Raw genomic sequence first — 115,343 nt, 5'->3', positions numbered from 1 at the left:
CGCCGCGCCTTTATTTTCAAACACCTGCACCCAGGGATAGTGCTGGCCCAGTTCGGCGGTCTGCTGTTGCCAGGTGGCGATCACCTCTTCCAGCGCCGGCAGGCTCAGCTCCGGCAGCGTTTTGCTGTGGTCGGGCGAAAAGCAAATCACCCGGCTGGTGCCGCGCGCGCTTTCACAGCGCATCAGCATGTCATCGCTCTGCACCGCTTCGGGCGTATCAACCATCAGCGCGGCGAAATCATTGGTAAACACGTAGGTGCCCGCATAGTCGGGATTTTTATCGCCGGTCACGCGGGTATTGCCCGGACAAAGGAAGCAGTCGGGATCGTGTTTTGGCAGTTGCTGCACGGCCGGTGCCTCTTGCGCACCCTGCCATGGGCGTTTCGCACGATGTGGAGAAACCAGCACCCACTGATCGGACAGCGGGTTATAACGGCGATGAGGGTGATCGACCGGATTAAATTTTTCCATGTTATGTCCTGATAGCTGACTAAAGCGGAGATCGCAGAATAAAAAATAGCACAGTGTAAAAGGCGAAAGCGTGATCCAGTCTGGATAAATGGAATCGTTTACACAAGCTGAAAATTCTTATTATCCAGTGTTAATAGCGTCTGGCCATCAGGATATTAATTTAATAGCGCGAAATAATGGTAGCGGTTACATAAAAAATAGTTTATCGCTCAGGGGAATAAACGGTGAGAGAGGAGGGATTGGCGACGTTACGATCGGCCTGCATTCACGGCGTTAATTTCAGGCCCGGCTTGCCCGGGCCGTAACATCAGTTCAGCGCTGCAATATCATAGCGGTAACGATTGTCGTGTGGGACAAAGCTCAAACGGTGAGTAATGCATTGCGGCGCATCCTCGGCATGATGCGAAACAAACAGCAGCTGCGTCTCGCCTTCGGCAATCAGCACATCAACGAAGCGCCGCACCAGCTGGCGGTTGATCGGGTCCAGCCCCTGCAGCGGCTCATCCAGAATCAACAGCGTTGGATGTTTTACCAGCGCCCGCGCAATCAGCACCAGTCGCTGTTGCCCCCACGACAGGCTGTGGAAGGGCATATCGCCCTGCGTCGCCATACCCAGCAGCGCCAGCCAGCCGTCGGCCAGCTTGCGTTGCCGATCGGAAACCGCCTGATACAAACCGATAGAATCAAAATAACCGGAAAGAATCACGTTGCGCACGCTAATGGCAACGCGATAGTCCAGGTGCAGGCTGCTGCTGACATAGCCAATATGCTGCTTAATATCCCAGATGGTTTCGCCGCTGCCGCGCCGACGGCCAAACAGGGTTAAATCGTTGCTGTAACCCTGCGGATGATCGCCGGTTACCAGGCTCAGCAAGGTCGATTTACCCGCGCCGTTCGGCCCGACGATTTGCCAGTGCTCGCCCGGTTTAACCTCCCAGTTCAGCCCGTGTAAAACCGGCCGATCGTTATAGCTGACCACGCCGTTTTTCAGCACGATGCGCGGCTCATCAGGCGCAGTCTTTGGCAGCTGGGCGGGATTATCCGCCTCTGGCACCGCCATTCCCGCCAGCTGTTCGCTGTGCGCCAGCTGCGCCACCAGCGCTTCTGCCAATACCGCTTCGCGCGCGCCGACGTGGGTCAGATTACACTCCGCCAGTACGCCGGTGCGTTCAATAAAAGCGGGAATATCGTCAAAGCGGTTTAATACCAGTGCCAGGGTATAACCCTGCTGATGCAGCTCCTCAAGCAGCGCCGCAAGGCTGGCGCGCGAGGCCACATCCAGCCCATCGAAAGGTTCGTCCAGCACCAGCAGATCCGGCTGCGCCATCAGCGCCTGACAGAGTAACGTTTTGCGCGTTTCGCCGGTGGAAAGATATTTAAAGCGGCGTTCAAGCAGGTATTCAATGCCGAACAGCTGCGCCAGCTGGCGGCAACGGGCCTCATCTTTTACCTCTTCCTGAATCATCTGCGCCGCCGTGCGGCCCGTATCATCTTCGCCTTCGCTCAGCAGATCGGTATTGTTACGCTGCCACTCTTCCTCCACCAGCTTTTGCAGCTTCTCCAGTGACAGACGCGTCGGGCGGACAAAGTCGCTGGAAAATCGCCCCTGCAGCGGCGGCAGTTCACCCGTCAACGCGCGCGCCAGCGAAGATTTACCGCTGCCGTTAGCGCCGACAAAGGCCCAGCTTTCTCCGCTGTGCAGCGTTAAATCATTAAGGGACAGTATTCGGGTATCGCTAAGACGAAACGTGCCTTGCGAAATTTGCAACGTAGCCATTTTTCATTCCGTTTTTTGCAGCGTGAAAAGGATTTTTAATGGCTGGCTGAAAGCTTGTCAAATAACAGGGACGGATTCAGAGCAGCGTCGCGATAATCACCGATCGGCATTGAAATGTGCTAGCACCGCCGCGCCTGGCTGTAGATCTTGCTGCGCGACCTGCTGATTGCTGAGCGTGGCGCACAGCGTTTCGCCGCTCGCCAGACGCATCAGCACTTCGCTCTGTTGCTCGCCGCGTTCAACGGCGCTGATGGTGCAGGGCAGCTGATTATCCGCATCGGAGGGCGCACGGCTCACTTCAACCCACGGCGCCTTGATTAACAGCAGCACTTCCTTACCGGCGCTAAGCTGCAGGCGATCCGCGCTCTGACGGGTCAGGGCGGCTTTCAGACGCGTCTGGCGATCGGCCAATAGTACCTCAACGTGCTGCTGAACCGGCTCCGCATCGCGATTGACTAATGTGCCAAACAGCTGATTACGCGCGCTGGTTTGCAGCGAAAAGCGGGCGATCGCCGCCAGCAGACTATCCAGCGGCAGCTGGTCATCCTGCAGAACGTCAAAGGCCTTTTGCTGGATCTGCTCCAGCAGGCGGAACAGCTCAATTAAACGCTCGCCGTAGCGCGTAAGCTGCGCGCCGCCGCCGCCTTTGCCGCCCGTGGCGCGCTCCACCAGCGTGCGCTCCGCCAGCTGATTCATCTCATTAATTGCATCCCATGCGCTCTTGTAGCTGATGCCGGCCAGTTTGGCGCCCTGGCTAATAGAGCCGGTGTGTTTAATCTGCTGCAATAGCGCAATCCGGCGCGGATCGGCGAACAGCTTCTGCTGTAATCGAATAATCAGAGAAATATCAGCCTGCATGTTAAACCCCAGAGAGTGGCAATTAACCGATTGTAAAAGAGGCGGCAGAAGGTGTCACGGCGTTAAGCGTGTAGCTTAAGGAAAGGTAAAGCGCACAAAATAGCAGTGCGTTTTCCGTCACGCTGATTAAAATGGTTTTTTTACCGTAATAAACGAGGCAACTATGCTGGAGTTATTAAAAAGCCTTGCTGTCGCCGTGATCATGGTGCCGATCGTAATGGCGATTATTCTTGGCCTGATCTATGGCCTGGGCGAAGTTTTCAACGTCATTTCAAAATTCGGTCATCGTAATGACCAGCCGGCAAAACATCGCCAGTAGGCTCACCGCGCTATTCTCTTCTTTCAACAGGGCCGATAACATGTCGGCCCTGCTGTTTATTGGCCCGCCGCTCCTCCTTTGATCAAACGTATGACACGCCTTCCCGTCTCGTTATAGTATGTGCTACATAACGTAACCTGGAGAAATGCTATGTCTGCTGTTAAATGGAGTCACTGGCTGGGCGCTGCCGCTATCAGCCTGAGCGTATCGGGGCACGCCGTTGCCGCGGAAAATATCACGGTGTTTGCTGCCGCGTCGCTGACCAATGCGCTGCAGGATATTGTCAGCCAGTATGAAAAAAATAAACATGAGATTAAAGTCGTCGCCTCCTACGCCTCTTCTTCAACGCTGGCGCGTCAGATAGAGCAGGGCGCACCGGCCGATCTGTTTATTTCCGCCGATCAGCAATGGATGGATTACGCCGCGCAGAAAAACAGCATCGAAGGCGACTCGCGCTATACGCTGCTGGGCAACGACCTGGTGCTGATCGCCCCCGCCGACGCGCAGGCGAAAGCGGTCACGATTGATAAAAATACCGACTGGAAAAGCCTGTTGAAAGGTCAGCGTATTGCTACCGGCGATCCGGATCATGTTCCGGCCGGTATTTATGCTAAAGAGGCCTTACAAAATTTGGGTGCCTGGGATACGCTGTCGCCGGTTATGGCCCGCGCGAACAATGTACGCGCCGCGCTGGCGCTGGTGGAGCGTAACGAAACGCCTTACGGGATTGTTTACGGCTCCGATGCGGTTGCCAGCCATAAGGTCACCGTCGTGGGGCATTTCCCGGAAAACAGCCATAAGCCGGTGGAATATCCGATGGCCATCGTTAAAGATCATCGTCATCCTGCCGTCAGCGCGTTTTATGACTACCTCAAAGGGCCTGAGGCGGCAGCAATATTTAAAAAATATGGATTTACCCCACGCTAATGATATTGAGTGATGTTGAATGGCAGGCTGTTGAGCTCAGTCTGAAAGTTTCGGCCATTGCTGTGTTGTTCAGCCTGCCTTTTGGCATCTTTCTCGCCTGGCTACTGGCGCGCTGTCAGTTTCGCGGCAAGGCGCTGCTGGACAGCCTGATCCATCTGCCGCTGGTGCTGCCGCCGGTGGTGGTGGGTTATCTGCTGTTGCTGTCGTTCGGACGGCGCGGCTGGCTGGGCGCATGGCTGTATGACTGGTTCGGCATCAGCTTTGCTTTTAGCTGGCGCGGCGCGGCGTTAGCCGCCGCCGTGGTGGCGCTGCCGCTGATGGTGCGCGCCATTCGCCTGGCGCTGGAGGCGGTTGATCCGAAGCTGGAGCAGGCGGCGCGTACGCTGGGAGCAGGGCGCTGGCGCGTCTTTTTTACCATTACGCTACCGCTTACGCTGCCTGGCCTGATCGCCGGCACCGTGCTGGCCTTTGCCCGCTCGCTCGGCGAGTTTGGCGCCACTATCACCTTTGTATCCAATATTCCCGGCGAAACCCGCACCATTCCGTTGGCGATGTTTACCCTGCTGGAAACGCCGGGCGCCGAAGTGAATGCCGCCAGGCTCTGCCTGATCGCTATCATACTGGCATTGCTTTCATTACTGCTATCGGAATGGCTGGCTCGCTGGGGCCGTAAGCGTCTGGGGGGCTGATGCTGGAACTTAACTTTACGCTGCAGCAGGGCGACAGCTCGCTGCAGATTGATACGCAGCTGCCCGCCAACGGCATTACCGCTATTTTCGGCGTATCCGGCGCGGGGAAAACGTCGTTAATCAACGCGATTGCCGGGCTGGCTGCGCCGCAGCAGGGTTATATCCGCCTGAACGGACGGACGCTGAGCGATGCGGAACAGGCGACCTGGCTGCCGCCGGAAAAACGACGCGTCGGCTACGTTTTTCAGGAGGCGCGTCTCTTTCCGCATTATCGGGTGCGCGGCAACCTGCGCTACGGTATGGCGAAAAGCCGCCAGGCGCAGTTTGATGCGCTGGTCAACTTGTTGGGTATTGGCGAGCTGCTGGATCGTTTTCCCTGGTCGCTTTCCGGCGGTGAAAAGCAGCGGGTAGCGATTGGCCGCGCGTTGCTGACCGCGCCCGACATCCTGCTGATGGATGAGCCGCTGGCGGCACTGGATCTGCTACGCAAGCGCGAGCTGTTGCCCTACCTGCAGAAGCTGGCAAAGCAGGTGGATATTCCGCTGCTTTACGTATCGCACAGCCTCGACGAAATCTTACAGCTGGCCGATCGGGTGCTGATATTAGATAACGGTCAGGTTAAGGCGACCGGGACGCTGGAAGAGGTCTGGAACGGCAGCGCGCTGCGCCCGTGGCTGCCGCGTAGCGAACAGAGCAGCGTGCTGCGCGTACAGGTGCTGGAGCAGCATCCTGATTATGCGATGACCGCGCTATCGCTTGGCGATCAGCATATCTGGGTTAGCCGGGTGGAGGCGCCGATTAAAACGGTGCTGCGTATTCGCATTCAGTCGTCGGATGTGTCGTTAATACTGCAGCCGCCGCTTAACAGCACCATCCGTAACGTGCTGCCCGCGCAGGTCAGCGAGCTGATTGAGGTGGATAATCAGCAGACAGAAGTTAAGCTGCGCATCGGTTCCAGCGAACTGTGGGCGCGCATAACGCCGTGGGCGCGCGATGAGCTGGCGATCAAGCCGGGCATGTGGCTGTACGCCCAGATTAAAAGCGTTTCCATTACGCCCTGAAAGAGACGGAACCGGGAAGCAAACACGGCTCCGCTAAAAACCTGGCGCGGCAGGGTCGTCGGAGGCTACAGCACTTCGCGACGGATAGTTTCCGCAATTCCCGGTTCCAGGTTAGTGCCGATAACCCGTCCGGCCCGCGCTTTGATCGCCTCATCGGCGTTGCCCATCGCTACGCCCAGCCCAACCGTTTCCAGCATGCTGAGATCGTTATAGTTATCACCAAACGCCAGTACCTCTTTCATCTCCAGCCCCTGTGCAGCAACCCACTGCGCCAGACGCTTGCCTTTACTGTTGCCCGCCTGGGCAATATCCACCTGATCGTGCCACGACCATTCGCACGCCAGCCCCAGCTCCTGCTCAACGCTTTCGGCAAACTGCTGCAGCGCGCGCGTATCAGGATGGGAGAGGGCGAACTTCCAGATTGCCTGGGCATCCTGCGCGGCGGCGGCCAAATCCGGCACCTGCAAAAAGAGCGGACGCTGCTGCGGCGGCAGCGATTCCGCCCACAGCAGGGTGCGCTCGACATGGCCGGTAAGCGTCTGATACAGCATGGCGTCATCAACGTACAGCAGGCCGTGAATCGCCTGCTGATCGAGCATTTCAATTATTTTCAGCGCCTGCGGCTTAGCCAGCGGATCGGCCGCTAATACCTTTTGCGCTTGATAATCATATAAATAGGCGCCGTTACAGCAGATCGCCGGTGTATCTAACGCCAACGCCTGATAAAAAGGATGAATAGCGCAGTGATGGCGTCCGGTGACAATCAGGACTTTCACGCCGGCCCGTTGGGCTTCGGCAAGGGCGGCCAGCGATTCAGGAAGAATAGTTTTACGCGGCGTCAGCAGCGTACCATCAAGGTCGAGGGCAATCACGCGATAGCTCATGGTTAATTCCGTCAGTTATTATTAATAAAGCAGCGATGTTACACCCTGCGGAGCCCGCCACCAAACTGCTGCGGCATAAACAATCCGCCGGGCTTGATCACAGCTTCCTGGCAGAAACAGCGGCTTCGGTTCGGCCTCGCGGAGAATATTGATGATCTGTTCGGCGGAAAAACGCTTCTTCAGGGAAAGCCCACACGTTGCTGATGAAGAGATGACTAACATCGCGCGGTATTAATCACCGGGGAGCAGGGCAATCGGCGCGCGATAAGAAGCTATTTTTTAGTCAAAAACACTAAAGGCAAAACTATTCCAACCTTTTGAAAAATAGCGTAATTCATAAAATAACATCGATTTTTTTGATCTTATGTGCACCCAGGTGCAGAAACTATTTGCAAACGCAGCGCTGAATTAACATAATCCCAACAATGCGTTAAAACTTTTTCTTAAAAGAGCTGGTTAATTCATAAAAAAGATGGGTTAGTTGCGGGATCGTACTTTAAGCGTTTCTTTTCGTACCAGTTTGACGTCCAATATGGGCATGAGATGTAAATACCCTTAAGTGAATGTATGACAACTGAAAAGAAACCTCAAAAGCAACCCAAAGCTAATGCAACTGCAGTTGCAAAACTGGCGGGTGTATCGAAATGGACGGTCTCGAGAGCATTTACGCCTGGAGCCTATGTCGCTCCGGATACTAAAGAGAGAATCATGGCCATAGCCGCCGAGTTAGGCTATCGCCCCAATTTGCTGGCACGTAGTTTGACTAAACGAAATACGCATATCATTGCTATCGCCATTGATGAGTTGAAAAATCCTCATGCGATGAGAATTCTGGATGCCGTCACTAAACAGCTTCAATCCAAAGGCTATCTGGCATTGATACTGAATATCACCACGGGTGACAACTATCAGTCGGTGATGGAAATGGCCGATCAATTGCAAGTTGATGGCATCTTGTTCTTTGCCAATACCCTCAGCAACGAGCTGTTTGAAATCGCGCACAGCGTTCACTCCGTTCCGCTGATTCAAATATGCCGAAACAGTGAAGGAAAGCGGAATATTGAGAATATCAATATTGATGGCTTCCAGGCTGGGCGTGAAATTGGCCAGTTGTTAATCGCGCAGGGTTATCGTCGTTTTGGCTATATGAAGGGCCCCGATACCGATTCAAGCCATTTATTACGTATGGATGGTTATCAGCATGAACTTTCATTAGAAAATCTTAAAATCGATCTCATGTTGATGACGGGCAAATATGAACGTAAAGCCGCCTATCTGATGATGAAGAGGTATCTGAATGAAACGCCTCCGGAACAGCGCATTGACGCAATGTTTTGCGAAAACGATGTTCTGGCTATTGGCGTGCTGGAAGCGCTCTACGAATCAGGCGACATAAAAAGCATTGCTATCGTTGGATTTGATGGCATAGATGAAGCCGATTCTCCGGTCTGGGATTTGACGACTTACGATCAGCAGACCGAAAAACTGGTTAGCGAGGCTATTAATCGTCTTACTGGTGGGGATAGCGTAGATGAAGCAGAATGGCGAAGCGGTAAATTAGTATTACGCGGCAGCCATATTAAGCGTTAATACTATCCAGTCTGCGGTAAATAGGCAGACTGGATAGTAATTTAATCGCGTTACTATTACGAAGTAGTTAATTACTGGAAGCATTGTTAATAATAATAAATATCTTACCTTTTGGATTTAACAACACGTTAGGGATTGCCATGTCAAATATCATGCCGACAAGCTAATTCATTTTTTACCCTTAAGCGACATAACGTTTCGTAACTTTTATATATTTAAGAGTCGATGACTTTCGTCGCTAATAACATCAATGCCTCTTTAAGGCAACAATTTACCTTGTTTTAAACAGGGTTGGATTTCTATTGCCTGTTTTCCGAGAGCCGGAATCGGTGGCAATAAATATCGTGCTATTAAAGGAAAGAGATATGAACCGAAGAGAAGCGATCTTTTCTATTAGTTCACTGGTTGCAACGTTAACGGTGGCACCGAAGCTGAACGCTAAAGAGCTGCATAACGTTCCGATTGATACCCGGTTAACACCCGATGCGCTGCCCGTTCCGGCATTGCAAGGGGGATATCGTGTATTGACTGATGAAACCGATCGTAAAAATTTGACGGCTATTTTTGATCGTCTAATTCCAGCAGACGGTCACGGCCCTTCTGCCAGTGAAGAAGGCGCAATTGAATTCATAGATGACCAGTTAGCCGGGGATTATGGATCGGGCGCAGCACTGTATCTTGATGGGCCATTACATCCTGAAAATGAAGAAAAGTTGATGGGCAGCCCGCAGTTTTTAACCTCACCGCGTGAGCGTTACATCACCGGTTTAAAAGCGTTAGAAGCCTGGTCACAAAAAAATCACCACGCTTCGTTTTTCACCCTCAGCGATGCAGGAATTGACGCTTTTTTAACCGCGATGGAAGCCGGAAAGATCAATCTTGGCGCAGAGGTTAACAGCAAGGCCTTTTTTGAACTGATGCTGCAGAACGTGCGCGAAAGCTATCTTGCTGACCCACTTTATGGCGGCAATAAAACGATGGCTGGCTGGAAAATGATTGGTTTTCCAGGCGCTCGCTATGACTACCGTCAGTACGTTGATCGTCGCGGTGAAAATTTACAATTAATTCCTGTCAGCCTTATTCCAAAAGATTGATTGTCGGAGCTGAGTTAATGTCACAAATAAGAAATAAAACCGATGTCGTCATTGTCGGATTAGGCTGGGCCGGATCGGTCATGGCAGAAGAGTTAACGCGCGCCGGACTTAATGTGGTCGCGATTGAGCGTGGTGCATGGCGCGATACGTCCACTGACTTCCCGGTGGCGGTTGATCCGGATGAGCTGCGCTGGCATACACGCCGCCAACTGTTGCAGCCGATGAGCGTTGAAACCACGACTTTTCGCAACAATACCAGCCAGGATGCCGCGCCGGTTCGTAACTGGTCTGCCTATCAGTTTGGCTGGAACGTCGGCGGCGCGGGTACGCACTGGGCGGGCATGTCATGGCGATTTTCTCCGTGGGATTTCGAAGTGGCAACTCAAACCCGGGAACGTTACGGTGCAGCTAAGATGAAGGACCTGCAACTGCAGGACTGGGGGGTGACTTATGCCGAAATGGAACCCTATTACGATCGCTTTGAACGTATTGCCGGAACTTCCGGTATTGCGGGCAATCTCAATGGCAAATTGCAACCCAACGGTAATGTGTTTGAAGGGCCGCGTACCCGCGATTATCCAACGCCGCCACTGAAAGACACCCACTGGTTACGCAAATATCGCACTACCACGCAAAGCATGGGCTACCATCCTTTCACCATTCCTGCGGGTAATCTGTCCCAATCTTATGTCAACCCGTTGGGCGTGACGATGGGACCCTGTACTTATTGCGGATTTTGTGACTTTCACGGCTGTGGCAACTTCAGTAAGTCCTCACCTCAGGCCTGTATTCTGCCGGTATTAATGCGCCGCCCTAATTTCACCCTGTTGACCGAAACCGAAGTTTTACAGGTGATGAAGCATGATGACGGTAAAACCGCTAAAGGCGTGCGCTTTATTACTAAAGAGGGCGTAGAAGGTTTCCAGCCGGCGGATGTGGTGTGTATCACCGCCTACCAGATGGACAATGTGCGCATGATGCTGCTGTCCAAAATTGGCGAACCTTACAGTCCTGAGACTGGCCGCGGCACTATTGGCCGTAACTATAACTATCAAAGTTGCTCCTCTGTTACAGGCTTCTTCGATGGTGAGTTTATGAATCCGTTTATTGGCGGCGGGGCGCTGGCGGTACAGATTGATGATTTTAACGGCGACAATTTCGATCACAGCCAGCTCGACTTTATCGGTGGCGCTGGGATCATGGCATACAACACGGATGGCCGCCCGATCCAGCATATGAACGCTCTGCGAGAAGGAACCAAACGCTGGGGCAGCGAATGGAAATCGGGCTATGCACGTGATTATCAAACTGCTGCAACTATTTTCTGTCAGGGAACATCGATGCCGGTACGGGGTGCCTATCTCGATCTCGATCCTGTCTACAAAGATCGTCATGGACAACCGTTATTGCGCGTGACCTTCGACTGGAACAAAAACGACATCAGGATGGTGAATTACGTGACGGATAAAGCCAAAGCCATCATGAAGGAAGCCGGTCCTGCTGCAACCATTTTTGAACGCCAGACGGACGCGAGTTGGAACCCATACCTGCAGGAAAGCTCGCACACCATTGGTGGCGCAGTGATGGGGGCGGATCCCACTACCTCTGCGGTGAATACTTATTTGCAAAGCTGGGATGTGCACAACGTCTTTGTAGTGGGGGCGTCGGCATTTCCGAACAACGGGGGTTATAACCCGACAATAACCGTTGGGGCACTCGCTGTTCGGGCCGCTCAGGCAATTCATCAGACCTATATCAAAAATCCTGCTCCGCTGGTAAAGGCCTAACCATGATGACAAAAAAGAAAATCAGCTACAGCCTGGCGGCGCTAGCCGTGCTGGCGGGGATCGGTGTCTCCGGTAAATTATGGATGGTGATGGACAGCTCACGCTCAAACGTTGCCGATAATAAAATCAAACTGGCGGATTTCCATAGCACCGATGATGCGGCAATCAAGCGAGGCGAATATGTCATGCGGTTGAGCGATTGTGCGGCCTGTCACGAGCAAAGTTTTGCCGGCGGTTACAAAATCTCTACACCCTTTGGCGAGTTGAAAACCTCTAATATTACGCCGGATCGTGAAACCGGCATCGGTAATATGACTGAGCACGACTTCTTCAATGCGGTGCGTATGGGGCGTGGTGAGAAAGGTTTCCTCTACCCGGCGATGCCTTATACCGCTTACGCCAAACTCAGCGATCGGGATATGCATGATCTATGGGCGTATATGTCAACGATGAAGCCGGTAAGGAATGACATCGACGAAAACGGTGGCATGCATTTCCCCTATAACATTCGTCTGGCAATGGCCGGTTGGAATCTGCTGTTTTTCGATAATAGCGCCTTCCAGCCGGAAAGCCTGAAAACGACAAATATCAGCAGCGTTCAGCTTGATCGGATTAACCGCGGTAAGTATTTAGTCGATGGCCCGGCGCACTGTAGCGTTTGTCATACCGCGCGTAACGCGCTGGGCGGTGAAATTAACAGTCAGTATTTACAGGGCGGTCAGTTGGGCGCCTGGTATGCGCCAGATATTACGCCAAACCCGCATGCAGGCATTGGCGACTGGAGCAACGCGCAAATTATGCAATATCTGAAAACGGGATCTGATGGTAAAAGCGTCGCAGCGGGTCCGATGTCAGAAGCGGTTGAACACTCGATGCAGTATTTCAACGATAACGATCTGCAGGCTGTCGCAGCGTATCTTAAGCATCTTCCGGCTTCCGACACACCTGCACCGCAAAAATTTGCCATGGATGAAACGCGCAGGAAAAATGCAGCGCTGAGTTTTGAAGTGAACTGTACTGCCTGTCATGGTGTGCAGGGTGAAGGCATTAACGGCATGGTACCCGCGTTTGCTGGTAACCGATCAATGCTTAATGATCCTACCAATATGATCTCAGCGATGCTTAATGGCACGCGTGCCGCACATACGGCCGATCGTCCTACCGCTGCCGGGATGCCCGCATTTGACTGGAAAATGGATGACCGACAGATAGCAGATATGCTTAATTTTGTGCGTAATTCCTGGGGCAATCAGGCCAGTGAAGTGACGCCGCAACAGGTTGCGACAATGCGTCAGCAAACCGGTGCAAAACAGAAAATTGAAGTGCATTCAGGCAGGTAAACTTATCCAACATCCCTTGTCTTACTATACGGCAGGTTCTTAACAAAATCTGAGGTAGATCCTCGCCCGGTACGGGCGAGGGTTTAAACCGAACAAGGTAACCAGCCCAATATCCTGTTGTAAGCGATCCCTTCCCTTTATTCAGTACAGCCATATTATTTGTCAGGCTACAATCCCTTAGAAGATGCTATAGAGCCTTTTACAGCGGTTAAAATGGTTCTACAGTGCCGCCTTCTTTGATATAGTTCAGAAAAATGCCGGTAATTTCAAATAAATCAATCAGTTGGATGCAAAGTGATTATTTGTAATCACGCTTCATTTATTCAAACCGGCGCCGTTACAGCAGATTACAGGTGTATCTAACGCCAGCGCCTGATAAAAAGGATAAATAGCGCAGTGGTGGCGTCCGGTAACAATCAGGACTTTCACGCCGGCCGCCAAACTGCTGCGGCATAAACAATCCGCCGGGCTTGGGTAAAACGCGCTACCCTTTGCCACAGGTCAACAATTACAGGTAATCAGACAAGGAGAATTCATGAAGCAAGTTGTTTATACCGCCAGCCCGGAAAGCCAACAGATTCACGTCTGGCGTATGAATGAGGATGGCGCGCTTACGCTGTTGCAAGTGGTTGACGTCGTCGGTCAGGTGCAGCCGATGGTGGTTAACCCCACTCAGCCTTTTTTATACGTTGGCGTGCGTCCGCAGTTCCGCACCATCGCTTATCGTATTGCTGATGACGGTACGCTGAGCGAAGCGGGGCAGGCCTCGCTGCCAGGCAGCCCGACGCATATCTCGACCGACCGTCAGGGCAGATTTCTGTTCTGCGGCTCGTATAACGACGCCTGCGTCAGCATTAGCCCGATTGGCGCTGACGGCGTGCCGCTGGAGCCGAGCCAGGTAATTAACGGGCTGGAAGGCTGCCATTCGGCGAATATCGGCAGCGACAACCAGACGCTGTTCGTGCCGGCGCTGAAGCAGGATCGCATCTGCCTGTTTGATGTGCATGCCAGCGGTAAACTGACGCCGCATCAGCAGCCGCAGGTAACTACCGTTGAGGGCGCAGGCCCGCGTCATATGGTGTTTCATCCCAATCAGCAGTATGCCTACTGCGTGAATGAGCTTAACAGCACCGTTGACGTCTGGCAGCTGCGCAACGCCCACGGCGAAGTGGAATGCGTACAGAGCCTGGATATGCAGCCCGCCGACTTTACCGGCACCCGCTGGGCGGCGGATATTCATCTGACGCCGGATGGCCGTCATCTTTACGCCTGCGATCGCACTTCCAGCACGCTGACCATTTTCAGCGTCAGCGAAGATGGCGGCCTGTTAACGCTGGAAGGGCATCAGCCGACTGAAACCCAACCGCGCGGCTTTAATATCGATCACAGCGGACAGTATCTGGTGGCGGCGGGGCAGAAATCGCATCATATCGAAGTTTATCGCATCGGCGGCGAGCAGGGTCTGCTGACGCCGCTGGCGCGCTATGCGGTCGGACAAGGGCCGATGTGGGTAGTGATCCACGCGCTGTAAATCTTGAGCCGCATCGCAGTTTCGGCTGCGCTGCGGCAATTTAAACCCCTTTAGATCAATCTATTGCGCTTTCAATGTTGTTTTTATTTTCCCGGCGCGTTGTGTTAGCGACGGAGATTAATCAACAAGGAAGCTATAATGATCACTTTACGCAAAGCCGGTTCACCGCTACTGCTTATCAGCCTGCTATTTTCTACCGGCGCCAACGCAGAAAATGTTCCACACTATTTAACCGCCCAGGAAGCCCCGGACAGCCTGGCTATTCTGCCGCTGCCGCCAGCCTATGACAGCGTTGATTTCCTGCGAGATAAAGCGATGTATGACTGGGGCGTGGCGCAGCGGAGAACGCCGCGCGGCAGGCTGGCCTGGCAGGACGCCAATGTTAAAGCGGAAAATATTCCGCTGCTGTTTGCGCAGGCCTTTGGTTATCCGCTGAGTAAAGAACAGGCGCCTGAAATCTATCGTCTGATCGTTACCATGAAAGAGGATGCGGGAACCTGGGCCACCGCCAGTGCGAAAAAACATTATCAGCGTATCCGGCCTTTCTCTTTCTACGGCGTGCCCACCTGTCGGCAGGAGGATGAAAAAACGCTGGCGGGCGAGGGGTCTTATCCTTCAGGCCATACCACAATTGGCTGGGCCTTAGCGCTGGTGCTGGCGGAGATCAATCCGGCGCGTCAGCAGGAAATTCTGCGGCGCGGGCTGGAGATTGGCGAAAGTCGGGTAATTTGCGGTTATCACTGGCAAAGCGATATTGATGCGGCGCGCATTATGGCCGCCGCGGTGGTGGCAAGGCTGCATGCCAAAGCGGAATTTAATCAGCAGATGGAGAAAGCGAAGGCGGAATTCACCCGCCTGGCAGCAGGCGGGGCGCAGTAGCACGCCCCGCCGGGCACACGACATCATCCCAAAGACCCGTATTGGATACAACAAGGGATCGATTATGCAAACCAACACGGTTATTAAATGGGCGCATCGTATTTTTACTTTATTTCTGTTGCTGGTGGTAATTATTGGCGGGCTATTATGGCGCTCAGATGTCGGACCCTATGATGACAGCCTGTACAGCAAGAAAGAATTATCCGATGGGGTCTGGCTTTATATCACCCAATATAATAATGCGGGCGCGACGGATAATGATGTATACAGATATTACCTGAACAGGGAATTAGAGGACCCGTTACCTGTTCTGCAGAAATCGGCACCATTCCTGACGACTAACACAAATAATGCAACGGTCACAGCTATCGGCCAGCATATTATGGTCAGGTTAACAGGAAAAATTTATTCCTTTTCAAACTCAGCGTTCTTTTATAACGGCTCAGTTGCGGTCATGCCGCGTATCGATTTGAATGCACAGGCGATGCGTGATTAAAAAAGCCCGCAGCAATACGGGCGATACGCGACGGGGCGCAGTAGCGCCCCGCTGAGGATTAGCTGTACAGCACGGTGATCGAGGCGCTGGCGAGACGATGGAAATGGACGTTAAAGCCCACCATCGCGCCGCTGGCGTTTTCGTCAACGTCGATTTTATCCACGTCCAGCGCATGTACGGTAAAGATATAGCGGTGACTCTCGCCCTGCGGCGGGGCCGCACCGCCGTAGCCCGCTTTACCAAAATCGGTACGTGTCTGAATCGCCTCTTCAGGCAGAGAAGCCTGGCCGGAGCCCGCGCCCTGCGGCAGCACCGTCACGTTCGTGGGAATATTCGCTACCACCCAGTGCCACCAGCCGGAACCGGTTGGCGCATCGGGATCGTAGCAGGTCACCACAAAGCTTTTAGCGCCTGCCGGCACCTCATCCCAGGCAAGATGCGGTGAAATATTATCGCCCTGATAACCCATGCCGTTAAACACATGGCGCTCCGGCATCTTCTCGCCGTCGTTAAAGTTATGACTGTAAACCCTCATTGCCTCTCCTTTTTATTGATGCAACAGTTTCAGTAAATCTTCTGCGGTGGCGGTCGAAGAGGCGGGGTTCTGGCCGGTGATCAGATGACCATCGGTTACCGTCCAGACGCCCCAGTCCTGGGTGCGTTCAAACAGGCCACCCTGTTTCTTCAGTTCATCCTCCACCAGGAAAGGCACAATATTCGTCAGCCCGACCGCCTGTTCTTCGCTGTTGGTAAAGCCGGTGACGCGCTTACCAGCCACCAGCGGCGTACCGTCTGGTTTCTTCACATGGCGTAATACGCCGGGCGCGTGGCAAACGGCAGCAACCGGCTTACCGTTGGCAAACAAATTTTCAATCAGCGCGATACTGTGCTTATCCTCGGCCAAATCCCATAGCGGGCCGTGGCCGCCGGGATAAAATACCGCGTCGAACTTGCTGCCATCAATGGTTTCAAGACGTTGCGTATTCGCCAGCGCCTGCTGAGCGGCAATATCATGGCGAAAGCGTTCGGTATCGTGCGTTTGGGCATCGGGCTCATCGCTTTTCGGATCGAGCGGCGGCTGCCCGCCCTGCGGTGAGGCGAGCACCACGCTGATGCCGGCATCCTTGAAAATGTAATAAGGCGCGGCAAATTCTTCCAGCCAGAAGCCGGTTTTTTTGCCGGTTTCACCCAGCCGATCGTGGGATGTTAATACCATTAAAATTTTCATTACTGCTCTCCCGGTTGATCTGCTGCGACCCGGATAACCAGCTTGCCGAAGTTTTTTCCCTCCAGCATACCGATAAAGGCTTCCGGCGCGTTTTCCAGTTCATCAACGATATGTTCTCGGAATACCAGACGATCCTCCGCCACCCACTGGCTCATCTGTTGGAAAAACTCCGCAAAGCGATCGCCGTAATCCTGATTGATAATAAAGCCCTGCACGCGCAGGCGTTTACGCAGAATCGCGCTCTGGAACAGCGGTAAGTGATCCTGCCCCTGCGGCAGGTCGGCGCTGTTATAGTCGGCAATCAGGCCGCACAGCGGGATGCGTCCTTTGCTGTTCATCAGCGGCAGCACCGCGTTGAATACTTTACCGCCGACGCTTTCAAAATAGATGTCGATACCGTCAGGGCAGTGCTGCTTCAGCTGCTGCGCCAGATCGTCGCGGCGGTGATCGACGCAGTGGTCGAAGCCCAGTTTTTCAATAGCGTAGCGGCATTTTTCTTCGCCACCGGCGATGCCGATCGCGCGGCATCCTTTTAGCTTCGCGATTTGACCCACCACCGAGCCAACGGCGCCGGTTGCGGCGGCCACCACCAGGGTTTCTCCCGGCTGCGGATTACCAATATCCAGCAGCCCCATATAGGCGGTAAAGCCGGTCATTCCCAGCAGGCTTAATGCCCACGAAGGATGCTTTAACGCCGTTCCCTGCAGTTTAAACAGCCCACTACCGTCCGACAGCGCGTAATCCTGCCAGCCGCTCTGGCTGACGACCCAGTCGCCCTGCTGATAGTCGGGATGGCGTGACTGTTCAACAATCGCCACCGTGCCGCCGCCCAGTACATCCTCTACGGCAAAAGGCTCAACGTAGGAAGGTGCATCGCTCATGCGACCGCGCATATAAGGGTCAAGTGAGAGATAAACCGTCCGCAGAAGCATTTCCCCTTCGCCGGGCGAGGGAACCGGCTGCGTATCGAGACGAAAGTTTGCGGTAGTCGGTGCGCCGTGTGGGCGCGAGGCCAGGATTACGCGACGATTACGCTCTTTTTGCTGTGACATTAATCGTTCCTTAGCTGATGAGGATGTTCAAAGCGTAGTTTATCACGCGCTCCCGCGCCCGACGGCAAGGCGGCATTAGCCCGGCAGAAACAGATCGGCCTGATCCAACGCCGCCTTAATCGCTTCGGTTAGCTGGCTCAGCTGCGCCGGCGTAATCACATAGGGCGGCATCAGATAAATCAGCTTGCCAAAGGGGCGGATCCAAACGCCGCGCTCAATGAAGAAGCGCTGAATAGCCGCCATATTGACCGGCTGGCGGCTTTCGATCACGCCGATAGCGCCCAGTACGCGCACATCCGCCACCTGCGGATGGGCCGCCAGCGGCAGCAGCGCCGTACGCAGCTGCTGTTCTATAGCCGTAACCTGCGCCTGCCAGTTTCCTTCCTGCAGCAGCGCCAGACTGGCATCGGCAACGGCGCAGGCCAGCGGATTACCCATAAAGGTGGGCCCATGCATAAAGCAGCCCGCCGCGCCGTTGCTGATGGTATTCGCCACCGCGCGCGTAGTCAGGGTGGCGGAAAGCGTCATGGTGCCGCCGGTAAGCGCTTTCCCCAGGCAGAGAATATCGGGGGCGATACCGGCATGGTCACAGGCGAACAGCTTGCCGGTGCGGCCAAAACCGGTAGCGATCTCATCGGCAATCAGCAGTACCTGATGACGATCGCACAGTTCACGCACCTGCTGCAGATAACGCGGATGATAAAAACGCATCCCGCCTGCGCCCTGCACGACAGGTTCGAGGATCACGGCGGCGATGCTGTCGGCATGTGCGGCTATCCGGGCGGTAAATTCGGCAATATCCTGCTCGTCCCACTCATCATCAAAGCGGCACTGCGGCGCTGGCGCGAACAGATGCGTCGGCAGATAACCCTGCCACAGGCTATGCATCGAATTGTCAGGATCGCAGACCGACATCGCGGAGAACGTATCGCCATGATAGCCGCGGCGCAGGGTCAGAAAGCGCTGCCGCTTCTCACCGCGAGCCTGCCAGTACTGCAGCGCCATTTTCATCGCCACTTCTACTGCCACCGAGCCGGAGTCCGCCAGAAATACGCATTCCAGCGGCGCGGGCGTCATCGCCACCAGACGACGACAGAGCGCCACGGCGGAGGGATGCGTAATACCGCCGAACATGACGTGTGACATTTGCGCGAGCTGATTTTGCAGCGCCTGATTCAGGCGAGGATGGTTATAACCATGGATCGCCGCCCACCACGAGGACATGCCGTCCACCAACTGACGGCCATCGGCCAGCTGCAAATGTACCCCCTGCGCGCCCACTACCGGATAGCAGGGCAGCGGTTCGCTCATGGAAGTGTAAGGGTGCCAGATATGGTCGCGGTCGAAGGCGAGATCGTCAGAAGTCATGATCACTTGTAAACCAAAATAAAAAGATTTAGTTTACAAGTCTACATCAGATGACATGATAAAAACGACCCTTTCTGGAGTAAGCAATGTCAATGCGTTGGACGCTGGCACAGGCTCAGGCCCTGTTTAATAAGCCTTTCCTCGAATTAATGTTTGAAGCGCAGCAGGTACATCGGCAGCATTTCGATCCGCGTCAGGTACAGGTAAGTACGCTTTTATCGATCAAAACCGGCGCCTGCCCGGAAGACTGTAAATACTGCCCGCAAAGCGCCCGTTATAAAACCGGGCTGGAAGCGGAGCGCCTGATGGAAGTGGAAGAGGTGCTGGCCTCGGCGCGTAAGGCGAAGGCGGCGGGCTCCTCCCGTTTCTGCATGGGCGCGGCATGGAAAAACCCCAACGATCGCGATATGCCTTACCTTGAAAAAATGGTGCAGGGCGTGAAGGCGATGGGCCTTGAAACCTGCATGACGCTGGGCACGCTTAACGATGAGCAGGCACAGCGGCTGGGCACGGCCGGGCTCGATTTTTACAACCATAACCTTGATACCTCGCCGGAGTTCTACGGCAATATCATCACCACCCGCACCTATCAGGAGCGGCTGGATACGCTGGAAAAAGTGCGCGAGGCGGGGATTAAAGTCTGCTCCGGCGGCATCGTCGGGCTGGGCGAAGAGGTGAAGGATCGCGCCGCGCTGCTGGTACAGCTGGCTAACCTGCCGACGCCGCCGGAAAGCGTGCCGATCAATATGCTGGTTAAGGTCAAAGGAACGCCGCTGGCGGATAACGAGGATGTCGATCCGTTTGATTTTATCCGCACCATCGCCGTTGCGCGCATTATGATGCCGCGCTCGCACGTGCGTCTCTCCGCCGGGCGCGAGCAGATGAGCGAGCAGACCCAGGCGATGTGCTTTATGGCGGGAGCCAACTCTATTTTCTACGGCTGCAAACTGCTCACCACGCCGAACCCGGAAGAGGATAAAGATCTGCTGCTGTTCCGTAAGCTGGGCCTCAATCCTGAACATACGCACACCCGTGCCGGGGATAACGAACAGCAGCAGGCGCTGGCGCAGCAGCTGGTTAACGCCGATACCCCGCACTATTACAACGCGGCACAATAATGAGCTGGCAACATCGGATCGCGACGGCGCTGGCCGAGCGTCAGCAGCAGCAGCGTTTACGTCAGCGCAGCCTGCTTACGCTGTGCCGCGCGGGCTGGCTGTTGCATAACGGAAAACGCTACCGCAACTTCGCCAGCAATGATTATCTCGGACTGAGCGACGATGCGCGCCTGGTGCAGGCCTGGCAGCAGGGCGCTGAGCGCTACGGCGTAGGCGCCGGGGCGTCCGGCCATGTTACCGGCTATGCGTTGCCGCACGCCGAGCTGGAAGCGGAGCTGGCCGACTGGCTGGGCTATCCCTGCGCGCTGCTGTTTAATTCCGGCTATGCCGCCAATCAGGCGGCGATCGGCGCGCTGGCAAGCCTGGGCGACCGCATCCTGGCGGATAAACTGTCGCACGCCTCGCTGCTGGAGGCGGCCAGCCTCAGCCCGGCCACGCTGCGCCGATTTGCGCATAATCAGCCAGAAAGCCTGCAGCGCCTGCTGGCCGCGCCGCATGCGGGCGAAACCCTGGTGGTAACCGAAGGCGTATTCAGTATGGATGGCGACAGCGCGCCGCTGGCTGCGCTGCATCAGCTGACGCAGCAGGCGGGTGGCTGGCTGCTGGTGGATGATGCGCACGGCATCGGGGTGCAGGGCGAGCAGGGACGCGGCAGCTGCTGGCAGCAGGGCGTCCGGCCGGAACTGCTGATTATCACCTTTGGCAAAGCGTTTGGCATCAGCGGCGCGGCGCTGCTGTGCGATGGCGACACCGCTGCTTATCTGCTGCAGTTTGCCCGTCATCTGATCTACAGCACGGCGATGCCGCCGGCACAGGCCGAAGCGCTGCGCGCAGCATTGCGCGCGGTACGGCAGGGCGACGATCTGCGTCAGCGGCTGGCCGCTAATATTGCCCGTTTCCGCAGCGGGGCTGCCCAGCGCGCCTTAACGCTGCTGCCTTCTGCTACCGCCATTCAGCCGCTGCTGGTGGGCGACGACGCTCAGGCGCTGACGCTCGCCAGCCGTTTGCGCCAGCGCGGCTGTTGGGTTACGGCGATTCGCCCGCCAACCGTGCCGCCGGGCACCGCACGGCTGCGTATTACTTTAACCGCACGCCACACGGCGGACGATATTGATCGGCTACTGGAGGCGCTGTATGACGCACAAAGTGAATAAGCAGGCGGTGGCGCAGGCGTTTGGCCGCGCGGCAGGCGGTTATGACCGCTTTGCCGGGCTGCAGCGCTATAGCGGAGAGCGGTTAATGGCGCTGCTGCCCGCATTATCCGCCGGAACCGTGCTGGATGCCGGCTGCGGCACCGGCTGGTTCAGCCGCCGCTGGCGGGAGCAGGGGCATCAGGTGATTGCCCTCGATCTCTCGCCGGGCATGCTGGCGCAGGCGCGGCGCGATGAAACGGCGCACCACTATCTGCTGGGCGATATTGAGGCGCTGCCGCTGCGCGCCCACAGCGTGGATATGAGCTGGAGTAATCTGGCGATGCAGTGGTGCGACGATCTGGCGCAGGGGCTGCGTGAGCTGTGTCGGGTAACGCGGCCGGGCGGCCGGGTGCTGTTTTCTACCCTGGCCGAGGCTTCGCTCCATGAGGTGCGCAGCGCCTGGCAGGCGCTGGATGACTATCAGCATGTTAATACCTTTCTTTCCGAGGCGGCTATCCGGCAGGCTGGCGACGGCCTGGCGCTGCGGCTAAGCAGCGAAACGGTAGAGCAGCGCTTTCCCGACGTACGCAGCGCGCTGCAGTCGCTAAAAGGCATTGGCGCCACGCATATTCATCAGGGACGCGCCAGCGGGCTGTTGACGCGCCAGCGCCTGCAGCAGCTGGCGCAGCACTGGCCGCAGGATGAGCGCGGCTATCGACTCTCTTATCAACTGGTTACCGGAGTAATTGATTGTGTGTAATTGCTGGTTCCTGACCGGGACCGATACTGAAGTGGGTAAAACCGTCGCCAGCAGCGCGCTGTTGCAGGCCGCTAACCGCGCGGGCTTGCGTACCGCTGGCTATAAGCCGGTGGCCTCCGGCAGTGAAATGACGCCAGACGGCATTCGCAACGGCGATGCGCTGGCACTGCAGCGTAACAGCAGCCTGTCGCTGAGCTATGACGAGGTGAATCCGTTGGTGTTTATGGAGCCGACTTCGCCGCACATCGTTAGCGCCGATACCGGTCAGCCGATTGAATTCGCGCGGCTTTCCGCCGGCCTGCAGGCGCTGCGGGAAAAAGCAGACTGGGTGCTGGTAGAGGGCGCAGGCGGCTGGTATACGCCCCTGTCGGAGCAGCAAACCTATGCTGACTGGGTACGCCAGGAGCAGCTGCCGGTCATTCTGGTGGTGGGCATTAAACTGGGCTGTATCAACCATGCGTTGCTCAGCGCCGAGGCGATCCTCAACGCGGGTCTGCCGCTGGCGGGCTGGATCGCTAACGATATTCAGCCGCCGGGCCGACGGCATCAGGAATATATGGCCACCCTGCAACAGCGCCTGCCTGCGCCGCTGCTGGGCGAAATTCCCTTTCTGGAGCAGATCGATCGCGCCGCGCTGGGCGAATACCTGCGTTTGCCCGCGTAGCGCGCGGTTTCAGCTTACCGCCAGCCATTTATCCACCACTTTTTCATCCAGCTCCGCAACGTGGCCCTGCGCCACGTTGCGGCCACGATGCAGCAGTAAAAAATAGTCCGCCACGCGTCGAATAACGGAAACGCGCGGTTCCAGCAACAGGATCGTCAGGCCGAACTCATGATTCAGCCGATGCAGCAAATTACCGGTTTCTTCCTCCAGCCACGGCGACATCCCTTCGGTCGGCTCATCTAAAATCAGCAGCCTGGGCTGCAGCGCCAGCGCCCGGGCCAGCGCCAGGTTCTGCTGCTGTTCCAGCGGCAGATCGCCGCTGCGCCGATGACGTAGCGGCCACAGCGTGGGAAACAGTTCATAAACCAGCGGCGGAATGGCGCAGTGGCGATCCTGCTGGCTGGCCAGCAGGGCGATCAGCAGGTTCTCTTCTACGCTGAGCTGGGAAAAAATCTGCCGTCCCTGCGGCACGTAGCCGATACCCAACCGGGCGCGCGTCGCCGTCGGCTGCATCAGCAAATTTTCCGGCGGCGACCCAGCCTGCTGCCATATCATGCTGCCGCTGTTAACCGGCAGGAGGCCCATAATACAGTTCACCAGCGTGGTTTTTCCCATGCCGGACTGGCCGATAATGCCGGTGCAGGTGCCGGGCGGCAGATCAAGATCCACATCCCACAGAATATGATTTTTACCATAGAACTGATTAACCGAACGTAAACTCAGCATCTGATATTCTCCTTCCGTACCGTTCAAATCATTCTGTCCGCCCGCCTAAAGCCGGGCAGGTCACAGACGTCGGCGAGGTGATATCACCGCCTTTTCCCCAGGCGGCTGAGCGGCCAGCCGTTATGGGAGGTCCATTCTTTCTTGCAATCCACAGGCCAAATCGCCGATAACGGGCAAAAGGCGTGCTGGCATATAGCCGTATCCCAGAGTAACGGTCAGAAATGCTTAATAGTTTAGTCAGGTAATAAATGGTCTGCACGTTGACGGTGCTGATGACGCCATGCTTATGGTGCAGAGGAACCACCATAAGGCAGAAAAATTTATTAATAACGGCCTGGCGTTTACGGCGAGAAAACGCCGGTGACGCCGAACAGCAGGCGTTAAACCAGAAAAATCAGGGACAGGTCAGGTCGAAAAAGGCGAAAAAAAAATATTTCATCCGTGTTACGGCCCAGGGAGGAATTTTATCCACCCCCGATGTTGCGGGGCCTGTAAACAGTTATCCACTATTCCTGTGGATAACCATGTGCATTACCCAGTGAAAACAACGTGCAAGCCAGAGCGGGCGCGGCTTTTTCCTGAACTGGCGCGAAACTGGGCTTTATTTATATTGCATTTAATTTCAGAAAGTTAGTTAAAATCAAGCCTGCGATTGCGCGCGCTTTTTTCCACTGTTGCTTTTGCGCTGCGCCTATTGACAAATGTTAAATGCTATCAGCTGCTGGGGATAACCTTGCGTCCCTTAATATTATCCCCATGTAATGATAAGGCTTAAAATTGTCGCTTTGCCTTTTCCTCAGGCATGGGACAAAATAACTGATTATTTATCCAGTATCACACGTTGGAAAAATCATCGAAGCGGAGTAAAATTAACCTCCTGTCCGTGTAATTCTTCAGCAGAGATCATTTCTGATGAGTAAAACCTTTAAACTTAACTCCGCCTTTCAGCCCTCCGGCGATCAGCCAGAGGCGATACTTCGTCTGAAAGAGGGGCTTGAGGACGGTCTGGCGCACCAGACGCTGCTGGGGGTGACCGGCTCCGGGAAAACCTTCACCGTTGCCAACGTGATTGCCGATCTTAACCGGCCTACGATGGTGCTGGCGCCCAACAAAACGTTGGCGGCGCAGCTGTATGGCGAGATGAAAGAGTTCTTTCCTGATAATGCCGTCGAGTATTTTGTTTCCTACTACGACTACTATCAGCCTGAAGCCTACGTGCCCAGCTCCGACACCTTTATTGAAAAAGACGCCTCGGTGAACGAACACATTGAGCAGATGCGTCTCTCCGCCACCAAAGCGCTGCTGGAACGGCGCGATGTGATTGTGGTGGCGTCGGTTTCGGCAATTTACGGCCTGGGCGATCCCGATCTGTACCTGAAAATGATGCTGCATCTGTCGCGCGGTATGATCATCGACCAGCGCAGTATCTTACGCCGCCTGGCTGAGCTGCAGTACAGCCGTAACGATCAGGCGTTTCAGCGCGGCACCTTCCGGGTGCGCGGTGAAGTGATCGATATTTTCCCGGCGGAATCGGACGACCTGGCGCTGCGCGTCGAACTGTTCGATGAGGAAGTTGAGCGGCTGTCGCTGTTCGATCCGCTTACCGGGCAGGTAGACTCCGTGGTGCCGCGCTTTACCATCTATCCCAAAACGCACTACGTCACGCCGCGCGAGCGCATTTTGCAGGCGATGGAAGAGGTTAAAACTGAGCTGGCCGACCGCCGTAAAACCCTGCTGGCGAACAACAAGCTGCTGGAAGAACAGCGCCTGACGCAGCGTACCCAGTTCGACCTGGAGATGATGAACGAGCTGGGCTACTGTTCCGGCATCGAAAACTATTCACGCTATCTCTCTGGGCGCGGACCGGGCGAGCCGCCGCCGACCCTGTTTGACTATTTACCGGCGGACGGCCTGCTGGTGGTGGATGAGTCCCACGTGACGATCCCGCAAATCGGCGGCATGTACCGCGGCGACCGGGCGCGTAAAGAAACGCTGGTGGAGTATGGCTTCCGCCTGCCGTCGGCGCTGGATAACCGCCCGATGAAGTTTGAAGAATTTGAGGCGCTGGCGCCGCAGACGATTTATGTTTCGGCGACGCCGGGCAACTACGAGCTGGAAAAATCCGCCGGAGAGGTTATCGATCAGGTGGTGCGTCCTACCGGGCTGCTCGATCCGATTATTGAAGTGCGTCCGGTCACCACCCAGGTGGACGATCTGCTGTCGGAAATTCGCAAGCGCGTTGAGATCAACGAACGCGTACTGGTGACCACGCTGACCAAGCGCATGGCTGAGGATCTGACCGAATATCTGGAAGAGCACGGCGAAAAGGTGCGCTATCTGCACTCGGATATTGATACCGTCGAGCGTATGGAGATTATTCGCGATCTGCGTCTGGGCGAGTTTAACGTGCTGGTGGGCATCAACCTGCTGCGTGAAGGGCTGGATATGCCGGAAGTATCGCTGGTGGCGATTCTGGATGCCGATAAAGAGGGCTTCCTGCGCTCTGAACGCTCGCTGATTCAGACCATCGGACGCGCGGCGCGTAACGTGAACGGCAAGGCTATTCTCTACGGCGATCGCATTACCGCGTCAATGGCGAAAGCGATTAGCGAAACCGAGCGCCGCCGCGAGAAACAGATAGAGTACAACACCGAACACGGTATCGTGCCGCAGGGCCTGAACAAGAAAATCAACGATATTCTTGAGCTGGGCAAAAGCGCGACCAGGGGGAAAACCCGCGGCAGGAGCAGCAGCCGTGGCGTTGCCGAGGCCGAGGCCGATTATCTGGCGCTCACGCCGCAGGCGCTGCAGAAGAAGATCCATCAGCTGGAAACCCAGATGCAGCAGCATGCGCAAAACCTGGAGTTCGAAGAAGCCGCCAACGTGCGCGATCGGCTACATCAGCTGCGTGAGCTATTTATCGCCGCTTCATAAATACCGCATAGCGAAAAAAAGCCGTAGCCTGAAGAGGTGCGGCTTTTTTATTCGGTGCTTCAGAGACTGCTGCCCGGACGGGTGTGCGGTTTTTTAGCGCTGGCGGCGCGCCTCAGCCGAGCGCCTGGATCGCCTGCTCCAGCGCCAGACGCAGCAGCTGGCGATCGTGGCGGTATGGAATATCCGCCGCTTCCAGCGGCTGCTGCACGATCAGCCGATCCTGTACGCCCTGCACCTCTACGCGCGGCCCGACCACCACCGCATCAATGACCTTTTTGCCAATGTATTTTTCCATTATCGCCAGCTTATCTTCCAGCCTGAGGCTGGCAGCGGCGGGGCTTAGCTCACGGCCCAGATTGCCAATAAAAATCAGCGGGGCCGGCGTGCGCCGCAGCGCCTGCGCCATCTCCTCCATCAGCAGCAGCGGCATCAGGCTGGTAAAAAAGCTGCCGGGGCCGATCAGGATCAGATCGGCTTCGGCAATCGCCTCTATGGCCTCACGCGTTGGCGCCACGTTGGGATGCAGCATCAAATCCTGCGGCACTCGCGCCAGCGTATCAATCGCCGTTTCGCCGTAAACCATATGGCCTTCGCTGTCGGTAGCCATTAAATCGACCGGCTGCTCCGACATGGGAATCAGCAGGGCATCCACCTTTAGCATATTGCGTATCAGGTTAATCGCCTCCAGCGGGCGTACGCTAAGATGATCGAGCGCTTTCAGCATCAGGTTGCCAAGGTTATGCCCGGCCAGCTCGCCGTTACCGGCAAAGCGATACTCAAACATCGCCGATGCCACGCCCGGCTCGGTAATCAGCTGGTTCAGGCAGTTACGCGTATCGCCCCAGGCTATTCCGCCCTCCGACTGTCGGATACGACCGGTAGAGCCGCCGTTATCGGTGGTAGTCACGATGCCGGTCAGGCGCGAACCCAGCGAAGCAAGGGCCGACATAACGCGCCCCAGTCCGTGTCCGCCGCCCAGGGCGACCACCCGATCCAGATCCGCAAGGGTACGATTACGCATAATTCTCCTGACAATAGGTGACGGTAACCTTAACCGTCGGGTCGGCACAGGATAATGGTTTCTTCGGGCGTTTAATACACTTCGGCCGCCGCGGGACAGGCACGATTTAGCGAACAGAGCACAGAAATGACTTATCACAATCATCGTCCGGAATTCGCTTGCTGATAATTAAAACCATCATGCGGTAAATGGTGGCTATCGTGCGGCTAAATGTCGTGAACTTTCGCTATATATTGATATACATAACGAAATGGAAAGTGGCACGCCCTGATAAATGGCGTTACTATTTGCAGATTCCTGTTTAACAGGCAAACCCACACTCAAGCCTTTGCGCCTACGTCGATAGATAGGGGGCACTGGCCGCAGCCACGAGCTGCCAGGGTGCAGAAAGAAATGACTGCATCTCCCATTTGGAAAGGTGTTCTGGTGACCCAGTTTATTGATTCCTATGCCCGCAAGTTCTATTACTTGCGTTTGTCGATTACTGACGTATGCAACTTTCGCTGCACTTACTGCCTGCCCGATGGCTATAAGCCGCAGGGTGCGACAAACAAAAGTTTCCTTTCGCTTGATGAGATCCGGCGCGTCACGCGCGCCTTTGCCGATGCCGGTACGGAAAAAATCCGTCTGACCGGCGGCGAGCCCAGCCTGCGTCGCGACTTTATCGATATTATCGCCGCCGTGCGTGAAAATCCGGGTATCCGTCAGCTGGCGGTCACGACCAACGGCTACCGTATGGAGCGCGATGTCGCACGCTGGCGCGCCGCAGGCCTGACCTCAATTAACGTTAGCGTTGACAGCCTTGATGCGCGTCAATTTCATGCCATTACCGGGCAGGATAAATTTCACCAGGTAATGCGCGGCATTGACGCCGCCTTTGACGCCGGCTTCAGTAAGGTTAAGGTCAACAGCGTGCTGATGCGCGACGTTAACCATAACAGCCTGCAAACCTTCCTCGACTGGATTCGCCACCGCCCGATTCAGCTACGCTTTATCGAACTGATGGAAACCGGTGAGGGCAGCGACCTGTTTCGACGTCATCATATTTCCGGCGAAGTGATCCGCGATCGGCTTATCGAGCAGGGCTGGCAGCGTCAGGTTCGGGAGCGCAGCGACGGCCCGGCGCAGGTGTTTAGTCATCCTGACTATCAGGGCGAAATTGGCCTGATCATGCCTTACGAGCGCGATTTTTGCGCCAGCTGTAATCGCCTGCGCGTATCGGCTATCGGCAATCTGCATCTCTGCCTGTTTGGCGACGGTGGCGTGCCGCTGCGCGATCTGCTGGCTTCCGATGAGCAGCAGACTGAGCTGCAGGCGCGGATCGCCGCCAGCCTGGGGCGTAAAAAACAGACGCACTTCCTGCATCAGGGCAACACCGGCATTACGCAAAATCTCTCATTTATCGGCGGCTAAACGCGGAGCAAAGCATGGGCAAAGCTACAATGGAATTTCAGGCGCTACGGATTGCGGTCCTGACCGTTTCCGATCGTCGTGACGCCACGGACGATACCTCAGGCGACTATTTACGCGAGGCGGTGACCGAAGCGGGTCATCAGGTTCTCGATCACGCGATTGTCGCCGACAATCTGTACCGCATTCGCGCGGTGGTCTCCAGCTGGATCGCCAGCGATGATATTCAGGTTATCCTGATCAACGGCGGCACCGGCTTTAACAGCAAAAACAGTACGCCGGAAGCGCTGCTGCCGCTGTTTGACCGGGAAATCGACGGGTTCGGCGAGGTGTTCCGCATGCTGTCGTGGGAGGAGATTGGTTCTTCAACGCTGCAGTCGCGCGCGGTGGCTGGCCTGGCTAATCAGACGCTGATTTTTGCCATGCCAGGATCGACCTCCGCCTGCCGTACCGCCTGGGAACGCATTATCTGTGAGCAGCTGGACGCTCGTACGCGCCCCTGCCAGTTTGTATCACATCTGAAAAAATCATAACTATGTCGCAATTAACCCATATTAATGCCGCCGGCGAAGCGCATATGGTTGACGTATCCGCCAAGGCTGAAACGCTGCGTGAAGCGCGCGCGGAAGCCTGTGTCGTGATGTCGCCGGCCACGCTGCAAATGATTATCGAAGGACGTCATCATAAGGGCGACGTCTTTGCCACCGCCCGTATCGCCGGTATTCAGGCGGCGAAACGCACCTGGGAGCTGATTCCGCTCTGCCATCCGTTAATGCTGAGCAAGGTCGAAGTTGAGCTGACCGCCGAGCCGGAAAAACAGCGGGTGCGCATCGAGTCGGTTTGTCGGCTGACCGGCAAAACCGGCGTAGAGATGGAGGCGTTAACCGCCGCCTCCGTGGCTGCGCTGACCATTTACGATATGTGTAAAGCGGTGCAGAAAGATATGGTGATTGAATCGGTGCGCCTGCTGCATAAAAGCGGCGGCAAATCGGGTGATTTTCAGGCGGTGGATAATGATTAACGTACTGTTTTTCGCGCAGGTGCGCGAGCTGGTGGCAACCTCCTCTTTATCGCTTCCGGCGGAATATGCCACGGTGGAAGAACTGCGTGCTGCGCTGGCCGCACGCGGCGACCGCTGGGATCTGGCGCTGAGCGCTGGCAAACTGCTGGCCTCGGTAAATCAAACGCTGGTATCGCTACAGCATCCGCTGCAGGACGGCGATGAGGTCGCCTTCTTCCCGCCGGTCACCGGAGGTTAATATGACAACCCGTATTCGCGTGGGGCAGCCGCCGTTCAGTATGGCCGAAGAGTATCAGTGGCTCTCCGCCTGTAACGATGATGGCGCGGTAGTGACCTTTACCGGCAAAGTACGCAACCACAACCTGGGCGAGCACGTTTCCGCCCTGACGCTGGAACATTACCCCGGCATGACGGAAAAGGCGCTGGCTGAGATTGTGGCCGAAGCGCGTACGCGCTGGCCGCTGCAGCGGGTGAGCGTGATCCACCGCGTCGGCGAACTTTTTCCCGGCGATGAGATTGTTTTTGTCGGCGTTAGCGCGGCGCATCGCGGTGCGGCCTTCGCCTCCGCCGAGTTCATCATGGACTATTTGAAAACCCGCGCGCCGTTCTGGAAGCGGGAAGCGACGCCCGAAGGCGATCGCTGGGTTGAGGCGCGCGACAGCGACCAGCAGGCGGTCGGTCGCTGGGATTAGTTATTAAACTTGTGGCGCTTCGTCTGTTCTGACGTGCCAAACTCCGTACTGCCGTGGGCGTGCTCACCGCCGCCCTCGACGCGCTGGAGCTGGATCACCTCGCCATCCTGCCAGGCGTCGGCGCCTTTCACCACCGGATGCGCGACAATATCAGCACGCTGCTGGCGTATTTTACGCGTATCAATCCCCATGCGCGCATCGCGATCTTTCAGCAGCCGCTGATCGAGCTGACCGTCGGCGGTGAAGCCCATCATCAGCGCTGGAATACCGAACGGCAGCGTTTTATCGCGGTCGGTGTGCCAGGTATGCCAGGTTTTACCGTAGGTGTTCACCAGTTTGCTCATCAGCGCTTTATCCGCCGTATCCGGCAGTCCGGGCGCTACCAGCGTGCCCGATTTCACCTCATAGTTATGGCTGTGCCACAGCTTCTTCTCTTCCGGCGGCAGCGTTTTGTACAGCCGCTCGCTGATAATATATTCCACGCCCATCAGGCGCGCATCGCGCGTGTTGCCGTCATAAATCAGCGCCTGCATCACGTCATCATTCAGAATGGTGACGTAGTGGTGCGCTTCCATTTGGCCGTTTTTATCGCCGTTGTAAAAGTGAAAGCCGTCGAGATAGGCGTTAATCGCGTCAATCGGCGGGCGTGACTGCATCGCGGCGGCGCCGGTATCCAGCAGCTTCATTTTCATTGATGTCGGCGCGCCGGGGGTGTTTATCTGCGCCGGGGTGTTATTGCCGCCGCAGCCGGCCAGCATCAACGCTGCGACTACCGGTAACCATAAGGTTTTCATCGATAATTCCTGTAATAATGATTAACAAAAGTTAACGTTAGCGCAAAATTGAGAAATGGAAAGGCGCGGGCATAAACTGGGTATTTACAGCGTAAACCAGCCTCTGCTTGTGAAATTAATCGCTGATTAGGGTAATGCTATCGCTAAAATATGGGCGTTTTTGTCGTATATGAGCCGCCGATTGATTTTAATAAAGTAATTACATTATCCATCGTCTGTTTACGGTTGCTTTCAACCTCCGGCGTATAAAGCCGCTTCAGCGGGTTTTAAAAAATGAGGCCAGGGAATAAAAGCGGGCTGGGCTGGCATTTCGCCACGGCAGTGGTTAAGGTGCGCTTAACTTCAAAGTGGATAAGGACAGGTATGTCATCTCAGTTATTTCGCCTTATGCCGCTGGTCGCGCTGCTGGCGTTGGCGGGCTGTACCAGTAAACAGCAAAAGACGACTCAGCAAACGCCGCAGCAGATGCAGGCACGCATCGTCGCGCTGATGCCGGGCGACGTGCGGCAGAAATCGGACTGGGCCAGCGATATTGCCACCGCGTTTCGTACGCAGCAGATCGAGGCCAGCGACAGCAATATTTGCGCTACGATCGCCGTGGCCGATCAGGAAACCAACTTCAACGCCGATTCGCCGGTGCCCGGCCTGCCGAAAATTGCCTGGGGCGAGATCGATAAACGGGCGGCGCGGCTGCATATTCCCGCCTTTCTGGTACGTACCGCGCTGATGATTAAGTCGCCTAACGGGCGCAGCTATGCCGATCGGCTGGACAGCGTGCGCACCGAAAAAGAGCTGAGCGCCATTTTTGATGACTTTATTAATATGGTGCCGATGGGCCAGACGCTGTTTGGCAATCTGAACCCAATTCATACCGGCGGCCCGATGCAGGTGAGCATCGCCTTTGCCGAAGCGAATGAACGAGGCTATCCGTGGCCGGTAGAAACCTCCATCCGGCAGGAAGTTTTTACCCGTCACGGCGGCATCTGGTTTGGCGTAAAGCACCTGTTGGGCTACCCGGTCAACTATAGCGCGCCGCTCTACCGTTTTGCCGACTTTAACGCCGGCTGGTACGCCAGTCGCAACGCGGCGTTTCAGGCGGCGGTGGCGCGCACTACCGGCATGAAACTGGCGCTGGATGGCGACCTGATTATGTATGGCTCCGATAAGGCGGGCGCGACGGAGCTGGCGGTACGCACGCTGGCTGCGCAAATCAAGATGAGCCCGCGGGCGATGCGCCGCGATCTGGAAAAGGGTGATCAGCCTGAGTTTGAAAACAGCGAGCTGTGGCAGCAGGTTTTTGCGCTGGCGGATAAACAGGCCGGACGCCGGTTGCCGCGCGAAATGCTGCCCGGCATTCGGCTCGAAAGCCCGAAAATCACCCGTAATCTGACCACCGCCTGGTTTGCCCAGCGGGTAAACGGCCGCTATCAGCAATGTATGGCGCGGCGCTAAAAAAACGCCCGTGACGGATTAACATCACGGGCGGGCCGCTTTGCGTCAGGCCGGAAAAGCGCCGGTTTAGCCGTGCTGTCCCAGCTGGAAGGTCGAAACCGTATCGGCCAGCTGGCGCGCCTGCTGCTCCAGCGAGGCGGCCGCCGCCGACATTTGCTGTACCAGCGCGGCGTTTTGCTGCGTTACGCCATCCATCTGATTGACCGCCACGCTCACCTGGCTGATGCCCAGCGATTGCTCATCGGAAGCGTTAACGATTTCGCCGATAATCGACTGCACCGCCGCCACCGACTCGGTCATGGTTGTCATGGTTTTGCCGGTCTCATTCACCAGCGAGACGCCGGTGCTGACGCGTGAAGCCGACTCTTCGATCAGCGCGGAAATCTCTTTTACCGCGTTGGCTGAACGCTGCGCCAGATTGCGAACTTCAGCGGCCACCACCGCGAAGCCGCGTCCCTGTTCGCCGGCGCGCGCCGCCTCTACCGCCGCGTTCAGCGCCAGGATATTGGTCTGGAAAGCGATGCTGCTAATCAGGCTGGTTATATCGCCGATTTTGCGCGAGCTTTCGTCAATCTGCGACATAATCTCTATCACCTGCTGTACCAGCGCCTCGCCGCGTCCGGCTACCGCCGTGGCGTTGCCGGTCAGTTCCGTGGCCTGATGAGCATTATCGGCATTCAGCTTCACCGTAGCGGTTAACTCTTCCATGCTGGCTGCCGTCTCCTGCAGCGCCGAAGCCTGCTGCTCGGTGCGTGAAGAGAGATCGAGGTTACCGCCGGCGATTTCGCTGGCACCGCTGCGCACCGAGGCGCTGGCGGTGATGATCTCGCCAACCATATTGCGCAGCTGCCGCTGCATGGTTTGCATGGCGTAGAAAATGCTTTGCTGGTCTTTGATCTGGACATTAATGGGGCGGCTTAAATCTCCCTGCGCTACCGCCAGGGCAAGGCTGGCGGCTTCGGTCGGTTCGCCGCCGACGGGACGCGCGATTTTACGGTTGAAGATCAGTCCCAGTACGCCGCATACCACCACAATACTGACCAGCATCAGGATCAGCGCATAGATAAGCTGGCGGTTGGCGGCGGCCATCACCTCGCTGACCGGCGCGACAATCGCCAGGCGCCACGGCGTTTCGCTGTTGCCGACGATAATCGGCTGCCAGCTGATAAAAGCGGCTTCCTTCAGAAAAGCATCCTGATATTCATGTACCGCGAGGTTTTCAACTTTTTCACCCTGCCAGATTTTGCCTGCCAGCGACGCATCGGGGCTGGCGATAATTTTGCCCTGGTTCGACAGTAGCAGCGCGTAGCCTTTGCCCTGCCACGGCTTGATGGCGCTGATGGCTTTTTGCAGCGTCTCCAGCGAGAAATCAGCGGTGACCGAGCCTCTGAACTGGCCGTCCACGACGATCGGTGCGGCAACCGAGGTCAGCATCACCTCCACGCCGTTATAAGGGTAAATATAAGGTTCGAGGATCACCTCTTTCATGCGCTGACGCGGCAGCAAATAGTAGTCGCCGGTGCCCGGCTTCTCATAATCCACCAGGTTATGCAGCGCGGGACGCCCGTCGCCGTTACGATCGACATAGCGCACGTAGCGTCCGGTAGTCTCCTGTTCCGGCTGGCCGGCGAATTCCGCATCTTTGCCGTCAAAAGCGTTCGGTTCAAAGGCGAGGGAGATCGAGAGATAATCGAGGTGCGAACGTAGCGTAGAGCTCAGCATTTGATCCAGCGCCCGGCGATCCGGCACGCCCGCCTCTTTTAAACTCCAGGCATCGTTACCCAGCCCACGCGCGGTGTGTAATGCCTCATCGAACTTGTTTTGCACCTGCTGTGCGTTGGCTTTAGCGATTTGCTGCAGATAATCCTGCGCCAGCTGACGCTGTTGCTGGCGCGACTGGCCGCTCAACAGGCCGATGGTCAGAATAAAGCCAAGAGAAATCGTAACGATGCCGGTTAGCAACATCAGGGTTTGGGTGCGCATTTTGCGCCGGTGGTTAGCAAAGGTGGTCATGAAATTCCCCGGAAAAGGTTAAAAATTAAAATAACCTCCTGTCAGCGAATCTCCTTCTGTACAGATTATCGGCAGCTGGCGGCCTAAGTTCAGGCTTTATTGCGGCAAAATTGCGCGCTGGCCGTCATCCTGCTGCGTGATGCTTATCCTGCTGTGGTCAGCATCTGTGAAAAGTGCTGCGGCGCTAAAAAAACGCCGCCTGCAATATTGCAGGCGGCGTGATAACGATGGGCATCATTATTTTATTTGAGCATATCTTTAGTTATGCTTGTCTGGTACAACACTTTATCGTTTTTAACGTTACGAGACTGGCCTGGCTTACCTTCAGCCAGGACAACTTTCACCACATCGCCCACTTTAGGTTCTTTTTTGAAGTTGGTTTTGATGGTTACCGAATTATCGTTGTTAACGGTTTTGTATGAATAATAGGCTTTACCTTTATACATTTCACCTTCGTAAAACCCGTTGATATAAAACATAACGCGGTTTAAATCATTGTATGTTTTGTTATGAACCGTGGATTTGATAGCGACCCGGCCATTAGGCTGACGGGCAATCTCATATTTAATATTTTCCAGCCCCTCCTTTTGTGCCTGCTCCTGCTCCTGCTCCTGTTCCTGCTCATTCTCTTGCGACAGTAATTTAGCAGAGATAGCGCCTAATTCATGATCCTGCGTATCGCCGCTCAGATCCCAAATAATCGCGCCGCCGTAGCCTTCGCTGTCAATATAGTTAACTTTTTCCTGGATTGACTGCGCGTCATCGTAGCTGTAGAAATGTTGCAAACTGGCATTATAGAGATAAGGCACATGAGCCTGCGCATCCCAGAAACGTTGGAATTGTTTATCCAGCGCCATTTGCTTCAGCGCACTGTAAGGGGTGGTGCCGGTGTATTCGTCCTTGTCATCCCATATACCATGTACCGTTGCAGAACCGCTATTAAACAGGCCTGGCATACCGGTAATTTTTTCCGATCCCTCAACGTCACCCCATGCGCGACCGTACCATGACAGCCCAACCAACAGCTTGGATTTAGGGATATTCCATTGCAGGTTATATTCCCTCATGGTGGAATCGATGTTGAATTTCTGGTCAACATCATTGTAGTTGCTGTAAAGCGGTGAATTATGACCGGTGATAGGATCAAAAGCGCCATGATAATCATAGGTCATGACATTTACGCTATCCAGCAGGGGAGCGGTCTCGGCTGGATTAAGGTACTTAATATGGTTGTGGTTGGCCGTAACCGCTGAAGAAAGCTGATAATAACGATCGTTTTGCTTGCCTAAATCATCCAGCTTGGTACGGAGGCTTTTAATCAGCTGGGTATACTGCTGCGCTTCCTGTTCAGAGGTCGGATATTCCCAGTCGATGTCTACGCCGTCAAACTTCCACGTAACCATATGATTAATAATACTGTTCGCCAGACGCTCAACTTTTTCTGGCGTAGAGGTTGCAGCCTGGAACGCTTTTACTTCTTTTCCGTTCTGATCGCAATTCATTACGCATAACTGAGAGTTGGTATAGCCGCCGATAGAAATCATATTCACTACGCCGGCTTTTTTGGTCCGTTTAGCTATATCCTTCATTAGCTCCGGGCCTTTCCAGGTATCATGCGTCTCAACGACGCCATCTTTGTTCAGTACGGCGAAGCCATAATTCAGATGAGAGATTTGATCGTAAGCGACTTTTTCAGGCGTGAAGTAATCATGCGCCTCATAAACGCCCCACTCTGGATAGTAACCGATAACTTTGCGCTGAGCGGCAACAGCCTGTTTTAGCTTTTTCTGATAATCTATCGCCTGCTGCCCTTTAAAGGGGGTAAATTTAAAGGTTCCCAGAGAAACAACATTAACCGCTTCTCCACGGGCCCAGACTGCATTAGAGCCCGGTTTTTCTCCTGGGTTTGCAAACCAGCTATTCGTCCAGAAATAACCATCATAAATAACTACGGTGCCCGGCGTGGCATAAGAGGCGTTTTCATCATAGGTGACGCTATTAATGATTTTATTATTTAACTCAGCAACCTGAACTTCAACGCTTCCTAAAAATTTATTATCTTCCTTACCGGTATAGGCTTGCCAGGTTGCTCCACCGTCAGTGGAAAACATATGACTCTCTTTCAATCCATGAATGATGTTTAAACTATCATCTGGTATTAATTTTATTTCAAAATTCTGGAGCGCTGCATTTGCCGAAAAGGCTATAGCACACGATGCCACGATAAGTCCCAATGTGATTTTATTTAATTTCATTTTTCTGCCTTTGTTTATTAACCATCTTCCTTTTGGGCCATTTTCGCTAACACGAAATGCAATTAGCGGGCTAATGCGGTTTCAATCGAAAATGGACGAACCTTTTAATGGACGAGCCTTTTTAAAGGTCGCAGAAAAGATAGGAAATATTCTGGCCTTTGTCTTTAAAAACTAAATTAATTAATTACAAAAAAATATTTAAATAGTTCATGCTTTTCAATTTAAGGCGGGTAGGGCTTAATTAAAAAAGAAGCCGACCTTAAGTGAGGGATTCCAGGAAAAGCAGAGCTTAAAATGAATACGGAGGGGCAGGTTATATTAAGATAGCGCAGGCCTTTTTCTTGCTTCAACTTAAGCCTTTCCAGCGCGGGCGATTCAGGGGGTAGTCTTCTCTTCTCCGCTCGCTGCCTGACAGTGGCAATGGCATAACCTGCCAGATCTATGCCACACTTGGGTGACCCGTTACTTCACACCATTAGGGGGATCTATGGATCGATTTCCACACTCTCAAGATTCAATCGTGCAGCGCACCGGTACCGGTCTGCAAACTTATATGGCGCAGGTTTATGGCTGGATGACCTGCGGTCTGCTGCTCACCGCCTTTATTTCCTGGTATGCGGCGAATACGCCTGCGGTAATGGAGCTGGTGTTCGCCAGCCGCATGACTTTTTTTGGTCTGATTATTGCGCAGCTGGCGGTGGTGTTTGTGCTCTCAGGCCTGGTGCATAAGCTTAGCGGTGCGGTGGCTACCGCGCTGTTTATGCTTTATTCAGCGCTGACCGGTTTAACCTTAGCCAGTATTTTTCTGGTGTATACTTATTCATCGATTGCCAGCACTTTCTTTGTTACCGCCGGTATGTTCGGTGCCATGAGCTTTTGGGGCTACACTACCAAACGCGATCTCAGCAAAATGGGCAGCATATTGTTTATGGCGCTGATTGGCCTGCTGCTGGCTTCGCTGGTTAACTTTTGGCTGAAAAGCCCGGCCTTAATGTGGGCGATTACCTATATTGGCGTGCTGGTGTTTGTCGGCCTGACGGCGTATGACACGCAAAAACTGAAGGCGATTGGGGAAAATATCGATACGCGCGATAAAGAGAACCTGCGCCGCTATTCGATTATGGGCGCGCTAACGCTCTATCTGGACTTTATCAACCTGTTCCTGATGCTGCTGCGCATCTTCGGCAACCGCCGCTAGGACGGTAATAAACCCGCGTTGCAGGTTAAAAGCGCTATCCAGGCGGAATAAAGCACCGAAAGCTTCTCTTCTCGGTGCTTTATTTTTTTGTGCAAAAACGGGGCTGCGGGCTTCACGTTATTGCCATCTTTTATTTAGCCAAAATGTGAAGAGAGTCATAAGTCCTGGTCAAGGAGAGACAATTTTTAGCGGCTGATAAATATTCCCCTCTTAAGCAATATCGTATACTCCTTCCAGACAATGAAATGTTTTTTATTTTTTGACGCTTGTTTCGTTAGATTAACAGGCAAAGAAGATGCTTTTTCCAAACTGAAATTTATCCGGGAGCTGAGGGCTTGTTATGGGAAAGAAAACTATTTATCTGTTTTGTTCCGCTGGAATGTCTACTTCGTTGCTGGTTTCTAAAATGACAGCTCAGGCGTTGAAATATGAAGTGCCGGTGACCATTGCAGCCTTTCCTGAATCGCTGGCGGCTGAAAAAGGCCCTGAGGCGGATCTTGTTCTGCTGGGGCCGCAAATTGCCTGGATGCTGGAGGATATTCAAAAAATATTACCCAATAAACCGGTTGAGGTTATTGATTCAGCGCTGTATGGCAAAATAGATGGATTAGGCGTGCTAAAGGCTGCCGTCGCCTCGATCAAAAAAGCAGCCAATAATTAATCTTATTTTTTATTTATTTTTACCGTCAAAGAAAGGCCTTACCCACCCTGGCCGCCGACCTGGCGGCGCGAAAGGAATATAAAATGAGTAAAGTCATTGATTCACTTGAAAAAGTGCTGCTTCCCTGTGCCGTTAAACTGGGAAAGCAGCCGCACGTTAACGCGATTAAAAATGGATTTATCAAATTAATGCCGTTGACCCTGGCCGGGGCGATGTTTGTGCTTATTAACAATGTTTTTCTCAGTTTTGGCGCAGGTTCTTTCTTTTATTCGCTGGGTATTCGCTTAGATCCGGCGACGATTGAAACGCTGAATGGATTAAAAGGCATTGGCGGCAACGTCTATAACGGTACGCTGGGAATTATGTCGCTTATGGCGCCTTTCTTTATCGGCGGCGCGCTGGCGGAAGAGCGTAAAGTTGACTCGCTCGCTGCGGGTTTATTGGCCGTGGCCGCCTTTATGACCGTCACGCCTTATAACGTAGGCGATGCTTATGCCGTCGGGGCTAACTGGTTAGGCGGCGCGAATATTATTTCAGGCATTATAATTGGTTTGATTGCCGCTGAAATGTTTGCCTTCGTTATCCGACGCAACTGGGTTATTACCCTGCCGGACAGCGTACCCGAATCCGTATCGCGTTCATTCTCCGCGTTAATTCCCGGCTTTATTATCCTCTCTGTTTTCGGCGTTATCTCGTGGGCGCTGGCGTTATTCGGCAGCAATTTCCATCAGATCATTATGGACTCGATCTCTACGCCGCTGGCGTCGATGGACGCGGTGGTAGGCTGGGTCTACGTTATCTTCACCTCTCTGTTGTGGTTCTTTGGCGTTCACGGCTCGCTGGCGCTGGCGGCGCTGGAAAACGGCATTATGATGCCGTGGGCGCTGGAGAACGTGGCTATCTATACCCAATATGGTTCGGTCGATGCGGCGCTGGCAGCGGGTAAAACGTTCCACGTCTGGGCCAAACCGATGCTCGACTCCTACATTTTCCTCGGCGGAACCGGCGCAACGCTTGGCTTAATTATCGCCATCCTGATCGGTTCGCGTCGTGCCGATCATCGTCAGGTGGCGAAGCTGGCGCTGCCCTCCGGCATTTTTCAGATCAACGAGCCTGTGCTTTTCGGTCTGCCGATTATCATGAACCCGGTGATGTTTATTCCCTTTATGCTAATTCAACCGATTCTGGCGGCGATTACGCTAACGGCCTATTACCTGGGGATAATCCCACCGATTACCAATATCGCGCCGTGGACCATGCCAACCGGGCTGGGCGCCTTCTTTAATACCAACGGAAGCGTTGCGGCCCTGCTACTGGCGCTGTTCAACCTGGGCGTTGCGACGCTGTTTTATCTGCCTTTCGTGCTGATTTCCAACAAAGCGAACAGCGTTATTGCACAAGAAGAGAGCGAAGAAGAGATCGCCAACGCGCTGAAATTCTGATTATCGGGGCTGAGATGATGTCAGCCCGTGCTAACCCCTTAACGTTGAGAGGTAAAAATGTTTAATTCAGACTCCCTGACTGTAGCCGCAGATGAAACCCAGGATCCTGAAGAAGTGGTAATGGGATTAATCATTAACTCCGGGCAGGCCCGTAGCCTGGCGTACGCCGCGCTAAAACAGGCAAAAGCCGGGAAATTTGAACAGGCGCAGGAGCTGATGGCGTCATCCCACCTGGCGCTGAACGAGGCGCACCGGGTACAGACCAGACTGATTGAAGCGGATCAGGGCGCAGGTAAAACCAAAGTCAGCCTGGTATTGGTACACGCGCAGGATCATCTGATGACTTCAATGCTGGCGCGCGAGCTTGTGACGGAACTCATTGAGCTGCATGAAAAAATAAAATAACGTGTGGAGTCATTATGATGCAGCCAACGGTATTGAGCATGGAAATCAAAACAGCGCATGAAAACCAACTGTTTGACGGCCAAAATTTTCATGTATTTATCTACAACAAAACCGAAAGTATCTCCGGGCTGCATGAACATGACTATTATGAATTTACCGTGCTGCTTACCGGGCGCTATTATCAGGAGATAAACGGTAAAAGGGTGCTGTTAGAGCGGGGCGACTTTGTTTTTATTCCGCTGGGTTCGAACCATCAAAGCTTTTATGAGTTTGGCGCCGCCAGAATATTAAATGTCGGTATCAGCAAGGCTTTTTTTGATCAGCACTATTTGCGCCTGCTGCCGCCTCATTTTGTCGCTTCGCAGGTTTACCAGATTAAGAGCGAGTTTCTTAACTATATTGAAACGATGGTCTCTTCGCTTAATTTCAGAAACGGCGAGTTTAACGAGTTTCTGGAAATGGTAACCTTTTATATTGTTAACCGGCTGCGTCACCATCGCGAAACCGAAGTGATAACTCATATCCCGCTCTGGCTGGAGGTAACGGTTGAAAAAATGCATGACAAATCCTGGTTCGGCGATAACGCGCTGGCAAATATGGTGGCGCTGTCCGGGAAGTCGCAGGAATATTTAACCCGCGCCACTCAGCGTTATTATGGCAAAACGCCGATGCAAATCATCAACGATATACGCATCGACTTTGCTAAAAAACAGCTGGAAATAACCAATTATTCGGTGACGGATATTGCCTTTGAGTCTGGATATAGCAGCCCAAGCCTGTTTATTAAAAATTTCAAAAGGCTGACGTCATTCACGCCGAAACATTACCGTAAGCAACTGTGCCATATGAGTTAGCCTGGTTCTGAACGGCTCAGGCTATATTCGCCATTTTTACATTTTCTGTTTAATTTGCAGCGCTCATGCCGCTGCACAGGAGCCCCTATGAGCAAAAAACTGAAAGTCGTCACTATTGGCGGCGGCAGTAGCTACACCCCCGAATTACTGGAAGGCTTTATTAAACGCTACGAGGAATTGCCGATTAGCGAATTATGGCTGGTGGATGTGGAGGCCGGTAAAGAGAAGCAGGATATTATTTTCGATCTTTGCCTGCGTATGATTAAACGCGCCGGCGTGCCGATTGCGCTCTACAAAACCCTCGATCGTCGTGCCGCGCTGGTTAACGCGGATTTTGTCACCACCCAGCTACGGGTGGGGCAATTAAAAGCGCGCGAGCTGGATGAGCGCATTCCTCTAAGCTATGGCTATCTGGGACAGGAAACCAACGGGGCCGGTGGGTTATTTAAAGGGCTGCGCACCATTCCGGTGATTTTTGACATCATTAAAGACGTAGAGGAAGTTTGTCCTGAGGCGTGGGTTATCAATTTTACCAACCCGGCAGGCATGGTAACCGAAGCGGTGTTTCGTCATACCGGCTTCAAAAAGTTTATCGGCGTATGCAATATCCCGGTGGGCATGAAGATGTTTATCCGCGAGGTGCTGAAGGTTGAGCCGCAGGATAGTCTTTCGATCGATCTCTTTGGCTTAAACCATATGGTGTTTATCAAAGATGTCTGGGTTAACGGCACCTCGCGTTTTGCCGAACTGCTGGAGGGCGTTGCGTCCGGCACGCTGAAGGCCAGCGGCGTGAAAAATATTTTCGACTTACCGTTCAGCGCCGGATTAATCCGCTCGCTGAAACTGATCCCCTGTTCCTATCTGCTTTACTACTTCAAGCAAAAAGAGATGCTGGCCATCGAGATGGGCGAATTCTACAAGGGCGGCGCGCGCGCAACGGTGGTACAGCAGGTTGAGAAGCAGCTTTTCGATCTGTATAAAAATCCGGAACTGGACGTCAAACCCAAAGAGCTTGAGCTGCGCGGCGGGGCTTATTACTCCGATGCGGCGTGCGAAGTGATTAGCGCCATCCATAACGACAGGCAAACCGAGCATTACGTCAACTTCCCGCATCAAGGTCATATCGATAATATTCCGGCCGACTGGGCTATCGAAATGACCTGTACCATTGGGCGCGATGGCGCGACGCCCACCCCGCGCATTAAACATTTTGACGAGAAAGTCCTTGGGCTGATTTACACCATCAAGAGTTTTGAGGTCGCGGCCAGCGAGGCGGCGCTGAGCGGTGAATTGAATGATGTGCTGTTGGCGTTGAACCTGAATCCGCTGATCCACTCCGATAACGATGCGGAAAGGCTGGCGCGCGACATGCTGCTGGCGCATGAAGCGCAGCTGCCCAATTTCGCACGAACGATTGCTCTGCTGAAATAACCCAACACCGCCGCCTTCTCCAGGGAAGGCGTTTCAGGAGGCGCTTATGGATAAATTATTAATTGTGAATGCCGATGATTTTGGCCTCTGCCGGGCGCAAAATTACGGCATTATCGAGGCATTTAGCCACGGCGTAGTGACATCCACTACCGCCATGATGAACGCGGCGGGCGCAGAACACGCCGCGGCCCTGAGCAAGGCTCATCCCAGGCTGGCCGTGGGCATGCACTTTGTATTAACGCTGGGAAAGCCGCTTTCAGCTATGCCGAATCTGGTCAACGGCCAGGGCGAGCTGGATAAAGGGATTTGGCAAAGGGCGCAGGCGGATACCTTGCCGCTGGAAGAGATTCAGCAGGAGCTGGCCTGCCAGTTTGCCCGCTTCATTAAACTGTTTGGCCGTGCGCCAACGCATATCGACAGTCATCATCATGTCCATATGATCCCGCAAATTTTCCCCATCGTCGAAGCTTTCGCTAAAGAGAAGGGCATGGCGATACGTATCGATCGCCAGGAGATAAAAACGCACGGGATTGCGCTGCACGGCGCAAAAAGTACGCAACATTTCGCCAGTGATTTTTACGGCGAGGCCATTACGCAATCCTTATTCCTGGAGATACTGGATCGCGCGCTGGCGCGTGACGTGCAATCCCTTGAAGTGATGTGTCATCCCGCCTTTATCGATCGTACGCTTCTTACCAGCGACTATTGCTGGCCCCGGCTGGATGAGCTCGACGTGCTCACTTCCCCGTCGTTGAAATATGCCATCGCCGAACGAGGGTATCGGCTGCGGACCTATGGGGATGTATAAGGCGTGGTTTTAACATGCAGAGACCGACGCTCAGGTAAGCGGCAGCCCGGCGTGCGCTGCCGGGTTTTACCGTTACTGGACAAGTTTACTGTGCTGATTTAGCCCATCGTCCGTCTCGTGCCGTTTAGCCTGGTGCCTGTCCTGCTCCGTCGATTTGCCGTGCGCTTCCTGCTGCATTTTACGCTCGTTTTTCACGCGCAGATGCTTCGCCCGGCTTTCCAGCCACAGATAAAGCACCAGCGCCAGCAGCAGCGGCAGGATAAAGTAGAGCATCCGATAGGCGAGCAGGGCGGCGATAATCTGCCCGTGACCGGCGTGCTCGCCGCGCAGCAGCGCCAAAAACACCGCTTCCAGCACGCCGATACCGGCCGGGATATGGATGATTACCCCGGCGATACTGCTGATCAGCAGCACGCCCAGCACCACCGGATAGTTTACTTCCTGTCCCAGCAGCAGCCAGATAATGGTGCCCATTACCATCCAGTTGGCGCTGGAGATAGCAAACTGGAACAGCGCCATACGCAGCGAAGGCAGCGCCAGCTTCTGGCCTTTAATCGTCCAGCGACGCCGTTTGGAAAAGGCGCAGGCGGCCAGATAGGCAATAACCAGCAGCGCCAGAATGCCGCCAATCAGCCGCAGCGTCCCTTCGCCAATAAACCAACCGGGCGGCACCGGCACCATACCGGCGGTAAAAATAATGCCCGCCAGCAGGATATAACCGAGCCAGTTAGTGGCGATACTCAGGGAGAAAATGCGGGTGATAGTGCTGCCGCTTAGCCCCAGCCGTGAGTAAAGCCGGTAACGCATTGCCACGCCGCCAACCCAGGTGCTAAGCGTCAGGTTAAAGGCATAACAGATAAACGAAACCAGCATCACCTGACGTTTGGCCAGCTTATGACCGCAGTAGGCGCGGCCAATCAGGTCGTAGCCGCCATAGGCGAGATAGCTCAGGATCACCAGCCCCACCGCGCTGAGAATCGCTACGCGGTTATAGTTAACGATGACCTTCCAGACTTCTTCCCAGTTTACTTTGCGGGCATAGATTACCAGCAGCACAACAACCGCAATAAAGAACAGCCAGGTGAGGATCTTTTTGGCCAGTTTCCAATTTGGATGGGCTTTTGACATCAGGGTTTCACTCCTTGTTTATCGCTATCAACGCGATCCTGGGTTTCCAGTTCCGGCTGAACCGGCGGCGGCACCTGCTTTACTTTAGGCGTATGGGCGGGCAACCAGCCGGCGATAGCGGGGAAATGGCGCAGGAAGTGGAACACGATGACGCTTTTAGTCAGCTGCAGCCAGGTGCGCTTCGGCAGTTTCTCTTCCTGCACGCGCACGCAGTCTTGCTGTAACAGCCGCTCCAGATTATCGCGCAGCGTCTGATTAAACTGTCGATCGTGAATAATCAGGTTAGCCTCCAGGTTAAGCGACAGGCTAAGCGGATCGAGATTGCTGGAGCCGACCGTGGCCCATTGCCGATCCTGTACCGCCACCTTACCGTGCAGCGGACGGCGGGTATATTCGTACACCTCCACGCCGCCTTCCACCAGGTAGTTATACAGCAGCTCCGCGCCAACTTTGACAATCGGCATATCGGGTTCGCCCTGTACGATCAGACGCACGCGCACGCCGCGCTGGGCGGCATTTTTCATTTCGCGCAGCAGGCGATAGCCGGGGAAAAAGTAGGCATTGGCGATAATCACATCCTGTTTCGCGTTGCTCAGCATCTCCATATAGTGCTGTTCAATATCATCGCTGTGTTCATCATTATCGCGAAAAACGAATAGCGCCTGCGCATCGCCCGGCTTCTGGTTGCGCGCCGGACGATGAGAGCGGTGTCCCCACCAGCGGCGCGTATTCGCCTCGCTGCCGAAAGCCTCCAGCACAAAAGCGCCAATATCGTCAACGATCGGCCCTTTAACCTCAACGGCATAGTCCTGCTTGGCCTGCGGGCCGAAGTCGGAGTTGTGTTCAATCGAAAAGTTAATGCCGCCGACAAAGGCGATAACGCCATCGACCACCACGATTTTACGGTGCAGCCGACGAAAGAGATTGGTGCGCATGCCCATCACCAGCGGACGCGGATCGTAATAGAGAAAGCGCACGCCAGCGGAGGTCAGGCTGGAAACAAACTCATCCGACAGATCGGGCGAGCCGTAGCCATCCACCATTATCTCGATTTTCACGCCGCGCTGGGTGGCCGCCAGCAGTTCGCGATGCAGCGCCTTTCCAACGTTATCCTCAAACAGAATAAAGGTTTCCAGCAGCACGCTCTGCTGCGCGCGCCGGATCGCGCCAAATACGCGCGGAAAAAACTGTTCACCGTTTTCCAATAGCTGGATACGGTTACCATCGCGCCAGCTCATCGTCATAAGTGAATCTCCACGGCCAGCGGCGCATGATCGGAAAGGTGAGACCAGGGCCGCATGGGTAATGCCCAGGGGTGGCTGGTTCCGGCGTTACGCACGTAAATACGATCGAGACGTAACAGCGGAAAACGCGCCGGAAAAGTGCGTGCCGGACGTCCATGCTTACGGCTAAACACTTCATCAAGGTTGGCGCAGCGCTTCAGCATTTCATTAGCGCGAATTTGCCAGTCGTTAAAATCGCCCGCCACCACCAGCGGTGCATCGGGGGGCAGGGCGGCGATCATCTCGCACATCATCTGCATTTGCGCCTGACGATGCGCATCGCGCAGGCCGAGATGAACGCACATCACGTGCAGCGTCTGGTCGCGATCGGGAAGCTGTAAATGACAGTGCAGCACGCCACGCTTCTCCGTGCCCGCCACCGAAATATCGCGGTTCTCATACTCCAGGATCGGGAAACGGGAAAGTATTGCGTTACCGTGATGTCCTTCAGGATAGACCGCGTTGCGCCCGTAAGCGTAATCGTTCCACATGGTATCGGCGAGAAACTCATAGTGCGGGGTGTCCGGCCAGTTTTCCACCTGCAGCGGATGAGTCGCGTGCGTCCCCATGACCTCCTGTAAAAAAACAATATCGGCGGAGGTCGCACGCACCGCTTCGCGCAGCTCCGGTAAAATAAAGCGCCGGTTAAAACTGGTGAAACCCTTATGTGTATTAATTGTCAGGACTTTAAAGGAAAATCCTTGCGCTTTTTGTGACATACTGGGGGCGCTCTCCTTTTGATTTTGATTTCCGATAAAGTGTAGTCTTTGTCACAAAAGGGCGCTGACTTCCGCTGCGTTTTGCGGCATCGTCCGAAAACTACGTTACATTATGGACATTCGTCGTCGGCTTTGCCGACAACTTGGATCGCCTTCAAACGCGGTCAGGAGAAGAGAATGAAATGGTTTAACCGTATACAGATTGCCACTGGCCAACCCTGTCTGCACATTTCTTTGCATCTGTTGATGCTTGTCGCTCTGGTTTGGGGCTGGCGGGAACGGGCGTTGGTTGAGGTGAGTAGCGTACTGGTTGCCGCCTATGCTGCGGTGTTTATTGCTATGCTGCTGACGCAGCGTATTCCGCGTTTGCGGCGTACCGGTGATTTTTTAGAAGAGATGACCACCACCTACTATTTCGGCGCGGCGATGCTGCTGCTGTTTTTAGTCTCGCACATTCTGCATAACAACCTGCTGCTGGCCTGCCTTGGTCTGATAATGCTGGCCGGACCGGCGCTGGTTTCGCTGTTGGCAAAAGAGCCGTCGCCGCATATCGAAAAGAAACGCAGCTAATCTTTTTATTCCGCCAGCGTCAGGGCCGCATCGTGCGGCCCTGGTTTTTTCTGCCGCCGCGCGCTTTTTAACGCGACAGCGGTGCGCCGCTATCCCCACGACGCATAAACTGTTACACTGATCTCATTACGCACCGTAGTTTGTGCCCTTTCAACCGCTTGCTCAACAAGCGTCATGATCTCCCCCCTGGAAACTGCACCGTTAACGACGGTCAGGGCGGAACCGGAGTTGAACCCCTATGTCCTTTGATTCTCTCGGCCTGAACGCCGATATTTTGCGTGCCGTTGCCGAGCAAGGCTATCGTGAGCCTACCCCGGTACAGCGCCAGGCTATCCCGGTGGTACTGGCAGGCCGCGACCTGATGGCCAGCGCCCAAACCGGCACCGGCAAGACGGCAGGCTTTACGCTGCCCATCCTGCAGCGCCTGAGCGCGAAGCCGCTGACGGCGAAAAGCCGTCGTCCGGTACGCGCATTAATTCTCACCCCGACGCGTGAACTGGCGGCGCAGGTGGGCGAAAACGTCCATGACTACAGTAAATACCTCAACCTGCGCTCGCTGGTGGTGTTCGGCGGCGTCAGCATTAACCCGCAGATGATGAAACTGCGCGGCGGCGTGGATGTGCTGGTGGCAACGCCGGGCCGTCTGCTCGATCTGGCGCAGCAAAATGCGGTCGATCTGTCACAGGTAGAAATCCTGGTGCTGGATGAAGCGGACCGTATGCTTGATATGGGCTTTATCCATGATATTCGTCGCGTGCTGGCGCGCCTGCCGGCGAAACGTCAGAACCTGCTGTTTTCCGCCACCTTCTCCGATGAGATTAAATCTCTGGCGGAGAAGCTGCTGGATAACCCCAGCCAGGTTGAAGTGGCGCGTCGCAACACCGCCTCTGAACAGATTACCCAGCATGTGCATTTTGTTGATAAGAAGCGCAAGCGGGAACTGCTGTCGCTGATGATCGGCCAGGGCAACTGGCAGCAGGTGCTGGTATTTACCCGCACCAAGCATGGCGCCAACCATTTAGCCGAGCAGCTGAATAAAGATGGCATCACCGCCGCCGCGATCCACGGTAATAAAAGCCAGGGCGCGCGTACGCGTGCGCTGAGCGACTTTAAAGGCGGCCAAATTCGCGTGCTGGTGGCGACCGATATTGCCGCGCGCGGTCTGGATATTGAAGAACTGCCGCACGTGGTTAACTATGAGCTGCCGAACGTGCCGGAAGATTATGTGCACCGTATCGGTCGTACCGGCCGTGCCGCCGCAACCGGCGAAGCGATTTCGCTGGTCTGCGTTGATGAGCATAAGCTGCTGCGTGATATTGAACGTCTGCTGAAACGTGAAATCCCGCGCATGGCGCAGCCGGGCTTTGAGCCGGATCCGAGCATTAAAGCGGAGCCGATCCTGAATGGTCGCCAGCAGCGTGGCGGTGGCGGCGGTGGACGTAGCCAGGGCGGTCGCGCTCAGGGCGGCGATCGTCAGCCTTCAGGCCAGCGTCAATCCGCCTCAGCCGATCGCCAGCCGCGTCGTGCCTCCGGCGAGCGTGACGGCAATCAGCCGCGCCGCGCCTCCGGTGAGCGTGATGGCAATCAGCCGCGTCGTGCCTCCAGTGAGCGTGACGGCAATCAGCCGCGCCGCGCTTCCGGCGACAGCAGCCATCCGCGCCGTATTTCCGGCGATGGCAATCAGCCGCGTCGTACTTCCGGCGACAGCAGCCATCCGCGCCGTATTTCCGGCGATGGCAACCAGCCGCGCCGCACCTCCGGCCAGCGTCCGGCGCATGCGCGCAGCGATAAGCCTTCCGGCAACCGTTAATTCCGCCTTGCTGAAGACGGCTACCCCAGCGGTAGCCGTCAGTTTGCCGATCGGCGCCCTGTTACCTCCCTTATTTTCTATCCGCTTCTGCAATAAACGCCTGCTCAGGTGATTTTCACCTTTACGCAAAAGGCGTAAACTTGCGCGTCAATTTTTTCAAAGGTATCTGTCATGCGGGTGTTACTGGCGCCGATGGAAGGCGTACTGGATTCTCTGGTACGCGAATTGCTGACCTCAGTGAATGATTACGATCTTTGCATCACCGAATTTTTACGCGTGGTGGATCAGCTGCTGCCGGTAAAATCTTTCCTGCGTCTCTGCCCGGAGCTACGGCACCAGAGCCGTACCTCCTCCGGTACTTTAGTCAGGGTGCAGCTGCTGGGACAGCATCCGCAGTGGCTGGCGGAGAACGCGGCGCGCGCGGTGGAGCTGGGTTCATGGGGCGTCGATCTTAACTGCGGCTGCCCGTCGAAGCTGGTTAACGGCAGCGGCGGCGGCGCCACGCTGCTGAAAGATCCGGAGCTTATCTATCGCGCGGCCAAAGCGATGCGCGAAGCGGTGCCCGATAATCTGCCGGTAACGGTGAAGGTGCGTCTTGGCTGGGATTCCGGCGCGCGGCGTTTTGAAATTGCCGATGCGGTACAGCAGGCGGGCGCCAGCGAACTGGTGGTGCATGGCCGCACCAAAGAAGAGGGCTATCGCGCCGAGGCGATTAACTGGCAGGCGATTGGTGAAATCCGTCAGCGTTTGTCGATTCCGGTGATCGCCAACGGGGAGATCTGGGACTGGCAAAGCGCCCAGGCTTGCATGGCGGCAACCGGCTGCGATGCGGTGATGATTGGCCGTGGTGCACTTAATGTTCCTAACCTGAGCCGGGTAATCAAAGAGAATGCGCCGCCGATGCCCTGGCCGCAGGTCATGGCGCTGCTGCATCGCTACACCCGGCTGGAAAAGCAGGGCGATACCGGCATGTACCACGTTGCGCGCATCAAACAGTGGCTTGGTTATCTGCGCAAGGCGTATCCGCAGGCGGATACGCTGTTTACCACCGTTCGCACGCTAAAAAACTCCGTGGAGATCGCGGCGGCGATCGACAGCCAGTGTCGGCTGGCCGATGTTTTGTAACATAATGATAATAATAGCCCTGCACCGGCAGGGCTGGCGTATGATGCTTTCATATCTCTTCTCTCTCTTTTGAATGCTAATGGCCTCGACGACTCCCGTTTTAACCAACGCCCAGCTTAATCGGCGGATTCTTTCCGTTATCATTTTCACCTTCTTTTGTTATCTCTCGGTTGGTCTGCCGCTGGCGGTGCTGCCCGGCTTTGTCCATAACCAGCTGGGCTACAGCTCGTTGATGGCCGGGCTGATTATTAGCGTGCAGTATTTCGCCACGCTGGTCAGCCGTCCCCAGTCCGGGCGGCTGGCCGACGCCTTCGGCCCCAAAAAAGTGGTAATGCTGGGCATGAGCTGCTGCGGGCTGAGCGGCGTCCTGACCATGCTGGCTGGCCTGACGACCGCGACGCCCGCGCTAAGCCTGGCGCTACTGGCGGCCGGGCGTGTTTTCCTCGGCGTTGGCGAGAGCTTCAGCAGCACCGGCGCCACGCTGTGGGGCATGAAAATCGTTGGCAGCACGCAGACGGCGCGGGTGATCTCGTGGAACGGCGTGGCAACCTATCTGGCTATGGCGCTGGGTGCGCCGACCGGGGTCGCGCTGAATGCGCTGATGGGCATCCACGGCTTCGCGGCGCTGGTCACGATAATGAGCGTCGTTGGGCTGTTACTGGCCAGCCGCAAGCCAGCCGTCAGCGTAGCCGTCGGCGCACGCATTGCATTTCATCGCGTGGTCTCTAAAGTCTGGGCCTACGGGCTGGGACTGGGGCTGGGAACCATCGGTTTCGGAACCATCGCCACCTTTATTACGCTTTATTTCGCCAGCCGCCAGTGGCAGGGCGCGGCCTTTGCGCTCAGCCTGTTCAGCATTGGTTTTGTCCTGATGCGTCTGAGCTTTAGCCGCACCATCACCCGCTACGGCGGGCTGCCGGTTTCGGCCTGCTCGTTTGCGCTGGAATGTGCCGGACTGCTGCTGATCTGGCAGGCGGATAGCGCCTGGCTGGTCGATGTTGGCGCTTTTTGCACCGGAGCCGGTTTTTCGCTGGTGTTTCCGGCGCTGGGCGTGGAGGCGGTTAAACAGGTTGAAGTGCCAAACCAGGGTGCCGCGCTGGGCATCTACTCTGCGTTTCTCGATTTGGCGTTAGGATTAACCGGCCCGCTGGCGGGCCTGTTGATTAACCGCGCCGGGATGTCATCCATCTGGCCCGCCGCCGCGCTGGTAGTGCTGGCGGCGATGCTGCTGACGCTATGCCTGTGGCAAAAGACGCGCTATAGCGTAACCAGCAGCGTATAAAACAGCGCGGCCATCAGCGCGCAGACCGGCAGCGTCAGCAGCCATACCAGCCCCATGCGCTTTAGCGTGCGCCGCAGCAGGGCGCTGCGATTCGCCACCATGCTGCCTGCGACGCCGCAGGTCAGCACCTGGGTGGTGGACACTGGCAGGCCAAACTGTTCCGCCACGCCTAAGGTCGTCATGGTTACCAGCTCGCTGCTGGCTCCCTGCGCTGCGCTAAGCGGCGCTTTACCGGTGCGCTCGCCAATGGTAATGGCGATGCGCTGCCAGCCGGTTAAGGTGCCCAATCCCATCGCCAGCGCCACCATGATTTTTACCCACCAGGGAATCACGCTGCTGGCGTGATTTAACTGCCCGACCAGCGCCGTCAGCAGTGAGCGCTCATTGTGCGTAAGCGGCGTCGGGCTGCTTAACAGCTGACGCAGGGTTTTACTGGTCAGCGACATTTGCAGGCGCAGGCGGATTGCCTCGCTCGTTGATAGCCGATCGAAGCGGGTTAGCGCGCTCAGCCGTTGATGCAGGCTGCCCGTGACTCTGCCGGATGCGAGTAATACCGCCTGCTGCTCTCTTTCTGCCATCGGCAGCGTGGAATTGCTGCGCTGCGGCAGCTGCGCCTGCGCCTGCGCGGTCAGCACGGTTAAGCGGGTCAGATCGCGCTCCGGTAAAGTGCGATTTAACGCAAACCCGCCCGGCAGCGCAATCAGCAGGATCACCATAATCAATCCCATCCCTTTCTGCCCATCGTTGGCTCCGTGCGCGAAAGAGACGCCGCTGCTGGTCAGCAGCAGCATGCCGCGCAGCCAGAGTGGGGGAGGGCGATGCAGGTCGGCAGGCTGAGAGAGCCGGCGATTCGGCAACAGGGTTTTCATTAGCAGCAGCAGCAGGCCAGCGGCGACAAAACCCAGCACCGGCGACAGCAGCAGCGCCCAGCCTGCCCAGCCCGCCTGCTGCCAGTCGATGCCGGTTAGCGCGCGATCGCCGTTCAGCAGACTGCTGGCGCCGCCGACGCCCAGCATGGCGCCCAGCAGCGCATGAGAAGAGGAAGAGGGAATAGCAAAATACCAGCTGGCAAGATTCCAGCTAATCGCCGCCAGCAGCAGGGCATATATCAGCGCATAGCCGTGGCGGGTATCGATTTGCAGGACTCCCTCCGCCGGCAGCAGCGACATCACGCCCCAGGCGACCACGCCGCTTGCCAACAGCACGCCCAGCATATTCGCGCCGGCGGAAATCAGCACCGCCCGGCCAGGGGAAAGCGTGCCGGTATAAATCACCGTAGTGACGGCATTGGCGGTATCGTGCATCCCGTTAATAAAGACAAAGCCCAACGCCAGCAGCAGGGCGCCGCTCAGCAGCAGCCGGGTGGTAAAAACGTTTCCGGTAACGCTTATCTCCGCCGACAGCTGCGCCATCATCCAGCCGATCGTCACCACCAGCAGCAGGCCAGCCGCCACCGTCAGCAGGCGCTGCTGCCGCCCGGATCGCGTCGGATAAAGCGTGGGAAAGCGTGAGGCGTAGCGGGCAAAGGTGCTGTAATCACTCATATCACACCGTAAGTTTAAAGAATGCTCTGGTGGTGATACGCTTTTTATATGACAAAATAATGACGCAGCTGAAAAGATAAAAGGCGTGCGGGTGGGCGTCCGGCAAAGCAAAATCTATCCAGATCCTGGGCTAAAAACTATTAAAAGAAATATTGACGCCGCGTTAATAATAGTAAGCAGGCTTTATATTATCAGACTTCATTGCTAAGGCGTTCAGCGCAATAATAGCCCGATCGTTATCAGAGAGAATAACGGAAAAAGAGAGTGAATCGGGAGGAAGGCGACCAAATTTAGCCCGCCAGAAAAGGTGCTGACGGGCTATGCGGCGGAGCGGAAATAACTTTCCCTGGTGTGGCAAAAAGAACAGAAGGTATTTATTTTCTCACCGTTCAGGTGATGCCGGGATTATTAATAAAACTTTATTGGACGTCAACAGATTATTTGTAGAGTGTGAGGTGGGTGCGATTATTTTATGACGATAAAATTAGTGGTTAATTAATAATTAAATGTGAATTAATTATATTTTAAATATAAATAGTTAACATTAAAATAACATACTGCCTTAATACAATCGCGGCTGCCTTAGCGGAACCGTGCGCTGGCTGAGCGATGGCAAATTAATCATGGATACCGACCGGGACGGCGTGCGGGGTACGCTAAATGAGCGGCGTTTCACTATCGGGCACGGGATGAAGTGGTAAAAAAGGGCGATAATTATCGCCCTTTTAGAGGCTGGCTTACCGTCAGGAGCCGCTGTTTTCGTCAGCTGGCGCAGCAGGCTGGGCCTGGTCAACCGGCGCCTCAGGCTGAGCCTGATCGCCCGGCGCAGCAGGCTGGGCCTGATTAACCGGCGCCTCAGGCTGGGCCGGGTTAACCGGCGCCTCAGGCTGGGCCTGATCGATCGGCGCGGGATTGCCGTTTTGCTCGGCGGCGTTAGTCGGCAGCGTCTGATTTGGCGCTTGGGCGTCGGCATTTTGCGGAGCCACTGGCTCAACCGGCGTTTCTTCCGCTACTCCGTTGATTTTTAACGGCATACCGGAGCGCGCTTTCATCGCCTGATCGACAATCGCCGGGTTCACGCTGGCGTCAGAGACAATTTTGCTGACCGCTGGCGTCAGCGTAATCGGCACTGGCGCACGCGAGGTAAACTGCTCTTCGGTGGTGGAAAGCGGGTTATGGATCTCGACATAACGCGAACCGTCCGGCTCTACCGTCGCCTTAACCGGCTGATCGATAAACTGCACGCGCGTGCCAGCCGGCACGTTATCGAACAGCCATTTAATATCGTCAGCGCGCAGACGCACACAGCCGTGGCTTACGCGCAGGCCGATACCGAAGTTGGCGTTGGTGCCGTGAATCGCATACAGGCGGCCAATATACAGCGCATAAAGACCCATCGGGTTATCCGGACCGGCCGGGAACACCTCAGGCAGCGTCTCGCCGCGGGCGGTGTACTCTTCATGCATTTTTTTAGTTGGCGTCCAGGTCGGGCCCGCTTTTTTGCGCTGTACGGTAGTTGTCCAGTTTACCGGCGTATCCTTGCCCAGCTCACCAATACCAATAGGCAGCACCACTACGGTTTTCGTGCCTTTCGGATAGTAATAGAGCCGCATTTCGGCGCTGTTGATAACAATCCCTTCACGCGGCGCGTCGGGCAGAATCAACTGGTGGGGAATAATCAGTTTTGAACCGGCCTGTGGCAGATAAACGTCAACGCCGGGGTTAGCTTCGAGCATATTGCTCAGGCCCATTTGATACTGCGCAGCAAAGGCTTCCAGTGGAAGTTTGCTGTCCTGCGGGATGGTAATTTCCAGGTTTTCTCCCGTCAAACGGCTGTTAGCCGGAGGCAGAGGATAAACCACAGCAAGCGCCTGCTGGCTAAATGCCACCAGTGCTACTGCCAGTGAAGCGATCGCGCGAATGCTCTTTTTCATCTTATTTCAGTTGATTAGTGCCATAAATGGCTTGTTAGAGAGTCGACCCAGGTGCGGCCAGTGTGACCGGCTGCACATTATATGTGCATTACCTCTGATTGTGGAACCAGGAATTTTCGTAACCACATCATCTTTCCTTAACTCTATGTCATTTAACGCAATCCTGCCCGGCCTGAACGTGAATTTTTACCTTCAGGGCTGCCATTGCGGATCATCGCCGTCCAGTTTGCGGTTAAGAAAAAAGGCGGCGCTGATTAAGGCCAGATGGCTGAGCGCCTGCGGGAAGTTGCCCAGCGCGAAGCCGTGAAAATCAAACTCCTCTGCGTACAGGCCCAGCGGGTTAGCATAGCTCAGCAGCTTTTCGAACTCAAAATGCGCCTCTTCCACCCGTCCGGCGCGCGCCAGGCACTCTACGTACCAGAATGAGCAGGCGACGAACGATCCCTCACGACCGCTCAGCGCATCGGCGGGGGTCTCTTCGCGGTCATAGCGCCAGACCATACCGTCGCGCACCAGCTTCGCCTTAATCGCATCCAACGTTGACAGCCAGTCGGGATCGGTCGCGCTGACAAAGCGCACCAGCGGCATCAGCAGCATGGAGGCATCAAGGGTTTTGCCGTGGCGCGTGGCGGTAAAATGGCCCAGTTCGGGATCCCGAAAATCCTGCCAGATCTCCTGACGAATTTCACTGCGAACCCGATCCCAGCGCGCGTAGGGCATCGGTAACGATCGCTTCATGCCGAGACGCAGTGCACGATCGAGCGCTACCCAGCACATCAGGCGTGAATGCAAAAAGTGCTGCGGTTCACCGCGCATTTCCCAAATTCCGGCATCCGGCTCCTGCCAGTGCTCGCACAGATAATCGATGGTACCGCATATGTTATGCCAGCTGCGCTCGGATACCGCCTCGCCATACTTATTTGAGAGATAAACCGCATCCATTAACTCGCCGTAAATATCGAGCTGCGTCTGCTGGCAGGCGTCGTTGCCGATGCGCACCGGGCGCGAACCGGCATAGCCGGAAAGATGCGGCAGTTCACTTTCATGTAGCTCGGTGGCGCTATCGAGACGGTACATCACCTGCAGTCGCTCTTTATCGTGATGGCTGTTTTCCACGCAGTGGCTGACCCAATGGGTAAAGCGTTTCGCCTCTTCAACATAGCCCAGACGCATCAGCGCATAAACGCTGAAAGAGGCATCGCGGATCCATGAGGCGCGATAGTCCCAGTTACGTTCGCCGCCCAGCTCTTCCGGCAGGCCGAAGGTGGCGGCGGCGGCGATCGATCCATACTGCCACGAGGTCAGCAGCTTCAGCGCCAGCGAAGAACGTTTAACCATCTCCCGCCAGCGTCCGCGCCAGTTGCTTTGCTGACACCAGTCGCGCCAGTAGTGCAGCGTTTCCTGAAAGCAAATATCGGTTTGCAGGGCATCCAGATGCTCATCCTGCGCGCAGCCGAAAATAAACTCCGCATGCTCGCCAGCTTGCAGGCTGAAGGTCGCCACCGCCGCGTGGCGATCAAGCGAGAGCGGCACGGTGGCGGTCAGGCGCAGCATAGGCTGACCGTGAGCGCTGAACCGCACGGCGTTGTCGCGCAGCTTCGCTTTGGGCGTGGCGCGCGCATAGTCATGCACCGGCGCGCAGCGCAACGAGAAGCGTCCCTCGCCGCGCACCATTTTCAACCGACGAATGATGCGCGGTTTACTATCTTCCCGCTCGCAGATCGGCATGTAATCGGTAATTTCCGCCACGCCTTCGGCGGCGAGCCAGCGCGTCTGCAGAATATTGGTGTCCGGCAGGTAGAGCTGCTGGCGGCGACACGCTTTCCAGTCCGGCGACAGGCTGAAAACGCCCGCCTCATCGCTGTCCAGCAGGGCGGTGAATACCGAGGGGCTATCCAGGTTGGGCCAGCAAAAATAGTCGATAGTACCGTCGTCCGCAACCAGGGCGCAGGTGCGCAAATCGCCAATAACGCCGTGATTACCGATAGGTCGTTTAATCTCAGCCATGCCGTCCCCCGGTTGCGCTGTATGAACTATTACTATAGTCAACGTGGCGGCGCAGACGGGCAGAGCGGCTATACTTGCTGTTTATTTATTAAGCGCCACAGAGGAGTAAAGCTATGCCGACAAACAAGGTTGCGGCGGTCACCGCATCGGACTCCGGGATCGGGAAAGCCTGTGCGGTGATGCTGGCAGAGCAGGGCTACGATATAGGCATTACCTGGCATTCGGATGAGAGCGGGGCGCAGGATACGGCCCAGGAGGTACGTAAGCTGGGACGACAGGCGGAGCTGGTGCAGCTGGATCTTTCCGATCCGCAGCAGGGCGGTAAAGCGCTGGAGGCGCTGATTGCGAAACTGGGCCGCATTGATGTGCTGGTCAATAATGCGGGTACTAACGTTAAAGGCGACTTTCTGGATATTGCATTTGACGACTGGCGCAAAGTTTTTTCCGTTGACGTCGACGGCGCTTTAGTTTGCGGACAGATTGCCGCGCGCCAGATGATAAAGCAGGGCGATGGCGGACGCATTATCAATATCACCTCGGTGCATGAGTATACGCCGCTGCCGGGCTCGGTGGCTTACACCGCCGCCAAACATGCGCTGGGCGGCCTGACTAAGGCGATGGCGCTCAGCCTGTTGCCGCATAAAATTCTGGTTAACGCGGTCGCGCCGGGCGCTATCGCCACGCCAATGAACGATATGGAGAATGCGGACGCCCATAAGATTTCGCTGCCGCATATTCCCGTCGGACGCCCCGGCGACACGCGCGAAATTGCCAGCATGGTCGCCTGGCTCTGCTCCGAGTGGTCCAGCTATACCACCGGCCAGTCGTTTATTATCGACGGCGGCTTTATGCTTGCTAACCCGCAGTTTGCCGTCGCCCAACAGCAGGCTGACCGGTAATCTCCGGCGCTTTGGCGTGGTCAGCACGCTGACGGGGCAGCCTGCTGCCCCATTTTGCTTTTCCGTTCCGCCGCCTTGCGCGTTATTATTGGCTGTCCAACCCACAAGGAAGCGTTTATGGTTATGGAAATTCCAGCGCTGGCGGTACGTGACGTCAGCTATCGGCTGGCGGATAAAGTGCTGCTGGCCCCTCTCTCTTTTACGTTGCGACAGCATGAATTTGTCTGGCTCACCGGCCCTTCCGGCAGCGGTAAAACCACCTTACTGAAAATCCTTGCCGCGCTGTTGACGCCGACTACCGGCACTATTGCGTTTCGCGGCGAGGAGATTACCGCACTGAAGCCGGAAACCTGGCGCCAGCAGGTCTCTTATTGTTGCCAGACGCCGCAGCTGTTTGGCGAAAGCGTTTATGACAACCTGGCTTTTCCCTGGCAAATCCGTCAGCGTCGGCCTGAAAAACAGGCGCTGCGCGCCAGCCTGGCGCAGCTTAATTTAGCGCCTTCAATGCTGGAACAGCCGATAACGGACCTTTCCGGCGGCGAACGGCAGCGGGTGGCGCTGCTGCGCAATTTACAGTTTCCTCCCGCGATACTGCTGCTGGATGAGGTCACCAGCGCGCTGGATGCAGAGAATAAAGCGCGGGTAAAACAGGTGATTCGACAAACGGCGCAGCAGCAGCCGATGAGCGTGCTGTGGATCAGCCACGACCCGCAGGAAACCGACGATGGCTCCCGCGTTATCGCTTTAACCCGCATGGAAGCAGCACAATGAATCATCCTGCGATTAGCAACGCCTCGCTGGCGCTGGCCTTTATGCTGGTGCTGGTGGCCCTGATTATCAGCCAGAAAGAGAAGCTGGGGCTGCACAGAGATATTTTATGGAGCGTGGCGCGCGCCATTATCCAGCTCACCCTTGTCGGCTACGTACTGCACACGCTGTTCGATTTCAATAACCGCTGGCTGACGCTCTCGATGGTGCTGTTTATCTGTATTAATGCGGCGCTTCACGCCCGCAAGCGTAGCAAACGCATCGGCAAAGCCTTCGGTATCTCTTTTATCGCCATCGCTTCCGGCACCGGGCTAACGCTGACCATTCTGGTGCTGAGCGGCGCGATTGCCTTTGTGCCTATGCAGGTGATCCCGATTTCCGGCATGATCGCCGGCAACGCGATGGTGGCGGTGGGATTATGCTACACCCAGCTAAATCAGCGCTTTGTCGATAACCGTCAGAAAGTTGAAGAGATGCTTAGCCTTGGCGCGTCGGTGAAACAGGCTTCGGCGACGCTGGTGCGCGACAGCATTCGCGCCGCGCTGATCCCAACGGTGGATGCGGCGAAAACCGTGGGTCTGGTCAGCCTGCCGGGCATGATGTCAGGGCTGATATTTGCCGGAATCGATCCGGTGTTGGCGATTAAATATCAGATTATGGTGACTTTTATGCTGCTGGGAACGGCGGCGATCTCGGCGATTATCGCCGCCTGGCTGGGCTATCGCCGTTTTTATAACGCGCGGGCGCAGCTGGTTTTTTAATCATCGCGCCGCCGCGACCAGCGGCGGAACGTCAGACGCAGCAGCAGAACAAAGGCCACCGCTGCGGCCAGCCACAGCAGATGTTTCAGGTGATGATCGAGGCGGTGCAGCCACGGCGTGATCATTTCGCCGGCAAAATAGCCGAGCGTCACAAATACCAGCGACCAGATAAAAGCGCCGATAGCGTTAAAAATGATAAATTTCAGCGGGCTGAGGCGGCTGGCGCCGATAATAATCGGCCCGATAACGCGAAAGCCGTACATAAAGCGCACGCCAATAATAAACAGCACCGGATAGCGGCGGATCATACGGTTAGCGCGCTTCAGTTTGCCCTGATGTTTTTTAAAGCGGCGCAGGATGCGGGAGCCGAAATGACGACCAATGTAGTAAAGCAGCTGATCGCCAAGAAAACCGCCGAGCATCACCGCCAGCACCACGCCGCTATAGCGCAGCAGCTTCTCGTGCGCCATAACGCCGCCCAGCAGGGCGAACGTTTCCCCTTCGGCAATACAGCCAATGACGACGGCCAGATAACCATATTGCTCAATAAATTGGTTAATATCGAAATGCAAAACGTACCGCCTCTTTTATCCTTAGCGTCAGAGTAAGTGTACACCCCGTTAACCCTGCCTTGCGAAAAAACGCGCCGCGGGGAAAGTCCGCAGCCGGATTGATGAAAAATAGCCCGGCGAATTATACTTGAGTGAAAGCCGCCGAGCGGGCGGTGAGTCGCTGAGGGCAACACCATGAACCATGTCTGGGGACTTCTGGCGCATCCCGATCGGGAGATGCGCAATATCGAACGGGAACACGAAAGCGTTTCCCATCATTACACGCATCACGTTTTGTTGATGGCGGCGGTTCCGGTGATTTGTTCCCTGATCGGCACCACCCAGCTGGGGTGGTATCTCGGCGGGGGACGTACGGTTCCGCTCGCGCTTTCTACCGGACTGATGCTTGCCGTGCTGTTTTATCTGTTGATTCTGGGCGGCGTGGCGGTTATGGGGCGGGTGATTTACTGGATGGCGCGCGATTATCCGCAGCGGCCCAGCGTACAGCGCTGTACGGTTTTTGCGGGCTATGTCGCCACACCGCTGTTTCTTAGCGGCGTTATCGCCCTTTATCCGCTGGTCTGGCTGTGCGTGCTGGCAGGCGCGGTGGCGCTGGCCTGGACCGGCTATCTGCTCTACGTGGGCGTTCCGCAATTGCTGAACATCGATCGTGAAGAGAGCCTGCGTTTTTCCGGTTCAACGCTGGCGATCGGCATTCTGCTGTTTGAGGTCTTGCTGGCGCTGACGGTACTGCTGTGGGGCTACGGTTCCCACATGGGTTAAGCCGCCTCAGGATACGCGAGCTGGCACGGTGCAAAAAAGCCACCGGCAGGTGGCTTAACGGCGAGTCTGAGTATGTATGGGGCGTATTCACGCGGCGCGAGGAGATCGCTCGCGCTACCGATACGGTTAAATTGTTGCCGGGTATGGGCATCATTTTCCCTGTTTACGCCCGGAAACGAATCTCTGATAGGAATTTACTGAGCGCCCGGCGTATTATTCTGCCTGCCAGCCGCCGCACCTGTTGACTCTCGCGACGGCAGCCTGTGTTACGCACAGCGCGCAATCCTGAACCGGTAAGTTGTTAAACGATGCCCGCAAAATTTCGTTATTCGTTGTTGAGCCTGGCTTTACTTTTTTCCGCGCAGGGCCAGGCGGTAGCCGCTTCGCCATTAAGCACGCCTGCGCCGCTCTCCCAGCCGCAAATTGCCTCCGGCAGCGCGATGATTGTCGATCTCGATACTAATAAAGTACTGTATGCCAGCCACCCGGATCGGGTAAGGCCTATCGCCTCGATTACCAAATTGATGACGGCAATAGTGGTGCTGGATGCGCAACAGCCGATGGATGAGCTGCTGAATGTCGATATTAGCCATACGCCGGAAATGCGCGGCGTGTTTTCCCGCGTACGCCTGAAAAGTGAAATCAGCCGCAAAAATATGCTGCTGCTGGCGCTGATGTCTTCGGAAAACCGCGCTGCGGCCAGCCTCGCGCATCATTATCCCGGTGGCTACGACGCTTTTATTCGCGCGATGAACGCCAAAGCGCGCGCGCTGGGCATGACCAATACCCATTACGTTGAGCCGACCGGCCTGTCGATACATAACGTTTCGACCGCCCGCGACCTGACAAAGCTGCTGATCGCCACGAAACACTATCCGCTGCTGGGCCAGCTCAGCACCACTCATGAGGAGATGGCGCGCTTCAGCAATCCGGACTATACGCTGCCTTTCCGTAATACCAACCATCTGGTTTATAAGCCGGACTGGCACATCCAGTTAACCAAAACCGGCTTTACCAACCAGGCGGGGCATTGCCTGGTGATGCGCACGATGATCAAACAGCGCCCGGTTGCGCTGGTGGTGCTGGATGCCTTTGGCAAATATACCCACTTTGCCGATGCCAAACGGCTGCGCGACTGGCTGGAAACCGGCAGATCCGCGCCGGTTCCGGCGGCGGCGCTGGCTTATAAAAAGCAAAAAACCGCCGAGACCGCCAGCAACAGCCTTGACGACAGCGCGGTGGAATAACGCTTTACTCCTCCGCTGCGCGGGCAGCGGAGGAGAGCGCGCGCTGCATAATCAGCGTGTCGCGCCAGGCGCCATGCTTAAATCCTATCTCTTTTAATATGCCGACCTGGCGGAATCCCAGCCTGAGATGTAACTTCAGCGAGCCGATATTTTGCTCACCGTTGCCGATCACCGCCAGCATCTGCTGCCAGGGGCCCTGTTCACAGCGCGCAATCAGCGCCGCCAGCAGGGCGCTGCCGATGCCGCGTCCCGCCACGTCATGCGCCAGATAGATCGATTCCTCCACGCTATAGCGGTAAGCAGGACGCGGACGATAAGGCGAGGCATAGCTAAAGCCCATAATGCGGCCCGCCTGCTCTGCGACCAGATATGGCATTTCCAGCGCCTGCACCTTTAACAAACGGGCGTGCATTTCCGCCTCATCGGGCGGCGTTTCCTCAAAAGAGGCGCAGCCATACTGCACATGCCAGGCGTAAATTTCAGCGATAGCGGCAATGTCCGCCGCGCCGGCAGCACGAATCAGCAGTGGTTCGGCTCTCTTCGACATAATTTTTCCTTATAGCCGGTGAAAGTCCTACTTTGACACAGGCGCGTCGTTGCGTTTCATAACAAATTCTTATCCATAAAGTACGAATTTTCTTCATGCTTTCCTATAGTGAAGCGTCAGGCAAAAGCATAAACTGGCGCGCGATCGCGGCGAGGCCGTGGAACAGAAACAGAGTGGAACGACCTTCGATGTCAAAGTGGTTACGATTAATGCGGGCGAGCCTGCTGGCGCTGCTGGTACTGGCGCCGTTCGGCATTCACGCGGCGGATAACGCTGAAGATAGTGCGGCGGCAGGTGAAGAGGCCGTGGTAAAAGTGAATGCTGCGGTTGAACTGCCGAAGATGCAAAAAATCCTCGATAAAATTAAAGGACAGGTTTCCGGCGAAACCAATGACGCGCAGCTTTCCCAGCTGAACGACATGGCGCTGGAGCTGTCGGGCAATGCCGATACGCTGGGGCAGGCGCTGATCCCGCAGCGTCAACAGCTCATGGCGCAGCTGGCGGTATTAGGCCCGGCGCCAAAAGCGGACAGCGAAGTGAAAGAGACGCCGGAAGTCACCCGCAAGCGCAGCTCGCTGGAAAACCAAAAGCAAAAGCTGGACGAGCAGATTAAACAGACGGAGGCGATCAAAAGCGGATCGCTTAATCTCAGCGCGCAGATCGTTAACCTGCGGCGCAACAATCTGAAAACCCAGCTGGCGCTGAACTCCGGCAGTATTTTCGGCCCGCGCTTCTGGGCACCGCTGTTTGGCATGCAGCAGAGGGATGGCGATAAGCTGGCCAACTTTCGCGACGAGCTAGCGGATTCCGTGGCGCTGGCGTGGGAACCAGGCTGGCGGATCGGCACGATTTTATGGCTGGTTGCGGCGGTGCTTGTCGCTACGCTGGGCCGTCGCTACGGGGAAGAGTTCCTCGCCTGGATTAGTATTAACAAGCTGCCGGAAGGGCGTATGCGGCGCAGCTTCCTGGCGGCGGCGATCGCCTTAACCACGCTGGTGGCGGTGGTGCTGGCGTTTAACTTTTTTGACCAGGCGTTTACCCGCCGCGAGGAAGTTTCTGATGATGTGCAGGGCTTTGTCGATCGCCTGGTGCAGCTCAGCGTATTCTGCGGCCTGATTGCCGGGCTGGGACGCGCTTTTCTTTCGACGCGCCGTCCGTCATGGCGTCTGCCGGCTATTTCCAACGAGGTGGCGCAGGCGCTGAAGCCTTATCCGCCGCTGACCGCTTCTCTGGTCTTTATATTCCAGACGCTGGAAGCGCTGAACACCACCGTTGGCACCAGCGTCGGCACCACCATTCTGGCAAACGGCATGACGGCGCTGCTGGTCGGCGCTACCGCGCTCTCCATCAGCTTCCGCTCCAGCCGCGTGCGCCGCAGACTGGCGCAGGAAAAGCAGACGCCAGAGGTGAAATCCACGCTGGTCGGCCTGATTCAGATGGCGATTACGTTTATCGGGCTGGCGATCATGCTGTCGCTGATTATCGGCTACGTTACCCTGGCGCGCTTCCTCAGCTATGAGCTGATCTGGCTGGGTATCGTCAGCGGTGCCTTCTACTTCCTCAGCCATCTGGTCAGCGACGGCTGCGAAACGCTGCTGTCGGTAAATAGCCCGACCGGTAAGCAGTTACAAACTTCGCTGAACATTGATGAACGTCATCTGTCGCAGGCGGCGCTGCTGCTGTCGGCGCTGGGCAAAACTCTCCTGCTGCTGTTTGCGGTGGTGGCGCTCCTGAACGGCACCTTCGGCACGTCGACGCCGATTGAGCTGCTGCAAAAGGCGGTGGAATTCTGGGGCGGCAAAGGGCTGGAGTCGCTGAATATCGTCCCTGCGCATCTGGTCAACGCGCTGCTGTGCATGGCGATCGGTATTTATGTGCTGCGCTCGGTGCGCCGCTGGCTGGATAACGATTTTCTGCCAAAAACCACCATGGATACCGGCATGCGCGTTTCGCTGGTGACGCTGTTCAGCAATATCGGCTATGTGCTGATTATTTTGCTGACGCTCTCTACCATGGGCGTGCAGTGGAACAAGCTGGCATGGATTGTCAGCGCCCTGTCGGTGGGTATCGGTTTTGGTCTGCAGGAGATTGTTAAAAACTTTATCTCCGGCCTGATCCTGCTGACCGAGCGCCCGGTTAAAGTGGGCGACCTGGTAAGCATTAGCGGTATCGAAGGCGATATTCGCCGCATTAACGTGCGCGCCACGGAGATCCAGCTGGGCGACAAATCCACGGTGATCGTGCCGAACTCGCAGCTGATTTCGCAGAACGTGCGTAACGCCACTATGGGCAATGCCCAGGGCGTAGCCACCATTACGCTGACCTTCCCGCTGGATATTGATCCGGTGCAGGTACGGGAGATTTTACTGGCGGTGTATAACGAAAACGAGCGCATCCTGGAGACGCCGGAGCCGTCGGTAAGCTTCAAGGATCTTACGCCGCAGGGCATTGTGCTGAGCGTGACCGGCAACGTCTCTAATCAACGGCAAATTGCCGGCGCGAAAAGCGATCTGCTGTTCGATATTCTGACGCGCCTGCGCAAAGAGGGCATTGTCCTGTCGCGTCCGCAGACCATGATTATCGAGCAGAAGAATGGTGAGACGGTCGTGAAAAATCCGCCGCAGAGCTAAGCCGCAGAAGGGCCGCCTTTCGTAGGGTAACGGCGGCCCTTCTGATTATTCGGTCGGGTGGTGCGAGTCGCAGCCGCAGTCGGCCCACTGCTTGCGTTTGCTGGTTTTACCGATGCCAGGGTTAAAGCTATTGGTCGGATCGAGCTGTTGATAAAAGGCTTTCATCTGCGGCTTCGCCTGATAAAGATGGCCGACATTATGCTCCGCCGGATATTCCGCGCCGCGCTGGTTTAAGATCGCCAGCATCCGCTCTTTCAGCGCGTGCGCGTCCACGCCTTTCTTCACGATATAATCCTGATGGAAAACGTGACACATAAAGTGACCATAATAGAGGCGATGCGTCAGCTTATCGTCAAACTCCGGCGGCAGCTTCTCAAACCAGTCGCGATCGTTACGGCGCAGCGCAATATCCAGCGCCAGAATATCTTCTACTTCATTATGATGCGCCGCGTGGTAGCGCACCGCCGCACCGGCAGCGGCAAAGCGATGTAAAAAGGCTTTCGATCCCTCTTCATCAGTACATTCAAAATAGTCGCCGCCGCCCTCGCGGAAAAAATCCTTCAGAAACTGACGCGCTTCCTCCACGCCGTCGCCGGACATTTTCAGCATCAGATGATGCTCATAGCGATCGCGCCAGGTTTTCATCCGTTTGGGCAGATGGGTGGGGAACAGGGCGCTCAGCTTTTGCAGCATCCGGTCGGTAAAGTGCGGGCGGAACAGCGGAATATGGCTCAGCATGGCATCGATACGCCCTTTTAAGGTAAAGAAGCGCGGCATCTTATCGGTGCCCAGCCGGTCGATCATAATAAAGGTGTCCTTCCCGTACTTTTCAGCGATGTCATACATATCGCGGTGCATATATTCGCCCGCCACCGGCAGGTTGTTGAAATGGGCGAGAATATGGCGGCGAATATCCTCCAGCGCCGCCGTATCGTTGCTGCCGATGTAGAACACCTGCTGCTTTTTCTCCGCCTCGAAGGTATCCAGCCGCACGGCGAATACCGCCAGCTTACCGGCGCAGCCGGAGGCTTCATACAGGCGACTGGCGTCGGCGTTAAAGCGCGACGGCGTATCCGCCTCTACGTCGCGCACGCGCTCGACATAGTTATGATCGGACGCCTGGCGGGCATCGTAGCGCACGTCGCTCTCGCGCCAGGCCTCATCATCCAGCCGACCGAGGATCTGCTCCGGCGTGCTGCCAAGCTCAATCCCCAGATGGTTAACCAGCTTCAGCTGCCCCTGTTCATCCAGCTGGGCATAGAGCGCCATTTCGGTATAGGCCGGGCCGCGTTTCACCAGCGCGCCGCCGGAGTTATTGCAGACGCCGCCAAGAATCGAGGCGCCGATGCAGGAGGAGCCGATTACCGAATGCGGCTCGCGTCCCAGCGGCTTAAGCATCTTCTCCAGCTGAAACAGCGTACTGCCGGGAAACGCCAGCACCTGCTTGCCCTTATCCAGCAGCTGAATGCGGTCCATGCGCAGGGTGCTGATAATAACGATCTCGCGGTCGTAATCGTTGCCGTTCGGCGTCGAGCCTTCGGTCAGCCCGGTATTGGCCGCCTGCATCAGAATAATTTTATCCGCCGCCACCGCGGCCTTCAGCACGCGCCACAGCTCCAGCAGCGAACCGGGAAAAACCACCGCCAGCGCCTCGCCCTGACCGGAGCGGAAGCCTTTGCGATAGCGTTCGGTTTTACGCGGATCGGTCAGCAAATGGCTGCCGCCAACGATGCGACGCAGTTCATTAATCAGGGTTTGACTGGCAGAGTGAGTATGAGGGTGCATATCCATTGTCCTGTTATATGGGTCGAATTTACTGTAGCAGTTCAGACACAAAAGCGTTTAACGGCAAAACTACCTGCTATTCTCTTCCTGTGGCACACTGTAGCTATCTTATTGCTGTAACACTATAAAATCCGTCCCGCGTTTTTGTTGAGAGCCCAATCTGATGAAATGGATTTACTCCCTGAGTCTCGCTGTTTCCCTGGCGGTGCAGCCCGCCTTCGCTGACGATCTTTTCGGCCCACATCGTATGACGCCAGAGGCGCGCGATGCGTTTGTTACCGATCTGCTGGCGAAAATGACGCTGGATGAAAAAATTGGTCAGCTGCGGCTGATCAGCGTCGGGCCGGACAACCCGAAAGAAGAGATTCGCGAGATGATCAGGCGCGGCCAGGTCGGCGCGATCTTTAATACCGTTACCCGTCCCGATATTCGTGCGATGCAGGATCAGGTGATGCAGCTAAGCCGCCTGAAAATTCCACTGTTTTTCGCCTATGACGTGGTGCATGGACAGCGCACCATTTTTCCGATCCCGTTAGGGCTGGCCTCCAGCTGGGATACCGATGCGGTGGCGCGCGTGGGGCGCGTGTCGGCATTTGAGGCGGCGGACGATGGCCTGAATATGACCTGGGCGCCGATGGTGGACGTCACGCGCGAACCGCGCTGGGGCCGCGGCTCGGAAGGCTTTGGCGAAGATACCTGGCTGACCGCGAAAATGGGCGGCACGATGGTCGCGGCGATGCAGGGCAAAAGCCCGGCGGATCGCTATTCGCTGATGACCAGCGTTAAGCACTTCGCGCTGTATGGCGCTATTGAGGGCGGGCGCGACTACAACACCGTGGATATGAGCCCGCAGCGCATGTTCCAGGATTATATGCCGCCATATAAAGCCTCGCTGGACGCGGGCAGCGGCGGGGTGATGGTTTCCCTGAACTCCATCAACGGCGTACCGGCCACCGCCAATAGCTGGCTGCTGAAAGATCTGCTGCGCGACCAGTGGAAATTCAAAGGCATTACTATCAGCGATCACGGCGCGATTAAAGAGCTAATCAAACACGGCGTCGCCAGCGATCCTGAGGATGCGGTGCGGCTGGCGCTGAAGTCCGGCATCGATATGAGCATGGGCGACGAATACTACAGCAAATATCTGCCGGGGCTGGTGAAGCGCGGCGTGGTGACAAAGGCGGAGATCGACGACGCGGCGCGTCACGTGCTGAACGTGAAATATGATATGGGGCTGTTTAACGATCCCTACAGCCACCTTGGGCCGAAGGGCAGCGATCCGGCGGACACCAATGCGGAAAGCCGTTTGCACCGTGAAGATGCGCGCGACGTGGCGCGTAAAAGCATAGTGCTGCTGAAAAACCGACTGGAGACGCTGCCGCTGCAGAAAGCGGGCACCATTGCGCTGATCGGCCCGCTGGCGGACAGCCAGCGCGACATCATGGGCAGCTGGTCGGCGGCGGGCGTGGCGAAGCAGTCGATTACCCTGCTGCAGGGCATGAAGAACGCCATCGCTGATAAGGCGACGCTGCTGTACGCCAAAGGGGCGAACATTACCGATCACAAAGGCATTCAGGCCTTCCTGAACCTCTATGAGCAGGCGGTAAGCGTTGACAGCCGCACGCCGCAGCAGATGATCGATGAAGCGGTGGCGACGGCGAAAAAAGCGGACGTGGTGGTGGTCGCGGTAGGCGAGGCGCAGGGCATGGCGCACGAGGCTTCCAGCCGCACCGATCTGACGCTGCCGGAAAGCCAGCGGAAGCTGCTGGCGGCGCTGAAAGCCACTGGCAAACCGCTGGTGCTGGTGCTGATGAACGGTCGTCCGCTGGCGCTGGTGCATGAGTATCAGCAGGCGGATGCGATGCTGGAGACCTGGTTCAGCGGAACCGAAGGGGGCAACGCCATCGCCGACGTGCTGTTCGGCGACTATAACCCGTCCGGCAAGCTGCCGGTCTCCTTCCCGCGTTCGGTAGGGCAGATCCCCATCTATTACAATCATCTGCCGACCGGCCGTCCTTACAACCCGGAAAAACCGAATAAATACACTTCGCACTACTACGACGCCGCCAATGGGCCGCTGTTTCCCTTCGGCTATGGCCTGAGCTACACCACCTTTACCGTTTCGCCGGTGAAGCTGTCGTCAGCGACGATGCCGCGTAACGGCAAGGTGGAAGCGAGCGTCACGGTGACCAATACCGGCAAGCGCGACGGCGCGACGGTCGTGCAGCTTTATCTTAACGATGAGGTCGCCAGCGTCAGCCGTCCGGTAAAAGAGCTGAAAGGCTTCCGGCGCATTATGCTGAAGGCGGGCGAATCGCAAACCGTACGTTTCCCGATCGATGTCGATGCGCTGAAGTTCTGGAACCAGCAGATGCAGCAGGTGGCTGAGCCGGGCAAATTTAAGGTAATGATTGGCCTCGACTCGGTCAGAACGCAGAATGCGGAATTTACCTGGCTGTAAACGCCGGGCCTTCGGGAGGAGACGTTTGCCTCTTTAAAGCGGCCTTAACGCCTGGCGCAGTGAGATAAGACTATTCAGAACCGGCCCTTAACCGGGGCGGTTTTTTTACGTTTGCTCGCCGGGCTGCTTATCTGCCGCCCGCCAGATCGATAAAGCTGCCGGTGACGTAGGAGGCCTCATCGGAGAGCAGCCAGGCGATCGCCTGCGCCACCTCTTCAGGCTGGCCGCCGCGTTTCATCGGCAGATTCTCTTTCACCCGATCGACACGTCCTGGCTCGCCGCCGTCGGCATGCATCTCGGTATAAATCAAACCAGGCCTGACGGCGTTAACGCGAATGCCCTGGGCCGCCACCTCCAGCGACAGTCCGATCGTCAGGGTATCGATCGCGCCTTTGGATGCCGCATAGTCAATATATTCATGGGGCGCGCCAAGCCGTGAGGCGGCAGAGGAGACGTTAACGATGGCGCCGCCCTGGCCGCCGTGCCGCAGCGCCATGCGCTTCACCGCCTCGCGCGCACAGATAAAGCTGCCGGTGACATTAGTGGCAAATATCGAGGCGATGCGCTGCGCGTCCAGCTGCTCGATGCTTGCCTGCTGCCTGAGGATACCGGCGTTATTCACCAGCCCGGTCACCAGGCCCAAATCGCGATCGATCTGCCGGAACAGCGCCACCACCTGCTCTTCGTCGGCAATATCCGCCTGCACCGCGATCGCTGTGCCGCCGTCGCGTTGGATCATCGCCACCACTTCTTCGGCACGCGCCTGCTGCGTGCGCCAGCCGATACAAAGCGCATGGCCTTTTGCCGCCAGCGTCAGCGCGGTGGCGCGCCCGATGCCACGACTGCCGCCGGTAATTAAGGTAATGTTCTTTTTCATCCGTTCGTTCATCTCTTTTTTGATGATAAGCATCATCAGCTTGCGCATACATCAGGGAGCAGAAAATATTACACAACAGCACAATGCTGTCGCGCAAAATAGGGCGGGTGATTTGCCAGGCGGCCTGGTCAACTTTATGGCGGTGGTGGAGGGCGGCTCGTTTAGCCGCGCGGCTGGAACGGCGCCCATAAAAAAACCGACCGGCAGCCAACCGATCGGCTCATTCATGCTCTGTTAAAAACGCCCAATGAGATCACTTCATGATCAACGCCGTCAGGCGGCGTGCTGATTAACCTGCTGCTTAGCCAGCGTGGTGAGTTTCTCATCGGTCGCTTTTTCTTCATCCAGGGTATTTTTCAGGATAGAGATAACATTGTCGTAGCCCAGGGTTTTCGCCAGCGACATCAGCGAACCGTAGCTGGAAATTTCATAATGTTCGACTTTCTGAGCGGCAACAATCAGGCCTGCATCGCGCACCGGCCCTTCTTCCACTTCCTGAATAATCTCCTCGCCTTCCTTGATCAGCCCTTCCATCGCCACGCAGGTGACGCTTTCCATCTCGACATTATCAAGGGCCGCGATCACCTCATCCAGACGGGCAACATGGCCTTTCGTCTCTTCCAGGTGTTGTTTAAACCCTTCGACAAGTTTAGTTTCAGTGGCGGCCTCCGCCATTTTCGGCAGTGCCTTGGTTAACTGAACTTCAGCACTGTAAACATCGCTTAGAGTATGAACAAACAGATCGTTTAACGATTGCATAGTCATAACGCTTATCTCCCTATTAATTAGGTGTTGGTGTGCTGCGGTTGCCATAAAAGCTTGGTAGAAAGTGTGACGGCAGGCAAATAATCTGCGTTTCGCTTACAAACAGATGAAAGATAAGGATTTATACTAATTTATACCTTGCTTATTAAATATTAATCTTAATAATCAGCTAATTGCCGCAGGCGTAATTCTGCGTAAAAGAGTGTATTTGTTTATTGCAGAACGCAGCGGCAGGCAGAGAAGTCATGGATATTTAATGGAATTATTACGCAGACGTATCGAAAAACAGGTTTTCCGGGTAAACGGTCTTTCGCTTAATGAGTTCGACCTTTCCCAACCGCCGGGCGATCCGGGGCTGTTTGGCCCCGACAGCGTGGTCTGGTCGGTACACGGTGATTTTACCTCCATGCTGTGCGGCGGCATCAGCGCGTTGCTGCTACAGATGCTGCACCCTTCGGCGCTGGCGGGCGTGTGGGATCACTCCTCCTTTCGCCAGGATATGCTGGGCCGTCTGCGCCGCACCAGCCAGTTTGTCGCGGTAACCACCTTTGGCAATCGCGCCGATGCGCTGACGCTAATTGAGCGGGTAAAGCGCATCCATTTGCAGGTTAACGGCGTTGACGGCTGCGGCATTCCCTACGCTGCCAGCGATCCTGAGCTGTTAACCTGGGTGCATATCGCCGAGGCCAGCCGTTTCCTTGCCGCCCATCTGCGCTATAAAAATCCGGCGCTCAGCCTGGCCGATCGGGATCTTTACTATGCGCAGGCGGCGCGGGTCGCGGAGGCGTTGGGCGCGCAGCAGGTGCCAAAAAGCGTGCAGGCGGTAGAGGAGCGGCTGCAGCAAATGCGCCCGCAGCTGCGCTGTGACGCGCGCACCCGCGAGGTTATCAGGCTGCTGCTGCAGGCCCCGGCGCCCAGCAGGCCGGCAAAGCTGGTTATGGGCACCCTGATGGAGGCGGGAATAGGCCTGCTGCCCGACTGGGCGCAGCAGATGAGCGGCCTCGCCCTGAGCGCGCGTCGTCAGGCGACTATCGATCGACGCATCCGGCTGCTGGCGGCCATGCTGCGCTGGTCGGTGCGTAACGGGGCCTGGCCGCGCGCAATGCGGCGCGTGGGGCGTGATTTTTGAGATTATTACCCTTGCCGCTGTGTCGCAATAAGGGAGATCCTGCTCTATTCTCGGGGAAGCTGGATTCCTCCACGTTGCGTTGAGGCACTATGACATATTCGCAGTTGATTGCTGAGGTGACTAATCAGCAGCAGACGTTAACCGCCATCATCGAACAGACCGAACGGGCCGCCTATTTTTATATCTGGCCCACCGAGCCGTTTCGTTCCCGTTTCGCGGTGCGCGGCTGCTGGCTGCGTAATCTGCTGCCCGCGCCGTTTGAAGAAGACAGCGCGGCGATAGAACAGGGGATCGCGCCGCTGCTGAGCGCCGACTGTTGCCGTACGCTGGAAGCCGAGCCGCCGCTCGATCCGGCCGGCCTGCAAATTATCTGGGAGCCGACCGACGATGGCGCGGCGGTCTGGTATCAGGGGCAGCTGCTGGCGGTCATTCCGGGCTGGAGCCTCTATCAGAATAAACAGGTAAGTTTCTCGGCGGGCTGTATTAAAGAGAATCGCCTGACCGCGCCGCTGGGATCGGCCTCGACAAACCACTATTACGCTCAGGCGCTGGCGTATCGTCAGTTCTGGCGCGACTGGCATGATGGACACCTCTGGCAGCCGGTACAGCACGATCTGCTGCAGTGCTACGAATCCCACTACGGCCCGTCGCTCAAATATTACTCTATCGATCAGGACCAGTGGCCGCCGATGGCGATTTCGCAGCATTATCATCAGGGCGTCTGGTATTTCTTTACCGTTGGCATGTGCATCCGTCCGATGCCGTGGGTTGATTTTCTGTATGAAGATCTGGCGCCTCAGTATCGCCGCACTGAACTGGCGATGGCGATCGATGCGGAAGTGATGACGGAAGATAACGCTATTCAGATGGCCAGCGCGCTGGCTAACTACGCGCACTATCCCTGGAGCAGCCTGAACTGGCTGGGCGAAGGCCATACGCTGCCTTCTTCGGTCGCGCCGGTGGGCTTTGAAGGGTTTCTGCTTTCCGCCACGCTGGGCGCGGAGGGCGGACAGTTCGCCTTGCCGAAGCGCGAAGGCGAGCGGGTGAACTTATTGTGGGCCACGCCGGTAACCGCCGCCGAACAGCATTTTGCCCAGGCCGATGACGAGGGCGGTATGCAGCTGGTGACGCGTCTGTTGCAGTACGGCGCTAATCATATCTTCCGGCCGCGCCAGCAGGTGGTTGAGCCGGAAGAGTAAGGCCCGCGTCCGTTTTCGTCTCTCTTTTTGCTGCACCCGCCAGGCCGGGCGGAATTTTTGTAAAGTGTGATGGCGTCCGCCTCAAGTAAAACGTTCATATGCCGTTAACACCAGAAGGGCAATATGGCCCTTCCTGTTACGTGGTGTGGATATGTTAAAAACAACGCAGGCACGCTTTACGGCGGCGATTGTGGCATTTTTTATCGTATTGATGGCGGTCACCGTCGTGGTCATCAATCTTTTTGTTGCCCCGCAATTAAAAACGAATGAAGAGCGTCTGGTGCGCTACGAGGTCGATACGCTCGCCGCACGGATCGTCGAACAGATGAACCGCGTTCAGGCGCAGCAACGCACCATTACCGAAGCGGCCAGCGTGATGGACAGCGCCGCCATTGATAGCCTGCTGCCGGCGTTGGTCAATCAGTATAACGACAGTAACGTTTTTGGCGGCGGCATCTGGCCGTTGCCGAACATGCGCGCGGCGGACCGGGAAAAATTCAGTACCTTTTTTGCCCGTGATGCCAGCAACCAGCTACAGGTAAACACCTTCTGGAACTCGCCGGAAGCGGATCGCTACTATGAACAGCCGTGGTATAAAGCGGGTCTCGCCGCCAGCAAAGGGCAGTGCGCCTGGGCTAATGCCTATCAGGATGCCGCCAGTCCGCAGCCGCGCACCAACTGTGCGATGGCTATCTATCGCAACGGCGCGGCCTGGGGCGTGGCCACCATTGACGTGACGCTGGGGTTCTTTAACCGCCTGGCGAAAGAGATGGGCGATGCGATTGGCGGTCGCGTACTGATCGTCGAGGCCGATGGCAAAGTGGTCGGCAACGCGGCGCTGGTCGATGGCACGCCGAAGCTGCAATATCTGAAAGAGCTTAACCTGCCGCTGGCCGCGCCGCTGAAGACGCTGCTGGCGAATGCCGGGAAGCAGCCGGTGGAAAGTCAGTATCAGAGCGAAGAGGGCGACCGTACTCTGTTTGTCCAGCAGATTGCCGGCAGTCCCTGGTATCTGGCGAGCGATGTGCCGACCAGCCTGCTGACGCAACAGACCTACTCTATGATTTTACGCCTGGGCATGGTTCAGATCCCGCTGGCTATCGTGCTGCTGCTGGTGCTGCTGGGCTTTATTCGCAGCATGATGAAGCGCCTGAGCCTGCTTAAAGAAAATATCCTGGCGCTGTCGAGCGGCGGAGCTGATTTAACCCAGCGTCTGCCGGCCAGTAACAGCCCGGAGTTTAACGCCGTGGCGGAGAGCTTTAACCAGTTTATTAGCTATCTGCAGGGGCTGATGCGGCAGGTTGGCGACAGCGCGCTGGCTATCACCTCGGCCTCGCGGCAGATCGCCAGCGGCAACCTCGATCTCTCCGCGCGTACCGAAGAGCAGTCGAGCTCCATTGTGGAAACCGCGGCGTCGATGGAAGAGTTAACCGGCACCGTGCGTCAAAATGCGGATAACGCTACCCACGCCAACCAGCTGGCGGGCGAAGCCTCGAAGGTGGCTGAGCGCGGCACCGGCGTGGTGCAGCGGGTGGTAGCGACGATGGGCGAAATTGACGCCTCCTCACGTAAGGTGGTGGATATTATCAGCGTGATCGACAGTATCGCCTTTCAGACTAATATCCTGGCGCTGAACGCGGCGGTGGAAGCCGCGCGGGCCGGCGAGCAGGGTCGCGGTTTCGCGGTGGTTGCCAGCGAAGTGCGCAATCTGGCGCAGCGCTCTGCCAACTCGGCGCGCGAAATTAAAAAGCTGATCGAAACCTCCGTCGCGAATATTGATGCGGGCAGCCAGCTGGTAAACGAAGCGGGTCATACCATGGATGAGCTGATGCAGGGCGTCAGCAGCGTTACCACGCTGATGAGCGAAATTATGTCCGCCGGCCGTGAACAGAGCATGGGAATTGAACAGGTAAACGTGGCGATCAACCAGCTGGATAGCACCACGCAGCAAAATGCCGCGCTGGTGCAACAGGTTTCCGCCGCCGCCCAGGCTATGGAAGAGCAGAGCGTGCAGCTGGAGCAGGTAGTCAACCGCTTCAAACTGTAAGAGATAAGCCAACGTGCTCCGCGATTGGATCGCGGAGCAAAGGGGCGGTCTGGCTTACTTTTCTGTACATATTGTGATAAATAAGGGGACTTTTTTCCGGCATAAGGCCCGGCGGATATGCCACAATAGCTGGGATTAATCTGAAGGAGCCCGTATGCCCGCTATTGAAGTTATCCTTGTTGATCATCTTGATCGTCCTACCGGCAAAATGGAAAAGCTGGAGGTGCATGAAAAAGGTTTACTGCATCGTGCGGTAACGGTTTATGTCTTTAACCATCAACATCAGCTGCTGCTGCAGCGCCGCGCCAGCGGTAAATATCACTGCGGCGGCCTGTGGAGCAATACCTGCTGCGGCCATCCTTATCCTTATGAATCAACCCAGCATGCGGCCGAGCGGCGACTGCAGGAGGAAATGGGTCTCAATTTAGCGCTGACGCCGATGTTTGAACTGAGCTATAACCTGCCGTTGAGCAACGGGCTGACCGAGCATGAATATGGCCACGTATTTTTCGCCTTCAGCGACGCCCAGCCGCAGCTCAATCCGGAAGAGGCTGATGCCAGCCGCTGGCTCTCGCTGGAAGCGATTCAACAGGAGATAACGCGCGATCCTGCACGCTTTACTCCCTGGTTTTTATATACCTTCGCGCGCATTCCTGAGCAGCTAACGCGTTTTATTCAGCGTGCGGGTTCGGTAAAAACCTCCACATCTCCGTTATAACTCGCCGGCTCCCGACGCACCAGCCGCAGCGCAATCAAACCGGCCAGCGTAGCCAGCTACAGGATGTATGGATTGTTGAACATAACCTCATGATGCAATAGGTTAAATCCCAGCGTACCTCTGTCAAATCCTAAGCTTGCGTCGCGTCTCGCAGAAATGAGTTATTTACTCGGCGCACGCAGGGATTTGCGCTACGCTTTGACAGAATAACTTTGCTGAAAAGGAAAATTGCCATGGCTTTTGCTACTGCGCGTCGCGGTTTACTCGCCTTTGCTGCCCTGATAACGCTGATCGGCACCGCGCAGGCCGCCGATCCGCTGCGCGTCGGTTCGAAAATCGATACGGAAGGCTCGCTGCTGGGCAACATTATTTTGCAGGTGCTGAATAAGCATGGCGTGCCAACGGTTAACAAAATCCAGCTGGGCAATACGCAAGTGGTGCGCGGGGCGATAACCGCCGGCGAACTGGATATTTATCCCGAATATACCGGCAACGGCGCGTTCTTCTTTAATCTCGCTGGCGATGCGGCATGGAAAAACGCGCAGGCGGGCTATGAAAAGGTCAAAACGCTGGATGCGCAGAAAAATCAGCTGGTCTGGCTGTCGCCCGCACCGGCTAATAACACCTGGACTATTGCGGTGCGTGGCGATCTGGCTCAGAAAAACCAGCTCGCTTCGCTGGCCGATCTCAGCCGCTATCTTAAGCAGGGCGGCACCTTTAAGCTGGCCGCCTCCGCCGAGTTTATCGAGCGCGCCGATGCGCTGCCCGCCTTTGAAAAAGCGTATGGCTTTAAGCTCAATCAGGATCAGCTGCTGTCGCTGGCGGGCGGCGATACGGCGGTCACCATCAAGGCGGCGGCGCAGCAAACCTCCGGCGTGAACGCAGCGATGGCCTACGGCACTGACGGACCGGTGGCGGCGCTGGGGCTGCAAACGCTAAGCGATCCTAAGGGCGTACAGCCGATTTACGCGCCCGCGCCGGTGATCCGCGCCGCGGCGTTGAAGCAGTATCCTGAGATTGCCGCCTGGCTGAAGCCGGTATTTAGTGCGCTGAATGAAAAAACGTTGCAGTCGCTGAACGCCAAAATTGCCGTTGAAGGCCAGGACGCGAAAAAGGTGGCCGCTGAATGGCTGCAGCAGCAAAACCTGCGGTGATCCGCAGCACCGCAACCATGCTGCGATTTATTCCCCGTAACCGGGTGCTGCTGTTGCTGACCGCGCTGCTGATCGCGACGCTGTTCGCTTTACCTTTTGCCAGCTTTGCGCCTAACCGGCTGGTATCCGGCCAGCCGGTGATGCTGGCCGGGCTGTTGCACGGCGCAGGCTGGCTGATCCTGCTTATTCTTCCGCTATTGCTGCTGCTGGCCTGGCTGCCGCTTAGTCGTCCGACGCTGATCCTCACGCTGGCGCTAAGCGAAATCCTGCTAACCCTGCTGGTGGCGCTTGGCGGCCACGCGGCGCAAACGCTGTCCGGGCAGGGCAGCGCGCTGGCGCGCACCAGCTTTGGCAGCGGATTGTGGGCGGCCATCGCGCTTTGTCTGCTGATTGCCGCAGACAGCGTTATGCGACTGACGCGTAGCGCGCCGTGGCGGCTGCTGTTGAATGCTCAGGTCTGGCTGCCGCTGCTGGCGCTGCTGCTCGGCGGGCAGCTCGATCAGCTCTCGCTGCTGAAAGAGTACGCCAACCGTCAGGAGATTTTTGACCAGGCGCTGACGCGTCATCTGCTGCTGCTGCTGACAACGCTGCTGCTGGCGCTGCTGCTGGGCGTACCGCTGGGCCTGCTCTGCTATCGCCGCGCGCGCTGGCAGAGCGTGATTTTTTCCGTGCTGAATATTATTCAAACCGTGCCGTCGGTGGCGCTGTTTGGCCTGTTGATTGCGCCGCTGGCGGGGCTGGCCGCGCAGTTTCCCTGGCTGGGTCGGCTTGGCGTCAGCGGCATTGGCCTCGCTCCGGCGCTGATCGCGCTGGTGCTGTATGCGCTGCTGCCGCTGGTGCGCAGCGTGGTGGCGGGCCTGCAGCAGGTGCCGGACGGCGTGCGGGAAAGCGCCTGCGGCATGGGCATGTCGCGCGGGCAAATTTTCTGGCAGGTGGAGATCCCGCTGGCGCTGCCGGTGCTGCTCAGCGGCCTGCGCGTGGTGACAATCCAGACGGTAGGCATGGCCGTTATCGCTGCCTTAATTGGCGCGGGCGGCTTCGGCGCTATTATCTTTCAGGGGCTGCTCAGCAGCGCGCTGGAGCTGGTGCTGCTGGGCGTGATCCCGGTTATCGCGCTGGCGGTGCTGGTGGATACGCTGTTTAAAATCGTTATCTCCCTGCTGCAAAGGAACGCCTTATGATCCAGTTTAATCAGGTCAGTAAATATTTTGCCGGTAAGGCGGCGGTTGACGCCATCAACCTGCATATCGCCGCCGGTGAATTTACCGTGCTGATTGGCACTTCCGGCTCGGGTAAATCGACCACGCTGAAAATGATTAACCGGCTGATCGAGCATGATAAGGGCACGATACAGTTCGCCGGCGAGGAGATCCGCAGCTTTAATCCGCAGGCGCTGCGGCGGCGTATGGGCTATGCCATCCAGTCGATTGGGCTGTTTCCGCACTGGACGGTGGAAAAAAATATCGCCACCGTGCCGGAGTTGCTGAAGTGGCCGCAGGCGCAAAAGCAGGCGCGGATAAGCGAGCTGTTAGCGCTGCTTAACCTGGAAGAAGATTTGCGTCAGCGCTATCCGCATCAGCTTTCCGGCGGGCAACAGCAGCGGGTAGGCGTGGCGCGCGCGCTGGCTGCCGATCCCGAAGTTCTGCTGATGGACGAACCGTTCGGCGCGCTCGATCCGGTCACGCGCGGCGCGCTGCAACAGGAAATGCTGCGGATTCACCGGCTTTCCGGGCGTACCATTGTGCTGGTGACGCACGATATTGATGAAGCGCTGACGCTGGCGGATAACATTGTGCTGATGGATAACGGACGCATCGTGCAACAGGGCAGGCCGGTCGAGCTATTGACCCGTCCCGCCAACGATTTTGTCCGTGATTTTTTTGGCCGCAGCGAGCTGGGCGTACGCCTGCTCTCGCTGGGTAACGCGGGCAGCGCGGCCAGGCGCGGCGAATGGCTGGAGGAGACGCCGGTAGAGGCTTCGATGTCGTTACGTGAGGCGCTTTCCCTGTTTATCGCCCGGCAAACCGATAAGCTGCCGGTGATGGATGCGCAGGGCGTGCCGTTGGGCGTGCTGCACTTCAGCGATCTGCTGCGTCAGCGGGAGAACGCATGAAACGGCTATTGCGCGATCCGCTGCTGTGGCTGATTGCGCTCTTTATCGCGCTGCTGTTGCTGATGCCCAGAAGCGGCCCGCTGTTTGCCCACTGGTTTCCCCAGTTGGATCGTCCGGTCTATCAACAGGAAAGTTTTTTCCAGCTGGCGCTGGCGCACTTGCGGCTGGTGGCGATCTCCAGCCTGGGCGCAGCGTTAATTGGCCTTGGCGCGGGCATTGCGGTAACGCGCCGTGCCGGACGTGAGTTTCGTCCGCTGGTGGAAACGCTGGCCGCCGCCGGACAAACCTTTCCGCCTGTGGCGGTGCTGGCCGTGGCGGTGCCGGTTATCGGCTTCGGCGAGCAGCCAGCGATTATCGCGCTGCTGCTGTACGGGATTTTGCCCGTGCTGCAGGGCACGCTGGCCGGGATAGAATCGGTGCCCGCCAGCGTGCGGGAAGTGGCGCGGGGCGCAGGCATGAGCAGCTGGCAGAGTTTAACGCGCGTTGAGCTGCCGCTGGCTGCGCCGGTAATTATCGCCGGGGCGCGCACCTCGGTGATTATCAATATCGGCACCGCCGCCATCGCCTCTACGGTAGGGGCGAAAAGCCTGGGATCGCCGATTATTATCGGCCTGAGCGGGTTTAATACGGCGTATGTAATTCAGGGAGCGGTGCTGGTGGCGCTACTGGCTCTGGTGGTGGACCGGCTGTTTGAGCGCCTGCAGCGCTGGTTTAGCGGGAATGTAAAATAATGGTATAACCCACCAGCATCAGACCGCCAGTACCGCCGACCGCCATAATGAAAAAGAGGGTGCCAACCAGGAATTTTTGCCAGTTCATAATACTGCCTGTAACGATAAAACAAGAGAGCGGATCATAACCCGATCCGTTTCTGACGACCAGGCAATTTGCGCCATTTTTAACTCGGCCCGTGTACGCTGATTGAGAAGCCCTGCTCATGCCAGTGAGCCACCTGCTCTATTTGACGGCGGGTCAGTTTTTTACCCGTCCAGACGAATATTTGCTGGCCGGGGAACAGTTCCGGTCTGGGTTTATCCAGCGGCTCCGCCAGCACATCGATACGCCAGCCCTGTTGAGAAAGACGCCAGGCTTCCAGCCAGATACGGGTGCGATCTTCCACGCCCCAGCCAATCAGCAACGCATCTTTTCCCGCCTTTTTACGCGCGCCGGTCAGACAAAAGGCGACGTAATCGATCAGGGCGCCGTCCAGCAGGCTGTACATCGCTTTCGCCGTGTTTTGATCGAGCCCAAGCCGCTGACGAACCGGCACAAAGACATGATCGATTAACGCATCGACGGGATTTTCCCGGCCGATAGTGGCGATTTTAGCCCGCAGTTTCGTCGGCTGAACGTGTCGCAGCACGCTCATTACCTCTTCCTGTAACACCATCCAGCCGTCATGGGTATCTCTATTCTCGCCTTCCAGCAGCGTTTTCACTTTGCCTACCGGCACGCCGCTTGCTATCCAGCGCTTAATCTCTTCGATACGCTGAACATCTTCGTCATCAAACTGACGGTGCCCGCCTTCGGTGCGCTGTGGCTTAAGCAGCCCATAGCGACGCTGCCATGCGCGTAACGTTACAGGATTAATACCACAGCGTTCGGCGACATCGCCGATGCTGTACAGGGCCATTTACTGCCTCAACTTACTTTAAAAATACATTACCTGCGTTAACCTTAGCGGAGGCGGATTAACTTGCACATCCTTTTTTTACTTGTACAACTTGATCCAGCCCGCGAAGAGGGTAACTCTCGTAGCTCCGTTTCGTGTTTCTGAAAGTTATGCGCGGCAGGCTGAAGGCGCAGATTATTTACTGATGGAGTATCAATGATTGAATATCAGACGTTTAACCGGCAACAGGCGTTCAGCGAGCTGGAAGCGCTAACCGATGTGCTGCAGGGCTGCGTAAGCGCTGGCGCCAGCGTGGGGTTTATCGATCCTGACGATCGTCAAATAATGCGAAATTTCTGGCAGGATACGTTTGCTGGCCTCGAGCGGGGCGATCGGCTGCTGCTGGTGGCGCGTCAGCAGCAGCGAATTGTCGCCACGGTGATGGTGCTGTGGAATATGATGCCCAACGGACATCATCGCGCTGAAATCAGCAAGCTGCTGGTGCATCCGGCGGCGCGGCGGCAGGGCATTGCGCGTCAGCTGATGGCGCTGGCCGAGCAGCGGGTTAAGCAGGCAGGGCGCAGCCTGATGGTGCTGGATACCCGCAGCGGCGATATTGCCAGCCTGCTTTATCTGTCGCTGGGCTGGGAAATCGCCGGCGCCATTCCTTATTACGCGCAGTCAACGGAAGGCGCGATGGATGCCACCACGGTGATGTATAAGCGGCTGGCCTGATGCTGGCCCGTTTACCGCCCGATGCTTCGCCCGCCGCTGCGGGCGCATAAATAGAGGAAGCCGCCTTCCATATTCGCCGATAAGCGGCTGACGTCAGCCTCATACTGTGTAAAAATACAGGTTATCAACGCAGGAAGAGAGCAAGATGGCATTAACCGCAGCGTTAAAAGCGCAGATTGGCGAATGGTATAAAGCGCTGCAGCAGCAGGTTCCCGATTTTATTCCACGCGCGCCGCAGCGGCAGATGATTGCCGAAGTGGCAAAAACCCTGTCCGGTGACGACGGACGTCATCTGGCGATTGAAGCGCCGACCGGCGTGGGCAAAACCCTTTCCTATCTTATTCCCGGCATTGCCGTTGGCCGTGCCGAAGAGAAATCGCTGGTGATCAGCACCGCGAACGTCGCGCTACAGGATCAGATCTTTAGTAAGGATCTGCCGCTGCTGCAAAAAATTATTCCAGAGCTGAAATTTACCGCCGCCTTTGGACGCGGGCGCTATGTCTGCCCGCGCAACCTGAATGCGCTGGCGACCGACAGCGAAAAGCAGGGCGATCTGCTGCTGTTTCTTGATGACAATCTGGTGGCCAATAAAGAGGAGCGCACACTCTGCGCCAGGCTGGAGAAGTCGCTGGATCGGCATCAGTGGGACGGCCTGCGCGATCGCTGCGAAGAGGCGATCGACGATACGCTGTGGCAGCGCTTAAGCACCGATAAAGCCAACTGCCTGGCGCGCAACTGCCACTGGTATCGCGAATGTCCGTTTTTTGTCGCCCGGCGGGAAATCGAGCAGGCGGACGTTGTCGTCGCGAACCATGCGCTGGTAATGGCGGCGCTGGAGAACGAATCGGTGCTGCCGCCGGCGAAGCATTTACTGCTGGTGCTGGACGAAGGCCATCATCTGCCGGAGGTGGCGCGTGATGCGCTGGAAACCAGCGCCGATATTACCTCCGCCTGGACCAGCCTGCAGCTCGATCTGTTTGTGCGTCTGGTGGAAACCTGTATGGCGCAGTTTCGACCGAAATCGCCGCCGCCGCTGGCCAATCCCGAACGGTTGAAAACCCACTGTGACGAATGGCGCGAACATCTCGCCAGCCTGACGCGCATTCTGGCGCTGTGGCTGCCGCCGGAGCCGCAGGAAGGCGAGTATCGCTTTGAAATGGGTCAGCTGCCGGAAGAGATGCAAACCCTGTGTGCCCGCCTTTATAAGCTGAGCGACGGGCTGCGCGGGCTGGCGGAAGGGCTGTTAAACGATCTCAGCGAAAAAAGCGGGCAGTATGATGTGGTGCGCCTGCATCGCACTATGCTGCAGATGAACCGCGCTTTCGGCTGGTTTGAAGGCATCAGCAAACTGTGGCGGCTGGCGGCGATGGAACAGGCTTCCGGCGCGCCGGTGTCGAAATGGGTCAGCCGCGAGCTGCGCGAAGGCCAGCCGCATCTCTTTTTTCACTGCGCCGGCATCCGCGTTAGCGAGCAGCTGGAAAAGCTACTGTGGCGAAAAGTGCCGCACGTGGTGCTGACGTCGGCGACGCTGCAATCGCTGAACAGCTTTAATCGTCTGCAGGAGCTCTCCGGGCTCAGCGAAAAGGCGGGCGATCGCTTTGTGGCGCTCGGCTCGCCGTTTAATCACGTTGAGCAGGGCAAGCTCATCATTCCGCAGATGCGCTATGAGCCGCTGATGGCCAATGAGGCGCAGCATATCGCCGAAATGGCGCATTTCTTCCGCCATCAGGTTGAAGCGGGCCAGCATAAAGGGATGCTGGTGTTGTTCGCCAGCAATCGCGCCATGCAGCAGTTTCTGACGCACCTGAGCGATCTGCGGCTGCTGCTGCTGGTGCAGGGCGACCAGCCACGTTACCGGCTGGTGGAGCTGCACCGCAAGCGGGTAGAGCAGGGCGAGGCGAGCGTGCTGGTTGGCCTGCAGTCTTTTGCGGAAGGGCTGGATTTAAAAGGCGAGCTGCTTTCTCAGGTGCATATTCATAAAATTGCTTTTCCGCCGGTGGACAGTCCGGTAATTTTGACCGAAGGGGAGTGGCTGAAGAGCCTGAAGCGCTACCCGTTTGAGGTGCAAAGTCTGCCCAGCGCCTCATTTAGCCTGATTCAGCAGGTGGGACGATTGATCCGTAGCCATCAGTGCTTCGGTGAAATTGTGATTTACGATCGGCGGCTGATCACCAAAGCATACGGTGCGCGCCTGTTAAAAGCCCTGCCGGTTTTTCCCATAGAACAGCCGCCGATGCCTGAAGGGGCGATGGCGCCGGTAAGCAATAGCAAGCCCGCTCCGGCGGCGCGGCGTCGAAAAAAGGAAAAGCGTTAAATGTTGCAGTACAACAAACTGATTAAAGAAGTGGGCCGCGGCAAAAACCATGCGCGCGATCTGGATGAAGAGACCGCGTATCAACTCTATCGCGCCATGCTTAATGATGAGGTGCCGGATCTGGAATTGGGCACGCTGCTGATTGCGATGCGTATTAAGGGTGAAGGCGAGGCGGAGATGGCTGGCTTTTATCGCGCCGTGCAAGAGCGGGTGCTTACGCTGACGCCGCCTGCGGGCAAACCGCTGCCGATCGTTATTCCCAGTTACAACGGCGCTCGCCGCCAGGGCAATCTGACGCCGCTGCTGGCGCTGCTGCTTTCCCGCCTTGGCTTTCCGGTGGTGGTGCATGGCGTCAGCGAAGATGCCACGCGCGTGACCAGCGAGACGGTTTTTCAGGCGCTCGGCATTGCTGCCGTCAGCGATGCGCAAAGCGCCCAGGCGAAACTGGCGCAGGGCGAACCGGTGTTTATCACCGTTGACAGCCTCTGTGCGCCGCTGGCAAAACAGCTGGGGCTGCGCTGGCGCATGGGCGTGCGCAACAGCGCGCATACGCTGGCTAAGCTGGTAACGCCTTTTGACGAGGCGGCGGCGCTGCGCTTTGCCAGCGTTTCCCACCCGGAATATATTCCGCGCGTGGCAAAATTTTTCAGCGCGCAGGGCGGTAAGGCATTATTACTGAACGGCACGGAAGGGGAAGTGTACGCGAATCCGCTGCGCTGTCCGGCTATCAGCCTGATCGACGGCGCAGGGGCGGAGCCGCAGGAGCTGGTGGCGCGTCAGCCGGAGTGCGCCTGCGATCTGCCGGAAAGCAAAGAGGCGACGGTCACCGCCGCCTGGATCCAGCAGGTGCTGGATAAATCCCGTCCGGTGCCGCAATCATTGCGGCTGCAGATCGCCTGTTGCTATCTGGCCAGCGGCCGCAGCGCCTCGCTGGATGACGGGCTGGCGGCGCTGGCGGCGGCGGGCTACTAGTCTGGGCGTGTATTTATCGGCAGCGGCAAATGGCTCTCTACCAGCCGCTGCCAGAAGGCGACCGCCGGCTCAATCAGCGCATCGTTAAAGTCGTAGCTGGCGTTGTGCAGCGCCTGGGAGGGCGTGTCGCCGTCGGCGCCGAGCCAGAAATAGGCGCCGGGACAGGCCTCCAGCATGCAGGCGAAATCTTCTGAAGCCATTGAGGGATTAACCTGCCAGCGCACCTGTTCCGCACCGAATTGCCCGATTGCCGCATCGCGCACGCGCGCAGCGGGCAGCGCGTGATTATGGGTTACCGGATAGCCGGGATACCAGCAAATCTTGCCCTCTACGCCAAGCGGCTGCGGCAAGGCATCAACAAACGAATCGATTAGCCCACGCACTTTCTCCCTGACTTCGCGCTGTAAACAGCGCACCGTACCGCGCAGCGTCACCGCTTCCGGAATGACGTTAATCGCCTCGCCGCCCTGAATCTGGGTGACGCTGACTACCGAAGAGGCCAGCGGCGACAGCCGACGCGCAGGAATAGTTTGCAGCGCCAGAATAAGCTGCGCCGCCGCCACGATGGGATCGGCGCCGCATTCCGGCATGGCGGCGTGACAGCTTTTGCCGGTCAGCGTAATTTCAAAGGAATCAAGGGACGCCATCATGGCACCCTCGTTGACCGCCAGCGTACCCAACGGCAGGCCAGGCCAGTTGTGCAGCGCATAAACGGCGTCCATCGGGAAGCGCCGGAACAGCCCCTCCTCCACCATTTTACGCGCGCCGCCGAGGTTCTCTTCGGCGGGCTGGAAGATAAAATGCACGGTGCCGCTGAAACGGCGCGTCTGCGCCAGCCATTTAGCGCTGGCCAGCAGGATGGCGGTATGCCCATCGTGACCGCAGGCGTGCATTGCGCCAGGCCGCTGCGATCGCCACGGAGCCTCTCCCCGTTCGGTAATCGGTAAGGCATCCATATCGGCGCGCAGGCCAATCGACGGACCGGGGCCGCATTCCAGCGTGCCGATTACGCCGGTTTTAGCGAGTCCGGTCGCCACCTGCAGCCCAAAGCTGCGTAGCTGTTCGGCAACAAAATGGGCGGTATGCTGTTCCTGATAGCCCAGCTCTGGCTGAGCGTGCAGCTGACGGCGCCATTGCACCGCCTCTTCAATTAACGCTGCGGGTAATCTCATCGCGGTCCTCTCTGCGGGCCACACCTCTTTGTATGGCAGAATAGCTTCACTTTAGAAGAGAGAACCGGTGCAGTCTATCAGCCGCGACGGAAAACGCAGGCGCGCTTGTTAATCTCTGGATCATAAGTCCGGCAACGTGACGGCGTTTGCGTAAAAAGCGCCAGGAGAGAAGGGAAAATGGAAGCAGGCCGGGCCAGACGTCCGGCTGCGGGATTATTTTTTGCGGGCGTCCGGGCGTTGCAGATCGAAGCGCTGGGCTTCGCTGATGCCATACCAGGCGCTGGGGCCGCCGGCGCGCAGTACCGGCTGCGCCTTGCTGGTCTGATAAATGCCTTCTTCCAGCAGCGTATCATCGATATGTACCGCGACCACCTCGCCGAGGATCAGCCAGCTATCCAGCGCCGCGCCGTTGGCATTCTGCAGCTGTAAATGCTGCGTCAGCCGACACTCAAAGTTAACCGGACTTTCCGCCACCATCGGTGCCGCTACCAAATCGCCGCTCAGCGGCGTCAGGCCAGCTAATATAAACTCATCCACCTCCTGCGCCACCGATGCGGAGCTTTCATTGGCCGCTTCCGCCAGCGGACGGGTTACCAGATTCCAGATAAATTCTTTGGTTTCCAGGATATTGCGCACGCTGTCTTTTTTACCGAGGCTGGCGAAACCAATAATCGGCGGCTGGTAGTTAAAGCTGTTAAAAAAGCTGTAGGGCGCCAGGTTGCGCACGCCTGCTGCGCTGAGTGAACTGATCCAGCCGATGGGGCGCGGCGCAATAATCGCGTTGAAAGGATCGTGCGGCAGGCCGTGGCCCGCACGCGGTTGATACGAGTAACGTTGACGAGACATAATTATCCTTATTAGTAAGCGGCAGCTTCATCTTAGCCGCTTCCGCATGAAAAAATGCGCGTCAATTGTTTACGGTTTTTTCCGGAGCGGGTATCTTACGCGCCGTTACCCAAGAGAGAGCCTGATGAAACAGCCTGCCACTAAAAACCAACTGCATCCCCGAAACCGTCATCGCGATCGCTATGATTTCTCTGCGCTGAGCGCGGCGCATCCGCCGCTGCAGCCGTTTATTATCACCACGCCACGCGGCGACAGCTCGATCGACTTTGCCGATCCGCAGGCGGTGAAAACGTTGAATCAGGCGCTGCTGAAATATTTTTATCAGATCGACAGCTGGGATATTCCGGCTGGCTTTCTGTGTCCGCCGGTGCCGGGGCGCGCGGATTATCTGCACTGGCTGGCCGATCTGCTGGCGCAGGATAACGGACAGCAGGTGCCGCGCGAGATTAACGTGCTGGATGTTGGCTGCGGCGCGAACTGTATCTATCCGCTGATTGGTTACCGTGAATATGGCTGGCGATTTACCGGCTCTGAAGTGAACGCGCAGGCGATGAAAGCCGCCGGGGCGATCCTGGAGGCTAACCCGACGCTGCGGCGCGCAATTCGCCTGCGCCGTCAGCCGAACGGCGATCGGATGTTCCAGGGCATTATTCATAAAAATGAGTTTTATCACGCCGTGGTCTGTAACCCACCGTTCCATTCCTCCAGCGAGCAGGCTGCGGAAGGCAGCGCCCGCAAGGTGCGTAATTTAGGCCTGGCAAAAGATGCGCCGCTCAATTTTGGCGGTCAGCAGGCGGAACTGTGGTGCGAAGGCGGCGAAAAAGCCTTTATCGGCCAGATGATTAGCGAAAGCGTGAGCTATGCGCGTCAGGTGATTTGGTTCACCTCGCTGGTGTCCCGCCGTGAGCATCTGCCCGCGCTGCGCCAGGCATTAACCGACGCTGGCGCGCACGAGGTGCAGATTGTCGATATGGCGCAGGGGCAGAAGCAGAGCCGGTTTATCGCCTGGACCTTTCAGGATAGCGCGACACGGACGCGACTGATGAAACCGCGTCCCTGATACGTTCAGATTAATAAAAACGTGCCTGCACGGGGAGTCCAGGCCGATCGTAAAGACGCAAAAAGCGTCATCCCTGACAGCTCGGCCCGCGCCTTCCCTGGCGCGGGACGCTTTACTCTTCTGCCTGGACTCCCCGCGCCCTGGCTTGCTCAGCTGTCTGAACGGGCCAGATCCGCCGGTCAGGAAACGTGCTGTAAAAACTCGCGCAGACGTTCGCTGGGCGGGTTAGCGATCAGCGCATCGGGAGCGCCATCTTCCGCGATGCGTCCTTTATCAATAAAGATCAGCCGTGAAGCCACCTGTTGCGCAAAGCCAACTTCGTGCGTGACGATAACCATCGTCATCCCTTCCTCGGCCAGATTTTGCATCACCTTTAACACTTCATGACGCAGCTCCGGATCGAGCGCTGACGTCGGCTCATCAAACAGCATCATCTTCGGTTTAACCGCCAGCGCACGCGCAATAGCGACGCGCTGCTGCTGGCCGCCCGACAGCTCGGAAGGGTAATGGTGAGCGCGTTCCGCCAGGCCGACTTTCGCCAGCAGCGTTTTCGCCAGCTGATGCGCCGCCTCTTTTTTGGCGCCGCGCACGCGGATCGGGCCGAAAGCGACGTTTTCCAGCGCGGTCATCTGTGGAAACAGGTGGAACTGCTGGAAAACCATGCCGGCTTCCTGACGAATCAGGCGCTCATCCACTTTGGGATCGTTAACCTTTAAGCCATCAACGATCAGCTCGCCGCTGGTGATCTCCTCCAGCTTGTTGATGCAGCGCAGCAGGGTAGACTTACCGGAACCGGATGGACCGATAATCACCACCACTTCACCCTGGCCGATCTGCAGATCGATATTATGCAGCACCTGGGTTTGCCCGAAGTGCTTGGAGACGTTTTTAAATTCAATCACAGGATTTTCATCCTTTTTTCAAGGCGACGCAGCACGAAGCTTAACACCAGCGTAATAATCAGATAAATAACCGCGACCGCGCTCCAGATTTCCAGCGCGCGGAAGTTACCGGCGATAATTTCCTGCCCCTGACGGGTCAGCTCGGCAACGCCGATAACAATAAACAGCGAAGTATCCTTGATACTGACGATCCACTGATTGCCCAACGGCGGCAGCATACGGCGCAGCGCCAGCGGCATAATCACATAGCGCAGCGTTTCCCGACGCGACAGGCCAAGCGCCAGACCCGCTTCACGGAAACCTTTGTTAATCGACAGCACCGCGCCACGGGTGATTTCCGCAATATAGGCGCCGGAGTTGATGATAATAGTCACTACCGCCGCGGTGAACGGATCGATGCGTAAGTCGGGAATGGCCATTGGCAGGGCGAAATAGATAAACATCACCTGCACGACAATCGGCGTGCCGCGAATCAGCTCAATAAAAACCAGCGCAATATTATTGGTTAGCCAGCCGCCATAAGCGCGGGCGAAACCGGCGATAACGCCGATGATCAGGCCGCCAATCAGGCCAAGCACTGAGATTAGCAGGGTCATTTTGGCCCCTTCCAGCAGAAGGGGAACGGCTGGCCAGATGACGCTCCAGTCAAATTCCATGATGTTTTCTCCGGAAAAAATCCGTCATTGTTGCAATAGAGAAACGCAGGGATGCGGGCGCATCCCTGACGTAGTTACCGCTTTCAGCTTGCTGGTTTATTTCGGCTCGCTGCCGAACCATTTTTTATAGATAGTATTGTAGGTGCCGTTGTCACGCAGGGTTTTCAACGCGCCGTTGATCTTGTCGCGCAGTTCGTCGCTGCCTTTCGGCAACGCAATGCCATACTGTTGAGCTTCGAGGGAGTCGCCTACCGCTTTAAACTGCCCGCGGCCTGCGGTATGGATAAAATAGAGAATATTTGGCGTATCGTGCAATACCGCATCCGCGCGGTTGGTGCCTAACTCCATATACGCGTTATCGATATTCGGGAACTGGCGCAGATCTTTGGTTTTAATATGCGTCTTCGCATAGTCAACCGAGCCGGTGCCGCTTTTCACGGCGACGACTTTGCCGTTAAGATCGTTGATGCCTTTCACTTCATCATTGTTGGCTTTAACCATCACCATCAGGCCGCTTTTGTAGTAGCCATCAGAGAAATCGATCGCTTTTTTACGCTCGTCGGTAATGGTGATCCCCGCCAGGGCCAGATCGACATTACGCGTCTGCAGCGCAGGAATAATGCCGCTGAAATCCATCGGCTTCAGGCTATAGGAAAGGTTGAGCTGTTTGGCGATGGCATCCCACAAATCAATATCGAAGCCGACATATTTATCACCCTGCTTAAATTCAAACGGGACGAACGCCGTATCGGTCGCGACAACCAGTTTCTTCTCCGCTGCGGTGGCGGAAACGGCAAACGTTAACGCTAAAGCAGCCAGGGAAAGCTTAAAAACAGACTTCATCATTTTATCCTCCGATGCGGTACCTGCTGTACCGCTGTTGCTGGCGGTCATATGAAAAATCTATGCCAACTTTATTTTACAAAGTTAAACCAGTGCTTAACGGACAGGATAGATACAAAGATTCAGATAATTCTGTCAATGCACTAAAATTGCGACCCGTTTTGGTGCATCGCTCCTCTTTGGTGCAATGCGCCCTCAGGGATTGAGCCAGAAAAAAGCGGGAAGGTGAACAGAGAAGTGTTTAAATTGTTAAATATGTCATAAAGGCATGTTAAAAAAGCCATAAAAAAAGCGGATGGCAGCCATCCGCTTGTTTGCTGACCCGCAGTCAGATTATTCGATATTCGATTCGATAAACCACAGGAACTTATCAAGGTCGCGTGATGCAGCGGTAAAAATATCCGCCGTATCTTCATCGTTAACTTCGCTAATCGCCTTACGCACGTCGTTAGCGACCAGACCGTAGCGGTCTGCCAGCGCCTTCAGGTGATCCTGTACGCTGTGAATATTCAGCGGGTAGCTCTGCAGCGGCGTCTTATCTGCCACTACCTGCGCCGTACCCAGCGCAACGCCGCCCAGCTGTACTACACGTTCTGCCATGATGTCCTGGTGATTGGTGATCGCGGTACGAAAGCCGTCCAGCATCTCATGTACGCCGATAAAGTTAGCGCCACGCATATTCCAGTGCGCCTGTTTAGTGATCAGCGACAGGTCGATGAATCCGACAACCAGACGATTAAGTACCTCGATGGTGGCTTGTTTCTCACTCTCTGCCACGTCATTACGGGTGTAGATCAGATCGGAAGATTTCGTTTTAACCAATTTTGCGGTACTCATCATTAATATCCTCTAATGTCGTATGTCCTAATTAAGCACGGGATTAAGTATAGCATCGGATTCAGGAGCTGCAGGAAAGTTCCTCTCTATTGAATAAATAGCGCTTATCAAATTGCCGGGTAAAGAAATTTTTATCGATATAAGCGCAAGCCAACGCCGGAAAATAGCGCAATATTGCCTGAGATTATTTAACTCGCTGAATTTTAGTTTTTATTTATGCGGCGGCAAGGCGGGCGATATTTGATAATAGATCTTATTAAATATAACAAAATATAAACAATCTAATATCATCTGGAATTTATAAACCGGAAAGGAAAATAAAAGGATGGTTATTCAGCCTGTTAATCCAGGCTGAATAAGATTATTCTCAGTCAAACTAATCGACTATTTTTCTGCTTTCCGTTACTGCGGCATGACGCGGGCGGCTGGTAATGGTGGAACCGGCTGAGGCAATGATAATCGCCAGTAATCCCAGCCACTGCATCAGCGTCAGCGACTCGTTAAGAAATAACATGCCGGACATGGCCGCCATAGCTGGCTCCAGGCTCATCAGCGTGCCGAAGGTGCGTGCCGGTAAACGCGTCAGCGCCACCATTTCCAGCGAATAGGGCAGGGCGCTGGAAAGAACGGCTACCGCAAACGCCACCGGCAGCAAAGAAAGCTGCCAAATGCCATCGGCAGCAAAGGTTAATCCCAGCGGCACAAAAATCAGCGAGCCAATAATCGATCCCATCGCCACCGTTGCCGGGCCGTGATCCGCGCCGGCCCGCTGGCCAGCCAGAATATAGACCGCCCAGCAGGCACCGGCGGCGATCGCCAGCGCCGCGCCCAGCGGATCGACATGACTGATGCTGTGACCCAGCGGCAGCAGCCACCAGAGCCCCAGCACCGCCAGCAGAACCCAGATAAAATCGGTAGCCCGGCGTGAACCAAACAGCGCCAGCGTCAGCGGGCCGGTAAATTCCAGCGCGACCGCCACGCCGAGCGGAACAGTACGAATCGAGAGATAGAACAGGTAGTTCATGGCCCCCAGCGCGATGCCATACAAAATCAAGGCCGTGCGCTGCTGGCGGGAAAAGCGTAGCCGCCAGGGTTTAAAAATCAGGCTGAGAATAAGCGTGCCGATGCCCAGACGCAGCGCGGTAATCCCGGTTGCGCCCGCACTGGGAAACAGGGTTTTTGCCAGCGCCGCTCCGCACTGAATAGAGATCATCGCGATCAGAATGACCACAATCGGCATGATAGTTTGTGAAGAGAGAAGGTTTTTTTTGAAAAGCGCGCAAAGTCATCCTGTTACCAGCCTTAATCATCCATCAGATTGTAACGAGTCGATAGTGTACAGCCGGGCAGAAAAAAGTCATCGGGGGGAGAAAATTTGCGGTTAATAACGAAAACGGGCGTGGCAAACTGCACGATTATTAACCATTGACGCCGTTTTTACGTAAAGAAACGTCAGGTTTATTTAAGAACAATCTTAATGAACCTTTTTTTGAACGGAGAAAACAAGCGGATTTAAGGCGAAAATTCATCAGAAAAAATAACAACATAAGAAATTTCATTAACTTTCTGTTACACCAAACTAGCGGTTAGACAACCATTTCAAGGCAGAGTTTCCCGCTAACTTTTGTTATATTTTCAGCGTTGTCAGGAGAGAAGTATTATCACATTTGAGGTGGTTATGAAAAAAATTGCATGTCTTTCAGCACTGGCTTGTGTACTGGCAGTTTCTGCCGGTTCCGCAATGGCTCAAAGCACCGTTACTGGCGGTTACGCTCAGAGCGATATGCAGGGCGTTGCGAATAAAGCTAACGGCTTCAACCTGAAATATCGTTACGAAGACGGCTCTAACCCGCTGGGTTGGATCGGTTCTTTCACCTACACCGAGAAAGATCGTAGCGAAGACGGCTTTTACAACAAAGGCCAGTACTACGGCATCACCGGTGGTCCGGCTTACCGCTTAAACGACTGGGCCAGCATCTACGGCGTAGTAGGTATCGGCTACGGTAAATTCCAGCAGAACGAACAGGCTGTACGTAACAAGTCCGACACCAGCGACGTTGGCTTCTCTTACGGTGCTGGCCTGCAGTTCAACCCGTATGAAAGCTTCGCTATCGACGTAGGCTACGAGCAGAGCCGTATCCGCGACGTTGACGTTGGCACCTGGATCGCAGGCGTCGGCTACAGCTTCTAATCTTGCCGTTGGCAGGATAACAAAAACGGCTCCCTGGAGGGCCGTTTTTTTATGGCTGTTATCTGCAGAAAATATCTTTTCAGATAAAGCCCGTATGGCTTAAACGCGAAGCAGCGCGTTTAGCCGCGCCAGATAAGGCGTGGGCAGTTCGCGCTTGCCGCGCAGTTGCCTGCCAGACGTTCCAGCAGCATTAAGCGCAGGCGAAAAGGCGAGTGGGTCAGCAGGCACAGAATACCCCGCCAGCTGACATTTGCCTGGCGAGTGCGCTGAACACATCTGCCACAGCCCAGACAGCGTTTCGTTGTGTTCATGAGAACCTCCGGATTAACCTCTGACGATGACGTGACACCGCCCTGTAATAAATATAAACAGCAACAGCCCGTTCATTTCAGCTTTTTTGCTGTCAGACCAGGCTGACTACTTTATCAGCAAATATAGCATTGGCTATATCCTTTAGCCAAGGCTAATCAGCTAAAATTTGTGCTTCGTTGCTGATGGTTTACAATGATGCGCCAACACACCGGCAATGCCTGATAATGACCGGTTGAAGAATAAGAGGAAGCTGAATGAGTCGTCGCGCAAAGCCCGCTCCTGCCAGGATTAATGGGCCATTAAAAGAAATTGAAGAGCATGTCGAAGGGTTCCGACAGGTTCGCGAGGCGCATCGCCGTGAGTTAATTGATGACTATGTTGAGCTGATTTCAGATTTGATTCGCGAATTTGGCGAAGCGCGTCAGGTGGATATGGCGGCGCGTTTAGGCGTATCGCAACCCACCGTGGCGAAAATGCTGAAGCGACTCGGCAGCGTAGGGCTGGTAGAACAGGTTCCTTACCGCGGCGTCTTTTTGACCCGCGAAGGGGAGAAGCTGGCCGAAGAAAGCCGGGCGCGCCATCATGTGGTAGAGATGTTCCTGCTGGCGTTGGGCATCAGCCCCGATACCGCCCGGCGCGATGCCGAAGGCATTGAACATCACGTCAGCGATGAAACCCTGAGCGTTTTCCGTCAGTTCTGTGAGAACCGCCAATAAAACCCCGGCCGTGACCGCCAGCCAGGCGGCCGCCCCCCGTTTTGCTGCATAACCTGCGGCCCGACTGAAAGCTTTTTCCTGCGGCGCGTTTTCAGCGCCGCGTTTTTCCAGCATGGGTGAGCAGCGTTGAATGCGCTGCGTCTCTTCCTGCCGTTATTAAGCCGACCGCCATTGCCCTCTGCCAGCTTATTTCCCGCTACACTCAATTTGTCAATTAAGCCTGGCATTTGTAATTTTTACTTCTATGGCTAATCTCAAATCGTAAGTTCAGGATTTATGCTGCAGGAAAATGGAACCGATGACTCATTCAAACGACACGTCGCCCGATGATGATAAAGCGCATCAGGACAACGATGAAAGCCAGCAGGAACAGGAACAACCGCGTAAGCGCCCCGGAAAAAAACCGCTGATTATTCTGGGTGTGGTGGTGATTGTTATGATCATCGTTGCGCTGTTCTTCTGGCTGAGCACGCGCAATGAAGAAACCACTGATGATGCCTTTACCGAAGGCAATGCGGTAACCATCGCCGCCAAAACTTCCGGCTACGCGGTGAAGCTGCTGGTTAATGATAACCAGCGGGTTAAAAAAGGCGATTTGCTGCTGCTGATCGATCCGCGCGATACGCAGGCGCAGCGCGATCAGGCGAAAGCGCAGCTTGGTCTGGCTCAGGCACAGCTGCATCAGGCCCAGGCGCAGCTGGCCCTGGCGAAAGTGCAGTATCCGGCCCAACGCGATCAGGCGCTGGCGCAGCAGGCCCAGGCCCAGGCCAGTTTGCTTAACGCCCAGTCAGACTATCGCCGGCTGCGTGGCGTTGATCCGCGCGCGACCTCCCAACGTAATATTGATACCGCCAGCGCCCAGCTGCGTTCCGCCCAGGCACAGCTACAAAGCGCGAAGGCGCAGGTGGAAGTGGCGTCGCAGATAGCGCTGCAAATCCGCCAGCAGGAAACTAACGTTGAGGCGCGCCGCCAGCAGGTCGAACAGGCGCAGGCGCAGCTTAACGTCGCCGAGCTGAACCTCTCTTATACCGAAGTGCGCGCCCCTTACGATGGCTTTGTGACCAAACGTAATGTGCAGCTCGGCTCTTTAGTGCAGGCGGGCAGTGCGCTTTTTTCGCTGGTTTCGCCTGAAATCTGGATAACCGCCAACTTTAAAGAATCGCAGCTTGAGCGCATGAAACCCGGTGACAGGGTCACTATTAGCGTGGATGCCTGGCCGGACGGAGAGCTGGAAGGGCACGTTGACAGTATCCAGATGGGTTCCGGCTCACGCTTCTCAGCCTTCCCGGCGGAAAACGCTACCGGCAACTTTGTTAAAATCGTGCAGCGCGTGCCGGTTAAAATCGTGATTGATAACGGGCTGGATCCAAACAAACCTTTGCCGCTGGGACTCTCCGTGGTGCCTAAGGTTACGGTGGAATGAGCCACAGCCAAAGCTGGCAGCCGGCCAGTAATCCCTGGCTGGTTGCGGTAACGGTGACGTTGGCGGTATTCATGGAAATCCTGGATACCACCATCGTCAACGTGGCGCTGCCGCATATTGCCGGCACGCTCTCCTCCAGCTACGACGAATCAACCTGGGTGCTGACCTCCTATCTGGTGGCGAACGGCATCGTATTACCAATCTCCGCTTTCTTTTCCCGGCTGTTTGGACGTAAGCAATACTTTCTGATCTGTATTGTGATGTTTACCCTCTGTTCGTTTCTGTGCGGCATCGCCACGGAGCTGTGGCAAATTATTCTGTTCCGCATTCTGCAGGGCTTTTTTGGCGGCGGGCTGCAGCCGGTACAGCAGTCGGTACTGCTGGATTATTTTAAGGCGGAAGATCGCGGGAAGGCGTTTGGCCTTTCCTCGATTGCGATTATCGTGGCGCCGGTAATTGGGCCGACGCTTGGCGGCTGGATTACGGATAACTACAGCTGGCGCTGGGTCTTCTTTATTAACGTACCGGTGGGCATCCTTGCCACGCTGGCTATCTATCAGCTGCTGGAAGATCCGCCGTGGGAGCGGCGCTGGGCGAAAGGCAAACTGACGATCGATTATATCGGCATCAGCCTGATCACCCTGGGTCTCGGCTGTTTGCAGGTAATGCTGGATCGCGGCGAGGATGAAGACTGGTTCGCCTCACATTTTATTCAGTTCTTTGGCGTATTGACCCTGATTGGCCTGACCGGGGCGATTTACTGGCTGATGTACGCGCGTAAACCGGTAGTGGAAATCGGCGTGGTACGCGATCGTAACTTCTGGGTTTCCGGCCTGCTGATGGCGGGCATGGCGATGATCCTGTATGGCAGTTCGGTGGTTCTGCCGCAGCTGGCGCAGCAGGATCTGGGCTATACCGCCACCTGGTCAGGGCTGGTGCTGTCGCCGGGCGCGATCCTGATTGTACTTACCATTCCGCTGGTGCTGAAGCTGATGCCGTTGGTACAAACGCGCTGGATCATCGCCTTCGGTTTTACCTGCCTGACGGTGTCGATGTTCTATTCGTCCGGCCTAACGCCGCAGGTTGATTTCACCACTCTGGTGCTGATGCGCAGCGCGCAATCTATCGGGCTGGGGTTCCTGTTTGTGCCGCTAACCACTATCGCCTTTGCCACCATTCCGCAGCGGCTAAATGCCGATGCCTCGGCGCTGTTTACCATGTTCCGTAACGTCGCCGGATCGATTGGCATCTCCCTCTCTACCGCGGCGATCACCGAGCGCGAGCAGGTACGTAGCGCGCATCTGGCATCTAACATGACGCCGTTAAATGAGCAGTTTAATCTTACCGTAGAGCGCTGGGCGCAGAGTATTCGCGACTTTACCTCGGCGGCTGGCGATCCGCTGACGCTGGCGACCGGTCAGCTCTATCAGCAAACGATCGTGCAGGCGCGTATCCTGGCTTATGTCGATGTTTTTATCGGGCTGGGTATCGTCGCCTTTATTTTGATTCCTTTATGTTTTCTGCTTTCGCCGGTTAAGAGCGAAGGCAGCGCAGGAGCACACTGACATGAACGTTACCAGGGTAATGCGTTCGCGCCCCGGCCTGCTGGCTTTATCCTTGCTGCTGGCGGGCTGCGCGGTGGGGCCCGACTACCAGCCGCCACAGGCCCAGACGCCCGGCAGCTGGCGCGATCTCGCTTCGCAGGCGGCCTCAAAGCCGCAGAGCAGCGCCATCAATCCCAGCTGGTGGCGCAGCTTTAACGATCCGCAGCTGAATAGCCTGGTCGATCGCGCCATTGCCGGTAACCTGTCGCTGCAGCAGGCGGTGCTGCGTATTGCCGGGGCGCGTGAGCAGCTGTCGCAGGCGCGCGGCGGGCTGTTTCCCGCCATTAACGGCAACGTTTCCGCCCGGCGACAGCAGCTGGGCGCGAAGGGGATGCTGGAATCCAGCGGCGCGTATGATCAGCTGGATGAGAATGCCCCTGAGCTGCGTTCGTCGCTTGATAGCCTGACTCAGCCGATCAATCTGTATCAGGGCAGCTTTGACGCCTCCTGGGAGCTGGATCTGTGGGGTAAAGTCCGGCGGCAGGTGGAAACCGCCAATGCGCAGCAGCAGGAATCGATAGAGAGCCGTAACGATGCGTTGGTCTCGCTGGAGGCTGAGGTGGCACGCGCTTATCTGCAGCTGCGCGGCGCGCAGTCGATAACGCGCACGCTGCAAACGCAGATCGACGTGGCGCAGCAGACGCTGGAACTGACGCAAAGCCAGCAGCGTAACGGCCTGGCGCCGCAGCTGGATGTGGAAAACGCGCGCGCGCAGCTCAGCTCGCTGCGCGCTCAGCTGCCGCAGTACCAGGCGCAGGCGCGTCAGGCGATGAACGGGCTGGCGGTGCTGACGGGCAAACCGCCCGGCGCGCTGGATAGCGAACTGATGGCCGGGAAAACGCTGCCTGCCTTGCCTCCCGCCGTGCCGGTAGGCATTCCGTCTACGCTGGCGCGTCGTCGCCCCGATATTCGTCAGGCGGAGGCTAACCTGCATGCCGCGACCGCGAATATCGGCGTATCGGTCGCGCAGCTGTTTCCCAGCCTGTCGTTAACCGGTCAGCTGGGCGTGCGCAATACCGACGCCAGTTATCTGGATAACTGGAGCAGCCATTTCTACAGCTATGGCCCCGCGTTATCGATCCCGATTTTTCAGGGCGGCAGGCTGGTTTCCAGCGTGAAGCTGGCGCGGGCCCAGCAGGCCAGCTCGGCGTTAAACTATCGACAAACGGTATTAACCGCGCTGCAGGATGTGGAAAATGCGCTGGTCAGCTACCGTACCGATCAGGAGCGGGTGACCCAGATGGATGAAACCGTTAGCGCCCTGCAGAACAGCTTTGATTTAGCCAGCGACAGCTATAGAAAAGGCCTTTCCACCTTCCTTGATGCGCTGGATGCCCAGCGCCAGCTGGCGCAGGCAAAACAGCAGGCGGAACAGGCGCGCATGCAAAGCAGCCTGGATTTGGTCGCGCTGTATAAAGCGCTTGGCGGCGGCTGGGAAAATTATCAAAACGTCGCGTTGCCGCAATTTAACGTCTTTGGCCCGGCGACGCCCGCCAGCTAACCTGCCTGTAGCCCGACAAAAAAGGAGAGCCTCTACGCTCTTATCCGGTTATCAGTTTCAAGCCGCCAGCCTGCAACCGGCGGCTTTTTTTGTTTCTTCCTTCATACCTGGGCAGCCTGCCGTTCCCGCGCTGAATATTTTTAAAACAAACATTTCCTTTTTAATGGGTAACGAAACATCTGTCGCTAACGCCAGTAAAAAATTTTCTGCGCGTTTAACAACACTGTAAACGAAATAGTGTGACAGCGGTCAGCCTTCAGGCGGAAGATTATGACCTCTGCCACAAAATTACTGTTTCACTATTATTTGAAATGAAAAAAATAATCTATGTTGTGTGGTGAAAGGTTTGTGTTCTGTCAGCAGAACACAGGTCAGATTTCCACTTCAACCAGGTTGCTGGAGTCATCATGCCAAAAGAACAATACCTTACGTTGAGCAAAGCCTCCGGGCCAAACAGCAGCACACCCGCTGAACCCTTTGTTAAAGTGATCGCGATGGTCGCAACGCTGGGCGGATTGCTGTTTGGCTACGATACCGGGGTTATTTCCGGCGCGCTGCTGTTTATGGGCGACGAACTGCATCTCACGCCTTTTACCACCGGCCTGGTGACCAGCTCGCTGCTGTTTGGCGCCGCCTTCGGCGCGCTGCTGGCCGGTCACTTCGCCTCCGCCGCCGGACGCCGGAAAATTATTCTGGTACTGGCGATCATCTTCGCCATTGGCGCGCTGGGCACCTCGCTGGCGCCGGACGTTCACTGGATGATCTTTTTCCGCCTGGTGTTAGGCGTCGCGGTCGGCGGCGCGGCGGCAACCGTGCCGGTCTATATTGCCGAAATCGCCCCGGCGAATAAGCGCGGCCAGCTGGTGACCATACAGGAGCTGATGATCGTTTCCGGCCAGATGCTGGCCTATATCTCTAACGCTTCCTTTAATGCCGTCTGGGGCGGGGCGGATACCTGGCGCTGGATGCTGGCGATTGCTACCGTACCGGCGGTGTTGCTGTGGTTCGGCATGATGTTTATGCCCGATACGCCGCGTTGGTATGCGATGAAAGGACGTCTGGCGGAGGCGCGCCGCGTGCTGGAGCGTACCCGCGCCAAGGACGATGTCGAATGGGAGCTGACCGAAATTGAAGAAACGCTGCAGGAGCAGGAAAACCAGCAGAAACCGCATCTGCGCGAGTTGAAAAAGCCCTGGCTGTTTAAGCTGTTTCTGATTGGCATCGGCGTGGCGGTGATCCAGCAGCTGACCGGCGTCAATACCATTATGTACTACGCGCCTACGGTATTAACCAGCGTCGGAATGAGCAACAGCGCCGCGCTGTTCGCCACCATCGCCAACGGCGTGATCTCCGTCCTGATGACCTTTGTCGGCATCTGGCTGCTGGGCAAAATTGGCCGCCGCACCATGACGATGATCGGGCAGTTTGGCTGTACCGCCTGTTTATTCTTTATCGGCGCGGTGAGCTGGCTGATGCCTGAAACCCTTAACGGCCAGCCCGATATGCTGCGCAGCTATATGGTGCTGCTGGGCATGCTGATGTTTCTGTGCTTCCAGCAGGGCGCGCTGTCGCCGGTTACCTGGCTGCTGCTGTCGGAAATCTTCCCGACGCGCCTGCGCGGTATTTTTATGGGCGGCGCGGTATTCGCCATGTGGATCGCCAACTTCATTATCTCGCTGATGTTCCCGGTGATGCTGGCCACGGTGGGCCTGGCGGGCGCCTTCTTTATCTTCGGCGCCATCGGCATCGGCGGCGCGATCTTTGTGCTTAACTGCATCCCGGAAACGCGTAACCGCAGCCTGGAGCAGATTGAACACTATCTGCACGAATGGCTCTCGCCCGATCGTGAAACGCCTGTGCTGTCTGCGCCGCTCAAGCGCGAAGCGGAACACCACGGCGGCTAACGTGGTTACACAAGGCTGGCGGTATTCGCCAGCCTTTTTTTATGGCACAATGCCCGCCAAATTTCGTTATCCCCTAAAATAATTCAACTCGCAGGAAGGCGACAGGCTGGCGCATCTCAGGCAGCGACCGGAGTCAGCGAGCAGCGTTAACGCCCCTGTAATTTGAACTATAACGGGAACATTCCCCGCATAAGTAAGGCAATCCCTGTGCTAGTTTCCAGCAACGTTACCATGCAGTTTGGCAGCAAACCGCTGTTTGAAAATATCTCCGTTAAGTTTGGCGGCGGCAACCGTTACGGTCTGATCGGCGCGAACGGTAGCGGTAAATCAACCTTTATGAAGATTCTGGGCGGCGATTTAATGCCGACCGCCGGCAACGTCTCCTGTGACCCCAATGAGCGTATCGGTAAGCTGCGCCAGGACCAGTTCGCGTTTGAAAAATTCAGCGTGCTGGATACCGTCATTATGGGACACGATGAGCTGTGGCAGGTGAAGCAGGAGCGCGATCGCATCTATGCTCTGCCGGAAATGAGCGAAGAGGATGGCTACAAAGTTGCCGATCTGGAAGTGCTGTATGGCGAAATGGACGGGTATACCGCCGAAGCGCGCGCCGGTGAACTGCTGCTGGGCGTGGGTATTCCGCTGGAGCAGCACTACGGCCTGATGAGCGAAGTCGCGCCGGGCTGGAAACTGCGTGTTTTGCTGGCGCAGGCGCTGTTCTCCAATCCGGATATTCTGCTGCTGGATGAACCCACCAACAACCTGGACATCGATACTATCCGCTGGCTGGAGCAGGTGCTGAACGATCGCAACAGCACCATGATCATTATTTCGCACGACCGTCACTTCCTGAACATGGTCTGCACCCATATGGCGGATCTGGATTACGGCGAGCTGCGTATCTATCCGGGCAACTATGATGAATATATGACCGCCGCCACCCAGGCGCGCGAACGTCTGCTGTCCGATAACGCCAGGAAAAAGGCGCAGATCGCCGAGCTGCAGTCATTTGTCAGCCGCTTTAGCGCCAACGCCTCTAAATCGCGTCAGGCCACCTCACGCGCCAGGCAGATCGATAAAATCAAGCTGGACGAGGTGAAAGCCTCCAGCCGTCAGAACCCGTTTATCCGCTTCGAGCAGGATAAAAAGCTGTTCCGTAACGCACTGGAAGTTGAGGCGCTGACCCAAGGCTTTGATAACGGCCCGCTGTTCCGCGACCTGAATCTGCTGCTGGAAGTGGGCGAAAAGCTGGCGGTGCTGGGCACCAACGGCGTGGGTAAAACCACGCTGCTGAAAACGCTGGTAGGTGATTTGCAGCCTGACAGCGGCACGGTGAAATGGTCAGAGAACGTGCGCATTGGCTACTATGCGCAGGATCACGCGGAAGAGTTTGCTAACGATCTGAACGTGTTTGACTGGATGAGCCAGTGGAAGCAGGAAGGCGACGATGAACAGGCGGTGCGCAGCGTGCTGGGCCGTCTGCTGTTCAGTCAGGATGAGATTAAAAAGCCGGCGAAAGTGCTGTCGGGTGGTGAAAAGGGCCGCATGCTGTTTGGCAAGCTGATGATGGAGCGCCCCAATATCCTGATTATGGATGAGCCGACCAACCACCTGGATATGGAATCGATCGAGTCGCTGAACATGGCGCTGGAGATGTATCCGGGCACGCTGATCTTTGTTTCTCACGACCGCGAATTCGTTAGCTCGCTGGCGACGCGCGTGCTGGAAATTACGCCGGAAAAAGTCATCGACTTCAGCGGCAGCTATGAAGATTATCTGCGTAGCAAAGGCGTTCAGTAATTACTGACGCAGCAAGCGCTCGCGCAGAGATGCACCGACCAAAGGCCGCCGCAATGGCGGCCTTACTTTATCCTATCGACGACGGCATATTGCTTACCCAAACCTGATTCTTACCCCGATGCTTCGCCTGATACAGGGCTTCGTCCGCCTTGTCGATAAATTCCGTGGGCAAAGCGCCAGCAAATACCCGCGGCTGCCAGTGCATACCAATACTAATGGTGACCCGCTTTACCGCCACGTTGCTTGCCTGATGCGGCATCGCCAGTGACTCCACCGCGCGCACCGCCTGCAGAGCGATAAGGTGCGCTTCCGGCTGCGTTTTATCCGTCAGCACCAGCATAAACTCCTCGCCGCCGTAACGGGCAACCAAATCTTCGCTACGGAGCGGCAAACGTTTCAAACATTGCGCGACTTTGCGCAGGCATTCATCGCCCGCCAGATGGCCGTAAGTGTCGTTATAGGCCTTAAATGAATCGACATCGATCAGCAGAATAGTTAACGGCGTACGCAGCTTTATTGCGCGCTCCATCGCTCTCGGCACAAACCAGTCCAGCTGACGACGGTTCGCCAGCCCGGTTAAACCATCCACCAACGCCAGGCCCTGCAGGGTGCGGTTCATATGGGTGAGCTGGTCGCGCACCATAGTCAGCTCCAGCTGATTATGCAGGTTAAGACGAATATGGCGCAGCACGATAAAGCCGAGCAGCAGCAGCAGCGCCAGCAGAACCAGATTGAGCAAAACAGAACCGAGAGAATCCGCGATCCAGTCCTGCCGCACCTCCTGCAAATCGTAGCCTGCGGTCACCACCAGCGGATAATTTTTCAGACTGGCGTAGCCAAAAATACGCGGGCGCCCATCGACGGCGGCGCGATAAACGGCAGCGCCGCTGGCGGTAGTGGTTAACAGTTGGGTAAATAACGGACTAAGAGAAATATTCCTGTTAATCAGGTGGTTACTGTAAGGACGGATATACATTATGTTACCGTCCGCCTTCATCAGCGCCATCAGATCGCGAGTGCCCAGGTTGTAGTAATCATAAACCTGGCGGAAATAGTCGAGGCGAATCGAAGCCATCACCACGCCGCGAAAGGTGCCGTCGGGATTGTTCAGGCGTTCTGATACCGGAATGACCATATTGCCGCTAATGCGGCTGCGCACCACGTCGCCGATATGCAATTTGCCGTCGGACGAAAGCTGATGAAAGCGGAAATATTCCCGATCGGCGCTGTTGGCTTTAACCTGCGGCGGCGCGGCAGAAGAGAGCGTGGGATAACCGGCGGCGTTATAAATCACAATGCTGTCCAGCGGAGGCAGCGCCGCTTCACGCGCCCGCAGCAGCTTTTGCAGGTTATCGGCCTGTTTTTCCATGCCGCCCTGGTTAATGCGATCGCGCACATCCTGCAGGGTCAGGTCGATTTGCAGAAAGGTATCTTCAGCCTGGCGAGAAAGCGACACCGACAGATTGCGCGCATTTTCTTCGGTGAGATGTAGCGTTCGCTGCCAGCTGCTCCACAGGTTCCAGCCGTTAATGGCGATTACCGCGCTGCTGATGACGAATAAAAAGATCAGCATCATCTGGCGCAGCATCGGTTTTGCAACGCGGCTATCGCTGCCTGCTTTATTCAACGCTGGCGCCTGGGGCGCGTTTCCATTTTCCATATTTCAAATATAGCCAGGGAAGGGGTAGCTGCTGAATCATCAGCCTGATTAATCGTAAACTGTGCCGCACACTTCGCAGGCTGGATCTTTTGCCACCTTCATTTCACGGAACTGCAGCGTCATCGCGTCATACATCAACAATTTGCCGGCCGCCGCTGCGCCGTAATGCGTCAGCAGACGAATCGCCTCCATCGCCTGCAGTGAACCGATCACCCCAACCAGCGGGGCCATGACGCCCGCTTCGACGCAGCTCAGGGTATCGCTGCCAAACAGACGGCTGATACAGCGGTAGCAGGGCATATTTTCATCCTGCCAGCTAAAAACGCCGATCTGGCCTTCCATACGAATGGCGGCCCCGGAAACCAGCGGAATACGCCGCCGCCAGCAGAGGCGATTAAGCTGTTCGCGCGTGGCGACGTTATCGCTACAGTCCAGTACCACTTGATGCTGCGCCACCAGCGCATCCAGCGCCGCATCATCCAGCCGGGCGTTGACGGTGCGCAGCTGGATTAGCGGGTTAATTTGCGCCAGCCTTCGCCGGGCCGATTCCACTTTTGCCTCGCCGATCTCCGCGTCGCTGTGTAGTACCTGACGCTGCAGGTTAGAAAGGGAAACGGTGTCAAAATCGAGCAGGGTCAGCGTGCCGACGCCGGCCGAGGCCAGATACGGGCTGGCGGCGCAGCCCAGCCCGCCCAGGCCCACTACCAGCGCGCTGGAGGCTTTTAGCCGCTCCTGACCATCAAAGTCAAAGCCTCGCAGCACGATCTGCCGGTTATAACGCAGGGTTTCGTTATCGGTCAGCTCCGGCAGCATATCAGCCTCCCAGCAGGACGTTAAAAGGTTCGATCTCTACCCATTCGCCCGGCTCAACGTGGCCGCGTTCGCGCTCCAGCACGATAAAGCAGTTGGCCTGGCTGAAAGAGCTAAACACGTGCGATCCCTGATGGCCGGTGCTGGTCACCTGCAGCTCGCCCTCTGCGCCACGGCTGACCACGCCGCGCTGAAAGTCGAGGCGGCCAGGGGTTTTCTTCAGACGCGTAACGGCGCGTGCGCGCTGGCGCGGCGGCAGGGCGGCGTGCTGTTGGCCGCTCAGCTTCGCCAGCAGCGGCTGCACCAGCTGATAGAAAGTGACGGCGGCGGAAACCGGATTGCCCGGCAGGCCGCAGAACCAGCTGTTGCTCAGCCGACCAAAGGCGAAAGGTTTGCCCGGCTTAATCGCCAGCTTCCAGAAAGTAATGGCGCCCAGCTCGTCCAGCATCGCTTTGGTGTAATCCGCTTCACCCACCGAGACGCCGCCGCTGCTGATCACCACGTCCGCTTCGCGGTCGGCCTGGACAAAGGCGGCGCGTAGCGCCTGCGGATCGTCGCGAATAATGCCGAGATCGATCACCTCGCAGCCAAGCTGGTCCAGCATCAGCCGTACGGTAAAGCGGTTAGTATCATAAATCTGGCCCGCCGCCAGCGGCTGGCCCACCGGCTGCAGCTCATCGCCGGTAGAAAAAATAGCGACCCGCAGCCGACGTACCACCTCGACCTCGCCGATGCCCAGCGAAGCGATCAGCGGCAGTTCCGCCGCGCCCAGGCGAACGCCTGCCGCCAGCACGCTGTCGCCCTGACGAATATCCTCACCGGCGCGACGAATGTTTTGTCCGGCGCTCACCTCAGCGGTAAAGCGAATGCCTTCGCCTTCCGCTGCGGTTTGCTCCTGCATCACCACCGCCTCTGCGCCGTCCGGCACCGGCGCGCCGGTCATAATGCGGATACAGCAGCCTGCGGGCCATTCACCGCTAAACGGCGCGCCGGCAAAGGCTTTACCGGCCAGCGCCAGCGCTTCGCCACGCGCAAGGTCGGCCATCCGCACCGCATAGCCATCCATCGCCGAGTTATCGAACGGCGGGACGTTGAGCGGGGAGATCACCGGCGCGGCGGTAATCCGTCCGGCAGCGGAATAGATAGATAGCGTTTCGCTCTCATTAAGGGGAGAGAGCCGATCCAGCATTTTTTGCCGGGCCTCTTCAAGGGAGATTAATCCCGCAGTAAAACTTTCCATTTGGCCTCCGGCCAGACACGACAGATGGTGCCTATTATGGCGCGAAATGACGTAACGATCACCCTGCCAGCGCACCTGAGGCTAATGTTGTACTTTTAGTTATGATATATAACGCTTTGTTATTAAACCTTATCTTGCTTTATGCTTTACATCGTCCCTGCCGCTACCTATAGTCAAAATTTGCCGAAAAATCATAACATCACATCCATTCAGCCGTTTCCGGCGGATTCAGAACACAGGGAAAATAATGATGGGCAGAGCAGCCATTGCCATTCACGGCGGCGCGGGCGCGATGGCACGTGCGGCGCTGAGCGCGGAGCAGGAGCAGCGTTATCTGAAGGCGCTGGGCGATATTGTCGCCAGCGGACAGGCGATTCTCGCCGCTGGCGGCAGCGCGTTAGATGCGGTTACCGAAGCGGTGCGCCTGCTGGAAGAGTGCCCGCTGTTTAATGCCGGAAAGGGCAGCGTATTTACCCACCAGGGCACGCATGAGCTAGACGCCTGCATTATGGACGGGCGCACGCAGGATGCCGGCGCGGTCGCTGGCGTGGCGCATATTCGCAACCCGATCCTGGCGGCCCGCGCGGTGCTGGAACAGAGCCCGCACGTGCTGCTGTGCGGCAGCGGAGCGGAGCAGTTTGCCCAGGAGCAGGGCCTGACGCCGGTCGCGGCGGATTTCTTCTCAACCGACGAACGCTGGCAGCAGCTGCAGCGCGCGCGCGCCAGCCAGCAAACGCTGCTGGATCATGATGGCGCGGCGCAGGTAACGGCGCCGCTGGATAGTGATCGTAAGCTGGGCACGGTTGGCGCGGTGGCCTGCGACAGCGCGGGCAACCTGGCCGCCGCGACCTCAACCGGCGGCATGACCAATAAACGGGTCGGGCGCATTGGCGATTCGCCGCTGCCGGGTGCGGGCTGCTTCAGCAACCGCCGCGTGGCGGTTTCCTGTACCGGCACAGGCGAAGTTTTTATACGCACGCTGGCGGCCTGCGACGTCGCTGCGCTGATGGAGTACGGCGGGCTTAGCCTGCAGCAGGCCAGCGAGCGCGTTATTTTCGATAAAATCCCGGCGCTGGGCGGCAGCGGCGGGCTGATTGCCATTGACGCCGCGGGAAATATCGCCCTGCCGTTCAATACCGAAGGCATGTATCGCGGCTACGGTTATGTGGATGAAACGCCGGTGACAGAGATTTACCGGCAAGCTTAAGGAGCCAGCATGCAACAGCCTTCCTCTTTACCGCTGGCCGAAGAGAGCGTGCTGGCAGTACGTAATCTTAGCGTCAGCTTTAACCAGCAGGGCCAGGTCACTCAGGCGGTGCGCCAGCTGTCGCTGGAGGTGCGGCGCGGTGAAACCCTGGCGCTGGTTGGTGAGTCCGGTTCGGGAAAATCGGTCACTTCGCTGGCGCTGATGCGCCTGATTGAACAGAGCGGCGGCCGTCTGGATAACGGTGAGCTGTGGCTGCGGCGGCGCGATAATTCGCTGGTGGATCTGGCGCAGCTGCGTCAGTCGCAGATGCGCACCATTCGCGGCGCGGATATGGCGATGATCTTTCAGGAGCCGATGACCTCGCTGAATCCGGTCTTTCCGGTCGGCGAGCAGATCGCCGAGTCCGTGCGGCTTCATCAGGGCAAAAGCCATCAGCAGGCCCTGGCGGAGGCGCGGCGGATGCTCGATCTGGTGCGGATTCCCGAAGCGCAAAACGTGATGACGCGCTATCCCCATCAGCTTTCCGGCGGCATGCGCCAGCGCGTGATGATTGCGATGGCGCTCTCCTGCCGTCCGGCGCTGCTGATTGCCGACGAGCCCACCACCGCGCTGGATGTCACTATCCAGGCGCAGATTTTGCAGCTGATCCGCGTGCTGCAAAAAGAGATGGCGATGGGAGTGATTTTTATTACCCATGATATGGGTGTGGTGGCGGAAATGGCCGATCGGGTGCAGGTGATGTACCGCGGCGAAGTGGTGGAAAGCGCCGATACCGCCACGCTGTTTCGTGCGCCGCAGCAGGCGTATACCCGTGCGCTGCTGGCGGCGGTGCCGCGCCTTGGCGCCATGCACGGTCAGCCCCTGCCGCGCAAATTTCCGCTGCCGGGCGAGCAGGAGAGCACCGACGCGCTGGAGGATACGGTAAAGCACCATGAGGCGCCGATCCTGGAAGTGCGTGATTTAGTGACGCGTTTTGATATTCGTGCCGGCCTGTTGAACCGCGTTAAGTGGCGGGTGCATGCGGTAGAGAAGGTTAGCTTTGACCTGCACGCCGGTGAAACGCTGGCGCTGGTGGGAGAGTCGGGCTGCGGTAAATCGACCACCGGCCGCTCGCTGCTGCGGCTGGTAGAAAGCCAGGGCGGCAGCATTACCTTTAACGGCCAGCGTATCGATCGGCTGAAGCCGCATCAGCTGGCGCACCTGCGGCGGGATATTCAGTTTATCTTTCAGGACCCTTACGCCTCGCTCGATCCGCGTCTGACCATCGGCTTTTCCATTATGGAGCCGCTGCTGATCCATAAGGTAATGTCGCGCGCCGGGGCGGAAAAACGCGTCGCCTGGCTGCTGGAAAAAGTCGGGCTGCTGCCGGAACATGCCCGGCGCTATCCTCATGAGTTTTCCGGCGGCCAGCGCCAGCGTATCTGTATTGCCCGCGCGCTGGCGCTGAATCCGAAAGTGGTGATCGCCGATGAATCGGTTTCGGCGCTGGACGTCTCGATTCAGGCGCAGATTATCAACCTGATGCTCGACCTGCAGCGCGAATTTGGCATCGCCTTTCTGTTTATTTCTCACGATATGGCGGTGGTGGAACGCATCAGCCATCGCGTGGCGGTGATGTGCCTGGGGCAGATTGTGGAAATCGGCCCGCGGCAGGCGGTATTTGAACATCCCCAGCATCCCTATACGCGCAAGCTGATGTCAGCGGTGCCGGTTGCCGATCCCGGCCGCCGCCGCCGCGAGCGGGCGCTGCTGGTGGATGAATTGCCCAGCCCGCTGCGCACGCCCGGCGATGAGCCAGCCGTTGCGCCGTTAATTCAGGTCGGGGCAGGTCATTACGTGGCCCGGCATACCATCAGCGGCGCCTGACGGCCCGGCTTTTGCATAACCCGGAAGGGACTAAGGAGAATAAGCAATATGACCAAACATATGACCCGCAGATGGCTGTTAACCGCCGGCCTGCTTAGCAGTTTTGCCGCTGTGCCTGGCTGGGCAGCAAAGGATGCGGTGATCGCCGTAGGCTCTAACTTCACCACGCTCGACCCGTATGACGCCAACGACACGCTGTCGCAGGCGGTAGCGAAATCCTTTTATCAGGGGCTGTTCGGTTTTGATAAGGATATGAAGCTGGTGAACGTGCTGGCGGAAAGCTATCAGGCCAGCCCCGACGGCCTGACCTGGACCATTAAGCTGCGCTCCGGCATTAAGTTTCAGGACGGCACCGATTTTAACGCCGAGGCGGTGAAGGTGAATCTCGATCGCGCCAGCGATGAAGATAACCACCTGAAGCGCTATAACCTGTTTAAATATATCGCCACCACCGAAGCTATCGATCCCACCACGGTGAAAATCACCCTGAAGCAGCCGTTCTCCGCCTTTATCAATATTCTGGCCCATCCGGCGGCGGCGATGATTTCTCCCACCGCGCTGAAAAAATATGGCAAAGAGATCGGCTTCCATCCGGTAGGAACCGGGCCTTATCAGTTCGTGACCTGGAACCAGACCGATTTTGTGAAGGTGAAAAAGTGGGACGGCTACTGGAAGCCGGGCTATCCGAAGCTCGACAGCATTACCTGGCGCCCGATTGTTGATAACAATACCCGCGCCGCGATGCTGCAAACCGGCGAGGCCAACTTTGCCTTCCCGATCCCCTATGAGCAGGCGAAGCTGCTGGAGAAAAACAGCAAGCTCGATTTAGTCAGCGCGCCATCGATTATGCAGCGCTATATCAGCTTTAACGTGACGCAGAAGCCGTTTGATAATCCGAAAGTGCGCGAGGCGATTAACTATGCGATTAACCGTCAGGCGCTGAGTAAAGTCGCCTTTGCCGGTTATGCCACGCCTGCTACCGGCATCGTGCCGCCGTCCATCGCCTATGCGCAAAGCTATCCGGCGATTGAATATAACCCGGCGAAAGCGCGCCAGCTGCTGAAAGAGGCGGGCTTCCCTGACGGTTTCAGCACCACGCTCTGGTCTTCCCATAACCACAGCACCGCGCAGAAGGTGTTGCAGTTCACCCAGCAGCAGCTGGCGCAGGTCGGCATTAAAGTGAAGGTTACGGCGATGGATGCCGGCCAGCGTGCGGCGGAAGTGGAAGGGAAAGGACAAAAAGAGAGCGGCGTGCGCATGTTCTATACCGGCTGGTCCGCCTCGACCGGCGAAGCTGACTGGGCGCTGACGCCGCTGTTTGCTACCGCTTCCTGGCCGCCGGCTATCTTTAACACCGCGTTTTACAGCAATAAACAGGTGGATAAGGATCTGAACGACGCGCTGAAAACCACCGACAAGGCGAAAAAAGCGCAGCTGTACAAAGATGCGCAGGATCGTATCTGGAACGATCGCCCCTGGGCGCCGCTGGTGGTGGAAAAACTGGTTTCGGCCCATACCAAATCGCTGAGCGGTTTTTACATGATGCCCGATACCTCATTTAATTTTGATGAAGCCGATCTGAAGTAATGTCCGCGCCGCCAGCCGCTGAGGCTGGCGTCTGCGGCGCAGGGAAACGCATGCTGAACTATTTCCTTAAACGCCTGCTGGGGTTAATTCCCACGCTGCTGATCGTGGCGGTGCTGGTCTTTCTGTTTGTTCATTTACTGCCGGGCGATCCGGCGCGGCTGGTGGCCGGGCACGAGGCGGATGCCCGCGTCGTTGAGCTGGTACGTCAGGATTTGGGGCTGGATAAGCCGCTGCCGCAGCAGTTCCTGCATTTTATGGCTAACGCGCTGCGCGGGGATTTTGGCACTTCAATGGTGTCGAAAAGGCCGGTATCGCAGGAGATCGCCTCGCGCTTTCTGCCTACGCTGTGGCTGACGCTGACCAGCATGGTCTGGTCGGTGATTTTTGGTATGGCGATCGGCATTGTCTCCGCCGTCTGGCGTAATCGCTGGCCGGATCGCCTTGGCATGACGCTGGCGGTATCGGGTATCTCTTTTCCCGCCTTTGCGCTCGGTATGCTGCTGATGCAGATCTTTTCCGTGGAGCTGGGCTGGCTGCCGACCGTCGGCGCCGAGAGCTGGCGGCACTATATTTTGCCGTCAATTACGCTGGGCGCGGCGGTGGCGGCAATTATGGCGCGCTTTACCCGCGCCTCTTTTATTGAGGTGATGCAGGAAGACTATATGCGCACCGCTCGCGCCAAAGGGGTGAGCGAATCGCAGGTTTTAGTCAGGCATGGCCTGCGCAACGCCATGATCCCGGTGGTCACCATGATGGGCTTGCAGTTTGGCTTTCTGCTGGGCGGCTCGATTGTGGTGGAAGTGGTATTTAACTGGCCAGGCCTGGGACGCCTGCTGGTGGATTCGGTGGAGATGCGCGACTACCCGGTAATCCAGGCGGAAGTGCTGCTGTTTTCGCTGGAATTTATCCTGATCAACCTGGTCGTGGATATGCTGTATGCCGCCATTAACCCGACGATACGTTACCAATAAGGAGCTGCGATGAAAAACTGGCGACGAGAGGCAGCTCTGAAAGCGATGCCCCTGCAACACAGCGATCGGGTGCGTACGCCGTGGCGCGAATTCTGGCGGCGTTTTCGTCGTCAGCATGTGGCGCTGGCGGCCGGCATTTTTGTGCTGCTGCTGATTGCGCTGGCGGCGTTCGCGCCGTGGATTGCGCCCTTTGATGCCGAAAATTACTTCGACTATGACCGGCTGACGGAAGGCCCTTCCGCCATGCACTGGTTTGGCGTGGATTCCCTCGGCCGCGATATTTTTAGCCGGGTACTGGCAGGCACCCGCATTTCGCTGCTGGCGGGCTTTTTCTCCGTCGCTATCGGCGGGGCGATGGGCACCGCGCTCGGCCTGCTGGCCGGTTACTACGAGGGCTGGTGGGACCGCATTATTATGCGTATCTGCGATGTGCTGTTTGCCTTTCCGGGCATTTTGCTGGCGATTGCGGTGGTGGCGATCATGGGCAGCGGTATCGCCAACGTTATCGTGGCGGTGGCGATTTTCAGCGTTCCCGCCTTTGCCCGTCTGGTGCGCGGCAATACGCTGGTACTGAAGCATCAAACCTTTATTGAGTCGGCGCGCAGCATTGGCGCATCGGACTGGACCCTGATCGTGCGCCATATTCTGCCCGGTACGGTCTCGTCGATTGTGGTCTATTTCACCATGCGCATCGGCACCTCGATTATTACCGCCGCCAGCCTGTCGTTTCTGGGACTGGGCGCTCAGCCGCCAACGCCGGAGTGGGGCGCGATGCTCAACGAGGCGCGGGCGGATATGGTCATGGCGCCGCACGTGGCGATCTTCCCCAGCCTGGCGATCTTTCTGACGGTGCTGGCCTTTAATCTGCTGGGCGACGGCCTGCGCGATGCGCTGGATCCGAAACTGCAAGGCTGAAAACCACCCGCGACGGGCAGATTCACCCGTCGCGCCTTTCGCTGTCTACACTTACCCTTCAGAGAGCGAAAAGGAAGAAAAAATGAAGCCGTTAACGTGGGCAATTATTGGACCGGGCGCGATTGCGCAACAGTTTGCCGCCGCTCAGGGCGCGCTGGGCAGAAAAATATACGCGGTGGGCGCCAGAAGCCGTGAAAAAGGCGAGGCGTTTGCGCAACGCTACGGTATTGAACGGGTATTTGATGATATTCCTCAGCTGCTGGCCGATCCGCAAATTGATGCGGTTTATATCTCTACGCCGCACGCCAGCCATTTCAGCTGGATGAAACAGGCGCTGGAGCAGGGCAAGCATCTGCTGGTGGAAAAGGCGATTACCGTCAGCAGCAGCGAGCTGAATGCGATTAACCGCCTGGCGGCAGAGAAGAAACTGATCGTGGCCGAGGCGATGACGCTGTTTCATATGCCGCTGTTTCATCAGCTGAAGAGGCTGATCGAGAGCGGAAAGCTGGGCAAGCTGAAAATGATTCAGGTTTCTTTTGGCACCGTCAAAGAGGCCGATCTCAACAACCGCTTCTTTAATCCGGCGCTGGCAGGCGGCGCGCTGCTGGATATTGGCACCTACGCGCTCTCGTTTGCCCGCTTCTTTATGAGCGAGCAGCCGAACCAGCTGTTTACCACGGTCAGTAAATTCAGCTCCGGCGTGGACGAGCAGTGCGGCATTCTGCTGCAAAACACCCAAAATGAAATGGCCGCCATCTCGCTGGCGTTTCGCGCCAAAATGCCGAAGCGCGGCATCGTCGCCTGCGAACGGGGCTTTATTACCGTTGATGATTTCCCACGCGCGCAGCGGGCGCAGCTAAGCTGGGCGGACGGCGCCACCGAAACCATCGAAGCGGGAGAAACCGACCGCGCGCTGCAGTATGAAATCCTGGCGCTGGAAAAATATGCCGCCGAGGGCGCGAACCCGCTGCATTATCTGACTAATGATGTCGTGGCGCTGATGACCGATATTCGTCAGCGCTGGGGGATCCGTTTCCCCTTTGAATAATCAACCCGTCGTCGGCAGCTGAGCTGCCCGATGGCGTCGAACTATTAAGGTCGATAAATGAAGTTAACCGCGTTATTGCTGCTGTCGCTGACGTTGCCCGCCGTCGGCCTGGCGGCGCTGCCGGGTGCGAATATTGATAAGCAGCTGCAGGGATGCAAGCAGCATGCAAACAGCACCATTGATAATGCGCAGTGCTACAGCAGCGCGATTCAGCAGTGGGATAGCGAGTTGAATAAGCAGTATCAGCTGCTGCTTAAAGGGCAGCCGAAAAGCGTCAGGCAAAAAATAACCGCCGCGCAGCGTAGCTGGTTGCAGTATCGCGACGGCTATAATGCGGCGATCTCCGCTTATTATCAGCAGCAGCAGGGTACGATATGGCCGCTGGTGGCGGCTGAAGCGAAGATGAATGTAATCCGGGATAAAACGATCGATTTGTATAAATTGCGTGTCAGTACCGATTTAGCCGCTGAGCAGGAATAAAACAGTTGGCTGTAAGGTTAATTCGGCGGCGTAAGCGATAAAAAAAAGCCCGCCAACAGGACGGGCCAAACACCAGGGAAATTAAATATTAACGCCTGTTAAAATATTAGTTTGCTTTGTACTTTGGGCAAGTTTTTAGCGCTTTTAAGCGCGAAAGCGTGAAAAAAATCACAAAAGCAG

At 56.4% G+C, this 115,343-nt stretch carries 102 protein-coding genes, 2 pseudogenes and 1 riboswitch (1 of these 105 cut by a window edge); of the genes and pseudogenes, 67 read left to right on the top strand and 37 right to left on the bottom strand.

Translation table 11 applies throughout. From position 1 onward, the window contains the following. The 3 genes and pseudogenes from galT to modE form a co-directional block, all read right to left on the bottom strand. Positions 1–471 carry the start of a galactose-1-phosphate uridylyltransferase gene (gene galT, locus COO59_RS02400; RefSeq protein WP_103058224.1) on the bottom strand. The gene continues 582 nt to the left of window position 1, outside the view, so only the first 471 of its 1,053 coding nucleotides appear in the window; the start codon lies at positions 469–471; its stop codon lies off the left edge, out of view. 307 nt (positions 472–778) lie between these two features. Continuing rightward, on the bottom strand, positions 779–2,248 hold the full coding sequence (gene modF / locus COO59_RS02395) for a molybdate ABC transporter ATP-binding protein ModF (RefSeq protein ID WP_103058223.1): 1,470 nt from the start codon (positions 2,246–2,248) through the stop codon (positions 779–781). A gap of 76 nt (positions 2,249–2,324) precedes the next feature. Then, positions 2,325–3,106, bottom strand: a pseudogene (gene modE, locus COO59_RS02390) (molybdenum-dependent transcriptional regulator). A 163-nt stretch (positions 3,107–3,269) separates the two neighbouring features. Here modE and COO59_RS02385 point away from each other — a divergent pair. The 4 genes from COO59_RS02385 (at position 3,270) to modC (ending at position 6,102) form a co-directional block, all read left to right on the top strand. Then, positions 3,270–3,425, top strand: a complete 156-nt coding sequence (locus tag COO59_RS02385) for an AcrZ family multidrug efflux pump-associated protein (RefSeq protein ID WP_085067555.1) — start codon at positions 3,270–3,272, stop codon at positions 3,423–3,425. Between the two features lie 150 nt (positions 3,426–3,575). Continuing rightward, positions 3,576–4,352 (top strand): molybdate ABC transporter substrate-binding protein, encoded by a 777-nt coding sequence (gene modA, locus COO59_RS02380; RefSeq protein ID WP_103058221.1) that lies wholly within the window; start codon positions 3,576–3,578, stop codon positions 4,350–4,352. Then, the gene (gene modB / locus COO59_RS02375; protein WP_103058220.1) at positions 4,352–5,041 is read left to right on the top strand and encodes a molybdate ABC transporter permease subunit; all 690 of its coding nucleotides are present in this window, start codon (positions 4,352–4,354) and stop codon (positions 5,039–5,041) included. The genes modA and modB overlap by 1 nt, the downstream gene beginning before the upstream one ends. Continuing rightward, the gene (modC, locus tag COO59_RS02370) at positions 5,041–6,102 is read left to right on the top strand and encodes a molybdenum ABC transporter ATP-binding protein ModC (RefSeq protein WP_103058219.1); all 1,062 of its coding nucleotides are present in this window, start codon (positions 5,041–5,043) and stop codon (positions 6,100–6,102) included. The genes modB and modC overlap by 1 nt, the downstream gene beginning before the upstream one ends. A gap of 65 nt (positions 6,103–6,167) precedes the next feature. On the opposite strand, the gene COO59_RS02365 is transcribed toward modC, so the two are convergent. Then, positions 6,168–6,986 carry a pyridoxal phosphatase gene (locus COO59_RS02365; protein ID WP_103058218.1) on the bottom strand — a complete coding sequence of 273 codons (819 nt, stop codon included), beginning with the start codon at positions 6,984–6,986 and terminating at the stop codon, positions 6,168–6,170. 567 nt (positions 6,987–7,553) lie between these two features. Here COO59_RS02365 and COO59_RS02360 point away from each other — a divergent pair. The 4 genes from COO59_RS02360 (at position 7,554) to COO59_RS02345 (ending at position 12,797) form a co-directional block, all read left to right on the top strand. After that, a complete protein-coding gene (locus tag COO59_RS02360; protein ID WP_103058217.1) occupies positions 7,554–8,576 on the top strand; it encodes a LacI family DNA-binding transcriptional regulator in 1,023 nt (340 codons plus the stop codon). Positions 8,577–8,941: 365 nt separating this feature from the next. After that, a complete protein-coding gene (locus COO59_RS02355; protein ID WP_103058216.1) occupies positions 8,942–9,670 on the top strand; it encodes a gluconate 2-dehydrogenase subunit 3 family protein in 729 nt (242 codons plus the stop codon). 17 nt (positions 9,671–9,687) lie between these two features. After that, on the top strand, positions 9,688–11,457 hold the full coding sequence (locus tag COO59_RS02350) for a GMC family oxidoreductase (protein ID WP_103058215.1): 1,770 nt from the start codon (positions 9,688–9,690) through the stop codon (positions 11,455–11,457). 2 nt (positions 11,458–11,459) lie between these two features. Next, on the top strand, positions 11,460–12,797 hold the full coding sequence (locus COO59_RS02345; protein WP_103058214.1) for a c-type cytochrome: 1,338 nt from the start codon (positions 11,460–11,462) through the stop codon (positions 12,795–12,797). Between the two features lie 324 nt (positions 12,798–13,121). On the opposite strand, the pseudogene COO59_RS02340 reads toward COO59_RS02345, so the two are convergent. Further along, positions 13,122–13,235, bottom strand: a pseudogene (locus COO59_RS02340) (HAD hydrolase family protein); the annotation flags it as partial. A 97-nt stretch (positions 13,236–13,332) separates the two neighbouring features. Between COO59_RS02340 and pgl the strand changes: the two are divergent. The 3 genes from pgl (at position 13,333) to COO59_RS02325 (ending at position 15,703) form a co-directional block, all read left to right on the top strand. Continuing rightward, positions 13,333–14,328, top strand: coding sequence for a 6-phosphogluconolactonase (gene pgl, locus COO59_RS02335; RefSeq protein WP_103058213.1), 996 nt, complete (start codon positions 13,333–13,335; stop codon positions 14,326–14,328). 138 nt (positions 14,329–14,466) lie between these two features. Further along, entirely contained in the window at positions 14,467–15,207 is a 741-nt protein-coding gene (locus COO59_RS02330; RefSeq protein WP_103058212.1) for an acid phosphatase, read from the top strand. Between the two features lie 64 nt (positions 15,208–15,271). Next, positions 15,272–15,703, top strand: coding sequence for a hypothetical protein (locus COO59_RS02325; protein ID WP_103058211.1), 432 nt, complete (start codon positions 15,272–15,274; stop codon positions 15,701–15,703). A gap of 58 nt (positions 15,704–15,761) precedes the next feature. On the opposite strand, the gene COO59_RS02320 is transcribed toward COO59_RS02325, so the two are convergent. The 4 genes from COO59_RS02320 to bioA form a co-directional block, all read right to left on the bottom strand. Continuing rightward, a complete protein-coding gene (locus COO59_RS02320) occupies positions 15,762–16,238 on the bottom strand; it encodes a kinase inhibitor (RefSeq protein WP_103058210.1) in 477 nt (158 codons plus the stop codon). Positions 16,239–16,250: 12 nt separating this feature from the next. Further along, entirely contained in the window at positions 16,251–16,931 is a 681-nt protein-coding gene (locus tag COO59_RS02315; protein ID WP_103058209.1) for a type 1 glutamine amidotransferase domain-containing protein, read from the bottom strand. Beyond that, positions 16,931–17,983 carry an NADP-dependent oxidoreductase gene (locus tag COO59_RS02310; protein WP_103058208.1) on the bottom strand — a complete coding sequence of 351 codons (1,053 nt, stop codon included), beginning with the start codon at positions 17,981–17,983 and terminating at the stop codon, positions 16,931–16,933. The genes COO59_RS02315 and COO59_RS02310 overlap by 1 nt, the downstream gene beginning before the upstream one ends. Positions 17,984–18,058: 75 nt before the next feature. Then, positions 18,059–19,351, bottom strand: a complete 1,293-nt coding sequence (gene bioA, locus COO59_RS02305; RefSeq protein ID WP_103058207.1) for an adenosylmethionine--8-amino-7-oxononanoate transaminase — start codon at positions 19,349–19,351, stop codon at positions 18,059–18,061. A gap of 86 nt (positions 19,352–19,437) precedes the next feature. Here bioA and bioB point away from each other — a divergent pair, with 86 nt between their 5' ends. From bioB to bioD, 4 genes are read left to right on the top strand one after another with little or no spacing between them, the layout of a single operon-like run. Next, a complete protein-coding gene (bioB, locus tag COO59_RS02300) occupies positions 19,438–20,469 on the top strand; it encodes a biotin synthase BioB (protein ID WP_103058206.1) in 1,032 nt (343 codons plus the stop codon). Next, positions 20,469–21,623: an 8-amino-7-oxononanoate synthase gene (gene bioF, locus COO59_RS02295; RefSeq protein ID WP_103058205.1), complete on the top strand. Its 1,155-nt coding sequence runs from the start codon at positions 20,469–20,471 to the stop codon at positions 21,621–21,623. The genes bioB and bioF overlap by 1 nt, the downstream gene beginning before the upstream one ends. Continuing rightward, positions 21,604–22,362 (top strand): malonyl-ACP O-methyltransferase BioC, encoded by a 759-nt coding sequence (gene bioC / locus COO59_RS02290; RefSeq protein WP_103058204.1) that lies wholly within the window; start codon positions 21,604–21,606, stop codon positions 22,360–22,362. The genes bioF and bioC overlap by 20 nt, the downstream gene beginning before the upstream one ends. After that, a complete protein-coding gene (gene bioD, locus COO59_RS02285; RefSeq protein ID WP_103058203.1) occupies positions 22,355–23,026 on the top strand; it encodes a dethiobiotin synthase in 672 nt (223 codons plus the stop codon). The genes bioC and bioD overlap by 8 nt, the downstream gene beginning before the upstream one ends. Before the next feature lie 9 nt (positions 23,027–23,035). Here the strand turns inward: bioD and COO59_RS02280 are convergent, their stop codons facing one another. Continuing rightward, positions 23,036–23,752 carry an ATP-binding cassette domain-containing protein gene (locus tag COO59_RS02280; RefSeq protein ID WP_103058202.1) on the bottom strand — a complete coding sequence of 239 codons (717 nt, stop codon included), beginning with the start codon at positions 23,750–23,752 and terminating at the stop codon, positions 23,036–23,038. A 912-nt stretch (positions 23,753–24,664) separates the two neighbouring features. Here COO59_RS02280 and uvrB point away from each other — a divergent pair. Beyond that, positions 24,665–26,686 carry an excinuclease ABC subunit UvrB gene (gene uvrB / locus COO59_RS02270; protein WP_103058200.1) on the top strand — a complete coding sequence of 674 codons (2,022 nt, stop codon included), beginning with the start codon at positions 24,665–24,667 and terminating at the stop codon, positions 26,684–26,686. 112 nt (positions 26,687–26,798) lie between these two features. On the opposite strand, the gene COO59_RS02265 is transcribed toward uvrB, so the two are convergent. Beyond that, a complete protein-coding gene (locus COO59_RS02265) occupies positions 26,799–27,707 on the bottom strand; it encodes a gluconeogenesis factor YvcK family protein (RefSeq protein WP_103058199.1) in 909 nt (302 codons plus the stop codon). A 305-nt stretch (positions 27,708–28,012) separates the two neighbouring features. Continuing rightward, positions 28,013–28,144, top strand: a riboswitch (molybdenum cofactor riboswitch). Here COO59_RS02265 and moaA point away from each other — a divergent pair. The 5 genes from moaA to moaE all read left to right on the top strand — a co-directional run bounded on the left by moaA (position 28,134) and on the right by moaE (position 30,830). Beyond that, positions 28,134–29,120, top strand: coding sequence for a GTP 3',8-cyclase MoaA (gene moaA, locus COO59_RS02260; RefSeq protein ID WP_103058198.1), 987 nt, complete (start codon positions 28,134–28,136; stop codon positions 29,118–29,120). It overlaps the preceding riboswitch by 11 nt. Before the next feature lie 14 nt (positions 29,121–29,134). Beyond that, on the top strand, positions 29,135–29,650 hold the full coding sequence (moaB, locus tag COO59_RS02255; RefSeq protein WP_103058197.1) for a molybdenum cofactor biosynthesis protein B: 516 nt from the start codon (positions 29,135–29,137) through the stop codon (positions 29,648–29,650). A 2-nt stretch (positions 29,651–29,652) separates the two neighbouring features. After that, on the top strand, positions 29,653–30,138 hold the full coding sequence (gene moaC / locus COO59_RS02250; RefSeq protein WP_103058196.1) for a cyclic pyranopterin monophosphate synthase MoaC: 486 nt from the start codon (positions 29,653–29,655) through the stop codon (positions 30,136–30,138). Next, the gene (gene moaD, locus COO59_RS02245; protein ID WP_085067535.1) at positions 30,131–30,376 is read left to right on the top strand and encodes a molybdopterin synthase sulfur carrier subunit; all 246 of its coding nucleotides are present in this window, start codon (positions 30,131–30,133) and stop codon (positions 30,374–30,376) included. The genes moaC and moaD overlap by 8 nt, the downstream gene beginning before the upstream one ends. A gap of 1 nt (position 30,377) precedes the next feature. Continuing rightward, a complete protein-coding gene (moaE, locus tag COO59_RS02240) occupies positions 30,378–30,830 on the top strand; it encodes a molybdopterin synthase catalytic subunit MoaE (protein ID WP_103058195.1) in 453 nt (150 codons plus the stop codon). Here moaE and COO59_RS02235 read toward each other — a convergent pair. After that, positions 30,827–31,624, bottom strand: a complete 798-nt coding sequence (locus tag COO59_RS02235) for an OBAP family protein (protein ID WP_103058194.1) — start codon at positions 31,622–31,624, stop codon at positions 30,827–30,829. The genes moaE and COO59_RS02235 overlap by 4 nt on opposite strands. 363 nt (positions 31,625–31,987) lie before the next feature. Here COO59_RS02235 and COO59_RS02230 point away from each other — a divergent pair, with 363 nt between their 5' ends. After that, a complete protein-coding gene (locus tag COO59_RS02230) occupies positions 31,988–33,076 on the top strand; it encodes a DUF1615 domain-containing protein (RefSeq protein ID WP_103058193.1) in 1,089 nt (362 codons plus the stop codon). A 66-nt stretch (positions 33,077–33,142) separates the two neighbouring features. Here COO59_RS02230 and COO59_RS02225 read toward each other — a convergent pair whose 3' ends face one another. Together COO59_RS02225 and COO59_RS02220 are read right to left on the bottom strand one after the other, a co-directional pair. Beyond that, on the bottom strand, positions 33,143–35,089 hold the full coding sequence (locus COO59_RS02225; RefSeq protein ID WP_103058192.1) for a methyl-accepting chemotaxis protein: 1,947 nt from the start codon (positions 35,087–35,089) through the stop codon (positions 33,143–33,145). 242 nt (positions 35,090–35,331) lie between these two features. Continuing rightward, positions 35,332–37,200, bottom strand: a complete 1,869-nt coding sequence (locus COO59_RS02220; protein ID WP_240614067.1) for a glycoside hydrolase family 18 protein — start codon at positions 37,198–37,200, stop codon at positions 35,332–35,334. Positions 37,201–37,831: 631 nt separating this feature from the next. On the opposite strand from COO59_RS02220, the gene COO59_RS02215 reads away from it, so the two are divergent. The 7 genes from COO59_RS02215 to chbG all read left to right on the top strand — a co-directional run bounded on the left by COO59_RS02215 (position 37,832) and on the right by chbG (position 44,143). Next, a complete protein-coding gene (locus COO59_RS02215) occupies positions 37,832–38,542 on the top strand; it encodes a Bax inhibitor-1/YccA family protein (RefSeq protein ID WP_103058190.1) in 711 nt (236 codons plus the stop codon). Between the two features lie 340 nt (positions 38,543–38,882). Next, positions 38,883–39,203: a PTS sugar transporter subunit IIB gene (locus tag COO59_RS02210; protein WP_103058189.1), complete on the top strand. Its 321-nt coding sequence runs from the start codon at positions 38,883–38,885 to the stop codon at positions 39,201–39,203. An 83-nt stretch (positions 39,204–39,286) separates the two neighbouring features. Beyond that, positions 39,287–40,645: a PTS N,N'-diacetylchitobiose transporter subunit IIC gene (gene chbC / locus COO59_RS02205; protein ID WP_103058188.1), complete on the top strand. Its 1,359-nt coding sequence runs from the start codon at positions 39,287–39,289 to the stop codon at positions 40,643–40,645. 57 nt (positions 40,646–40,702) lie between these two features. Then, entirely contained in the window at positions 40,703–41,050 is a 348-nt protein-coding gene (gene chbA / locus COO59_RS02200) for a PTS N,N'-diacetylchitobiose transporter subunit IIA (protein ID WP_103058187.1), read from the top strand. Positions 41,051–41,064: 14 nt separating this feature from the next. Then, positions 41,065–41,904, top strand: coding sequence for a transcriptional regulator ChbR (gene chbR, locus COO59_RS02195; RefSeq protein WP_103058186.1), 840 nt, complete (start codon positions 41,065–41,067; stop codon positions 41,902–41,904). Positions 41,905–41,991: 87 nt separating this feature from the next. Continuing rightward, positions 41,992–43,335: a 6-phospho-beta-glucosidase gene (locus COO59_RS02190; protein WP_103058185.1), complete on the top strand. Its 1,344-nt coding sequence runs from the start codon at positions 41,992–41,994 to the stop codon at positions 43,333–43,335. A gap of 46 nt (positions 43,336–43,381) precedes the next feature. Beyond that, entirely contained in the window at positions 43,382–44,143 is a 762-nt protein-coding gene (gene chbG / locus COO59_RS02185; RefSeq protein WP_103058184.1) for a chitin disaccharide deacetylase, read from the top strand. 72 nt (positions 44,144–44,215) lie between these two features. Here the strand turns inward: chbG and COO59_RS02180 are convergent, their stop codons facing one another. The 3 genes from COO59_RS02180 to COO59_RS02170 are packed head-to-tail and all read right to left on the bottom strand — an operon-like array spanning position 44,216 to position 47,273. Further along, positions 44,216–45,271 (bottom strand): lysylphosphatidylglycerol synthase domain-containing protein, encoded by a 1,056-nt coding sequence (locus COO59_RS02180; protein ID WP_103058183.1) that lies wholly within the window; start codon positions 45,269–45,271, stop codon positions 44,216–44,218. Continuing rightward, positions 45,271–46,515 (bottom strand): cardiolipin synthase ClsB, encoded by a 1,245-nt coding sequence (gene clsB / locus COO59_RS02175; protein WP_103058182.1) that lies wholly within the window; start codon positions 46,513–46,515, stop codon positions 45,271–45,273. Before clsB ends, COO59_RS02180 begins: the two co-directional genes overlap by 1 nt. Next, positions 46,512–47,273 carry an endonuclease/exonuclease/phosphatase family protein gene (locus COO59_RS02170; RefSeq protein ID WP_103058181.1) on the bottom strand — a complete coding sequence of 254 codons (762 nt, stop codon included), beginning with the start codon at positions 47,271–47,273 and terminating at the stop codon, positions 46,512–46,514. Before COO59_RS02170 ends, clsB begins: the two co-directional genes overlap by 4 nt. Before the next feature lie 177 nt (positions 47,274–47,450). Between COO59_RS02170 and COO59_RS02165 the strand changes: the two genes are divergently transcribed. The 4 genes from COO59_RS02165 to COO59_RS02150 all read left to right on the top strand — a co-directional run bounded on the left by COO59_RS02165 (position 47,451) and on the right by COO59_RS02150 (position 52,060). Beyond that, entirely contained in the window at positions 47,451–47,843 is a 393-nt protein-coding gene (locus tag COO59_RS02165) for a YbhQ family protein (RefSeq protein WP_103058180.1), read from the top strand. Between the two features lie 238 nt (positions 47,844–48,081). Beyond that, positions 48,082–49,653 (top strand): ATP-dependent RNA helicase RhlE, encoded by a 1,572-nt coding sequence (gene rhlE / locus COO59_RS02160; RefSeq protein WP_103058179.1) that lies wholly within the window; start codon positions 48,082–48,084, stop codon positions 49,651–49,653. Positions 49,654–49,824: 171 nt separating this feature from the next. Then, a complete protein-coding gene (gene dusC / locus COO59_RS02155; protein ID WP_103058178.1) occupies positions 49,825–50,778 on the top strand; it encodes a tRNA dihydrouridine(16) synthase DusC in 954 nt (317 codons plus the stop codon). A 79-nt stretch (positions 50,779–50,857) separates the two neighbouring features. After that, positions 50,858–52,060 carry an MFS transporter gene (locus tag COO59_RS02150; RefSeq protein WP_103058273.1) on the top strand — a complete coding sequence of 401 codons (1,203 nt, stop codon included), beginning with the start codon at positions 50,858–50,860 and terminating at the stop codon, positions 52,058–52,060. On the opposite strand, the gene COO59_RS02145 is transcribed toward COO59_RS02150, so the two are convergent. The 3 genes from COO59_RS02145 to COO59_RS02135 all read right to left on the bottom strand — a co-directional run bounded on the left by COO59_RS02145 (position 52,036) and on the right by COO59_RS02135 (position 57,545). Further along, positions 52,036–53,604 carry an inorganic phosphate transporter gene (locus COO59_RS02145; RefSeq protein ID WP_103058177.1) on the bottom strand — a complete coding sequence of 523 codons (1,569 nt, stop codon included), beginning with the start codon at positions 53,602–53,604 and terminating at the stop codon, positions 52,036–52,038. The genes COO59_RS02150 and COO59_RS02145 overlap by 25 nt on opposite strands. A gap of 743 nt (positions 53,605–54,347) precedes the next feature. Then, the gene (locus COO59_RS02140; protein WP_103058176.1) at positions 54,348–55,538 is read right to left on the bottom strand and encodes a L,D-transpeptidase family protein; all 1,191 of its coding nucleotides are present in this window, start codon (positions 55,536–55,538) and stop codon (positions 54,348–54,350) included. A 192-nt stretch (positions 55,539–55,730) separates the two neighbouring features. Next, complete coding sequence (locus COO59_RS02135) at positions 55,731–57,545, bottom strand: glycoside hydrolase family 15 protein (protein WP_103058175.1); 1,815 nt, start codon at positions 57,543–57,545, stop codon at positions 55,731–55,733. A gap of 113 nt (positions 57,546–57,658) precedes the next feature. Here COO59_RS02135 and COO59_RS02130 point away from each other — a divergent pair, with 113 nt between their 5' ends. From COO59_RS02130 to fetB, 3 genes are all read left to right on the top strand, one after another. Continuing rightward, complete coding sequence (locus COO59_RS02130) at positions 57,659–58,444, top strand: SDR family oxidoreductase (protein ID WP_103058174.1); 786 nt, start codon at positions 57,659–57,661, stop codon at positions 58,442–58,444. A gap of 117 nt (positions 58,445–58,561) precedes the next feature. Then, positions 58,562–59,215 (top strand): iron efflux ABC transporter ATP-binding subunit FetA, encoded by a 654-nt coding sequence (gene fetA / locus COO59_RS02125; RefSeq protein WP_103058173.1) that lies wholly within the window; start codon positions 58,562–58,564, stop codon positions 59,213–59,215. Then, complete coding sequence (gene fetB / locus COO59_RS02120) at positions 59,212–59,973, top strand: iron efflux ABC transporter permease subunit FetB (RefSeq protein WP_103058172.1); 762 nt, start codon at positions 59,212–59,214, stop codon at positions 59,971–59,973. Before fetA ends, fetB begins: the two co-directional genes overlap by 4 nt. On the opposite strand, the gene COO59_RS02115 is transcribed toward fetB, so the two are convergent. Then, positions 59,970–60,545, bottom strand: coding sequence for a DedA family protein (locus COO59_RS02115; RefSeq protein WP_103058171.1), 576 nt, complete (start codon positions 60,543–60,545; stop codon positions 59,970–59,972). The two genes, fetB and COO59_RS02115, sit on opposite strands and share 4 nt — an antisense overlap. Positions 60,546–60,719: 174 nt before the next feature. Here COO59_RS02115 and COO59_RS02110 point away from each other — a divergent pair, with 174 nt between their 5' ends. After that, a complete protein-coding gene (locus COO59_RS02110) occupies positions 60,720–61,307 on the top strand; it encodes a Yip1 family protein (protein WP_103058170.1) in 588 nt (195 codons plus the stop codon). Positions 61,308–61,615: 308 nt separating this feature from the next. Then, the gene (gene pbpG, locus COO59_RS02105) at positions 61,616–62,554 is read left to right on the top strand and encodes a D-alanyl-D-alanine endopeptidase (RefSeq protein WP_103058169.1); all 939 of its coding nucleotides are present in this window, start codon (positions 61,616–61,618) and stop codon (positions 62,552–62,554) included. Between the two features lie 4 nt (positions 62,555–62,558). On the opposite strand, the gene COO59_RS02100 is transcribed toward pbpG, so the two are convergent. Next, positions 62,559–63,101, bottom strand: coding sequence for a GNAT family N-acetyltransferase (locus COO59_RS02100; RefSeq protein WP_103058168.1), 543 nt, complete (start codon positions 63,099–63,101; stop codon positions 62,559–62,561). 188 nt (positions 63,102–63,289) lie between these two features. On the opposite strand from COO59_RS02100, the gene COO59_RS02095 reads away from it, so the two are divergent. Beyond that, positions 63,290–65,731, top strand: a complete 2,442-nt coding sequence (locus tag COO59_RS02095) for a DUF3772 domain-containing protein (protein WP_103058167.1) — start codon at positions 63,290–63,292, stop codon at positions 65,729–65,731. Positions 65,732–65,776: 45 nt separating this feature from the next. On the opposite strand, the gene dld is transcribed toward COO59_RS02095, so the two are convergent. Beyond that, positions 65,777–67,516, bottom strand: a complete 1,740-nt coding sequence (gene dld / locus COO59_RS02090; RefSeq protein ID WP_103058166.1) for a D-lactate dehydrogenase — start codon at positions 67,514–67,516, stop codon at positions 65,777–65,779. Between the two features lie 163 nt (positions 67,517–67,679). On the opposite strand from dld, the gene bglX reads away from it, so the two are divergent. Continuing rightward, on the top strand, positions 67,680–69,977 hold the full coding sequence (gene bglX, locus COO59_RS02085) for a beta-glucosidase BglX (protein ID WP_103058165.1): 2,298 nt from the start codon (positions 67,680–67,682) through the stop codon (positions 69,975–69,977). 127 nt (positions 69,978–70,104) lie between these two features. Here the strand turns inward: bglX and COO59_RS02080 are convergent, their stop codons facing one another. Further along, entirely contained in the window at positions 70,105–70,854 is a 750-nt protein-coding gene (locus COO59_RS02080) for an SDR family oxidoreductase (RefSeq protein ID WP_103058272.1), read from the bottom strand. Here COO59_RS02080 and COO59_RS02075 point away from each other — a divergent pair. After that, on the top strand, positions 70,841–71,092 hold the full coding sequence (locus tag COO59_RS02075; RefSeq protein WP_133158579.1) for a hypothetical protein: 252 nt from the start codon (positions 70,841–70,843) through the stop codon (positions 71,090–71,092). The genes COO59_RS02080 and COO59_RS02075 overlap by 14 nt on opposite strands. Positions 71,093–71,127: 35 nt before the next feature. Here COO59_RS02075 and COO59_RS02070 read toward each other — a convergent pair whose 3' ends face one another. After that, on the bottom strand, positions 71,128–71,619 hold the full coding sequence (locus COO59_RS02070) for a YciE/YciF ferroxidase family protein (RefSeq protein ID WP_103058163.1): 492 nt from the start codon (positions 71,617–71,619) through the stop codon (positions 71,128–71,130). 256 nt (positions 71,620–71,875) lie between these two features. On the opposite strand from COO59_RS02070, the gene COO59_RS02065 reads away from it, so the two are divergent. The 8 genes from COO59_RS02065 (at position 71,876) to COO59_RS02030 (ending at position 80,710) form a co-directional block, all read left to right on the top strand. Beyond that, positions 71,876–72,748, top strand: coding sequence for an oxygenase MpaB family protein (locus tag COO59_RS02065; protein WP_103058162.1), 873 nt, complete (start codon positions 71,876–71,878; stop codon positions 72,746–72,748). 89 nt (positions 72,749–72,837) lie between these two features. Beyond that, entirely contained in the window at positions 72,838–73,947 is a 1,110-nt protein-coding gene (locus tag COO59_RS02060) for a suppressor of fused domain protein (protein ID WP_103058161.1), read from the top strand. Between the two features lie 151 nt (positions 73,948–74,098). After that, positions 74,099–75,994: a methyl-accepting chemotaxis protein gene (locus tag COO59_RS02055; RefSeq protein ID WP_103058160.1), complete on the top strand. Its 1,896-nt coding sequence runs from the start codon at positions 74,099–74,101 to the stop codon at positions 75,992–75,994. A gap of 154 nt (positions 75,995–76,148) precedes the next feature. Next, on the top strand, positions 76,149–76,712 hold the full coding sequence (gene idi, locus COO59_RS02050; protein ID WP_103058159.1) for an isopentenyl-diphosphate Delta-isomerase: 564 nt from the start codon (positions 76,149–76,151) through the stop codon (positions 76,710–76,712). Positions 76,713–76,945: 233 nt separating this feature from the next. Beyond that, on the top strand, positions 76,946–77,866 hold the full coding sequence (gene osmF / locus COO59_RS02045; protein ID WP_103058158.1) for a glycine betaine ABC transporter substrate-binding protein OsmF: 921 nt from the start codon (positions 76,946–76,948) through the stop codon (positions 77,864–77,866). A gap of 17 nt (positions 77,867–77,883) precedes the next feature. Continuing rightward, complete coding sequence (locus tag COO59_RS02040; protein WP_103058271.1) at positions 77,884–79,047, top strand: ABC transporter permease; 1,164 nt, start codon at positions 77,884–77,886, stop codon at positions 79,045–79,047. Beyond that, positions 79,044–79,979 (top strand): ABC transporter ATP-binding protein, encoded by a 936-nt coding sequence (locus tag COO59_RS02035; protein ID WP_103058157.1) that lies wholly within the window; start codon positions 79,044–79,046, stop codon positions 79,977–79,979. The genes COO59_RS02040 and COO59_RS02035 overlap by 4 nt, the downstream gene beginning before the upstream one ends. Continuing rightward, on the top strand, positions 79,976–80,710 hold the full coding sequence (locus tag COO59_RS02030; RefSeq protein WP_103058156.1) for an ABC transporter permease: 735 nt from the start codon (positions 79,976–79,978) through the stop codon (positions 80,708–80,710). The genes COO59_RS02035 and COO59_RS02030 overlap by 4 nt, the downstream gene beginning before the upstream one ends. A 167-nt stretch (positions 80,711–80,877) precedes the next feature. On the opposite strand, the gene COO59_RS02025 is transcribed toward COO59_RS02030, so the two are convergent. Continuing rightward, positions 80,878–81,612: a MerR family transcriptional regulator gene (locus COO59_RS02025; protein ID WP_103058155.1), complete on the bottom strand. Its 735-nt coding sequence runs from the start codon at positions 81,610–81,612 to the stop codon at positions 80,878–80,880. Between the two features lie 195 nt (positions 81,613–81,807). Between COO59_RS02025 and COO59_RS02020 the strand changes: the two genes are divergently transcribed. The 3 genes from COO59_RS02020 to ybiB all read left to right on the top strand — a co-directional run bounded on the left by COO59_RS02020 (position 81,808) and on the right by ybiB (position 85,612). Further along, entirely contained in the window at positions 81,808–82,326 is a 519-nt protein-coding gene (locus COO59_RS02020) for a GNAT family N-acetyltransferase (RefSeq protein WP_103058154.1), read from the top strand. A 145-nt stretch (positions 82,327–82,471) separates the two neighbouring features. Further along, complete coding sequence (gene dinG, locus COO59_RS02015) at positions 82,472–84,640, top strand: ATP-dependent DNA helicase DinG (protein WP_103058153.1); 2,169 nt, start codon at positions 82,472–82,474, stop codon at positions 84,638–84,640. A gap of 3 nt (positions 84,641–84,643) precedes the next feature. Further along, positions 84,644–85,612 carry a DNA-binding protein YbiB gene (gene ybiB / locus COO59_RS02010; RefSeq protein WP_103058270.1) on the top strand — a complete coding sequence of 323 codons (969 nt, stop codon included), beginning with the start codon at positions 84,644–84,646 and terminating at the stop codon, positions 85,610–85,612. Here the strand turns inward: ybiB and COO59_RS02005 are convergent. Continuing rightward, positions 85,609–86,784, bottom strand: a complete 1,176-nt coding sequence (locus tag COO59_RS02005; RefSeq protein WP_103058152.1) for a M20 aminoacylase family protein — start codon at positions 86,782–86,784, stop codon at positions 85,609–85,611. The genes ybiB and COO59_RS02005 overlap by 4 nt on opposite strands. Positions 86,785–86,997: 213 nt before the next feature. Further along, the gene (locus COO59_RS02000; protein ID WP_103058151.1) at positions 86,998–87,630 is read right to left on the bottom strand and encodes a flavin reductase family protein; all 633 of its coding nucleotides are present in this window, start codon (positions 87,628–87,630) and stop codon (positions 86,998–87,000) included. 124 nt (positions 87,631–87,754) lie between these two features. On the opposite strand from COO59_RS02000, the gene rlmF reads away from it, so the two are divergent. Then, on the top strand, positions 87,755–88,690 hold the full coding sequence (rlmF, locus tag COO59_RS01995; RefSeq protein ID WP_103058150.1) for a 23S rRNA (adenine(1618)-N(6))-methyltransferase RlmF: 936 nt from the start codon (positions 87,755–87,757) through the stop codon (positions 88,688–88,690). A 179-nt stretch (positions 88,691–88,869) separates the two neighbouring features. Here rlmF and glnQ read toward each other — a convergent pair whose 3' ends face one another. The 5 genes from glnQ to rhtA form a co-directional block, all read right to left on the bottom strand. After that, entirely contained in the window at positions 88,870–89,592 is a 723-nt protein-coding gene (gene glnQ, locus COO59_RS01990; protein WP_103058149.1) for a glutamine ABC transporter ATP-binding protein GlnQ, read from the bottom strand. After that, positions 89,589–90,248 carry a glutamine ABC transporter permease GlnP gene (gene glnP, locus COO59_RS01985; protein WP_103058148.1) on the bottom strand — a complete coding sequence of 220 codons (660 nt, stop codon included), beginning with the start codon at positions 90,246–90,248 and terminating at the stop codon, positions 89,589–89,591. Before glnP ends, glnQ begins: the two co-directional genes overlap by 4 nt. 96 nt (positions 90,249–90,344) lie before the next feature. Further along, positions 90,345–91,091 (bottom strand): glutamine ABC transporter substrate-binding protein GlnH, encoded by a 747-nt coding sequence (gene glnH, locus COO59_RS01980; RefSeq protein WP_103058147.1) that lies wholly within the window; start codon positions 91,089–91,091, stop codon positions 90,345–90,347. Positions 91,092–91,424: 333 nt separating this feature from the next. Then, the gene (gene dps, locus COO59_RS01975) at positions 91,425–91,928 is read right to left on the bottom strand and encodes a DNA starvation/stationary phase protection protein Dps (RefSeq protein ID WP_103058146.1); all 504 of its coding nucleotides are present in this window, start codon (positions 91,926–91,928) and stop codon (positions 91,425–91,427) included. Positions 91,929–92,304: 376 nt separating this feature from the next. Next, a complete protein-coding gene (gene rhtA, locus COO59_RS01970; RefSeq protein WP_276308251.1) occupies positions 92,305–93,171 on the bottom strand; it encodes a threonine/homoserine exporter RhtA in 867 nt (288 codons plus the stop codon). Positions 93,172–93,606: 435 nt separating this feature from the next. On the opposite strand from rhtA, the gene ompX reads away from it, so the two are divergent. Then, on the top strand, positions 93,607–94,119 hold the full coding sequence (gene ompX / locus COO59_RS01965; RefSeq protein WP_103058144.1) for an outer membrane protein OmpX: 513 nt from the start codon (positions 93,607–93,609) through the stop codon (positions 94,117–94,119). 119 nt (positions 94,120–94,238) lie between these two features. Here the strand turns inward: ompX and COO59_RS01960 are convergent, their stop codons facing one another. After that, entirely contained in the window at positions 94,239–94,430 is a 192-nt protein-coding gene (locus COO59_RS01960; protein WP_103058143.1) for a hypothetical protein, read from the bottom strand. A gap of 255 nt (positions 94,431–94,685) precedes the next feature. Here COO59_RS01960 and mntR point away from each other — a divergent pair, with 255 nt between their 5' ends. The 6 genes from mntR to COO59_RS01930 all read left to right on the top strand — a co-directional run bounded on the left by mntR (position 94,686) and on the right by COO59_RS01930 (position 103,379). Further along, on the top strand, positions 94,686–95,147 hold the full coding sequence (mntR, locus tag COO59_RS01955) for a manganese-binding transcriptional regulator MntR (RefSeq protein ID WP_103058142.1): 462 nt from the start codon (positions 94,686–94,688) through the stop codon (positions 95,145–95,147). A gap of 298 nt (positions 95,148–95,445) precedes the next feature. Beyond that, positions 95,446–96,570 (top strand): HlyD family secretion protein, encoded by a 1,125-nt coding sequence (locus COO59_RS01950; RefSeq protein WP_240614066.1) that lies wholly within the window; start codon positions 95,446–95,448, stop codon positions 96,568–96,570. Further along, the gene (locus COO59_RS01945) at positions 96,567–98,135 is read left to right on the top strand and encodes a DHA2 family efflux MFS transporter permease subunit (protein ID WP_103058140.1); all 1,569 of its coding nucleotides are present in this window, start codon (positions 96,567–96,569) and stop codon (positions 98,133–98,135) included. Before COO59_RS01950 ends, COO59_RS01945 begins: the two co-directional genes overlap by 4 nt. A gap of 1 nt (position 98,136) precedes the next feature. Continuing rightward, entirely contained in the window at positions 98,137–99,675 is a 1,539-nt protein-coding gene (locus COO59_RS01940) for an efflux transporter outer membrane subunit (RefSeq protein WP_103058139.1), read from the top strand. Positions 99,676–100,082: 407 nt separating this feature from the next. After that, a complete protein-coding gene (locus COO59_RS01935; RefSeq protein WP_103058138.1) occupies positions 100,083–101,579 on the top strand; it encodes a sugar porter family MFS transporter in 1,497 nt (498 codons plus the stop codon). A gap of 207 nt (positions 101,580–101,786) precedes the next feature. Continuing rightward, positions 101,787–103,379: an ABC-F family ATPase gene (locus COO59_RS01930; RefSeq protein ID WP_103058137.1), complete on the top strand. Its 1,593-nt coding sequence runs from the start codon at positions 101,787–101,789 to the stop codon at positions 103,377–103,379. Positions 103,380–103,446: 67 nt separating this feature from the next. On the opposite strand, the gene COO59_RS01925 is transcribed toward COO59_RS01930, so the two are convergent. The 3 genes from COO59_RS01925 to moeA all read right to left on the bottom strand — a co-directional run bounded on the left by COO59_RS01925 (position 103,447) and on the right by moeA (position 107,089). After that, positions 103,447–105,006, bottom strand: coding sequence for a sensor domain-containing diguanylate cyclase (locus tag COO59_RS01925; RefSeq protein ID WP_240614065.1), 1,560 nt, complete (start codon positions 105,004–105,006; stop codon positions 103,447–103,449). An 81-nt stretch (positions 105,007–105,087) separates the two neighbouring features. Next, positions 105,088–105,852 (bottom strand): molybdopterin-synthase adenylyltransferase MoeB, encoded by a 765-nt coding sequence (gene moeB / locus COO59_RS01920; RefSeq protein ID WP_103058136.1) that lies wholly within the window; start codon positions 105,850–105,852, stop codon positions 105,088–105,090. Position 105,853: 1 nt separating this feature from the next. After that, positions 105,854–107,089 carry a molybdopterin molybdotransferase MoeA gene (gene moeA / locus COO59_RS01915; RefSeq protein ID WP_103058135.1) on the bottom strand — a complete coding sequence of 412 codons (1,236 nt, stop codon included), beginning with the start codon at positions 107,087–107,089 and terminating at the stop codon, positions 105,854–105,856. 250 nt (positions 107,090–107,339) lie between these two features. On the opposite strand from moeA, the gene COO59_RS01910 reads away from it, so the two are divergent. From COO59_RS01910 to COO59_RS01880, 7 genes are all read left to right on the top strand, one after another. Further along, entirely contained in the window at positions 107,340–108,296 is a 957-nt protein-coding gene (locus COO59_RS01910) for an isoaspartyl peptidase/L-asparaginase (protein ID WP_103058268.1), read from the top strand. 9 nt (positions 108,297–108,305) lie between these two features. Beyond that, on the top strand, positions 108,306–110,162 hold the full coding sequence (gsiA, locus tag COO59_RS01905; RefSeq protein ID WP_103058134.1) for a glutathione ABC transporter ATP-binding protein GsiA: 1,857 nt from the start codon (positions 108,306–108,308) through the stop codon (positions 110,160–110,162). A 48-nt stretch (positions 110,163–110,210) separates the two neighbouring features. Further along, complete coding sequence (gene gsiB / locus COO59_RS01900) at positions 110,211–111,749, top strand: glutathione ABC transporter substrate-binding protein GsiB (RefSeq protein ID WP_103058133.1); 1,539 nt, start codon at positions 110,211–110,213, stop codon at positions 111,747–111,749. 50 nt (positions 111,750–111,799) lie between these two features. Then, on the top strand, positions 111,800–112,720 hold the full coding sequence (gsiC, locus tag COO59_RS01895) for a glutathione ABC transporter permease GsiC (protein ID WP_103058267.1): 921 nt from the start codon (positions 111,800–111,802) through the stop codon (positions 112,718–112,720). A gap of 9 nt (positions 112,721–112,729) precedes the next feature. Next, positions 112,730–113,635 carry a glutathione ABC transporter permease GsiD gene (gsiD, locus tag COO59_RS01890; protein ID WP_103058132.1) on the top strand — a complete coding sequence of 302 codons (906 nt, stop codon included), beginning with the start codon at positions 112,730–112,732 and terminating at the stop codon, positions 113,633–113,635. Between the two features lie 82 nt (positions 113,636–113,717). Beyond that, a complete protein-coding gene (locus COO59_RS01885) occupies positions 113,718–114,683 on the top strand; it encodes a Gfo/Idh/MocA family protein (protein ID WP_103058131.1) in 966 nt (321 codons plus the stop codon). Positions 114,684–114,740: 57 nt separating this feature from the next. Then, positions 114,741–115,163: a lysozyme inhibitor LprI family protein gene (locus COO59_RS01880; protein WP_103058130.1), complete on the top strand. Its 423-nt coding sequence runs from the start codon at positions 114,741–114,743 to the stop codon at positions 115,161–115,163. Positions 115,164–115,343 lie beyond the last annotated feature (180 nt).

It is taken from the genome of Mixta theicola (genome assembly GCF_002895925.1).
GTDB classification, from domain to species: domain Bacteria; phylum Pseudomonadota; class Gammaproteobacteria; order Enterobacterales; family Enterobacteriaceae; genus Mixta; species Mixta theicola.
The sequence above is the reverse complement of the archived record's forward strand: the minus strand, read 5'-3'. Positions and strand labels throughout refer to the sequence as shown.

Bases quoted from the DNA above. Each gene is read 5' to 3' on its own strand.
- modF (WP_103058223.1), bottom strand. From the start codon at position 2,248: ATGGCTACGTTGCAAATTTCGCAAGGCACGTTTCGTCTTAGCGATACC.
- COO59_RS02385 (WP_085067555.1), top strand. From the start codon at position 3,270: ATGCTGGAGTTATTAAAAAGCCTTGCTGTCGCCGTGATCATGGTGCCG.
- modA (WP_103058221.1), top strand. From the start codon at position 3,576: ATGTCTGCTGTTAAATGGAGTCACTGGCTGGGCGCTGCCGCTATCAGC.
- modB (WP_103058220.1), top strand. From the start codon at position 4,352: ATGATATTGAGTGATGTTGAATGGCAGGCTGTTGAGCTCAGTCTGAAA.
- modC (WP_103058219.1), top strand. From the start codon at position 5,041: ATGCTGGAACTTAACTTTACGCTGCAGCAGGGCGACAGCTCGCTGCAG.
- COO59_RS02365 (WP_103058218.1), bottom strand. From the start codon at position 6,986: ATGAGCTATCGCGTGATTGCCCTCGACCTTGATGGTACGCTGCTGACG.
- COO59_RS02360 (WP_103058217.1), top strand. From the start codon at position 7,554: ATGACAACTGAAAAGAAACCTCAAAAGCAACCCAAAGCTAATGCAACT.
- COO59_RS02355 (WP_103058216.1), top strand. From the start codon at position 8,942: ATGAACCGAAGAGAAGCGATCTTTTCTATTAGTTCACTGGTTGCAACG.
- COO59_RS02350 (WP_103058215.1), top strand. From the start codon at position 9,688: ATGTCACAAATAAGAAATAAAACCGATGTCGTCATTGTCGGATTAGGC.
- COO59_RS02345 (WP_103058214.1), top strand. From the start codon at position 11,460: ATGATGACAAAAAAGAAAATCAGCTACAGCCTGGCGGCGCTAGCCGTG.
- pgl (WP_103058213.1), top strand. From the start codon at position 13,333: ATGAAGCAAGTTGTTTATACCGCCAGCCCGGAAAGCCAACAGATTCAC.
- COO59_RS02330 (WP_103058212.1), top strand. From the start codon at position 14,467: ATGATCACTTTACGCAAAGCCGGTTCACCGCTACTGCTTATCAGCCTG.
- COO59_RS02325 (WP_103058211.1), top strand. From the start codon at position 15,272: ATGCAAACCAACACGGTTATTAAATGGGCGCATCGTATTTTTACTTTA.
- COO59_RS02320 (WP_103058210.1), bottom strand. From the start codon at position 16,238: ATGAGGGTTTACAGTCATAACTTTAACGACGGCGAGAAGATGCCGGAG.
- COO59_RS02315 (WP_103058209.1), bottom strand. From the start codon at position 16,931: ATGAAAATTTTAATGGTATTAACATCCCACGATCGGCTGGGTGAAACC.
- COO59_RS02310 (WP_103058208.1), bottom strand. From the start codon at position 17,983: ATGTCACAGCAAAAAGAGCGTAATCGTCGCGTAATCCTGGCCTCGCGC.
- bioA (WP_103058207.1), bottom strand. From the start codon at position 19,351: ATGACTTCTGACGATCTCGCCTTCGACCGCGACCATATCTGGCACCCT.
- bioB (WP_103058206.1), top strand. From the start codon at position 19,438: ATGTCAATGCGTTGGACGCTGGCACAGGCTCAGGCCCTGTTTAATAAG.
- bioF (WP_103058205.1), top strand. From the start codon at position 20,469: ATGAGCTGGCAACATCGGATCGCGACGGCGCTGGCCGAGCGTCAGCAG.
- bioC (WP_103058204.1), top strand. From the start codon at position 21,604: ATGACGCACAAAGTGAATAAGCAGGCGGTGGCGCAGGCGTTTGGCCGC.
- COO59_RS02280 (WP_103058202.1), bottom strand. From the start codon at position 23,752: ATGCTGAGTTTACGTTCGGTTAATCAGTTCTATGGTAAAAATCATATT.
- uvrB (WP_103058200.1), top strand. From the start codon at position 24,665: ATGAGTAAAACCTTTAAACTTAACTCCGCCTTTCAGCCCTCCGGCGAT.
- COO59_RS02265 (WP_103058199.1), bottom strand. From the start codon at position 27,707: ATGCGTAATCGTACCCTTGCGGATCTGGATCGGGTGGTCGCCCTGGGC.
- moaB (WP_103058197.1), top strand. From the start codon at position 29,135: ATGGGCAAAGCTACAATGGAATTTCAGGCGCTACGGATTGCGGTCCTG.
- moaC (WP_103058196.1), top strand. From the start codon at position 29,653: ATGTCGCAATTAACCCATATTAATGCCGCCGGCGAAGCGCATATGGTT.
- moaD (WP_085067535.1), top strand. From the start codon at position 30,131: ATGATTAACGTACTGTTTTTCGCGCAGGTGCGCGAGCTGGTGGCAACC.
- moaE (WP_103058195.1), top strand. From the start codon at position 30,378: ATGACAACCCGTATTCGCGTGGGGCAGCCGCCGTTCAGTATGGCCGAA.
- COO59_RS02235 (WP_103058194.1), bottom strand. From the start codon at position 31,624: ATGAAAACCTTATGGTTACCGGTAGTCGCAGCGTTGATGCTGGCCGGC.
- COO59_RS02230 (WP_103058193.1), top strand. From the start codon at position 31,988: ATGTCATCTCAGTTATTTCGCCTTATGCCGCTGGTCGCGCTGCTGGCG.
- COO59_RS02225 (WP_103058192.1), bottom strand. From the start codon at position 35,089: ATGACCACCTTTGCTAACCACCGGCGCAAAATGCGCACCCAAACCCTG.
- COO59_RS02220 (WP_240614067.1), bottom strand. From the start codon at position 37,200: ATGTTTTCCACTGACGGTGGAGCAACCTGGCAAGCCTATACCGGTAAG.
- COO59_RS02215 (WP_103058190.1), top strand. From the start codon at position 37,832: ATGGATCGATTTCCACACTCTCAAGATTCAATCGTGCAGCGCACCGGT.
- COO59_RS02210 (WP_103058189.1), top strand. From the start codon at position 38,883: ATGGGAAAGAAAACTATTTATCTGTTTTGTTCCGCTGGAATGTCTACT.
- chbC (WP_103058188.1), top strand. From the start codon at position 39,287: ATGAGTAAAGTCATTGATTCACTTGAAAAAGTGCTGCTTCCCTGTGCC.
- chbA (WP_103058187.1), top strand. From the start codon at position 40,703: ATGTTTAATTCAGACTCCCTGACTGTAGCCGCAGATGAAACCCAGGAT.
- chbR (WP_103058186.1), top strand. From the start codon at position 41,065: ATGATGCAGCCAACGGTATTGAGCATGGAAATCAAAACAGCGCATGAA.
- COO59_RS02190 (WP_103058185.1), top strand. From the start codon at position 41,992: ATGAGCAAAAAACTGAAAGTCGTCACTATTGGCGGCGGCAGTAGCTAC.
- chbG (WP_103058184.1), top strand. From the start codon at position 43,382: ATGGATAAATTATTAATTGTGAATGCCGATGATTTTGGCCTCTGCCGG.
- COO59_RS02180 (WP_103058183.1), bottom strand. From the start codon at position 45,271: ATGTCAAAAGCCCATCCAAATTGGAAACTGGCCAAAAAGATCCTCACC.
- clsB (WP_103058182.1), bottom strand. From the start codon at position 46,515: ATGACGATGAGCTGGCGCGATGGTAACCGTATCCAGCTATTGGAAAAC.
- COO59_RS02170 (WP_103058181.1), bottom strand. From the start codon at position 47,273: ATGTCACAAAAAGCGCAAGGATTTTCCTTTAAAGTCCTGACAATTAAT.
- COO59_RS02165 (WP_103058180.1), top strand. From the start codon at position 47,451: ATGAAATGGTTTAACCGTATACAGATTGCCACTGGCCAACCCTGTCTG.
- rhlE (WP_103058179.1), top strand. From the start codon at position 48,082: ATGTCCTTTGATTCTCTCGGCCTGAACGCCGATATTTTGCGTGCCGTT.
- dusC (WP_103058178.1), top strand. From the start codon at position 49,825: ATGCGGGTGTTACTGGCGCCGATGGAAGGCGTACTGGATTCTCTGGTA.
- COO59_RS02150 (WP_103058273.1), top strand. From the start codon at position 50,858: ATGGCCTCGACGACTCCCGTTTTAACCAACGCCCAGCTTAATCGGCGG.
- COO59_RS02145 (WP_103058177.1), bottom strand. From the start codon at position 53,604: ATGAGTGATTACAGCACCTTTGCCCGCTACGCCTCACGCTTTCCCACG.
- COO59_RS02140 (WP_103058176.1), bottom strand. From the start codon at position 55,538: ATGAAAAAGAGCATTCGCGCGATCGCTTCACTGGCAGTAGCACTGGTG.
- COO59_RS02135 (WP_103058175.1), bottom strand. From the start codon at position 57,545: ATGGCTGAGATTAAACGACCTATCGGTAATCACGGCGTTATTGGCGAT.
- COO59_RS02130 (WP_103058174.1), top strand. From the start codon at position 57,659: ATGCCGACAAACAAGGTTGCGGCGGTCACCGCATCGGACTCCGGGATC.
- fetA (WP_103058173.1), top strand. From the start codon at position 58,562: ATGGTTATGGAAATTCCAGCGCTGGCGGTACGTGACGTCAGCTATCGG.
- fetB (WP_103058172.1), top strand. From the start codon at position 59,212: ATGAATCATCCTGCGATTAGCAACGCCTCGCTGGCGCTGGCCTTTATG.
- COO59_RS02110 (WP_103058170.1), top strand. From the start codon at position 60,720: ATGAACCATGTCTGGGGACTTCTGGCGCATCCCGATCGGGAGATGCGC.
- pbpG (WP_103058169.1), top strand. From the start codon at position 61,616: ATGCCCGCAAAATTTCGTTATTCGTTGTTGAGCCTGGCTTTACTTTTT.
- COO59_RS02100 (WP_103058168.1), bottom strand. From the start codon at position 63,101: ATGTCGAAGAGAGCCGAACCACTGCTGATTCGTGCTGCCGGCGCGGCG.
- COO59_RS02095 (WP_103058167.1), top strand. From the start codon at position 63,290: ATGTCAAAGTGGTTACGATTAATGCGGGCGAGCCTGCTGGCGCTGCTG.
- dld (WP_103058166.1), bottom strand. From the start codon at position 67,516: ATGCACCCTCATACTCACTCTGCCAGTCAAACCCTGATTAATGAACTG.
- bglX (WP_103058165.1), top strand. From the start codon at position 67,680: ATGAAATGGATTTACTCCCTGAGTCTCGCTGTTTCCCTGGCGGTGCAG.
- COO59_RS02075 (WP_133158579.1), top strand. From the start codon at position 70,841: ATGTTCTTTTTCATCCGTTCGTTCATCTCTTTTTTGATGATAAGCATC.
- COO59_RS02080 (WP_103058272.1), bottom strand. From the start codon at position 70,854: ATGAAAAAGAACATTACCTTAATTACCGGCGGCAGTCGTGGCATCGGG.
- COO59_RS02070 (WP_103058163.1), bottom strand. From the start codon at position 71,619: ATGACTATGCAATCGTTAAACGATCTGTTTGTTCATACTCTAAGCGAT.
- COO59_RS02065 (WP_103058162.1), top strand. From the start codon at position 71,876: ATGGAATTATTACGCAGACGTATCGAAAAACAGGTTTTCCGGGTAAAC.
- COO59_RS02060 (WP_103058161.1), top strand. From the start codon at position 72,838: ATGACATATTCGCAGTTGATTGCTGAGGTGACTAATCAGCAGCAGACG.
- COO59_RS02055 (WP_103058160.1), top strand. From the start codon at position 74,099: ATGTTAAAAACAACGCAGGCACGCTTTACGGCGGCGATTGTGGCATTT.
- idi (WP_103058159.1), top strand. From the start codon at position 76,149: ATGCCCGCTATTGAAGTTATCCTTGTTGATCATCTTGATCGTCCTACC.
- osmF (WP_103058158.1), top strand. From the start codon at position 76,946: ATGGCTTTTGCTACTGCGCGTCGCGGTTTACTCGCCTTTGCTGCCCTG.
- COO59_RS02040 (WP_103058271.1), top strand. From the start codon at position 77,884: ATGCTGCGATTTATTCCCCGTAACCGGGTGCTGCTGTTGCTGACCGCG.
- COO59_RS02035 (WP_103058157.1), top strand. From the start codon at position 79,044: ATGATCCAGTTTAATCAGGTCAGTAAATATTTTGCCGGTAAGGCGGCG.
- COO59_RS02030 (WP_103058156.1), top strand. From the start codon at position 79,976: ATGAAACGGCTATTGCGCGATCCGCTGCTGTGGCTGATTGCGCTCTTT.
- COO59_RS02025 (WP_103058155.1), bottom strand. From the start codon at position 81,612: ATGGCCCTGTACAGCATCGGCGATGTCGCCGAACGCTGTGGTATTAAT.
- COO59_RS02020 (WP_103058154.1), top strand. From the start codon at position 81,808: ATGATTGAATATCAGACGTTTAACCGGCAACAGGCGTTCAGCGAGCTG.
- dinG (WP_103058153.1), top strand. From the start codon at position 82,472: ATGGCATTAACCGCAGCGTTAAAAGCGCAGATTGGCGAATGGTATAAA.
- COO59_RS02005 (WP_103058152.1), bottom strand. From the start codon at position 86,784: ATGAGATTACCCGCAGCGTTAATTGAAGAGGCGGTGCAATGGCGCCGT.
- COO59_RS02000 (WP_103058151.1), bottom strand. From the start codon at position 87,630: ATGTCTCGTCAACGTTACTCGTATCAACCGCGTGCGGGCCACGGCCTG.
- rlmF (WP_103058150.1), top strand. From the start codon at position 87,755: ATGAAACAGCCTGCCACTAAAAACCAACTGCATCCCCGAAACCGTCAT.
- glnP (WP_103058148.1), bottom strand. From the start codon at position 90,248: ATGGAATTTGACTGGAGCGTCATCTGGCCAGCCGTTCCCCTTCTGCTG.
- glnH (WP_103058147.1), bottom strand. From the start codon at position 91,091: ATGAAGTCTGTTTTTAAGCTTTCCCTGGCTGCTTTAGCGTTAACGTTT.
- dps (WP_103058146.1), bottom strand. From the start codon at position 91,928: ATGAGTACCGCAAAATTGGTTAAAACGAAATCTTCCGATCTGATCTAC.
- ompX (WP_103058144.1), top strand. From the start codon at position 93,607: ATGAAAAAAATTGCATGTCTTTCAGCACTGGCTTGTGTACTGGCAGTT.
- COO59_RS01960 (WP_103058143.1), bottom strand. From the start codon at position 94,430: ATGAACACAACGAAACGCTGTCTGGGCTGTGGCAGATGTGTTCAGCGC.
- mntR (WP_103058142.1), top strand. From the start codon at position 94,686: ATGAGTCGTCGCGCAAAGCCCGCTCCTGCCAGGATTAATGGGCCATTA.
- COO59_RS01950 (WP_240614066.1), top strand. From the start codon at position 95,446: ATGACTCATTCAAACGACACGTCGCCCGATGATGATAAAGCGCATCAG.
- COO59_RS01945 (WP_103058140.1), top strand. From the start codon at position 96,567: ATGAGCCACAGCCAAAGCTGGCAGCCGGCCAGTAATCCCTGGCTGGTT.
- COO59_RS01940 (WP_103058139.1), top strand. From the start codon at position 98,137: ATGAACGTTACCAGGGTAATGCGTTCGCGCCCCGGCCTGCTGGCTTTA.
- COO59_RS01935 (WP_103058138.1), top strand. From the start codon at position 100,083: ATGCCAAAAGAACAATACCTTACGTTGAGCAAAGCCTCCGGGCCAAAC.
- moeB (WP_103058136.1), bottom strand. From the start codon at position 105,852: ATGCTGCCGGAGCTGACCGATAACGAAACCCTGCGTTATAACCGGCAG.
- moeA (WP_103058135.1), bottom strand. From the start codon at position 107,089: ATGGAAAGTTTTACTGCGGGATTAATCTCCCTTGAAGAGGCCCGGCAA.
- COO59_RS01910 (WP_103058268.1), top strand. From the start codon at position 107,340: ATGGGCAGAGCAGCCATTGCCATTCACGGCGGCGCGGGCGCGATGGCA.
- gsiA (WP_103058134.1), top strand. From the start codon at position 108,306: ATGCAACAGCCTTCCTCTTTACCGCTGGCCGAAGAGAGCGTGCTGGCA.
- gsiB (WP_103058133.1), top strand. From the start codon at position 110,211: ATGACCAAACATATGACCCGCAGATGGCTGTTAACCGCCGGCCTGCTT.
- gsiC (WP_103058267.1), top strand. From the start codon at position 111,800: ATGCTGAACTATTTCCTTAAACGCCTGCTGGGGTTAATTCCCACGCTG.
- gsiD (WP_103058132.1), top strand. From the start codon at position 112,730: ATGAAAAACTGGCGACGAGAGGCAGCTCTGAAAGCGATGCCCCTGCAA.
- COO59_RS01885 (WP_103058131.1), top strand. From the start codon at position 113,718: ATGAAGCCGTTAACGTGGGCAATTATTGGACCGGGCGCGATTGCGCAA.
- COO59_RS01880 (WP_103058130.1), top strand. From the start codon at position 114,741: ATGAAGTTAACCGCGTTATTGCTGCTGTCGCTGACGTTGCCCGCCGTC.